Origin of the sequence: Streptomyces sp. NPDC029041, assembly GCF_040637515.1 — a bacterium.
Classification (GTDB): Bacteria; Actinomycetota; Actinomycetes; order Streptomycetales; family Streptomycetaceae; genus Streptomyces.
On record NZ_JBEZWO010000012.1, the window covers coordinates 57,672 to 168,753 of the forward strand.

General features: G+C 71.7%; 102 protein-coding genes, 8 tRNA genes, 1 other RNA gene and 2 pseudogenes (1 of these 113 running past the window's edge). 58 read left to right on the forward strand and 55 right to left on the reverse strand.

Annotated features, from left to right (window positions below):
• Positions 1-20 precede the first annotated feature (20 nt).
• From AB0F04_RS28700 to AB0F04_RS28735, 8 genes are all read left to right on the forward strand, one after another.
• A complete protein-coding gene (locus tag AB0F04_RS28700; protein ID WP_362046760.1) occupies positions 21-338 on the forward strand; it encodes an Lsr2 family protein in 318 nt (105 codons plus the stop codon).
• A 134-nt stretch (positions 339-472) separates the two neighbouring features.
• Positions 473-544, forward strand: a tRNA-Gly gene (locus AB0F04_RS28705).
• Between the two features lie 120 nt (positions 545-664).
• Positions 665-737, forward strand: a tRNA-Gly gene (locus AB0F04_RS28710).
• A gap of 130 nt (positions 738-867) precedes the next feature.
• A complete protein-coding gene (locus AB0F04_RS28715) occupies positions 868-1,839 on the forward strand; it encodes an ABC transporter ATP-binding protein (protein ID WP_362046390.1) in 972 nt (323 codons plus the stop codon).
• The gene (locus AB0F04_RS28720; RefSeq protein WP_362046393.1) at positions 1,836-2,636 is read left to right on the forward strand and encodes an ABC transporter permease; all 801 of its coding nucleotides are present in this window, start codon (positions 1,836-1,838) and stop codon (positions 2,634-2,636) included. Before AB0F04_RS28715 ends, AB0F04_RS28720 begins: the two co-directional genes overlap by 4 nt.
• A gap of 40 nt (positions 2,637-2,676) precedes the next feature.
• The gene (locus AB0F04_RS28725) at positions 2,677-3,960 is read left to right on the forward strand and encodes a sensor histidine kinase (protein ID WP_362046396.1); all 1,284 of its coding nucleotides are present in this window, start codon (positions 2,677-2,679) and stop codon (positions 3,958-3,960) included.
• Positions 3,957-4,577 carry a response regulator transcription factor gene (locus AB0F04_RS28730; protein ID WP_362046399.1) on the forward strand — a complete coding sequence of 207 codons (621 nt, stop codon included), beginning with the start codon at positions 3,957-3,959 and terminating at the stop codon, positions 4,575-4,577. The genes AB0F04_RS28725 and AB0F04_RS28730 overlap by 4 nt, the downstream gene beginning before the upstream one ends.
• A 22-nt stretch (positions 4,578-4,599) precedes the next feature.
• Positions 4,600-4,675: transfer RNA gene (locus AB0F04_RS28735), tRNA-Gly, on the forward strand.
• An 80-nt stretch (positions 4,676-4,755) separates the two neighbouring features.
• Here the strand turns inward: AB0F04_RS28735 and AB0F04_RS28740 are convergent.
• The 6 genes from AB0F04_RS28740 to ffs all read right to left on the reverse strand — a co-directional run bounded on the left by AB0F04_RS28740 (position 4,756) and on the right by ffs (position 14,178).
• Complete coding sequence (locus AB0F04_RS28740; protein WP_362046402.1) at positions 4,756-5,655, reverse strand: phosphoribosylaminoimidazolesuccinocarboxamide synthase; 900 nt, start codon at positions 5,653-5,655, stop codon at positions 4,756-4,758.
• Positions 5,656-5,724: 69 nt separating this feature from the next.
• Positions 5,725-7,200 (reverse strand): N,N-dimethylformamidase beta subunit family domain-containing protein, encoded by a 1,476-nt coding sequence (locus AB0F04_RS28745; protein ID WP_362046405.1) that lies wholly within the window; start codon positions 7,198-7,200, stop codon positions 5,725-5,727.
• 292 nt (positions 7,201-7,492) lie between these two features.
• Positions 7,493-9,457, reverse strand: coding sequence for a hypothetical protein (locus AB0F04_RS28750; protein WP_362046763.1), 1,965 nt, complete (start codon positions 9,455-9,457; stop codon positions 7,493-7,495).
• Positions 9,458-9,913: 456 nt separating this feature from the next.
• On the reverse strand, positions 9,914-11,164 hold the full coding sequence (gene purD, locus AB0F04_RS28755) for a phosphoribosylamine--glycine ligase (protein WP_351641802.1): 1,251 nt from the start codon (positions 11,162-11,164) through the stop codon (positions 9,914-9,916).
• A gap of 252 nt (positions 11,165-11,416) precedes the next feature.
• Positions 11,417-13,954 carry a DNA polymerase III subunit gamma and tau gene (locus AB0F04_RS28760; RefSeq protein WP_362046408.1) on the reverse strand — a complete coding sequence of 846 codons (2,538 nt, stop codon included), beginning with the start codon at positions 13,952-13,954 and terminating at the stop codon, positions 11,417-11,419.
• Between the two features lie 127 nt (positions 13,955-14,081).
• An RNA gene (gene ffs, locus AB0F04_RS28765) (signal recognition particle sRNA small type) lies at positions 14,082-14,178 on the reverse strand.
• A 72-nt stretch (positions 14,179-14,250) separates the two neighbouring features.
• Here ffs and AB0F04_RS28770 point away from each other — a divergent pair.
• A tRNA-Ser gene (locus tag AB0F04_RS28770) sits at positions 14,251-14,338 on the forward strand.
• Positions 14,339-14,417: 79 nt separating this feature from the next.
• On the opposite strand, the pseudogene AB0F04_RS28775 reads toward AB0F04_RS28770, so the two are convergent.
• Positions 14,418-14,863, reverse strand: a pseudogene (locus tag AB0F04_RS28775) (tyrosine-type recombinase/integrase); the annotation flags it as partial.
• Between the two features lie 249 nt (positions 14,864-15,112).
• Between AB0F04_RS28775 and AB0F04_RS28780 the strand changes: the two are divergent.
• Both AB0F04_RS28780 and AB0F04_RS28785 read left to right on the forward strand, forming a co-directional pair.
• Entirely contained in the window at positions 15,113-16,294 is a 1,182-nt protein-coding gene (locus tag AB0F04_RS28780; RefSeq protein ID WP_362046411.1) for a hypothetical protein, read from the forward strand.
• 1,459 nt (positions 16,295-17,753) lie between these two features.
• Positions 17,754-18,287 carry a CbrC family protein gene (locus AB0F04_RS28785; RefSeq protein ID WP_362046414.1) on the forward strand — a complete coding sequence of 178 codons (534 nt, stop codon included), beginning with the start codon at positions 17,754-17,756 and terminating at the stop codon, positions 18,285-18,287.
• On the opposite strand, the pseudogene AB0F04_RS28790 reads toward AB0F04_RS28785, so the two are convergent.
• Positions 18,284-19,094 (reverse strand): annotated as a pseudogene (locus AB0F04_RS28790) (IS5 family transposase). The gene AB0F04_RS28785 and the pseudogene AB0F04_RS28790 overlap by 4 nt on opposite strands.
• A gap of 1,155 nt (positions 19,095-20,249) precedes the next feature.
• Here AB0F04_RS28790 and AB0F04_RS28795 point away from each other — a divergent pair.
• From AB0F04_RS28795 to AB0F04_RS28810, 4 genes are all read left to right on the forward strand, one after another.
• Positions 20,250-22,418, forward strand: a complete 2,169-nt coding sequence (locus tag AB0F04_RS28795) for a helicase-associated domain-containing protein (RefSeq protein ID WP_362046417.1) — start codon at positions 20,250-20,252, stop codon at positions 22,416-22,418.
• A gap of 73 nt (positions 22,419-22,491) precedes the next feature.
• Positions 22,492-23,388 carry a phosphorothioated DNA-binding restriction endonuclease gene (locus AB0F04_RS28800; RefSeq protein WP_362046419.1) on the forward strand — a complete coding sequence of 299 codons (897 nt, stop codon included), beginning with the start codon at positions 22,492-22,494 and terminating at the stop codon, positions 23,386-23,388.
• A gap of 68 nt (positions 23,389-23,456) precedes the next feature.
• Positions 23,457-23,735 (forward strand): CopG family transcriptional regulator, encoded by a 279-nt coding sequence (locus AB0F04_RS28805; RefSeq protein WP_362046422.1) that lies wholly within the window; start codon positions 23,457-23,459, stop codon positions 23,733-23,735.
• On the forward strand, positions 23,732-24,157 hold the full coding sequence (locus AB0F04_RS28810) for a PIN domain-containing protein (protein WP_362046425.1): 426 nt from the start codon (positions 23,732-23,734) through the stop codon (positions 24,155-24,157). The genes AB0F04_RS28805 and AB0F04_RS28810 overlap by 4 nt, the downstream gene beginning before the upstream one ends.
• A 143-nt stretch (positions 24,158-24,300) precedes the next feature.
• Here AB0F04_RS28810 and AB0F04_RS28815 read toward each other — a convergent pair whose 3' ends face one another.
• Genes AB0F04_RS28815 through AB0F04_RS28825 form a run of 3 tightly spaced genes read right to left on the reverse strand, consistent with a single transcriptional unit; the run spans position 24,301 to position 27,998 of the window.
• A complete protein-coding gene (locus AB0F04_RS28815) occupies positions 24,301-25,245 on the reverse strand; it encodes an EamA family transporter (RefSeq protein WP_362046428.1) in 945 nt (314 codons plus the stop codon).
• A gap of 3 nt (positions 25,246-25,248) precedes the next feature.
• Positions 25,249-26,493 carry an ATP-grasp domain-containing protein gene (locus AB0F04_RS28820; RefSeq protein WP_362046431.1) on the reverse strand — a complete coding sequence of 415 codons (1,245 nt, stop codon included), beginning with the start codon at positions 26,491-26,493 and terminating at the stop codon, positions 25,249-25,251.
• The gene (locus AB0F04_RS28825; protein WP_362046434.1) at positions 26,490-27,998 is read right to left on the reverse strand and encodes an FAD/NAD(P)-binding protein; all 1,509 of its coding nucleotides are present in this window, start codon (positions 27,996-27,998) and stop codon (positions 26,490-26,492) included. The genes AB0F04_RS28820 and AB0F04_RS28825 overlap by 4 nt, the downstream gene beginning before the upstream one ends.
• A 314-nt stretch (positions 27,999-28,312) precedes the next feature.
• Between AB0F04_RS28825 and AB0F04_RS28830 the strand changes: the two genes are divergently transcribed.
• Genes AB0F04_RS28830 through AB0F04_RS28845 form a run of 4 tightly spaced genes read left to right on the forward strand, consistent with a single transcriptional unit; the run spans position 28,313 to position 31,148 of the window.
• Positions 28,313-28,954, forward strand: coding sequence for a 2OG-Fe dioxygenase family protein (locus AB0F04_RS28830; RefSeq protein ID WP_362046437.1), 642 nt, complete (start codon positions 28,313-28,315; stop codon positions 28,952-28,954).
• Positions 28,951-30,042 (forward strand): pyridoxal phosphate-dependent aminotransferase, encoded by a 1,092-nt coding sequence (locus AB0F04_RS28835; protein ID WP_362046440.1) that lies wholly within the window; start codon positions 28,951-28,953, stop codon positions 30,040-30,042. The genes AB0F04_RS28830 and AB0F04_RS28835 overlap by 4 nt, the downstream gene beginning before the upstream one ends.
• Positions 30,043-30,058: 16 nt before the next feature.
• Positions 30,059-30,832, forward strand: coding sequence for an AzlC family ABC transporter permease (locus tag AB0F04_RS28840; protein ID WP_362046443.1), 774 nt, complete (start codon positions 30,059-30,061; stop codon positions 30,830-30,832).
• Entirely contained in the window at positions 30,825-31,148 is a 324-nt protein-coding gene (locus AB0F04_RS28845) for an AzlD domain-containing protein (RefSeq protein WP_362046445.1), read from the forward strand. The genes AB0F04_RS28840 and AB0F04_RS28845 overlap by 8 nt, the downstream gene beginning before the upstream one ends.
• 152 nt (positions 31,149-31,300) lie before the next feature.
• Here AB0F04_RS28845 and gap read toward each other — a convergent pair whose 3' ends face one another.
• The 5 genes from gap to AB0F04_RS28870 all read right to left on the reverse strand — a co-directional run bounded on the left by gap (position 31,301) and on the right by AB0F04_RS28870 (position 34,494).
• Entirely contained in the window at positions 31,301-32,299 is a 999-nt protein-coding gene (gap, locus tag AB0F04_RS28850; RefSeq protein ID WP_362046447.1) for a type I glyceraldehyde-3-phosphate dehydrogenase, read from the reverse strand.
• A gap of 188 nt (positions 32,300-32,487) precedes the next feature.
• On the reverse strand, positions 32,488-33,444 hold the full coding sequence (locus AB0F04_RS28855) for a helix-turn-helix domain-containing protein (RefSeq protein ID WP_362046449.1): 957 nt from the start codon (positions 33,442-33,444) through the stop codon (positions 32,488-32,490).
• A 64-nt stretch (positions 33,445-33,508) separates the two neighbouring features.
• The gene (locus AB0F04_RS28860; protein ID WP_362046452.1) at positions 33,509-33,925 is read right to left on the reverse strand and encodes an amphi-Trp domain-containing protein; all 417 of its coding nucleotides are present in this window, start codon (positions 33,923-33,925) and stop codon (positions 33,509-33,511) included.
• A 66-nt stretch (positions 33,926-33,991) separates the two neighbouring features.
• The gene (locus AB0F04_RS28865; protein ID WP_199825613.1) at positions 33,992-34,216 is read right to left on the reverse strand and encodes a hypothetical protein; all 225 of its coding nucleotides are present in this window, start codon (positions 34,214-34,216) and stop codon (positions 33,992-33,994) included.
• A 44-nt stretch (positions 34,217-34,260) separates the two neighbouring features.
• Entirely contained in the window at positions 34,261-34,494 is a 234-nt protein-coding gene (locus tag AB0F04_RS28870; RefSeq protein ID WP_362046455.1) for a hypothetical protein, read from the reverse strand.
• A 122-nt stretch (positions 34,495-34,616) separates the two neighbouring features.
• On the opposite strand from AB0F04_RS28870, the gene AB0F04_RS28875 reads away from it, so the two are divergent.
• Complete coding sequence (locus AB0F04_RS28875) at positions 34,617-34,838, forward strand: hypothetical protein (protein ID WP_352097490.1); 222 nt, start codon at positions 34,617-34,619, stop codon at positions 34,836-34,838.
• A 267-nt stretch (positions 34,839-35,105) separates the two neighbouring features.
• Here the strand turns inward: AB0F04_RS28875 and AB0F04_RS28880 are convergent, their stop codons facing one another.
• From AB0F04_RS28880 to AB0F04_RS28890, 3 genes are read right to left on the reverse strand one after another with little or no spacing between them, the layout of a single operon-like run.
• Positions 35,106-35,591 carry an MSMEG_6728 family protein gene (locus AB0F04_RS28880; RefSeq protein ID WP_362046458.1) on the reverse strand — a complete coding sequence of 162 codons (486 nt, stop codon included), beginning with the start codon at positions 35,589-35,591 and terminating at the stop codon, positions 35,106-35,108.
• A 17-nt stretch (positions 35,592-35,608) separates the two neighbouring features.
• The gene (locus tag AB0F04_RS28885) at positions 35,609-36,061 is read right to left on the reverse strand and encodes a DUF4383 domain-containing protein (RefSeq protein WP_362046461.1); all 453 of its coding nucleotides are present in this window, start codon (positions 36,059-36,061) and stop codon (positions 35,609-35,611) included.
• A 13-nt stretch (positions 36,062-36,074) separates the two neighbouring features.
• Positions 36,075-38,576: a SpoIIE family protein phosphatase gene (locus AB0F04_RS28890; protein ID WP_362046464.1), complete on the reverse strand. Its 2,502-nt coding sequence runs from the start codon at positions 38,574-38,576 to the stop codon at positions 36,075-36,077.
• A gap of 148 nt (positions 38,577-38,724) precedes the next feature.
• Here AB0F04_RS28890 and AB0F04_RS28895 point away from each other — a divergent pair, with 148 nt between their 5' ends.
• Positions 38,725-39,690, forward strand: a complete 966-nt coding sequence (locus AB0F04_RS28895) for a DUF72 domain-containing protein (protein WP_362046466.1) — start codon at positions 38,725-38,727, stop codon at positions 39,688-39,690.
• Here AB0F04_RS28895 and AB0F04_RS28900 read toward each other — a convergent pair.
• The 4 genes from AB0F04_RS28900 to AB0F04_RS28915 all read right to left on the reverse strand — a co-directional run bounded on the left by AB0F04_RS28900 (position 39,590) and on the right by AB0F04_RS28915 (position 44,944).
• Complete coding sequence (locus AB0F04_RS28900) at positions 39,590-41,398, reverse strand: copper resistance protein CopC (RefSeq protein ID WP_362046766.1); 1,809 nt, start codon at positions 41,396-41,398, stop codon at positions 39,590-39,592. The two genes, AB0F04_RS28895 and AB0F04_RS28900, sit on opposite strands and share 101 nt — an antisense overlap.
• 393 nt (positions 41,399-41,791) lie before the next feature.
• A complete protein-coding gene (locus AB0F04_RS28905) occupies positions 41,792-42,268 on the reverse strand; it encodes a cupin domain-containing protein (RefSeq protein ID WP_362046469.1) in 477 nt (158 codons plus the stop codon).
• Entirely contained in the window at positions 42,265-42,873 is a 609-nt protein-coding gene (locus AB0F04_RS28910; protein ID WP_362046472.1) for a GNAT family N-acetyltransferase, read from the reverse strand. Before AB0F04_RS28910 ends, AB0F04_RS28905 begins: the two co-directional genes overlap by 4 nt.
• Complete coding sequence (locus AB0F04_RS28915; RefSeq protein ID WP_362046475.1) at positions 42,866-44,944, reverse strand: penicillin acylase family protein; 2,079 nt, start codon at positions 44,942-44,944, stop codon at positions 42,866-42,868. The genes AB0F04_RS28910 and AB0F04_RS28915 overlap by 8 nt, the downstream gene beginning before the upstream one ends.
• A gap of 80 nt (positions 44,945-45,024) precedes the next feature.
• Between AB0F04_RS28915 and AB0F04_RS28920 the strand changes: the two genes are divergently transcribed.
• The 4 genes from AB0F04_RS28920 to AB0F04_RS28935 all read left to right on the forward strand — a co-directional run bounded on the left by AB0F04_RS28920 (position 45,025) and on the right by AB0F04_RS28935 (position 47,134).
• Positions 45,025-45,747 (forward strand): siderophore-interacting protein, encoded by a 723-nt coding sequence (locus AB0F04_RS28920; RefSeq protein WP_362046478.1) that lies wholly within the window; start codon positions 45,025-45,027, stop codon positions 45,745-45,747.
• A gap of 36 nt (positions 45,748-45,783) precedes the next feature.
• Positions 45,784-46,377 carry an HhH-GPD-type base excision DNA repair protein gene (locus AB0F04_RS28925; protein WP_362046481.1) on the forward strand — a complete coding sequence of 198 codons (594 nt, stop codon included), beginning with the start codon at positions 45,784-45,786 and terminating at the stop codon, positions 46,375-46,377.
• Between the two features lie 200 nt (positions 46,378-46,577).
• On the forward strand, positions 46,578-46,919 hold the full coding sequence (locus tag AB0F04_RS28930) for a hypothetical protein (RefSeq protein ID WP_362046483.1): 342 nt from the start codon (positions 46,578-46,580) through the stop codon (positions 46,917-46,919).
• A gap of 77 nt (positions 46,920-46,996) precedes the next feature.
• A complete protein-coding gene (locus AB0F04_RS28935) occupies positions 46,997-47,134 on the forward strand; it encodes a hypothetical protein (RefSeq protein ID WP_362046486.1) in 138 nt (45 codons plus the stop codon).
• A 55-nt stretch (positions 47,135-47,189) separates the two neighbouring features.
• On the opposite strand, the gene AB0F04_RS28940 is transcribed toward AB0F04_RS28935, so the two are convergent.
• Entirely contained in the window at positions 47,190-48,791 is a 1,602-nt protein-coding gene (locus AB0F04_RS28940) for a helicase HerA-like domain-containing protein (RefSeq protein WP_362046769.1), read from the reverse strand.
• Between the two features lie 106 nt (positions 48,792-48,897).
• On the opposite strand from AB0F04_RS28940, the gene AB0F04_RS28945 reads away from it, so the two are divergent.
• Together AB0F04_RS28945 and AB0F04_RS28950 are read left to right on the forward strand one after the other, a co-directional pair.
• Positions 48,898-49,194 carry a type II toxin-antitoxin system VapB family antitoxin gene (locus AB0F04_RS28945; protein WP_003999914.1) on the forward strand — a complete coding sequence of 99 codons (297 nt, stop codon included), beginning with the start codon at positions 48,898-48,900 and terminating at the stop codon, positions 49,192-49,194.
• A 132-nt stretch (positions 49,195-49,326) separates the two neighbouring features.
• A complete protein-coding gene (locus AB0F04_RS28950; protein ID WP_362046772.1) occupies positions 49,327-49,944 on the forward strand; it encodes a LytR C-terminal domain-containing protein in 618 nt (205 codons plus the stop codon).
• A gap of 52 nt (positions 49,945-49,996) precedes the next feature.
• Here AB0F04_RS28950 and upp read toward each other — a convergent pair whose 3' ends face one another.
• On the reverse strand, positions 49,997-50,632 hold the full coding sequence (gene upp, locus AB0F04_RS28955; protein ID WP_104778992.1) for a uracil phosphoribosyltransferase: 636 nt from the start codon (positions 50,630-50,632) through the stop codon (positions 49,997-49,999).
• 131 nt (positions 50,633-50,763) lie between these two features.
• Between upp and AB0F04_RS28960 the strand changes: the two genes are divergently transcribed.
• From AB0F04_RS28960 to AB0F04_RS28995, 8 genes are all read left to right on the forward strand, one after another.
• Complete coding sequence (locus AB0F04_RS28960) at positions 50,764-50,997, forward strand: hypothetical protein (protein ID WP_362046489.1); 234 nt, start codon at positions 50,764-50,766, stop codon at positions 50,995-50,997.
• A gap of 276 nt (positions 50,998-51,273) precedes the next feature.
• Positions 51,274-51,816, forward strand: coding sequence for a hypothetical protein (locus AB0F04_RS28965; protein ID WP_362046775.1), 543 nt, complete (start codon positions 51,274-51,276; stop codon positions 51,814-51,816).
• A 56-nt stretch (positions 51,817-51,872) separates the two neighbouring features.
• Positions 51,873-52,304 carry a tRNA adenosine(34) deaminase TadA gene (gene tadA / locus AB0F04_RS28970; protein WP_362046492.1) on the forward strand — a complete coding sequence of 144 codons (432 nt, stop codon included), beginning with the start codon at positions 51,873-51,875 and terminating at the stop codon, positions 52,302-52,304.
• A gap of 45 nt (positions 52,305-52,349) precedes the next feature.
• A tRNA-Ser gene (locus AB0F04_RS28975) sits at positions 52,350-52,434 on the forward strand.
• A gap of 133 nt (positions 52,435-52,567) precedes the next feature.
• On the forward strand, positions 52,568-52,744 hold the full coding sequence (locus tag AB0F04_RS28980; RefSeq protein ID WP_362046495.1) for a hypothetical protein: 177 nt from the start codon (positions 52,568-52,570) through the stop codon (positions 52,742-52,744).
• The gene (locus tag AB0F04_RS28985) at positions 52,744-53,037 is read left to right on the forward strand and encodes a Dabb family protein (RefSeq protein ID WP_362046498.1); all 294 of its coding nucleotides are present in this window, start codon (positions 52,744-52,746) and stop codon (positions 53,035-53,037) included. Before AB0F04_RS28980 ends, AB0F04_RS28985 begins: the two co-directional genes overlap by 1 nt.
• A gap of 187 nt (positions 53,038-53,224) precedes the next feature.
• Positions 53,225-54,124 carry an RNA polymerase sigma factor SigF gene (locus AB0F04_RS28990; RefSeq protein ID WP_362046501.1) on the forward strand — a complete coding sequence of 300 codons (900 nt, stop codon included), beginning with the start codon at positions 53,225-53,227 and terminating at the stop codon, positions 54,122-54,124.
• A 268-nt stretch (positions 54,125-54,392) separates the two neighbouring features.
• The gene (locus AB0F04_RS28995; RefSeq protein WP_362046504.1) at positions 54,393-55,295 is read left to right on the forward strand and encodes an RNA polymerase sigma factor SigF; all 903 of its coding nucleotides are present in this window, start codon (positions 54,393-54,395) and stop codon (positions 55,293-55,295) included.
• A 403-nt stretch (positions 55,296-55,698) separates the two neighbouring features.
• Here the strand turns inward: AB0F04_RS28995 and AB0F04_RS29000 are convergent, their stop codons facing one another.
• Positions 55,699-55,896, reverse strand: coding sequence for a hypothetical protein (locus tag AB0F04_RS29000; protein ID WP_362046506.1), 198 nt, complete (start codon positions 55,894-55,896; stop codon positions 55,699-55,701).
• A gap of 215 nt (positions 55,897-56,111) precedes the next feature.
• Between AB0F04_RS29000 and AB0F04_RS29005 the strand changes: the two genes are divergently transcribed.
• The 3 genes from AB0F04_RS29005 (at position 56,112) to AB0F04_RS29015 (ending at position 60,040) form a co-directional block, all read left to right on the forward strand.
• Positions 56,112-56,600 carry a MarR family transcriptional regulator gene (locus AB0F04_RS29005; RefSeq protein WP_362046508.1) on the forward strand — a complete coding sequence of 163 codons (489 nt, stop codon included), beginning with the start codon at positions 56,112-56,114 and terminating at the stop codon, positions 56,598-56,600.
• A 13-nt stretch (positions 56,601-56,613) separates the two neighbouring features.
• Positions 56,614-59,127, forward strand: a complete 2,514-nt coding sequence (locus AB0F04_RS29010; RefSeq protein ID WP_362046510.1) for an MFS transporter — start codon at positions 56,614-56,616, stop codon at positions 59,125-59,127.
• Between the two features lie 91 nt (positions 59,128-59,218).
• A complete protein-coding gene (locus AB0F04_RS29015; RefSeq protein WP_362046512.1) occupies positions 59,219-60,040 on the forward strand; it encodes a YceI family protein in 822 nt (273 codons plus the stop codon).
• On the opposite strand, the gene AB0F04_RS29020 is transcribed toward AB0F04_RS29015, so the two are convergent.
• Both AB0F04_RS29020 and AB0F04_RS29025 read right to left on the reverse strand, forming a co-directional pair.
• The gene (locus AB0F04_RS29020) at positions 60,023-60,724 is read right to left on the reverse strand and encodes a GAF and ANTAR domain-containing protein (RefSeq protein ID WP_362046515.1); all 702 of its coding nucleotides are present in this window, start codon (positions 60,722-60,724) and stop codon (positions 60,023-60,025) included. The genes AB0F04_RS29015 and AB0F04_RS29020 overlap by 18 nt on opposite strands.
• A 57-nt stretch (positions 60,725-60,781) precedes the next feature.
• On the reverse strand, positions 60,782-61,501 hold the full coding sequence (locus AB0F04_RS29025; RefSeq protein WP_362046518.1) for a GAF and ANTAR domain-containing protein: 720 nt from the start codon (positions 61,499-61,501) through the stop codon (positions 60,782-60,784).
• 213 nt (positions 61,502-61,714) lie between these two features.
• On the opposite strand from AB0F04_RS29025, the gene AB0F04_RS29030 reads away from it, so the two are divergent.
• Together AB0F04_RS29030 and AB0F04_RS29035 are read left to right on the forward strand one after the other, a co-directional pair.
• On the forward strand, positions 61,715-62,068 hold the full coding sequence (locus AB0F04_RS29030; protein WP_362046521.1) for an STAS domain-containing protein: 354 nt from the start codon (positions 61,715-61,717) through the stop codon (positions 62,066-62,068).
• Positions 62,069-62,078: 10 nt separating this feature from the next.
• A complete protein-coding gene (locus tag AB0F04_RS29035) occupies positions 62,079-62,549 on the forward strand; it encodes a PPOX class F420-dependent oxidoreductase (protein WP_362046524.1) in 471 nt (156 codons plus the stop codon).
• Between the two features lie 55 nt (positions 62,550-62,604).
• On the opposite strand, the gene AB0F04_RS29040 is transcribed toward AB0F04_RS29035, so the two are convergent.
• The 8 genes from AB0F04_RS29040 to AB0F04_RS29075 all read right to left on the reverse strand — a co-directional run bounded on the left by AB0F04_RS29040 (position 62,605) and on the right by AB0F04_RS29075 (position 72,490).
• A complete protein-coding gene (locus AB0F04_RS29040; protein ID WP_362046527.1) occupies positions 62,605-63,360 on the reverse strand; it encodes a TetR/AcrR family transcriptional regulator in 756 nt (251 codons plus the stop codon).
• Between the two features lie 118 nt (positions 63,361-63,478).
• Positions 63,479-64,975: an MFS transporter gene (locus AB0F04_RS29045; RefSeq protein WP_362046530.1), complete on the reverse strand. Its 1,497-nt coding sequence runs from the start codon at positions 64,973-64,975 to the stop codon at positions 63,479-63,481.
• A 107-nt stretch (positions 64,976-65,082) separates the two neighbouring features.
• Entirely contained in the window at positions 65,083-67,245 is a 2,163-nt protein-coding gene (locus AB0F04_RS29050) for a glycosyltransferase family 39 protein (RefSeq protein WP_362046533.1), read from the reverse strand.
• Positions 67,242-68,624 carry a bifunctional glycosyltransferase family 2/GtrA family protein gene (locus tag AB0F04_RS29055; protein WP_362046536.1) on the reverse strand — a complete coding sequence of 461 codons (1,383 nt, stop codon included), beginning with the start codon at positions 68,622-68,624 and terminating at the stop codon, positions 67,242-67,244. Before AB0F04_RS29055 ends, AB0F04_RS29050 begins: the two co-directional genes overlap by 4 nt.
• Positions 68,625-68,638: 14 nt before the next feature.
• Entirely contained in the window at positions 68,639-70,255 is a 1,617-nt protein-coding gene (locus AB0F04_RS29060) for a HAMP domain-containing sensor histidine kinase (RefSeq protein WP_362046540.1), read from the reverse strand.
• Positions 70,252-70,992 carry a response regulator transcription factor gene (locus AB0F04_RS29065; protein WP_362046543.1) on the reverse strand — a complete coding sequence of 247 codons (741 nt, stop codon included), beginning with the start codon at positions 70,990-70,992 and terminating at the stop codon, positions 70,252-70,254. Before AB0F04_RS29065 ends, AB0F04_RS29060 begins: the two co-directional genes overlap by 4 nt.
• Before the next feature lie 153 nt (positions 70,993-71,145).
• Positions 71,146-72,018, reverse strand: a complete 873-nt coding sequence (locus tag AB0F04_RS29070) for a DUF2797 domain-containing protein (RefSeq protein WP_362046546.1) — start codon at positions 72,016-72,018, stop codon at positions 71,146-71,148.
• Positions 72,019-72,097: 79 nt separating this feature from the next.
• The gene (locus AB0F04_RS29075) at positions 72,098-72,490 is read right to left on the reverse strand and encodes an HGxxPAAW family protein (protein WP_362046549.1); all 393 of its coding nucleotides are present in this window, start codon (positions 72,488-72,490) and stop codon (positions 72,098-72,100) included.
• Between the two features lie 93 nt (positions 72,491-72,583).
• Here AB0F04_RS29075 and AB0F04_RS29080 point away from each other — a divergent pair, with 93 nt between their 5' ends.
• On the forward strand, positions 72,584-73,060 hold the full coding sequence (locus tag AB0F04_RS29080; protein WP_362046552.1) for a MarR family transcriptional regulator: 477 nt from the start codon (positions 72,584-72,586) through the stop codon (positions 73,058-73,060).
• 5 nt (positions 73,061-73,065) lie between these two features.
• Here the strand turns inward: AB0F04_RS29080 and AB0F04_RS29085 are convergent, their stop codons facing one another.
• Both AB0F04_RS29085 and AB0F04_RS29090 read right to left on the reverse strand, forming a co-directional pair.
• Complete coding sequence (locus AB0F04_RS29085; protein WP_362046555.1) at positions 73,066-73,332, reverse strand: hypothetical protein; 267 nt, start codon at positions 73,330-73,332, stop codon at positions 73,066-73,068.
• A 99-nt stretch (positions 73,333-73,431) separates the two neighbouring features.
• Positions 73,432-74,661: a hypothetical protein gene (locus AB0F04_RS29090; RefSeq protein WP_362046558.1), complete on the reverse strand. Its 1,230-nt coding sequence runs from the start codon at positions 74,659-74,661 to the stop codon at positions 73,432-73,434.
• Between the two features lie 166 nt (positions 74,662-74,827).
• Here AB0F04_RS29090 and AB0F04_RS29095 point away from each other — a divergent pair, with 166 nt between their 5' ends.
• Genes AB0F04_RS29095 through AB0F04_RS29105 form a run of 3 tightly spaced genes read left to right on the forward strand, consistent with a single transcriptional unit; the run spans position 74,828 to position 77,272 of the window.
• Positions 74,828-75,238, forward strand: a complete 411-nt coding sequence (locus AB0F04_RS29095) for a GntR family transcriptional regulator (protein ID WP_362046561.1) — start codon at positions 74,828-74,830, stop codon at positions 75,236-75,238.
• 4 nt (positions 75,239-75,242) lie between these two features.
• A complete protein-coding gene (locus tag AB0F04_RS29100; RefSeq protein ID WP_362046778.1) occupies positions 75,243-76,175 on the forward strand; it encodes an ABC transporter ATP-binding protein in 933 nt (310 codons plus the stop codon).
• The gene (locus AB0F04_RS29105; protein ID WP_362046564.1) at positions 76,172-77,272 is read left to right on the forward strand and encodes an ABC transporter permease subunit; all 1,101 of its coding nucleotides are present in this window, start codon (positions 76,172-76,174) and stop codon (positions 77,270-77,272) included. The genes AB0F04_RS29100 and AB0F04_RS29105 overlap by 4 nt, the downstream gene beginning before the upstream one ends.
• A gap of 174 nt (positions 77,273-77,446) precedes the next feature.
• Here AB0F04_RS29105 and AB0F04_RS29110 read toward each other — a convergent pair whose 3' ends face one another.
• From AB0F04_RS29110 to AB0F04_RS29120, 3 genes are all read right to left on the reverse strand, one after another.
• On the reverse strand, positions 77,447-78,082 hold the full coding sequence (locus AB0F04_RS29110; RefSeq protein WP_362046567.1) for a signal protein: 636 nt from the start codon (positions 78,080-78,082) through the stop codon (positions 77,447-77,449).
• A 169-nt stretch (positions 78,083-78,251) separates the two neighbouring features.
• Positions 78,252-78,324 (reverse strand) — tRNA-Arg (locus tag AB0F04_RS29115).
• 196 nt (positions 78,325-78,520) lie between these two features.
• A tRNA-Ser gene (locus AB0F04_RS29120) sits at positions 78,521-78,611 on the reverse strand.
• 226 nt (positions 78,612-78,837) lie between these two features.
• Here AB0F04_RS29120 and AB0F04_RS29125 point away from each other — a divergent pair.
• Positions 78,838-79,323 carry an SSI family serine proteinase inhibitor gene (locus AB0F04_RS29125; protein ID WP_362046781.1) on the forward strand — a complete coding sequence of 162 codons (486 nt, stop codon included), beginning with the start codon at positions 78,838-78,840 and terminating at the stop codon, positions 79,321-79,323.
• Positions 79,324-79,669: 346 nt separating this feature from the next.
• Complete coding sequence (locus AB0F04_RS29130; RefSeq protein ID WP_362046570.1) at positions 79,670-84,583, forward strand: PAS domain-containing protein; 4,914 nt, start codon at positions 79,670-79,672, stop codon at positions 84,581-84,583.
• A 16-nt stretch (positions 84,584-84,599) separates the two neighbouring features.
• On the opposite strand, the gene AB0F04_RS29135 is transcribed toward AB0F04_RS29130, so the two are convergent.
• Positions 84,600-85,178: a TetR family transcriptional regulator gene (locus AB0F04_RS29135; protein ID WP_362046573.1), complete on the reverse strand. Its 579-nt coding sequence runs from the start codon at positions 85,176-85,178 to the stop codon at positions 84,600-84,602.
• A 129-nt stretch (positions 85,179-85,307) separates the two neighbouring features.
• On the opposite strand from AB0F04_RS29135, the gene AB0F04_RS29140 reads away from it, so the two are divergent.
• Positions 85,308-86,507, forward strand: coding sequence for an MFS transporter (locus tag AB0F04_RS29140; RefSeq protein WP_362046576.1), 1,200 nt, complete (start codon positions 85,308-85,310; stop codon positions 86,505-86,507).
• Between the two features lie 30 nt (positions 86,508-86,537).
• On the opposite strand, the gene AB0F04_RS29145 is transcribed toward AB0F04_RS29140, so the two are convergent.
• From AB0F04_RS29145 to AB0F04_RS29170, 6 genes are all read right to left on the reverse strand, one after another.
• On the reverse strand, positions 86,538-88,214 hold the full coding sequence (locus AB0F04_RS29145) for a long-chain fatty acid--CoA ligase (RefSeq protein ID WP_362046579.1): 1,677 nt from the start codon (positions 88,212-88,214) through the stop codon (positions 86,538-86,540).
• 126 nt (positions 88,215-88,340) lie between these two features.
• Positions 88,341-88,901, reverse strand: a complete 561-nt coding sequence (locus AB0F04_RS29150) for a SigE family RNA polymerase sigma factor (RefSeq protein ID WP_362046582.1) — start codon at positions 88,899-88,901, stop codon at positions 88,341-88,343.
• 132 nt (positions 88,902-89,033) lie between these two features.
• Positions 89,034-90,242 carry a lipid-transfer protein gene (locus AB0F04_RS29155; protein ID WP_362046585.1) on the reverse strand — a complete coding sequence of 403 codons (1,209 nt, stop codon included), beginning with the start codon at positions 90,240-90,242 and terminating at the stop codon, positions 89,034-89,036.
• A complete protein-coding gene (locus AB0F04_RS29160) occupies positions 90,239-90,646 on the reverse strand; it encodes a MaoC family dehydratase (RefSeq protein WP_362046588.1) in 408 nt (135 codons plus the stop codon). The genes AB0F04_RS29155 and AB0F04_RS29160 overlap by 4 nt, the downstream gene beginning before the upstream one ends.
• Positions 90,643-91,557, reverse strand: a complete 915-nt coding sequence (locus tag AB0F04_RS29165; RefSeq protein WP_362046591.1) for an OB-fold domain-containing protein — start codon at positions 91,555-91,557, stop codon at positions 90,643-90,645. Before AB0F04_RS29165 ends, AB0F04_RS29160 begins: the two co-directional genes overlap by 4 nt.
• 183 nt (positions 91,558-91,740) lie before the next feature.
• Positions 91,741-92,064: a hypothetical protein gene (locus tag AB0F04_RS29170; protein ID WP_362046594.1), complete on the reverse strand. Its 324-nt coding sequence runs from the start codon at positions 92,062-92,064 to the stop codon at positions 91,741-91,743.
• 370 nt (positions 92,065-92,434) lie between these two features.
• Here AB0F04_RS29170 and AB0F04_RS29175 point away from each other — a divergent pair, with 370 nt between their 5' ends.
• Genes AB0F04_RS29175 through AB0F04_RS29190 form a run of 4 tightly spaced genes read left to right on the forward strand, consistent with a single transcriptional unit; the run spans position 92,435 to position 94,993 of the window.
• On the forward strand, positions 92,435-93,304 hold the full coding sequence (locus AB0F04_RS29175) for a bifunctional DNA primase/polymerase (RefSeq protein ID WP_362046597.1): 870 nt from the start codon (positions 92,435-92,437) through the stop codon (positions 93,302-93,304).
• Between the two features lie 37 nt (positions 93,305-93,341).
• Complete coding sequence (locus AB0F04_RS29180; protein WP_362046600.1) at positions 93,342-93,806, forward strand: hypothetical protein; 465 nt, start codon at positions 93,342-93,344, stop codon at positions 93,804-93,806.
• A gap of 9 nt (positions 93,807-93,815) precedes the next feature.
• Positions 93,816-94,424 carry a DinB family protein gene (locus AB0F04_RS29185; protein ID WP_362046603.1) on the forward strand — a complete coding sequence of 203 codons (609 nt, stop codon included), beginning with the start codon at positions 93,816-93,818 and terminating at the stop codon, positions 94,422-94,424.
• The gene (locus AB0F04_RS29190) at positions 94,421-94,993 is read left to right on the forward strand and encodes a GNAT family N-acetyltransferase (protein WP_362046606.1); all 573 of its coding nucleotides are present in this window, start codon (positions 94,421-94,423) and stop codon (positions 94,991-94,993) included. Before AB0F04_RS29185 ends, AB0F04_RS29190 begins: the two co-directional genes overlap by 4 nt.
• A 166-nt stretch (positions 94,994-95,159) precedes the next feature.
• Here the strand turns inward: AB0F04_RS29190 and AB0F04_RS29195 are convergent, their stop codons facing one another.
• The gene (locus AB0F04_RS29195) at positions 95,160-99,575 is read right to left on the reverse strand and encodes a WD40 repeat domain-containing protein (protein WP_362046609.1); all 4,416 of its coding nucleotides are present in this window, start codon (positions 99,573-99,575) and stop codon (positions 95,160-95,162) included.
• A gap of 530 nt (positions 99,576-100,105) precedes the next feature.
• Here AB0F04_RS29195 and AB0F04_RS29200 point away from each other — a divergent pair.
• From AB0F04_RS29200 to AB0F04_RS29210, 3 genes are all read left to right on the forward strand, one after another.
• On the forward strand, positions 100,106-100,573 hold the full coding sequence (locus AB0F04_RS29200; RefSeq protein ID WP_362046612.1) for a hypothetical protein: 468 nt from the start codon (positions 100,106-100,108) through the stop codon (positions 100,571-100,573).
• Between the two features lie 89 nt (positions 100,574-100,662).
• A complete protein-coding gene (locus AB0F04_RS29205) occupies positions 100,663-100,878 on the forward strand; it encodes a ferredoxin (RefSeq protein ID WP_362046615.1) in 216 nt (71 codons plus the stop codon).
• Positions 100,879-100,887: 9 nt separating this feature from the next.
• The gene (locus AB0F04_RS29210; RefSeq protein WP_362046618.1) at positions 100,888-101,649 is read left to right on the forward strand and encodes a PIG-L deacetylase family protein; all 762 of its coding nucleotides are present in this window, start codon (positions 100,888-100,890) and stop codon (positions 101,647-101,649) included.
• On the opposite strand, the gene AB0F04_RS29215 is transcribed toward AB0F04_RS29210, so the two are convergent.
• From AB0F04_RS29215 to AB0F04_RS29230, 4 genes are all read right to left on the reverse strand, one after another.
• Complete coding sequence (locus AB0F04_RS29215) at positions 101,644-102,405, reverse strand: glycosyltransferase family 2 protein (protein WP_362046621.1); 762 nt, start codon at positions 102,403-102,405, stop codon at positions 101,644-101,646. The two genes, AB0F04_RS29210 and AB0F04_RS29215, sit on opposite strands and share 6 nt — an antisense overlap.
• Before the next feature lie 51 nt (positions 102,406-102,456).
• On the reverse strand, positions 102,457-102,840 hold the full coding sequence (locus AB0F04_RS29220; RefSeq protein ID WP_362046624.1) for a hypothetical protein: 384 nt from the start codon (positions 102,838-102,840) through the stop codon (positions 102,457-102,459).
• A 471-nt stretch (positions 102,841-103,311) separates the two neighbouring features.
• A tRNA-Ser gene (locus AB0F04_RS29225) sits at positions 103,312-103,398 on the reverse strand.
• Between the two features lie 63 nt (positions 103,399-103,461).
• Entirely contained in the window at positions 103,462-104,886 is a 1,425-nt protein-coding gene (locus tag AB0F04_RS29230) for a trypsin-like peptidase domain-containing protein (RefSeq protein ID WP_362046627.1), read from the reverse strand.
• Between the two features lie 287 nt (positions 104,887-105,173).
• On the opposite strand from AB0F04_RS29230, the gene AB0F04_RS29235 reads away from it, so the two are divergent.
• From AB0F04_RS29235 to AB0F04_RS29245, 3 genes are all read left to right on the forward strand, one after another.
• Positions 105,174-106,001: a glycerophosphodiester phosphodiesterase gene (locus AB0F04_RS29235; RefSeq protein WP_362046630.1), complete on the forward strand. Its 828-nt coding sequence runs from the start codon at positions 105,174-105,176 to the stop codon at positions 105,999-106,001.
• Between the two features lie 167 nt (positions 106,002-106,168).
• Positions 106,169-106,807 carry an ATP-binding protein gene (locus AB0F04_RS29240; protein WP_362046633.1) on the forward strand — a complete coding sequence of 213 codons (639 nt, stop codon included), beginning with the start codon at positions 106,169-106,171 and terminating at the stop codon, positions 106,805-106,807.
• Positions 106,808-107,073: 266 nt separating this feature from the next.
• On the forward strand, positions 107,074-108,063 hold the full coding sequence (locus AB0F04_RS29245; RefSeq protein ID WP_362046636.1) for a DUF5926 family protein: 990 nt from the start codon (positions 107,074-107,076) through the stop codon (positions 108,061-108,063).
• Between the two features lie 251 nt (positions 108,064-108,314).
• Here AB0F04_RS29245 and AB0F04_RS29250 read toward each other — a convergent pair whose 3' ends face one another.
• Together AB0F04_RS29250 and AB0F04_RS29255 are read right to left on the reverse strand one after the other, a co-directional pair.
• Positions 108,315-109,031, reverse strand: coding sequence for a hypothetical protein (locus tag AB0F04_RS29250; RefSeq protein WP_362046639.1), 717 nt, complete (start codon positions 109,029-109,031; stop codon positions 108,315-108,317).
• Between the two features lie 55 nt (positions 109,032-109,086).
• A complete protein-coding gene (locus AB0F04_RS29255) occupies positions 109,087-109,752 on the reverse strand; it encodes a bifunctional DNA primase/polymerase (protein WP_362046642.1) in 666 nt (221 codons plus the stop codon).
• A 504-nt stretch (positions 109,753-110,256) separates the two neighbouring features.
• Here AB0F04_RS29255 and AB0F04_RS29260 point away from each other — a divergent pair.
• A protein-coding gene (locus AB0F04_RS29260; RefSeq protein ID WP_362046645.1) for a PP2C family protein-serine/threonine phosphatase crosses the window boundary here: on the forward strand, positions 110,257-111,082 show its 5' portion. 689 nt of this gene lie beyond the right edge of the window; the window shows 826 of its 1,515 coding nt (coding positions 1-826); it begins with the start codon at positions 110,257-110,259; its stop codon lies off the right edge, out of view.

Consider the following 111,082-nt stretch of genomic DNA (forward strand, 5'->3'; position numbering starts at 1 on the left):
GCATGAAGGGACCGATATTCGTGGCGCAGAAGGTCGTGGTCACTCTCTCTGACGACATCGACGGCTCGGAAGCGGCGGAAACGATCGCCTTCGGACTGGACGGCAAGTCGTACGAGATCGACCTGAGCGAAGGCAACGCCGGAGAGCTGCGGAAGGCGCTCGCGCCCTATGTGGAGGCCGGCCGCAAGCGGTCCCGCTCGGGCAAGGCGTACCGGCAGACGGAGGTCGCTCCCGACCCGTCGGCCGTGCGCGCCTGGGCGCAGGCCAACAAGATGGAGGTCCCCGCGCGCGGGCGCATCCCCAAGAGGGTCTACGAGGCGTTCACCGCCGCGCAGTGACGGTCCGTCGAGCCCGGACCGATGCCCGGTCACCCGCCCCTCGCGGCAGCCGACTTGCGCAGCACCCCGGCTGATCAGCTAGAGTCTGGAGCACGCCGAGGGGCGAGGCCGAAAGGCCCGGTTCACGGATACATGCGGGTGTAGTTCAGTAGTAGAACATCCCCCTTCCAGGGGGAAGGCGCAGTGTGCGATTCCTGTCACCCGCTCTGCATCGCCGTACCGTCCACCGATGGGGGTACCCCCCTGCTCGAGCTTGTCGAGAGCTTGGGGGAGGATCAGGTAGGCTGGTGCCCGCACCGATCGGTGAAAGCCGGTCGGGAGCACATGCGGACGTAGCTCAGTTGGTAGAGCGCAACCTTGCCAAGGTTGAGGTCGCGAGTTCGAGCCTCGTCGTCCGCTCGGGAATGAGACCCCGGTCCTGATGGACCGGGGTCTTTTCGTGCTGCCCCGGTGCCCGCCTGACATTTGTCATGCCGAGTGATGACAGCGCGCACTGCTTCCGGGCGCGCACGGCCGGGACGCTTGAATCATGGAGACCAACGGACACGAACACGTGATTGAGGTCACTGACCTGCGGCGTGTGTACGGGGGCGGGTTCGAGGCGGTACGCGGAATCAGCTTTTCCGTCCGACGCGGCGAGATCTTCGCGTTGCTCGGCACCAACGGCGCGGGCAAGACGTCGACCGTCGAACTGCTGGAGGGGCTCGCACGGCCGGCGGGCGGGCGGGTACGCGTCCTCGGGCACGACCCGTACACCGACCGGGCCGCCGTACGGCCCCGCACCGGCGTGATGCTGCAGGAAGGCGGCTTCCCCTCCGAGCTGACCGTCGCCGAGACCGCCCGGATGTGGGCGGGCTGCGTGAGCGGGGCCCGGCCGCCGGCGGAGGCACTGGCGCTGGTGGGCCTGGAGTCCAGGACCGGCACCCGGGTCAAGCAGCTGTCCGGCGGCCAGCGGCGCCGCCTCGACCTGGCGCTCGCCCTGCTCGGCGATCCCGAGGTGCTCTTCCTCGACGAGCCCTCCACCGGGCTGGACGCGGAAGGCCGCCGGGCCACCTGGGAGTTGGTGAGCGCGCTGCGCGACGGCGGCACGACGGTGCTGCTGACCACGCACTACCTGGAGGAGGCCGAGCACCTCGCCGACCGGCTCGCGATCATGCACGAGGGCCGGATCGCGGCCACCGGCACCCCGGCCGAGGTGACCGCCGAGCAGCCGTCGCGGATCTCCTTCGAGCTGCCCGACGGCTACTTCGTCGGCGATCTGCCGCCGCTCGGCGAACTCGGCGTGACCGGCCACGAGACCGACGGCCGGACCGTCCGGCTCCGCACCCGTGACCTGCAGCGCACGGCCACCGCACTGCTGGTGTGGGCCGAGCGGGCCCGGGTCGGGCTGCACCGCCTGGACGTGCGCTCGGCCTCCCTGGAGGAGGCGTTCCTCCACATCGCCGGGAACGCTTCCGCCGAGCAGGCCGACGGCACGACGACGAAGGAGTACGCGGCATGAGCGCCATCCGCACGACACCCCGCCCGGCCGCGGCGGCGACCCCGCTGAGCCGGATGACCGCGCTCGCCCGCGCCGAACTGACCCTGCTCGGGCGGACCCGGGGCGCGCTCGTCGCCGCGCTGTTCGTGCCGCTGGTGATGCCGGTCAGTGTGCGGTCGGCGGCGGAGGAGATGGACCTCGCCGGGGCGGGACTGAACACCGGCACGCTGGTGCTGCCCGCCGCGGTCGGCTTCTCCCTGCTGTTCGCCGTGTACGCGGTGCTCGTCGGCGTGTTCGTCGTCCGGCGCGAGGAACTCGTCCTCAAGCGGCTGCGCACCGGTGAACTGCGGGACGTCGAGATCCTGGCCGGTTCCGCGCTGCCGGCCGCCCTCACCGGGCTGGCGCAGTGCCTGCTGCTGACGGCGGGCTGCGTCGCGCTGCTGGACCTGTCCGCGCCGTCGGCACCCCATCTGGCCGTCCTCGGCCTGCTGTTGGGGCTCGTGATGTGCGCCGCCCTCGCCGCGGCCACCGCGAGTTTCACCCGGACCGGCGAGAGCGCCCAGGCCACACCCATGCCGCTGCTGCTGGTCTCGATGATCGGCTCCGGCATGTTCTTGCCGCTGGAGCTGATGCCGGACCGGGTGGCCTCCGTGTGCGAGCTGCTGCCCCTGACGCCCGTCGTCACCCTGGTGCGCGGCGGCTGGACCGGAAACCTCTCCGCCTACGAGGCACTGGGCGCCTTCGCGACCGCCGTGGCCTGGATCCTCGTCGCGGTGTTTGCTGTACGGCGGTGGTTCCGCTGGGAACCGCGGCGCTGACCGACGACCGCGGTGCCGAACGAGGGGGAGTGACGGGCCCATGCGCATGCCGGGCAGGTGGTGGCGGCACAAGAGCACACCGCAGAAAGTCGAGACGTACACGCGGTGGTCGTTCCACCTCTTCGCGGTGATGGAGTTCTTCTCCGTCGGGCTCACGTCCGTGGCCCCGCTCGGGGTGCGGCTGGGCAGCGCCGCCATGCTGGTGGTGGCCGTGCACGCCGGCCTCTGCTTCGCGACCGTGTCCCGGGCGATCGACTGGACGCGCGGCCGCAGGCCCCAGCCCACCGGGCTGATGGGGACGCTGGGCGCCCTCACCGCCGTGGTCGCCGTCGCCGCGCTCGCCCTCGCCGAGTACGGACCCGACGGCGAGGAGGTCGACGCCGCCGCCGGTGGGCTCTGCGGAGTGATCCTGATCTTCGGTCCCGGCATCATCGCGCTCGGCATCCGCTCCCGGCGGCGCGCGTTCGGCCTCGCGGGCGGTTTCGCGGCAGGCACCTGGGTCGTGACGACCGCGCTCGGCGCCCCCGTGCTCACGGCGCTCTTCACCGCGCTGATCGTGCTCGTCGGCGGCGTGTTCATCACCTTCACGGCCGTCTTCTCGGTGTGGCTGCTGAACGCCGTCTACGAGCTCGACGAGGCCCGCGAGACCCGGGCCCGGCTCGCCGTCGCCGAGGAGCGGCTGCGGTTCGGGCGGGATCTGCACGACGTCATGGGGCGCAACCTCGCCGTGATCGCCCTCAAGAGCGAGCTGGCCGTGCAGCTCGCCCAGCGGGGGCGGCCCGAGGCCGTGCCGCAGATGGTCGAGGTGCAGCGGCTGGCGCAGGAGTCGCAGCGGGAGGTGCGGGATGTCGTGCGCGGCTACCGGGAGGCCGACCTCGGCTCGGAACTCGCCGGTGCGCAAGGAGTGCTGGCGGCGGCCGGCATCGCATGCACGGTCGGCGGCGTGCCGGCGTCCGGCCTGCCGCCCGCCGTGCAGTCCGCCCTGGGGTGGGTGGTGCGGGAGGCCGCGACCAACGTGCTGCGGCACGGGGACGCGCAACGGTGTGACGTGCGACTAGAGGTGGTGGAGGGGCGAGTGGTGTTGTCCGTGGAGAACGACGGGGTGAGCGAAGCAGGCACGGAGTCCGGGTCAGCGCCGTCCGGCTCGGGGCTCGCCGGGCTGCGGGAGCGGCTGGCGAAGACCGACGGGACGCTCGAGGCCGGGCCCGTGGGGCGGGGGCTGTTCCGGCTGACGGCGGAGATTCCGCTGCCGTCGCCGTCCACCGCTTCCGGCGCTTCCCCGGCCGCCGTCGCGGTGCGTTCTGTGAGCGAGGTCACCTCATGACGGCCGTGGAGCCCGTCCGGCTGCTGCTCGCCGACGACGAGCACCTCATCCGGGGAGCACTCGCCGCGCTGCTGTCCCTGGAGGACGACCTCGTCGTGGTCGCCGAGGCGGCCACCGGGCCCGAGGCGATGGCGATGGCCCGGGCGCACCGCCCCGATGTCGCCGTGCTGGATCTCCAGATGCCCGGGGCCGACGGTGTGAAGGTCGCCACATCCCTGCGGTCCGAACTGCCCGGCTGCAAGGTGCTCATCGTCACGAGCCACGGGCGGCCCGGGCACCTGAAGCGGGCGCTGCAGGCCGGGGTGCGCGGCTTCGTGCCGAAGACCGTGAGCGCGCAGCGGCTCGCCGAGCTCATCCGGACCGTGCACGCAGGGAACCGTTACGTCGACCCGGAGTTGGCCGCCGACGCGATCGCCGCCGGTGACTCGCCGCTGACCGCGCGGGAGGCGGAGGTCCTGGAACTCGCCGCCGACGGGGCACCCGTCGCGGAGATCGCCGAGCGGGCCGCGCTGTCGCAGGGCACCGTGCGGAACTATCTGTCGTCGGCCGCCTCGAAGCTCGGGGCGGAGAACCGGCATGCGGCGGTACGGCTCGCACGGGAGCGAGGTTGGGTATAGTGGTTCTCGCGCCACGGCGCATGCGAACGTAGCTCAGTTGGTAGAGCGCAACCTTGCCAAGGTTGAGGTCGCGAGTTCGAACCTCGTCGTTCGCTCCAGTGAGAAGCCCCCCGGTTCCGGCCGGGGGGCTTCTTCGTGTCCTGAGGACAGCCGCGACGACTGTCCTCAGGACCGCGTCCTACGACCAGCTCGTGCCGGTCAGGCGCTCGTACGCCTCCACGTACTTGGCGCGGGTGGCGTCGACGACCTGCTGGGGCAGGGCGGGCGGGGGCTGCTCGCTCTTGCGGTCCCAGCCGGACTCCGCCGAGGTCAGCCAGTCGCGGACGAACTGCTTGTCGTACGACGGCTGCGCGCGGCCCGGCTGCCACTGGTCGGCCGGCCAGAAGCGGGAGGAGTCCGCGGTGAGGACCTCGTCCGCGAGGACCAGGTCGTCCCCGTCGAAGCCGAACTCGAACTTCGTGTCCGCGAGGATGATGCCCCGCTCCCGGGCGATGTCCCGGCCCCGCGAGTAGACCGCGAGGGTCGCCTGGCGCAGCCGGGCCGCGGTGTCCGCGCCGACCTGGCGGGCGACCTCCTCGTAGGAGACGTTCTCGTCGTGCTCGCCGACCTCGGCCTTGGTGGCCGGGGTGAAGATCGGCGCGGGCAGTTCGCTGCCGTCGGTCAGGCCCTCGGGGAGAGCGAGGCCGCAGACCGTGCGGGTCTCGTTGTACTCGGCGAGGCCCGAGCCGGTGAGGTAGCCGCGGGCCACGCACTCCACGGGGACCATCCGCAGCGACTTGCAGATCAGCGTGCGGCCCGCCCAGTCCGCGGGGGCGCCGTCGGGCAGTTCCGTGCTCAGGACGTGGTTCGGAATCAGGTCGGCGAGCCGCTCGAACCACCACAGGGACAGCTGAGTGAGGATCCGGCCCTTGTCGGGGATCTCGGTCGGCAGCACCCAGTCATAGGCGGACATGCGGTCGCTGGCGACCATCACGAGGTCGCCCGCCTCGTTGCGGTACAGCTCGCGCACCTTGCCGGTGTGCAGATGCACCAGGCCCGGAACCTGGATCGGCTCGGGCTTTTCTACGAATCCGGACACGGTTCCTCCCCGTGGTTCTGTCCCAGTGGCTCGATTCTCCCGTATGCGAGCTTGATCACGGACAGTGGGTCAGTCGCGTTTGCAGATGCGGTCCAGAAGGTTGGCGGTGGCGCGCTGGACACGGTCGTCGACGTGTCCGGGACGGTCCAGGGCCGGGGACCAGGCGAACGTTCCTGCTGCGAAGACCCAGGCGCCCGAGGGAGCGCGGTACAGGGACGTCTCCTGGTGGCGGGGAGCCCCGTCCTTGTCGGTGTAGGGGGAGTGGGCGAGCAGCACGCGTTCCTCGTGCTCGGGCAGCGCGGTGCGCGGGAAGTACCGGTCGGCCTCGCCGGCCACCAGGTTCTCGATCCCGTCGCCCTCGTGCGCCCCGGTGGCCTCCCACAGCCAGTGCCCGGCGTTGCGCACGATCAGCGGGTGCGGCTCGGGGACGGGCCCGGCGTACTGGATGCCCAGGAGCTGCTGTTCCGCCCGGTCGATCTCCCGCCACAGCACCGGCTTGCCCGGGCCCCGGCGCTTGCGGCAGGTGAGCAGCCGGTCGGGCACGCCGGACGGGGAGGGGCCCAGTTCCACCTGCCAGTACAGGGAGTTGGCGGAGAGGAAGACCAGCGAGGTGCCGGCGTCGCGGGCGAGCTCCACGGTGGTGCGCATGGCGGCCGACCAGTACTCGTCGTGGCCCGGGAAGATCAGACCGCGGTACCGGGTGGGGTCGACGCGGCCCGCGTGCAGGTCACTGGCGTGGGCGTAGGCGACGTCGTAGCCGTAGCGCTCGGCCCAGCGGATGAAGTCGTAGGCGTGGCCGACGTGGAGGGGGAGGCCCGCGCCCGCGTACGGGCGGTCGAAGGAGACCGTCGTGGCCGCCTCGGACTCGCCGAGCAGCCGGCCGTTCTCGTCCCAGGCGTGGTAGAGGCTGGCACCCGTGCGCCCGTCCTCCGGGTAGAGGTTGTACGCCTGCCAGGTGACGTCGGGCAGCACGAGCAGCAGGTCGGCGCTCTGGTCGTGGCGGACGGTGAAGGGGACGTGGGAGCGGTAGCCGTCGACGGTGGTGAGGACGGCGACGTACGCGCCGATGTTCCAGTACGAGGGGATCTGCAGCCGCCAGGACAGCCACCAGTGGTGGCAGGAGACCGTACGGTCCGCGGTGAGCGGGGAGGGCTGGACGATGCCGGACAGCCGCGGGCTCGTGGTGATCTTCGCGGCGCCGTCACCGCCGTAGTGGCCGATGCGGTAGATGTCGACGGCGAACTGCTGCGGCGGGTCGACGGTGATGTGGAAGTCGATGGCCTCGCCGGGCGCCACCGCGCCGGTGGAGGTGAAGCCCTTGATCTGACGGTGGACGTCGTCGGCCGCGCGGGGGCCGCCCGAGCGGCTGCCCTTCTTCGACGGGTGGGGGGCGTCCTGGTCCACGTACCAGGGGATCACCTGGCCCGAGTCGTCGAAGTACGTCACGTTGCCGCGCAGCCAGGGAACGGGGCCCTGCCCGAAGGGATCGGTCACGGCGTGCGCCAGCGCTCCCGACTCCCAGCGGCGGATCTGCTCCGGAACCATGATTGTTTCCCCTCCCCTTTGCCCCCGTGGTGATGCGTGCCGGTGTGGTGCGAGCCGGCGCGGTGTGTGCCGGTGCGCTGTGTGCCGGTGCGGTGTGTGCCAATGCGGTGTCCTGTGGCGCCGGCGGTTCCCGGTGATGTCTGTGGCGCGTGCGACGACTTGTGCTTATGTGCTTGTCGTATGTCGCACGCTCTTGCCCTGCACGCGAACGGTCCCAGCACATCACATAAAGCACGCACTTCGTCACTGTTCGTTTCGAATTGGCCAGAACCGGAAGCAGGGGCTCCGGGGGTCAGCCCAGACGGACCGGCTTCTCCGGGCGTATGCCGAGCTGGGACAGCCAGAGCCGCAGGGGGGTGGCGTCGCCATCCTCGATGAGTGTGAGGACCTTGGGCGCCAGATCGGCCGTGCGCTCGCCGTCGACGAGGAGGGTCGGGCCGTCCAGCCAGTCCAGGCCCGGGGTCGCACCGGCGGTGTCCATCGCGGCGCAGCAGACCATCGCGGTGAGGTGATCGGCGAGCAGCTCTCGGGCGGTGCGCGGCGGCTGGAGGGGGAAGAGGGGCAGGGCCCGGTCGTCCCAGAGGGCGGCGAGGTCGGTGGTGGGGGTGGGGGACGGCGCGGCCGGCGTCGGCGGGGAGGGAGCGGCTTCTTCCCTGGCCAGTTCGGCGCTGAGCCGGGCGGCGAGGGTGGCGCTGGGGGCCGTCGTACCGGAGAGGTCCTCGTCGTCGAGGTGGTCCGCTGTGGCGCCTGGGCCCGGGATGGTGCTCGTGGTGCCGGTGGTGCCGGTGGTGCCGGTGGTGCCGGTGGTGCCGGTGGTGCCCTGGGTGCATTCGGTGCCGGGCTCGGGTGTGCCGGGGGCTTCGGGCGGTGCGGTGTCCGGTCTGGAACCGGCCGGGTGTGCTCCCGGGTGCCCCGTCGGGTCCGCTGTCGGATCCGCCGCGACGCTGCCGGCTCCGGTGGTCCCGGCCGTTCCCGCCGGGCCCGTCTCCGTGAGGTGGTCGAGGACACGGGACAGGGTCGGGGCGTCGGGGGCGGAGGCCGTGGGGCCGGTGGCGGGGCGGACGCCCATCGCGTCCAGGACGCGGTGGAGCCGGGCCGCGTCCAGGCGCCACTTGCGGTCCACGACTTCGTCCGGATATTCGCTCCAGTCCACCGGTGACCAGTCGGGCCCGGGCCCCGCGGGGCCGCCGTGGAAGAGACGGGCGGCGAGGAGGGAGGCGGCTTCGTCGACCGTGCCCGGCTCCTCCAGCAGGTCGCAGGCGGGCCGCTCGCCCAGCCGTGACGCGAAGCCCTCGGCCAGGCGGTCGCGCCGGGACAGCTCCGTGAGCGCGGCGACCACACCGGCGTCCAGCCGGGACGGCCAGCGGCCCATCCGCCAGGCAGGCAGCGCGACCCGGGTGAGCAGCCGGTCCCAGCCCGCGTAGGCCAGCCCCACCTGCTCCTGGGCCACGATCCGCAGCCCGTAATCCACAGCCTGTGCACGCTCCGCGGCCGCGGCCGCCACCCCCCGCTCCATCTCCGCGGCGTGGATGCGGCAGCCGCGCAGCAGAAGCCGGGAGACCCAGCCGACCCCGGCGAGCACCCCCCGCGACAGCGGGTCGCGGCGGGGCGCCGACGCCACGGCCACCGCGGCGTCCAGGCCCCGGACGAAGCGCCGGGCGGCGGCTATGTCGGGGTGGGCCGAGGGCCCCGTACCGGCGATGACCGGAGCGAGGACCGCCCGCAGCTCGCCGACCCGCATCCACCACAGGAACGGGGAGCCGATGACGAGGACCGGCGGGACGGGCTGCCGGCGGTGCGCCTGCTTGCCCGCTCCCGCTATGTCCTGGTGCTCCTCGACCGGCGGCGGGGCCTGGGACGGGTGGGTGCGGTCCTCCAGCCAGCTGTCGCAGTCCGGGGTGAGCGCTATCGCGGAGGGCGCGGGGACGTCGAGGCGGTCGGCGAGGTCGCGCACCATCCGGTACAGGTCGGGGGCCGCCTCCTCGGCGACCGGGACGGTCGGGCTCATGGCGGGCCGGGCCCGGGCGACGACCAGGGCGATCCCGGCCGCGGCGAGCAGCACGAGGGCCGCGGCCGGTGTCAGAACAGCCCGGGCCGCGTCCCAGCCGGGGCCCTCCAGACGGTCACCGGCGGCGCCCGCGAGCAGGATCACGGCGACGGCGGCCGGCAGCAGGGCGACGGCCAGGGCACGACTGCGGATGCGCAGTACGGCCAGTGCGCGTGCCCGCGCGACCTGCGCGCCCGCTTCCACACCCATTCCGGTCACGACCGACCTCACCCCCTCCCCGTTGACCCGATGCTTGCCTTGCTCACTCCCCCACTGTGGCACCCGCCACGGACATCGCAATGCCGATGGGCCAAGTGCCGGAACGCTTGCGCCGCACCCTAGTTGGGGCTCCGCTCCCCGTCAGCCGGATACGGCATCGGTCACTCGATGGAATGGCTTTGGGGAGAGGTGGATGACGGAGAGCGACCATCAGGCCCTCGTCTTCCGCACAGTTCAGGCCACCTTTGCCCAGACGTCCGGCCTCCGCCTTCCCCATACGTCAGGCCACCGCCTTCCCCATACGTCCGGCCTCCGCCTTCCCCATACGTCAGGCCTCCGCCTTCCCCATACGTCAGGCCCCGGATCCTGAGACGGATCCGGGGCCTGTGGGGTTCATCGGCGGCGGGGTTTGCCTGCCGTCGTTCTGCCTGCCGGGCGCGGCGCCGGTTACGCGCCTGCCGCCTTGGCGGCGATGTCGGTGCGGTGCTGGGAGCCGTCGAGGCGGATGCGGCCGACGGCCGTGTAGGCACGGTCGCGGGCCTCGGTGAGGTCCTTGCCGGTGGCCGTCACGGACAGGACGCGGCCGCCCGCGCTGACGACGGCATCGCCCTCCTGCCGGGTGCCGGCGTGCAGCACGTACGCGTGCGGGGCGTCCTGGGCGGCGACCTCGTCCAGACCGGTGATCGGGTCGCCGGTGCGCGGAGTGCCCGGGTAGTTGTGCGAGGCGACGACCACGGTCACGGCCGCGTCGTCGCTCCAGCGCAGAGGCTCCAGGTGGGCGAGGTTGCCGGTGGCGGCCGCCATCAGCAGACCGGCCAGCGGCGTCTTCAGCCGGGCCAGCACGACCTGGGTCTCGGGGTCGCCGAACCGGGCGTTGAACTCGATCACGCGGACGCCCCGGGAGGTGATCGCGAGACCGGCGTAGAGCAGTCCGGAGAACGGGGTGCCGCGCCGCTGCATCTCGTCCACGGTCGGCTGCAGCACGGTCTGCAGCACCTCGTCGACGAGCTTCGGGTCGGCCCACGGCAGCGGGGAGTACGCGCCCATGCCGCCGGTGTTGGGGCCCTCGTCGCCGTCCAGGGCGCGCTTGAAGTCCTGGGCGGGCTGGAGCGGTACGACCGTCTCGCCGTCGGTCACGGCGAACAGGGAGACCTCGGGGCCGTCGAGGTACTCCTCGATGACCACGCGCTCGCAGGCCGCCGCGTGGGCCCGGGCCGCTTCGAGGTCGTCGGTGACGACGACGCCCTTGCCGGCGGCGAGCCCGTCGTCCTTCACGACGTACGGAGCGCCGAAGGCGTCGAGGGCCGTGTCGACCTCTTCCGCCGTCGTGCAGACGTACGACCGGGCCGTGGGCACCTCGGCCGCCGCCATGACGTCCTTCGCGAAGGCCTTGGAGCCTTCGAGCTGCGCGGCCGGGCCGGACGGGCCGAAGACCGGGATGCCCGCATCGCGGACGGCGTCGGCGACACCGGCGACCAGCGGGGCCTCCGGGCCGACGACCACGAGCTCGGCGCCGAGGCGGGTGGCCAGCGCGGTGACGGCGGCGCCGTCCAGGGCGTCGACCTGGTGCAGCTCGGCGACCTCGGCGATGCCGGCGTTGCCGGGCGCGCAGTGCAGCGCGGTGACGTCGGGGTCGTGGGACAGGGAGTGGCACAGGGCGTGTTCGCGGGCGCCGCTGCCGATGACGAGGACCTTCACGGGGGTCAGCCTAACGGGAGACGCCGGCTGCTCCTTGTGCGGGCTTCCGAAGGAGAGGGAGATCTTGAGCTGGAGGTTCCTCCAAGTCTTGGCCCGGCTTCAGGCCCGGCTTCCGTGGCGAGAGGGCTTAGTGGAGCCGGGCTGCTCGTTCGCAGAACCCGAGGCCGGGCGGCCGTTCGGAGAACCTCACCCCGGGCGTTCGTGGACCCCTGGGCTGTTCGTTCGTGCCGGGCGGTTCGTCCTGAGCCCGGGCTATTCGTTCGTGAACTCCTCGACGACCGTCGCCCCCAGTTCGCGGACGATCAGCTCCTGGCCCGAGAGGGCCGACTCGTCGAGGTCGGGGTCGTCGTCCTCGGGGATGTCCTCCTCGACGGAGACGTGACGCGGCCGCGGAGCGGACGGCGGGGCGAAGGAGGCGGCCGGAGCGGAGGCCGGGGCGGAGGGCGCGGCGGGAGTGGGGCCACTCGGCTGCTGGGCCGGAGCGGCCGCGGGGGCCGACGGGGCTGGGCGCTGGGCCGTGGCCGTCCCGCCGCCCGCGTTGTAGCCGCCGCCGGAGCCGTAGCCCCCACCGCCGGAGGCGGGGCCGCCGGCTGAGGTGTGGCTGCCGCCGCCCGTGCCGGGACCGCCGGCGGTGTGGCCGCCACCGCCGCCGAATCCGGAAGGGCCGCCCGGAGCCGGGGGCGCGGAGCCGCCCGACGGGTCGACGATCGCCTCGATCTTCCACTGGACGTTGAACTGCTCGCCCAGCGCCTGCCGCAGCACGTCCTCGCTGCCGCTGCTCAGGAAGTTGTCCCGCGCGCCCGCATTGACGAAGCCGAGCTGCAGGGTCGTGCCGTCGAAGCCTGCCACCTGGGCGTTCTGACTGAGCAGGATCCAGGTGAAGCGCCGGCGGTTCTTGACCGCCTCCAGGATGTTCGGCCAGAGCATGCGGGGGTCGAGGCCGCCGCCGCCCGTGGGAGCGGGACCGGAGGCGGGGGCCGGTGCCGGAACCGGGGGCTGCGCCGCCGGTGGGCTGCTGGAAGCGGGGGCGCTCGTCGGCGGGGTGTTCGCCGGTGGGGCGCTTGGCGGTGGGGTGCTCGAGGCGGGGGCGCCCGGGGCTGCCGTGGGCCAGCCGCCGGGGCGACGGGCGCCGCTTCCGGCGGAGGCGGCGGTGGGCCAGGCACCGGGGGCGGACGGGGCCGGGGCCGGGGCCGACTGGGCGGGTCCCGCGGGAGCGGAGGCGGCCGGGGATTCTGCGGGGGTCCGGGCGGTGTCCGGCACGCCGGGGGCGGAGGGCCCGCCCTGGGGGCCGGGAGCGGACGCCTCGGCCGGGGGCGTGCCCGGTGCCGACGGCGGCGTCCCCTGGCCGGCCGCCGAAGAGCCGGGGCCGGCCGCGGGGCCGGGGCCGGTCACAGCCGCCGCAGGGTCGCTCCCACCGAAACCACCACCACCGCCGTTGCCCGGTGCTCCGGACGCACGGACCGCCGCACGAGCCGCGGCCGGGCCACCGCCCGGGGGCACCGGAGCGCCCCCGCCCATCTGGGCCGGAGCCGCGCCGCCCCCGTGAGCCGCAGCGGTCGCCGCTCCCCCGTGGCCCTCCGGCTCGGGTGCGTATCCCATGGCGGGCATGCCGGCGGGGCCCGCGGAGTAGTTCACACCGCGCTCGATCCGGTCGAGGCGGGCCATGACGGAGCGCTCGTCGCCGTAGGCGGCGGGGAGCAGGACGCGGGCACAGATCAGTTCGAGCTGGAGGCGGGGCGAGTTGGCGCCGCGCATCTCGGTCAGGCCCTCGTTGACGAGGTCGGCCGCACGGCTCAGCTCCGCGGGGCCGAAGGTGCCGGCCTGGGCCTGCATGCGCTCGATCACATCGGCGGGGGCGTCGATCAGCCCCTTCTCCGCCGCGTCCGGGACGGCGGCGAGGATCACCAGGTCGCGCAGCCGCTCCAGGAGGTCGGCGACGAAGCGGCGGGGATCGTTCCCGCCCTCGATCACGCGGTCGACGACCTCGAAGGCCGCGGCTCCGTCTCCGGTGGCGAACGCCTCGACGACGGAGTCGAGGAGGGAGCCGTCGGTGTATCCCAGCAGGGCGGTGGCCATGGCGTACGTCACACCGTCCGCCGCGGCGCCGGCGAGGAGCTGGTCCATGACCGACATGGAGTCACGCACGGACCCGCCGCCCGCCCGCACGACGAGCGGCAGCACACCGTCCTCGACGGGGATGGTCTCCTTCTGGCAGACCTGGCCGAGGTACTCCCGCAGGGTGCCCGGGGGGACGAGCCGGAAGGGGTAGTGGTGGGTCCGGGACCGGATCGTCCCGATGACCTTCTCGGGCTCGGTGGTCGCGAAGATGAACTTCAGATGCTCCGGCGGCTCCTCGACGACCTTCAGCAGGGCGTTGAAGCCGGCCGACGTGACCATGTGGGCCTCGTCGATGATGTAGATCTTGTACCGGCTGCGGGCCGGACCGAAGAAGGCCTTCTCACGCAGGTCACGGGCGTCGTCCACGCCTCCGTGGGAAGCGGCGTCGATCTCGATGACGTCGATGGAGCCGGGGCCGTTGCGGGCGAGGTCCTGACAGGACTGGCACTCACCGCACGGCGTGGGCGTGGGCCCCTGCTCGCAGTTCAGACACCGGGCCAGGATCCGCGCGCTGGTCGTCTTGCCACAGCCGCGCGGCCCGCTGAACAGGTACGCGTGGTTGACCCGGTTGTTCCGCAGCGCCTGCTGCAGCGGGTCGGTGACATGCTCCTGCCCGATGACCTCGGCGAAGGTCTCGGGGCGGTAGCGGCGGTACAGAGCGAGAGACGACACGCATACGAGGTTATAGGCGCCCGCTGACATCGGGCCCGGCCCGGGACCCGGGCGGGAGATCCAGCCGGGCAAGTCCGTCCAGGAGGTCCCGTCGGGCGGTCCCGTTCCGGGAGGTCCCGTCCCGGAACGCAGACGCCCCCCACGCACCCGCCAGAGCCGACCTACCCTTGCTGCCTTCCGGCCCTGGGGGAGTTCAGTCAGATAGCGCCGCGTGAGGGGCTGCGCCAAGGCTACCTGATGTCTGGGGCAGGGAACGAGTTCGCGAGCACTCCTCTCGGTCATGTAATGTTCCCAGCGGAGGATTCGCCTAGAGGCCTAGGGCGCACGCTTGGAAAGCGTGTTGGGGGCAACCCCTCACGAGTTCGAATCTCGTATCCTCCGCCAGTGCCTCACCGGGCACGATGTCGAAGGGCCCCACCGTTCGCGGTGGGGCCCTTCGACGTTGTCCGTCTAAGTTTCCGTCTCAGTTGGTTTCCGGGAGCTCCCACAGCGCGTCGCCGACTTGCTGCGCGACCTTGCGGAGCATGGTCCCCGTCACATGCATGTACCGAGCGCGCATCCGAGCCGCTCCCCCGGGCTCCCAACCCATGATCGAGTCGATCACGACGTCCGGGACGCCGAGGATCAGGAGCACGGTCGCTGCGGTGTGGCGAGCGTCATGGAGACGGCCGTCCCGCACGCCCGCGTCCCGCAGGAGCCGCTTCCAGATGTTGAAGTCGGTGTTGGGGCTCAGCGGCCGCCGGTCGGCGAGGCGAACACGTAGCCCTTGCCCTCCCACTCGGCACCGGCCGCGATCCGTTCCCGGTCCTGCGTCTCCCGGTGCTGTCGGAGAATCTTGATCAGCGGATCGGGCAGGCCGATGGTGCGCCGCCCGGCGCGGGACTTGGTGGACTTGTGCTCGCGGCGGGTTTACGGAGCCACTTTGGCGCGAGCCTCGCAGATCATGGCCCCAACGTCGTGCTTTACCGGGCAGGTCCACTACCTGCCCGACGCGCCGGAAGCTTACGGGGCCATGATCACTCGCGCCAAAGCAGCGCCACCCCAAAGCCACTCCACCGCCCTCGCAGGGGGTCTTTCCCGCGCCTTCAGTGACCTTGGAGTTGCGGTGGGCAGAAATCAGTAGTAAGCAGGAAGTGAGACTCAGTGAGGTGTGGAAAAATGTCTCAAGAACTCGCCAAGGACTTCCTTGAATGTCTCCAGAAGGACATGTATGCGGCGGCAGGAATAGCACCTCAGAAAGTGGATGACATACTAACATCCGACCTGAAAGAGAGAGTATTTAGACCTATCCTTCAGGGTAAAGGAATGACGGATGATCGAAGAGTGGACGAGCTATTCCTGCAATATAAAGAAGAATTGAGCTCAGCCTCGCTCACGAGCTACGAGGATCCACTACGTCACGCCATCGTTCAAGGACTAGAACAACGTATCCAAAAAGCCGCATCAGGGCTTCTATCACACCCCCCTGAGTTTCCAATCGTGGGGACAGTTCCCACGGGGGACGTAAACGCGATTACAGTTGCCGTCCCAGGTAGCAATCAGTGCGTAATCCTGATCCAGGATCAACTATTCAACTATGCACTCTTGTTCAGCAAAATCCTGGCCATGTCTTTCCCGCACATCGACGATCCCGACAAAAATGGATTCCTGTCCTTCTCTGCAGACCTTTCGGAGGTAATCGCCAATATCGAAAATAACCCTTACATTACTCAGCGTTTTAGGGAGTTGATCTTCGCGTATCTAACAGAGGGGCGTCCAGATCGAGCTCCAGCCTACATACTGGAACAGCCCTACATGTCGATGGCCCAAATTCTTTACAACTCGATGGAACTTTTCGTGATGGGCCATGAATATGGTCACATAATCGCCGGGCATCTAGGCGGCATTGATCGCTACGCAGCCGCTCTAGGCTCGAAAGAGTTTCAAATCGTTACCCGCAATTGGAAGCAGGAACACGAGGCTGATGCACTAGGGATGCGGCTGGCAATAACGGCCAATCAGGAGGAAGGTTTGGATATCCCCATGAGCTTTTGGGGTGCCGACTTCTTCTTCAATTGTGCGGAAGTTGTCGAGAAAGGACTATCAGTTATCGAGACGGGCCAAGAAGGAAACGTTAAAATGGGCTCGCATCCACCCCCTAATCGGCGCCGCAAGGTGATACGTGCAATCTTGAGGCAAGAATCTAATTCGGCTACTGCCGCAATCCAGCTTGCCGACATTATGGACTCCATTACAAGATATCTCTGGGAGTCTACGAAGCCACTTCTCGTGAAGTTGCACAAGCGCCACCTCGGCGTTTCCCAGATTTGGCTGGAGGCTCCACCGCACCGACAGCGCTGACGCTAAATCACTTCGGGCATCGCTCGACCACTGCCATCAGGGCGATTTTCTGAGTATCAATTATGACTGTCTTGCTACCTTTAGTTAGCCTTACCTGTTTCCCATTGATGTCGGCGATCTTTCCGCAATGCATGCCACCTTCACGCAATTCGACTCTCGCGAGAGAGGATGTTTTCGAAGGGCTCGTGTACCACGTTATCGCGGTTGCAGCCACCAGGAAAGCGAGTGTTGCAAAGGACAGTATTATCGCCCAACGCAATTGCTTAACAGAGTTGACAGTGCGCCGGTGCTGGTAGTTCACATGCTCCGCGAGATTTCCTTCTATAACGCGCTTCCGAGGCAAGCCATATGCCGAGAGCATCCCCATGAGTACCCCAGTAGCCGCAGTCACCAAGGCGGCCAATAACAGAAGGCCAACTACTACCTGCTGAGTTGCTGGGAGTTGTGAAACGCTACTTCTCCCCTTAACCACACTCACCGTCGTGACCAGTGCGATAAGACCAGCTAGCCCGTCCCGCCATTTCCCTGCTTGGCTACGAACGTTTTCGAGCTCCGTGTCACGCAGTTGTTGAGTTCGTTCAGCGAGCGCTCTACTAGCCGCCGATCCCGGAGGTCCAGGCGATACACGCACTACCACGACTATTCTCCCCACTCCACATGCAGGGTCCATGAGGCCCCGCAGCCGCGTTTCCCTTCGGGTGCATCGGAGTGCAAGTCACCGCATCCGCAAATCACCTCAACGTCGCGTTCACGGACCCTTGCCGCAGCCTGCCTCATGACTTCCGTGAGATTTCCAGATAGCCGAGAGTTCAACGACTGCTGCATTCCGAGATAACTAATTATTGGCTCCACATGTGCGGTGAGATGGCCACACCTTGGGCAGGATCCCGTGATCAGGATTGCGGCAGGCTCGGATTCGTTTGGCTGCAAAGTGACTTCAGAAGCGGCAGCCGCAACAGTGTTCCATGAGGGGCTACTGGATGACTGGTATTGGATAGGCTGCGTCATCTTTCTCTCCCACGATGAATTGAACGCAGCGAGACTGCCCACCATTTTCTTCCCAAATCCATGCTAACTCAATTAAGCCTCACGTGCATTTCGACGTTGCCGCTTTTTTCCTGGGGCTGTCTTCCTGCGGAGTCGCGATTTGCAGCCCCCGCCATGCTTCGGGCCATCCAACAACCGCGGCTCAATGCCGTGGGAGTAGGACCCGTTGACATCCCCATCTGACATCAACGACGACAGGCGCAAGCGGCCAGGGGCGTCCCCCGATGACGGCTGGCTGGCTGGCTGGCTGACTGCCCAGCTCAGCGCCTCGGCTCGAACTCCTAACAAGCTGTCTCAATTGGCTGGCCACGAGGAGTCCGACGCCGCGCTTGATCAGGGACCCGCTCGCGGACAGACTGCTCTCCATGGGATCAGTAGGCATGGCCGCCAGGAAACAGATCGGGAACCGGCGATGAGTGCCAGCCTGCCCTTCTTCCGCTATCACCCCGATCCCCTCGCCAGCGGGTCCATCCGCGCGGCCGCTGAGACGTGCGCCTGTTGCAAACGCAACAGGGGATGGATCTACACGGCCACCTTCTACACCGCACATGAGGTCAACGGACGCTTCTGCCCGTGGTGTATCGCAGACGGAAGCGCTTCCGAACGCTTCGCGGGTGAGTTCAATGACTCCTACGGGCTCGACGGCGTCAGCGAGGACGTCTTGCACGAGGTCACCCGCCGCACCCCTGGCTTCCACGCCTGGCAGGACCCGCACTGGCTCGTCCACTGTAAGGAAGCGGCCGCCTTCGTGGGCGAAGTCGGATACACCGAGCTGGCGGCGCATCCCGAAGCCCTCGACCAGCTACGGACCGACATGCGCCTCGACGGCTGGCACGACGCAAACCAGCTTGAGCACTTCCTGACCCACCTGGGCGGCGGAGCGACCGCCATGCTCTTCCGCTGCACCGTCTGCGGCACCCATCTCGCCTACGCCGACGCATCCTAGAAGCCGTCTGTTTGGGCGAGTCGTCGGTAGCAGATGAGGGTGCAGGCGATGCTGGTGAAGGCCAGGAAGTGGCTCGTCTTGCGTTCGTAGCGCCGGTGCAGACGTCGGCATCCGGCAAGCCAGGCCATAGTGCGTTCGATGGTCCAACGGTGCCGACCCAGCCGCTGACTGGAGTCTGTGCCCTTGCGTGCGATCCGGGGCGTGATCCCGCGACTGCGTAACCATCGTCGCAAGTGGTCGTAGTCGTAGCCCTTGTCGCCGTGGAGCTTGCCGGGCCTGCGTCGCCGTCGACCACGCCGGGACCGGATCGGCGGTATTCCCTGCACCAGCGGGATGAGGGCCTGGCTGTCGTGCGTGTTCGCGCCGAAATGCCGACGGACAGGGGCAGACCGGTCCGTTCGGTAACCAAGTGGATCTTCGAGCCGTACTTGCCCCGGTCTACAGGATTCGGGCCTGTCAGGCCCCCCTTTTCAGGGCTCGCATGTTCACGGAGTCGATCGCGCAGCGGGACCAGTCCAACTCACCGCGGGCACCGAGCTCGTCGAGGACCAGACGATGGAGCTTCGCCCACACCCTGGCCTTCGACCACTCCGTGAAGCGCCGGTGAGCTGTCGCTCCCGACGGCCCGAACGAGGCGGACGGCAACTGTTGCCAGGTGCAGCCCGAGGTGGCCACGAATACGATCGCAGCCAGCACCTCGCGGTCACCATGCCGACGCCGGCCTCCGCCCTGCGGACGAGTCGGCGTCTCCGGCACCACCCGCTGGAACAACTCCCACAGCTCATCGGGCACCAGCCGCTCAATGATCCCCACCGCAGCAACCTATCGAACACGCCAAATGAGATGGCCTGTAAAGGCGGTGCTCTGAGAAGAAGCCGCGCCGCACTCGGCGCGTGCGGTGGCTGTCATCATCTTTGGATGGCAGGCAGGGAGCTACCGGCAGGTTGGACGTTGGAGGAGATCCGCAAGGTCTCCGGCGACCGGGAACCCACACCTCTCGACACTGATCACGTCGTGTTGGGCTGGCCAGCACATGGCGAGTAGCTCCACTCCGAGGTCGTCTTGGGATTCCGCGGACTCTGTCTGGTGAAAGCCGTCAACGACGACGACTAGTACATGGGCAGCCTGAACGACGACGGCAGCGTCACCTGCTGGAGCGCCTACGGCGACCTCTACGAGGCACTTGGCGGCCTGCAGCCCGACGACACCTGGACCAGCTGGACGGCAACGCCCGTCTCAGATTCCGTCTCGTTCAGCGCCGTTCGCGGCCGTTCAGACGAGACCCGAAGCCGTCCCAGCGCCGACGCCCAGCCGCCTATGAACCCAGGTGAACGCCCCCGCACACAGCCCGTCACCCCACCAACACAGTTGGAAAGCGTGTTGGGGGCAACCCCTCACGAGTTCGAATCTCGTATCCTCCGCAGCCGCCTGAACAGGCGAAACGAGAACCCCGGACCGCTCAGCGGCCGGGGTTCTCGGCATGCTCTGGTCTCAGTTCTGCTTTCATTGACTTCCGACATGCGGAACTTTTCACCGCCTCGCTTCGCCGCTGACGGGTCGACCGACAGGGCAGCGCCTTCACTCACAAGCGGCTTCCTGCCGCCGCAGGACGCGGGTGTCCCCCGCCGTGCGCCATTCTGGAGCGTGTGCAGGACCGGTTCCGGTTCGAAGAGCAACGGCGTCGTCTTGGTGAGGTGCCCCATCGGCAAGCCCAGCGGATCAACTCTGGCCTCGTGGCTGAGTGGTCTGGAAGTCGGTCGACTTGAGCGAGTCCTGGCGGCTCGCCCGGATGCGGTGTCCGCGCCGGAGCCACGATCGTTCGGCGAACTCGCGGACCGCTTTCAGCGCCCGGCGTCGGTGGCACCGGTGCTTGCGGAGCTCGCGCTGCCACAGCTGCAGGTGGCTGAGGCGCTGGCGGCCTTGGGACCCGTTCCACGTGCCGCTTTGGCCGACCTGTTGGACGTGACCGAAACGGAGACCGATCGCAGGCTGGACACGGCCCTGGAGACACTGGCCGATCACGCACTCGTCTGGCCGGACGGCCAAGGGCTGCTCCACATGGCGGCGCCGTTGCGGCAGGCGTGGGATTCGCCGTTGGGGCTGGACGCGCCGCTCGCCCGGCTACTGGCGGACACGACCTCCGAGGAACTGCGGCGCATGCTGGTGGCCCTGGGCATCCCAGCTCCCGGCACCACCAGGAAAGATCGGCTGGCCACGCTGCTGGAACACCACAGTGATCCGGAGCGGGTGGCCGCGGTGGTCGCTTCAGCGCCTGCGGCCACTCGGGAACTGCTTGAGCGGCGAGCCCGTCACCAGCGTGAACCGAAGCAGGAACAGACAGAGTTCTTCATGCTCGGGGCCCCACGGGCCGACTCCGAACCGGGTGCACGGTGGGCGCTGGAGCGAGGACTGCTGGTCCAGGACCGGCACTCCGGGTACGGGCCCGCACGCATGCCGGCCGAGGTGACGCTCGCGCTGCGAGGGGCCGACTGGCACGCCCCGTTCGAGCCGTTCCCGCCCATCGTGCAGACGGTGTCCGTCACCGAGGCGGAGGTGGATCGGGAGGCGGCGGCAGCAGCGTCGGCGTTCGCCGCCCACGCCGCCGCGGTTCTGGCGGCGTGCGCCGCGTCTCCGCCGGCCCGTCTGAAGTCCGGCGGGGTCGGGGCGCGTGAGCTGTCCCGGATCGGCAAGGCCGCACAGTGCGACGACATCGTCGTACGCCTCGTCCTGGAGACGGCGTACGACGCCGGGCTGCTGGCCCGGGACGGTGACCGGGTCGCGGCGACGGAAGGCTACGACGCCTGGGCGGAGCGGGAACCGGCGGAGCAGCTCACCACCCTTCTCCAGGCGTGGCGGACGCTGCCGCTGACCCCTACCCAGGCCCGCGACGAGGACGGCAAGGCGCTGCCGGCACTCGCCGGAACACCACGCTGTGGCGGCTGTGTGCAGGCACGGGACGGGCTTCTCGCCGCGGCGGTGGCGCTCCCGGCGGACCAGGGGGTGCGGAGCCCCGTGGAACTGGGGCCGCTCGTCGCCTGGCACCGTCCGTTCGCCCATCAACTCCTGCAGGACGCCACGCCCTTCGCCTCCGTGGTCCGCGAAGCAGAACTGCTCGGTGTGATTGCCCGCGGCTCACTCTCCCGCATCGGTGACGCCTTGCAGGCCGATGACGGCGAAGCACTGGCCGCGGCCAGTCGGCGGCTGCTGCCGACGGCCACCAGCACGGCCCGCTTCGGCGCGGACCTCACCGCCGTCGTCACGGGCACACCGTCAGCCCGCCTGGCCGCCCGGCTGGACGCCGTTGCAGACCGGGAGGCCGTCGGCACGGCATCCGTGTGGCGGTTCAGCCCGGGCACCATCCGCCGCGCCCTGGACATCGGCCGTACGCCCGACGCCATCACCGCCGACCTGGCCGACGTCGCCGTCGGCGCCCTCCCCCAGCCACTGTCGTATCTGATCCATGACACCGCGCGCGTTCACGGCCGTGTGCGCATCGCCCCCGCGGCCTGCGTGATCCACGGCGAGGAACCCGCCCTTCTCGCCGAACTCGCCGCCCACCGCAAGCTCGCCGAGCTCGGGCTGCGGCAGCTGGCACCGACCGTGCTGGTCTGCCGGACTCCGCTCGACAAGACTCTCGCCGCGCTCCGGGCCGCCGGCTACGCCCCCGTCGCCGAGAAAGCCGACGGAACCGTACGCGTGGAGAAGACCCGGCGCCGACGTGCCTCCGCCCCGACTCCGACCCCACTCCCAGGCCAGCGACGGCGGTCTGTGCCGACCCAGACCCCGGTGTACGTCGGCCTGAGCGCCCTGGCCGCCAGGCTGCGGGACGCCCCGCCGACGCTTCCGGATCCCGATCCGTTCGGCACCGGGGTCCCCTACGGCACGGACACCGAGGAGATCATCGCCGGGTACGCGAAGAACCTGACGTACAGCGATGTCCGCCAGCTCGCCCACGCCGTCGACGCCGGCACGGCCATCACGGTCGAGTACGTCGCCGCCTCGGGCAACCGGACCGTGCGTACCCTCAGCGAGCTCGAGCTCGACCCGCCCCATCTGTATGCCTGGTGCCATCTGCGCGCAGACGATCGGGTCTTCACCCTCTCCCGCATCCTCGGCGTCATGCCCGCGTAGCCCTCGACACGGCCCATTGGCCCACCCCGTGCACGGATCATTGTTCGACCAGCCGCCACTACGATCGCCGGTCATGGACTGGGTCGAGCGCACCGCGCAGCTGAGGCAGTGGACGAGGAGTGGGGTGCGGGCTCCGCACAAGCCGTTGCTGTTCCTGTACGCGCTCAGCCGGTTCCAGCAGGACGCCGACGGCGAGCTGCGGTACAGCGCGGTGGAGCAGGACCTGCGGCGGCTGCTCGCCGAGTACGGGCCCGGTAACCGGACGACGCCCGCTTATCCGTTCCATCACCTGGTGAGTGACGGAGTGTGGGAGGTGCGCACCGAGCGCGGGACGGGTAGCCCCGGAACCGGGGTCAGGGAGCTGCGGGCGACCGGGGCCGCCGGGCGGCTGACGCCGGAGCTGCGGTCGGCGCTGCGGCGGGAGCCTTCCCTGCTCGGCCGGATGACTCGGGTGCTGCTCGATCTGAACTTCCCGCCCTCCCTCCACGGTGAGTTGTGCGAAGCCGTCGGCCTGGAGCTGGAGGAGGCCGAGACCGGACGGCTCTCAGCCGCGTGCAGGCAGCGGGACCGGCGGATGCGGGAGATGGTCCTGACGGCCTACGAGTACCAGTGCGCCTTCTGCGGGTACGACGGCAGGATCGGCGCGGTGCCAGTCGGGCTGGAGGCCGCCCATGTGCGCTGGTGGGCGTTCGACGGACCGGATGACATCGACAACGGGCTGTGCCTTTGCTCGCTGCACCACAAGCTCCTCGACAAGGGCGTTCTCGGCATCGGCGACGGTCACCGCATCCTGGTCTCGCAGAGCTTCGTCGGCCGCAGTACCGCCGCCCGCGAGCACGTCATCACGCTCGCCGGCCGTCCGGTCACAGGTCCCCAGCCGGGCGTCCGCCCCATCGCCGCCGCCCACCGCTCCTGGCACACCAGCCAGGTCTTCCACGGCAGCCCACGCCACGCCGCCACGACCGTCTGATCGCCGGTCCCGGCGGTCACAGGAAACGCACTGGTAAGGAGCGCGATACCAAGAGTATGGTCTCTTGTATGGCGACGAAGAAGGTGACGGTGACGATTCCCGAGGATCTCCTGGACGAGATCCGCGCGGAGGCGGCGGAGCGGGGGCTGTCGGCGTACGTCGCCGAGGCACTGCGCTTCAAGCGCGACCGGGACCGGCTGCGGGAACTGGCCGACTGGCTGCAGGAGGAGCACGGCTCCCTCACCGAGGAGGAGCGCACGGCAGCGTTCGAGGAGCTGGAGGATCTCGACGCCGAGCACGAACGCCGTCGCACCGCCGGAACGCACGGCGCGGGAGAGGCCGCGTGAAGAAGCCGGCCGGTGAGCCGGGGCAGCGACCACTGCGTGTCTTCGTACTCGACTGCGAAGCCTTGTCCCTGGCCGTGCGCGGCGACCGCAAGATGATCGCATGGCTCGACCTCGCGGCCGGAGGTGAAGCCGAGGTGGTGACATCTCCGATGACGCTGATCGAGGCGTTCGACGGCAGAACCACCGAGCAACGCTGGGACTGGGTGCTCTCGCGGCTCAAAGTCGCCGACATCGGAAAGGACGAGGCCCGCCAGGCCCGCCGTTTGCTGGCAGATGCCAAGCTGCATGGCCACAGGTACGCGATCGACGCGGTGCTCGCCGTCATCGCGCGCCAGCAGAAGGGGCAGGTCACCGTCTTCACCTCGGACGTGGACGACCTGGAGAAGCTCGTTCCGGAGTCGATCGTCGTCAAGAAGGTGTGACCCGGCACTCCGGTCTCACTTCTGGTCTCATTCACCCCCGTCCGGAGCCGTTCATCAACCGTCCGACTCTCTCTGTGATCGTGCCGGGCAGCTCGGTCGTCTCCATGCGGCCGGGCCCCTCCCGGCTGGCAGGGAGCCCGCCGCTACGCCCGTACCGAGCTGTCGGTGGTTTCCTCGTCGAGGCGGCCGCTGCCCGGGCCGGGGTCGTGCGGCTTCCCGGTGGGCCGTGCGGTCCCGAGCGCGGTCCACGTGGCCGCGACGACGAGGCAACCGACGCATGCGAAGGTCAGACCGTCGAAGCCGCCGTGGAAGGCGGTCTCCGCAAGGTAGGTGAGACCCGGCACGGTGGTCAGCAGGACCATGGCGAGCATGGGATCCGTGCGCTGGATGCCGAACTGCAGGAGGAAGAGCGGCACCGTGACGGCGGTCAGCCCGGTGATGAGGACTACGGGAAGCTCCGCGAGCCAGCGGGGTCCCGGTCCTCCCTCGACAGCCAGCAGTGCTCCGCCTGCCAGGTAGGTCAGGTGGAAGCGGTGTGCCGTGGTGCGTATCGGGTCGACGCCACGACGGCCGAGCTCGGCGGAGATGACGGCGAGGGCGGAGGCGCCGAAGCCGGCGACGACTACCAGGATCACGCCGAGGAGCAGACCGTCCCCCGATGTCGCACCGTCGCCGAGCGAGACCGCTACGGCTGCCCCCGGCACGATCAGGGCAGCGGAGGCCAGCCACCCCTTGGCGGTGGCCCGGCGGCCGTACCCGGCGAGCCCGAGCAGCGCCACCGCGAGCGGCCCGACCGCCGCCTCCACGCCACTGGCCAGCGCGGACGGGATCCACGCCAGGGAGACGTAGAAGCCGAGGAACGTGACGGCGGTGACCACGTTCATGGCGAGGAGCGGTCCGGCGGCCGGCTGCTGCTCTCCGCGGTCGATACGACGGCGGACCAGATGGACGACGTTGAAGATCAGGGCCGCCAGGGCGAACCCGGAGCAGGTCAGGTAGAGGCTGCCGGAGGTGTCGTACCGGCCGGAGAGCCACCCGTAGGCGGCTGCCTGAAGCAGGACGGCACCGATGATGCACAGGATGGGCACGGTTCAGCTCTCGGTGTCGGGGTCCGCCAGCCGGAACATGCCGCCGGAGTCCTCGATGTCGTGGAGGGTGGCAAGACTGTGCTGGAGCAGTTCGGCGTCCTCGTGCACGAAGAAGGCGATACCGCAGGCGCCCGTGGTCAGATAGCGGTCCCGTACGGGTTCGCCGATGATCGGGAGCCTGGCGATGCTGTGGAAGCCGGGCAGTCGGCGCATGGTGCGCAGTCCGTCCATGGCGAGCAGCAGTCCGTCCCGGTGAGGTCGCAGGAACACCTTGGCGACGGTACGGGCCGGGCCGTGCGGCAACTCGAAACGCTTGGTGAATTCCTCGGGGCGCAGGAGGCTTTCGGCGGTGAGGTGCTGGTGGCTGTAGCCGTAGCCGGCCTGGTAGGCGTCGGGGGCCAGGCACGGCCCCATGACCCGGGAGTTCACCTCGACCAGGCGGGGGCCCTCGTCGGTGAGCATGACCTCGGTGTGGGCCGCCCCCTCCCTGATGCCCAGCGCGTCGAGGCAGCGCAGAACGTAGTCGACGAGTTCCTGTTCAGCTGCGGTGAAGCCGGAGCGGGAGATGATGTGGCGAAGCATCGGAGCACCGTCCACGTAATCGATGCGCTCCGCGTAGACCTCGGCGAGCAGATGCCTGCCGCCGGCGCTGACCGTGTTGACGATGTACTGAGTGCCTCGCAGGAACTCCTGCACCAGGTAACCGTCGTTGACCTCGCCCATGAGGTTGACCTGACCGGTGTGCGCACGGAACAGCTCCATGGCGCGCTCCCGGTTCTCCACGATCAGGCAGCCCTCGCTGCCGGCGCTGTTGACCGGTTTCACGACCAGCGGGAAGGAGGCCCGGCTGTCCAGGGCCGCGGACAGTTCCCGTTCGCTGTGGACCAGGACGGTCCGGGCGTGGGGGAGACCTGCCGCCGCGAGAGCCCGGGCCATCTCGTGCTTGTCCCGCCGGGCCGCGCGCAGCCGGTGGTCGTGGTGGGGCAGGCCGAGTTCCTGGGACAGTTCGTCGGCCAGGGTGACTCCGTACTCGCTGGCGGCTGTCACGGTGCGCACCCCGAGCGCCGCCAGGTGGCGGACGGTCTCGGGCAGGGAGGTGTGCCGGTAGGACGTGCCGTGCCGGGCCGCGAGGCTCTCCGCCACGGGCGACAGCCCGTCGGTGTAGATGTGCAGGCATTCCGCGCCCTCCTCCCACAAGGCGTCGGCCAGCGCCGAGCCGCTGGAGACGGGGTTGACGAGTGCGATCACGAGGACGTCCTTCCGGAGCCGGCGGTAAGGGGAGGGGAGAGTTGTGCGGCGACGGTCGCGGCGTGCTGGGCCGAGGCGCGGAGGTAGTTGACGATGGGGTAGCGGGAGCCGGCACAGGCGCCGAGCGCCCAGATCCGCTCGGCCGGGCCGCTGGCGACAAGACGCAGCCGGAGATCGTTGCCGATGTCCGGGGCGGGTCCGTCCCCGGAGCCGATCCGCAGTCCGCCGTCGGTCACCGAGAGACGGGGCGCCCGGAATCCCGTGGCGGCGACGACATGGCTGAACCGCTCCACCCGGCCTTCGGGCAACCGCACCTGCCAGCCGTCGGCGGCGGGACGTATCTCCTCGGGGGTCCAGGGGGCCACGGTCAGTTGTCCCCTGTCCAGGAAGGACAGGAGCCGCTGGGCGTTGGACAGCGGGATGGCCGAGATGTAGCGGCTGATGAGCCGCTTGCAACGAAGGAGAAGCGCATCGCGCTGCTCTGGATCCCAGTCGCGCACGTGGGTGTTGAGGCCGTCGATGAGTTCGGCGATCACGTCCTGCCAGGGGATGGTCCGGTCCCGGGCGAGCCGGGTCTCGAGGCGGAGCAGTTCCTCGGCGAGTCCTGTCACCCGGGCGCGCGGTGCGGCGCCCGGAGCGGCACCGCCGTGGACCGCCTTCAGCAGCAGCCGGGCGATCCGGGTGTCCAGTGCGGGGTCCTGCGGGTCCAGGGAGTTCCAGTCGGCCTCGCTCAACCGGGTCACGGGCATCCGGCGCAGGCGGGTGCGGACGGCGGGGAGCACGGCCGAGGGCGAGGCCAGGGTGATCCGCCGGCCCCTCTCCCGGCACAGGATCAGCGCGGTGTCGATCGCGGAGAGTTTGCTGCCGAGGACGAGCACCCGGGCGTCCCCGGGGAGCCGGCGCAGCCGTTCGGTGGGGTAGGGGGAATCGACCAGCCTGGGGTGGCCGTCGAACGGCCGGAGGGCGGCCGGCAGGACGAGTTCGTCGGCGCCGAGGCAGAGGGCGACGTCCGTGCCGGTCACGGTGTCCCCGGCGCGGAGAGCCACTCGGTAGCCGTGCCCGTCCGGCGCCGGCGTCACTCCGGTGGCGTGCCCGGCGATACGCCTGACCTCCACACCACGGGCCCGCAGCTGCCGCAGGGCCCGCGACAGGCGCTCCCGGCAGTACTGCCCGACCAGGGAACGCGGTACGAAGTCGTCCGGGCCGACGGAGTGCCCTCGCGCCGCCAGGTAGTCCAGGAAGTCCGACGTGCCCTGCGCCTTGAGCGAGGTGACGTCCACCGAGGTGTTGCAGAGCAGGGCGGGGTCGGTGACGCCGAAGGCCGTTCCCAGTCCGGCCGTTCCCGGCGCGACGAGATCGACACAGTCGAGACCCGGCGCACGCGCAATATGCATCAAAAGGCTCGAGGAGGTCGCTCCCGCGCCGATGACAACCATTTTTCTGCGCACAGAGATTCTTTTCCCGTACAGCCGCGAAGGCGATTCCAGTCCCGGATCGGCGCCCATGCGGATCGCCGCGGGCAACCATTGGAACAACGCTCGCAATGACGCGTCAAATTGCAAATCGCACTTTCGTGAGGCCGCTCACACCTCCACCGCGGGCATACCCGGCCAGGGCGCGCAGGAGATGCCGGAACGTCCAGAATGTAACCCTGTTTTCTCGCCAAAAGCAGGCGTGAATCGATCGTCCACAGATTGAGACCGCATGAGCACACAGCGGATAGGTGTTGTTAGCATCCAGTTCCGGGCCGCAAAGGCTTGACCATGCCGCAGCGAGACCCCGCCGATTCAAGAACCGCACGTCAAAGGAGTGCGCCACCTTGCGTTACCGTGTTTCTTCCGCCGTCTCTCATATATCCGAAGAATTACTGGACAGTTACACCGCGCTCCCCGCAGACGAGCATCTCCGCGCCGATCACGGATTCCGCTTCCGCGCCTTCGGTGAGGCGGATGTGAAGGGGGATCTCTTGCGCTGGGAAGAGGATTCCACTTTCTTCCAGGGCGACGACATCAACGATTACGCCGGTGGCGTCCGCCGGAAGTTCGCTCCGCTCGGTGCAGCAGCCCGCGCGTTCGCCGAGCGCTTCGTGGTCTCCCGCGTCACGCGCGAGATCGTCGACGCCGAGGAGTTCCGCATCGGATGTCACCAGATCCGCATCACCGCCGCCGGCGAGCGGCCCGGGCTGCCCGCCCCGGAGGGGTTCCACCAGGACGGCTTCGACTACGTGGCCGTCACCTGCGTCGCCACGGAGAACGTGAGCGGTGGCATCTCCCTGGTCCGGGAGAACACCCCGGACGGTGAGCACCTGGTCGAGCGGACCATGCCCGCCGGAGAAACGCTCTTCCTCGCCGACCGTGAAGTGCAGCACTACGTCAGCCCCATCACCCCGAAGGTCCCGGGCCTCGCCGCCCACCGGGACGTATTCGTCATCACCTTCTCGCTCGGGGAGACCACACGATGAGCATCGCGACCTACACCATCCAGGACTGGCTGTTCGACCGCGCCCAGGGCCGCTTCGAGATCGACCTGGCCGAGAGCGGAGTCCAGTACCAGCTGCTGTCCGACCTGCCGCTGGAGCCCGGCTGGGACCTGGACTACAGCCTGGATCGCGGCACCCCCGAGCTGCGTGGCCGTATCGCCGCCCTGTACGCCGAGACCGACGTCCCGCCGGACGCCGACCACTCGGCTGTGATCGTCACCCATGGCGCGCAGGAGGCCCTCTACCTGCTCTACCGCTCCACGCTGGCCGCGGGCGACCATGTGATCACCACGGCTCCGGGCTGGCAGCAAGCCTGGGAAGTGCCGGCCCACATCGGATGCGAGGTGAGTGTCCTCGACTGGCGCCCCGGCTCCCCCTTCGACGCCGGTGCCCTGGCCTCGGCCGTGCGCCCGAACACCCGGATGCTCATTCTCAACAGCCCGGGCAACCCGTCCGGCCAAACGCTCACCGGCACCGAGTGGGACGCCGTCCTGCGGATCGCGGGCTCCCACGACCTGCTGGTGGTGAACGACGAGGAGTACCTCCTCGACTTCGGCGCTTCGGTGGTCCGTCGACACCCGCGCGCGGTCTCGGTGTCCGGATTGTCGAAGGTCTACGGCATGCCCGCACTGCGGGTGGGCTGGGCCCGCGGACCTGAGGACGTCATCGAGCGGATGGTGAACTACAAGCGGTACACCACCGTCTCCAACTCCGTGGTGTGGGAGCGAGCGGCGGCCCGGGTCATCGCCGACCGGGACCGGCACATCGCCCGCTACCGCTCGCTGGTCGCGCCCGGCCTGCAGCAGCTGGAGACGTTCGCCCGGGAGCACGCGTCGCACCTGGAGCTGGTCGGTCCGCAGGGAACCCCCTTCGCCTGGGTGCGGTTCACCTCGGTTCCCGTCTCCTCGCAGCAGTTCGCCGAGCAGCTCCTCGACCAGCAGCGCACCCTCGTCATGCCGGCCGAGGTCTTCGGCGCGGAGAACGGAATCCGGATCAGTTACGCCCGTCCCGCCGACGTACTCGCGGAAGGGCTGCGCCGCGTCTCGGCGCAGCTCGCCGCGGTGGTGTGAGCCCCGAGGAGGCAACGTGTCCACGGACACCACAGGCCGGGGCTCCGGCGCCGGTGCACCCACCGGCACCCCGGACACTCCAAGAGCGGGGACCGGCGGCGGCTTCCGGGAGGACGCCGCCGTGGCCGCACGGCTCACCGTCCCCGTGGCGATGGGCTACCTGCCGCTGGGAGCGGCGTTCGGCATCCTCCTCGTCAGCCAGGGACTTCCCTGGTTCTGGGCGCCGACCACCGCCCTGGTGGTGTTCGCCGGATCACTGGAGTTCCTCGCGGTATCGATGATGACCTCCGGCCTGGGACTGGCCGCCATCGCGATGACCACGTTCCTGGTCAACTTCCGGCACGTCTTCTACGGGCTCTCCTTCCCCCTGCAGCTCCTGCGGGGCCCGGTGCAGCGCGGTTACGGCATCTTCGCCCTCACCGACGAGACCTACTCGCTCCTCGCCGCCAACCCCGACGAAGAGCTCAACGGCCGCCGTATCACCCTGATCCAGCTCTTCAGCCACGGCTACTGGGTCGTGGGCAGCCTCACCGGCGCCCTCGCCTCCACAGCGCTGCCGGACGACATCAAGGGTGTGGAGTTCGCGCTGACCGCGCTGTTTACCGTGCTCGCCTGGGACCACGCCCGCAAGCGCAGCAACCTGCGCCCGGTCCTCCACGGCCTCGCCTCCGCGGTCGTGGCGGCAGTGGTCGGCGGCGAGCAGTTCCTGACCACCGCCGTGGCAGCCTTCCTCCTGCTGCTGGTCGGCGACTACCTGATCACTGTGAGGGCGAAGTCCGCACATGCCTGACACCAGCTATCTCCTCATGGCCATCCTGGTGATGGCAGCGGTCACCTTCGCCCTGCGCGCCGCACCGTTCGTGCTGCTCCGCACGTACACCGGCTCCCCGCTCCTGGACTACCTCCGGGTCTCCCTGCCCCCGGGAATCATGGTGATCCTGGTCGCCTACAGCCTCCACGGCGTCGACTTCACCGAGGCCCCCTACGGCCTCCCGGCCCTGATCGGAACCGCGGTCTGCGCAGGCGTCTACCACTGGCGCCGCAGTCCTCTCCCGGCCATCGTCCTCGGCACCGGCACGAACATGGCGCTGCTGCACCTGTTGTGACCCGCCCGTCTCCGGCGTGCTCGGTGCCGGGAATCGCCCTGCCCTCGGCCGTTCACCGGTACCGGTCATCGCGTCCACCGGTGCCGTACGGCCACACGGCCGACCGGAACAGCACCAGCACGGCCGGCGACCGTGGCCGGACGACGACTGCCTCAGCTGCCCGCGAGGAGTTCCAGCGTGTCGATCACGCGGTTCGAGAAGCCCCACTCGTTGTCGTACCAGGCGACCACCTTGACGTGGCGGCCGTCGACGCGGGTGAGGGCCGAGTCGAAGATCGACGAGGCCGGGTTGCCGGTGATGTCGGACGACACGAGCGGGTCCTCCGAGTACTCCAGGACGCCGGCGAGCGGGCCCTCGGCCGCGGTGCGGTAGGCCGCCAGCACGTCCTCGCGCGTCACGTCGCGGGCCACGGTCGTGTTGAGTTCGACGATCGAGCCCACCGGGACCGGCACGCGGATCGAGTCGCCCGACAGCTTGCCGTCGAGGTTCGGCAGCACCAGGCCGATCGCCTTGGCGGCGCCGGTCGTGGTCGGCACGATGTTGACGCCGGCGGCGCGGGCGCGGCGGGCGTCGCGGTGCGGGCCGTCCTGCAGGTTCTGCTCCTGCGTGTAGGCGTGCACCGTCGTCATGAAGCCGTGCTCGATGCCCGCCAGATCGTCGAGCACCTTGGCCAGCGGCGCGAGCGCGTTGGTGGTGCAGGAGGCGTTCGAGACGATCGTGTGCAGGGCGGGGTCGTAGGCGTCGGTGTTGACCCCGAACGCGAGGGTGACGTCGGCGCCGTCCGACGGGGCGCTGACGAGCACCTTCTTCGCGCCGGCGTCGAGGTGGGCGCGGGCGGCCTTGGCCGAGGTGAAGCGGCCGGTGGCCTCCAGGACGAGCTCGACGCCGAGCTCGGCCCACGGAAGCCGCGCGGGATCGCGCTCGGCCGTCACCCTGATCCGGCGGCCGTCGACGACGAGGGTGTCCCCGTCGACGGTCACCGGGCGACCGAGCCGCCCCGCCGTCGAGTCGTAGGCGAGCAGCCGGGCGAGGGTGGCGGGCTCCGTGAGGTCGTTGACCGCGACGACCTCGAGGTCGCTGTCGCGTTCGAGCAGGGCGCGCAGCACATTGCGTCCGATGCGGCCGAATCCGTTGATCGCGATGCGCGTCATGAGTGGTGTGTCCCTTCGGTCTCTCCGGTTCGCCACCAGCGTCGCGTCCGGTGCCGGCGCGGGACAGCGGCGGGATCGACAGGGTTCGAAAGGATCCCGCCAGCGGACGCCCCTCCGTGCCCCGGGCGCCCCTGCCTGCCCCGGACGCCCCTGCCTGCCCGGACGGCCTCGGTGCCGCGCGACGGGGGCTACTCGCCGCGGGCGAAGGTGTGCCGGTACTCGGTCGGCGTGGTGCCGAGGATGCGCTGGAAATGCAGCCGCAGATTCGCGCCGGTGCCCAGACCGACGTCGGCGGCGATCTGCTCGACGCTGCGTTCCGAACGTTCCAGCAGCTCACGGGCCACGTCGATGCGGGCGCGCATGACCCACTGCATCGGCGTGTACCCCGTGTCCTCGACGAAGCGCCGCGACAACGTGCGCGCCGAAACCCCCGCGTGCCGCGCGAGCCCGTCGAGGGTGAGGGGCTCGCCGAGCCGGTGCAGCGCCCACTCGCGGGTGGCGGCGAACCGCTCGCCCAGCGGTTCGGGCACGCTGCGCGGCACGTACTGCGCTTGGCCGCCGCTGCGATAGGGGGCGGCGACCAGGCGCCTGGCCGCGTGGTTCGACGCGGCGACGCCGAGGTCGCCGCGCAGGATGTGCAGGCACAGGTCGATGCCCGAGGCGGCGCCCGCCGAGGTCAGCACGCTGCCCTCGTCGACGAACAGCACGTTCTCGTCGACCCGGACGAGCGGATGCTTCGCCGCGAGGGCCCGTGTGTAGTGCCAGTGCGTCGTGGCGCGTCTGCCGTCGAGCAGGCCGGTCGCGGCGAGCGCGAAGGCGCCCGTGGAGATGGCGGCGAGCCGCGTGCCCCGGGCGTGGGCCGCGATCAGCGCCTCGACGACGGCCCGCGGCGGGTCGTCACGGTCGGGGAACCGGTAGCCGGGCAGGAAGACGATGTCGGCCCAGTCAAGCGCGTCCAGGCCGTGGGCGACGTCGTACGACAGGCCGTCGCCGCCGGTCACCGGGCCGGGCGCCGCCCCGCACACCCGCACCTCGTACGGCATGCTCGCGCGGGTCGTGAACACCTGCGCGGGGATGCCGACGTCGAGCGGCTTGGCGCCCGGGAGCACGAGGACGGCGACGCGGTGCAGGCGGGAGGACGGCACCGGGACAGGGTACGAGGTGCGAGGAGCGGCGCCCGGGTACGAGCCGGCGGCCGAGCCCGCCCGCTCAGGCGGACTTCGCGGCGGACCGCTTGGTACTCCTGGCCTTGCCGGTGCCCGTGCTCCTCGTCTTGCCGCTGCCCGCGCCGGATCGGCCCGAGCCCGCGGACGCCGTCTTCCGCTTGGGCTTCTGCGCGGATGCGTCCGTGCGGGACGTGTCTGTGCGGGATGCGTCCCCGGGTGACGCTTCCGCGCCCGATCGTGTCGCCCACTTCAGCTCGATCTCCAGCTCGATCTCCCCCTCACCGATCTCCACCTCCATCTCGCTGTGGAGGTCGTCGGGGATCCGCAGGCCCAGCGTGCCGGGGCCGAGTTCCAGCTCGGCGTCCCCGCCTTCCCGCAGTGCGTCCGCGAGTGCCGTGAGCTGGTCGGCGGCCTCCTGGCGTGACAGGGAGCGCTTCTGCTCGAACTTGAGGTCCTTCATGGGGCCCTCCGATATGGCAGAAAAGGGTGGATACAACCATCTTGGCGTGTTGCGCGGACTCGCGCGTCAGCCGCCCGTCTCCGGGCCCCAGCGTTCCGGCCCCACCCCGCGCCAGTCGATCCACGGCACCTCCGCCACGTCCGCGGGGTCGATCTCCAGGCCTGCGCGGCGCAGGAACTCCGCGACGTCGGTCACGTTGTGGGCGAGGCCGAGGATCTCGCCGTCCACGCGCACGCGACGGCCGCCCGAGGGCGACGGTGGGTGCACGATCACGCGAATCGGTCCGGCCATGCCTTCAGGATCGTCCGGGACGTACGGTCCCGCAGGCCGGCGCGTCACCGGGGGAACCGCCCACACACGTCCCCCGCCGTCCTCCCCAGCTCCCGCAGCTCGCACCACGCCGCCGGGCTCGGCCGTCGCCGCTGCCAGTAGGGGTGGAAGTACGTCTGGACCGACAGCCGGTACAGACGCCGACGCAGCTCGGTGCGGCCGGGACGACTGGCGAGCTGCCGATAGGTGGCACTCCACTCGCGCTGCGCCCGGACGAGGTCGTCGGGAAACGTTCGCATGACCGAATTCAAGCATGTGTTCGATTTTTCAGGCCAGTGAGTGCCTCGTTTACGTCTCGGTTCGGGCACCGGACGTGGACAGCCGCAGCGCGAGCGGCACGACTAGGCGCATACTGAGGCCGATGACAAAGCCTGCTGCTTCCAAGCGTCATTTGCCTACCAGCCCCTTCAAGGCTCCGGTCGCCCCCGCTCCCAAGTACTTCGCCGTGGGTGACCAGGTCACGCACGACATGTACGGGCTCGGCCGGGTCATCGGCATCGAGGACGGGATCGCCGCGCTCGTGGACTTCGGTTCGGCGCAGATGCGGATCCCGAGCCCGTACGCCAAGATGACCAAGTTGTAGGACCTCCGTGCCCGGTCGGGGCACGCCTGGCCCCGACCGGGGCCAGTACCGGAAAAGAGACCTCTCATCGAACCGACTTCGCTGTTCTCCGCCGTGGAGGGGCAGCCCAGCCTTTCCGGCGCGGCGTCGCCGCCCCCGGCGACCAACCCCTTCCAGGCCCCGGACTTCGGGGAGGACGAGGCTTTCCCGTTCGAGGACGCGCCGGCTCAGCCCGACGCGACCGGGCGTCCGGCCCGCCGCAGGGCCGCCTAGTACCAGCGGCGCCCGTCAGCTCCGCAGCGCCTGCTCGCCCCCGCGGTCCGACGTCGGCCAGACGTACGGCAGGTCGTCGGGGACGCCGGGGAAGAGGGCCGTGTAGGTCGTGGGGTCCTTGCGGACCAGGGCCGAGCGGTGGCTCTCGTGGAAGGGGTCGTCGCCGAGCCAGGGCGGGAGTTCGCCCTCGGCGGCCAGCCGGTGCTGGTCGCGGATCGGTGCGTGGGGCCGCCTCGCCGCGAGGTCGGCCACGAGCGTCGCCGCGCAGGTGTCCTGGTGGCCCTGCTCGCGCCAGACGCGGCAGATCTCCAGGCCGTAGCGCACCAGCGCCTCCTCGTAGCCGAGCCACATCTTCACGGCCGGGTGGCGACGCCACCCGTAGCCGGGCACGACCAGGCCGCGCAGGACCTGCAGCGCCTCGACCCGCTGTTTGCCGAGCCTGCGGCGGTCCAGGGCCAGGGCCGTGGCGCGGAAGTCGGGGTAGGGCAGGAAGGTCTGCATGACGTCCTCGGTGGTCCTTACCGTGCGTCGGTGCGCGCGGCGCGCCTGCCGAGGGCCAGGGCCAGGCCGATCATGACGATGCCCAGGGCGAAATGGAGCCAGTCGTCCGCGGAGTTCAGCGGGACGAAGTTGGCGTCGCTGTCGTGCCCGACGGACAGGCCGTACACCCACAGCACCAGGTAGACGGCGCCACCCACCAGCAGATACGAGGACGCCCCGGCGGCCGTCGCGGCGAGCATCAGCCCGGCGAGGCCGTAGGCCAGGTGGACGAGGTTGTGCAGGATCGAGACCTGGAACAGGCCGAACAGTTCGGCCCCCGACTCGTGGGAGGCGAACTCCAGCGAGCCGTAGTCGGTGGTGATGCCCGGGATGAAACCCAGCACACCGATCACCAGGAAGACCAGCCCGGCCAGCAGGGCGGCCTGCTGCACGGGTGCGCGGGCTGCGGGGCGGGACGCGGGTGGGGTCATGGCGGGTCGCTCCTCACGCGGGGGTCAGGCTCTGTTCCGCCCAGATGGTCTTGCCCGTGGAACTCTGGCGGGTGCCCCAGCGCTCGGTCAGCTGGGCGACGAGGAGCAGGCCGCGGCCGCCCTCGTCGTAGGTGCGGGCGCGTCGCAGGTGGGGCGCGGTGCTGCCGCCGTCGGACACCTCGCAGATCAGGTTCGTGTCGTGGATCAGGCGCAGCTGGACCGGTGGCTCGGCGTGCCGGATGGCGTTGGTGACGAGTTCGCTGACGACCAGCTCCGTGACGAACACGGCGTCGGACAGCCCCCACCGTTCCATCTGCGCCACCACGTCCTTGCGGGTCTGCGCGACCGCGGACGGGTCGGCCGGCACCGCCCAGGTGGCGACCTGCCTCGCGTCGAGGGCGCGGGTACGGGCGATGAGCAGGGCCACGTCGTCGGCCGGTCGCGGTGGCAGCAGGTCGGCGAGGACCGTGTCGCAGAGGGCGTCCAGCGAGGCGGCCGGGCGGCCCAGGGCCTCCCGCAGCCGGCCGACGCCGGTGTCGAGGTCGTGGTCGGGGGTTTCCACGAGGCCGTTGGTGTAGAGGGCGAGCAGGCTGCCCTCGGGGACGACGACCTCGGTGGACTCGTACGGCAGGCCGCCCACGCCGAGCGGGGGCGCGGTCGGCAGCCCGACGAGTTCGACGCCGCCCCCGGGACTCACCACGGCGGGCACGGGATGCCCGGCCCCGGCGAAACAGCAGTGCCGGGTGACGGGGTCGTAGACGGCGTACAGGCAGGTGGCCCCCACGTCGCCGGTGGGGCCGGCCGGGCCCGTCGCACTCCCCCCGGCGCCGCGCTCCCGGGTGTCCTCCTCCGGGTCCTCCTCCGTGTTCAGGCGGGCGACCAGGTCGTCGAGGTGGGTCATCAGCTCGTCGCAGGGCAGGTCGATGTCGGCCAGCGTGCGGACCGCCGTACGCAGCCGCCCCATGGTCGCCGACGCGACCAGCCCGTGGCCGACCACGTCCCCGACGACCAGCGCGACCCGCGCCCCCGAGAGCGGGATGACGTCGAACCAGTCCCCGCCGACACCGGCGTGCCCGTCCGCCGGGAGGTAGCGGGAGGCGACCTCGACGGCGGCCTGCCGGGGCAGCCGCCGCGGCAGCAGGCTGCGCTGGAGCGTGACGGCCGTGGCCCGCTCCCGGGTGTAGCGGCGGGCGTTGTCGATGCTGACCGCGGCCCGGGCCACCAGTTCGCCGGCGAGGACCAGGTCGTCGTGCCGGAAGGGTTCCTGGTTGCGGTGCCGGACGAAGAAGGCGACGCCCAGGGTGGTGCCCCGGGCGGCCAGGGGCACGGTCATCGCGGAGTGGATGCCGAACGCGCGGACCCGGGCCGCACGGGCCGGATCCCGGGCGAGCCAGGCGGCGAACGCCGGGTCGGTCGTCTCGTGCAGGGCGGGCCGTCCGGTGCGCAGGCTCTCGAAGGGCATCGAGCCCGCCGGGTAGGCGTCCACGGTGCCGGCCGGTACGGCCGACTCCGGGGCGCCCGGGGTCACCGACCGCAGGGCGGCCCGGCGCAGCAGCAGCGGCCCGTCCACCGGAACGGCCCGTTCGGGCGGCTCGGCCGTGTCGTCCAGCGCGGCCAGCAGATCGACGCTCACGAAGTCGGCCAGGGCCGGGACGGTCACGTCCGCCAGCTCCTGGGCCGTGCGCGTCACGTCGAGCGTGCTGCCGATGCGGCGGCCGGCCTCGGCGATCAGCTGGAGGCGCTTGCGGGCCCAGAACTGCTCCGTCATGTCGTGCGCCGACAGACACACCCCCCGGATGGTGCCCTCGTGGTCGCGCAGGGCGGACAGGAAGACCGACCAGGCGTGCTCATGGCTTTCGCCGGGGGCGCGCAGATAGTTCTCCTCGTACTCCGGCTCGCCGGTCCGCAGCACCCGGGCCATGTCGTGTTCCGCCCGCCGGCCGGCTTCGCCGCCGGAGATCTCGGACACGCGCAGGCCCCGCATCTCCTTCTCGGTGAGCGCGGTGGCGCGTTCCATGTCCGCGTTGGCCCGGCGCAGCCGCAGGCGGGTGTCGTAGATCGCCAGGGCGCAGCACGGGGACTGGGCGAAGCTCCAGCTCACGAGGGACTCGTCGAGACCGGCCGGTGGCTGCCGGTCGGTCAGGGCGGAGACGACGAGCCAGGCGGGGCCGTCGGCGCCGGGCGGCCTGTGGTGGGCGATGATCCCGACGGTCAGCTTCCGGCCGTCCCGGTGCCGGAGCGCGACATCGCCGTTCCAGCGGGGCAGATCGGCGAGCGTGGGCAGGCCGCCGCGCACCGGGATCGGCTCGGCCAGCAGATCAGCGGCCCGGCGGCCGGTCACCTGCTGGGCGGGGTAGCCGAGGAGCCGCTCGGCGCCCGCGTTCCAGCCGGTCACGACGCCGTGTTCGTCGAGGGTGACACGGGCCGTGAGGGAGGCGCCGACGAGGGCTTCGAGGGCTTCCGGTTCTGCTCCGTACGACCGGGTGGCCCGGCCGGCGGTGACGGGCTGCTCCATGATCGGTCATCTCACTCTCGGGGGAATCAGCCGTAACCCCGGATTTGCACAGATATGAACCTGCTTACCCCGATTACGCCGGGTCTTACCGTGCCGTCTCGCCGAGAAGCCGAGCCTGCCGCCGCCCGGCCCGGGTAACCGCTCCCCCATGGGTCAGATCCGCGTGGGCACGTGTTCCTGGACCGACCGGGCGCTGGTCGGCAGCGGCTGGTATCCCCCCGGGCGGCGGGACGCCGAGGGCCGGTTACGGCACTACGCCGAGCGGTTCGCGGTCGTCGAGGTCGACGCCTCGTACTACGCGCTGCCCAGCGAGCGGAACAGCCGGTTGTGGGCCGAGCGGACACCGGACGGTTTCGTCTTCGACGTGAAGGCGTTCTCGCTGCTCACCGGGCATCCCACCCGGCAGGCGGTGATGCCCGGGGGGTTGCCGGCCGAGCACCGGGACCCGGCGGTGCTCGACGCGGTGTGGGACCGGTTCGCGGCCGGGGTCGAGCCGTTGCGGGAGGCCGGGCGGCTGGGGAGCGTGCTGTTCCAGTTCCCGCCCTGGTTCCGGCCGGGGCAGCGGGCGCAGACGTTCCTCCGGGAGTGCGCCCAGCGGACCGCGGGCTGGCCCCTCGCCGTCGAGTTCCGGCATCCCTCCTGGTGGGAGCCGGGGCAGGCCGAGGCGACGGTCGCGCTGCTCGCCGGACTCGGCATGACCGCGGTCGCCGTCGACATGACGCAGACGCTCGCCTCCTCCGTTCCGCCCGTCACGCCCGTGACCACGCCCCGGCTCTCCGTCGTCCGCTTCCACGGCCGCAGCACCGCCTGGGGGACCGGCAGCAAGGAGGACCGGTTCCGGTACGCCTACGACGAGGACGAACTCGCCGAGTGGCTGCCCCGCGTGCGGCGGCTGGCCGAGCGGACCGAGCAGGTCCACGTCCTGTTCAACAACTGCTGCGGCGACGCCGCCGTCCGCGACGCCGAGACGATGGCACGGCTCCTCGAACGGGATCCGGCGGCGGTGCGGCTGCCTAGGGCGCGATCCGCACCCGACGCTCCACGGACACCTGGTCCACCTCCGACACCCGCACGGTCGTCTTCATCGTCCAGTTCCCGGCGAGCGGCAGGTTGACGGCGTTGGTGCTCCAGTAGCCGCCCCGGTCGGTGAGTTCGGCGTCGATCGGGCCGACCTTCCGGGAGGGCAGGGTGAAGGTGATGCGGATCTCGGGGACGACGATCAGCCCCTTGTCGGATCCGGCGGCCACGGCCTGGATGCCGTTCTCACCGACGCGGGCCGGGTCCAGGGTGACCTGCACCGTGCCGCGTCCGCTCACGGACTCGGTGCCCGTGTCGTAGGGCACCGTGATCAGGGTGGTGGGCGGCAGCGCGCCCGCCGGGGCCTGCCGGGCCGCCTCGGCCTGGGCCCGGGCCGGCAGGGTGCCCGTGAGCACGGTCGTGATCATCAGCACCACCGCGGCGACGGCGACTTCCACGAGGACGGAGCGGCGCAGGCGGCGCCGGAGGTCGAAGTCGCCCCCGGACGCCGCGGGCTCCTGCGGCGCCCTGTCCGGCGTTCCGGGCTCCTCGGGGCCGTCGTGCTCCGCCGGTGCTCCGGCCGGCTGCGGCACCCGCTCCTGGACGGGGACCCTGGTGACGGCCGTCGGCGCCGCGATCCGCGCGGTCCAGCGCCGCGCGTACCGGGCCGCCAGCAGCAGCACGGCCACCCCGGCCAGTTTGGCGAGCAGCAGACGGCCGTACGACGTGCCGGTCAGCGCGGAGAGGGAGCCGAGGCCGCGCCAGGACTGGTAGACGCCCGTGACGGCCAGGACGGTCACCGAGGCGAAGGCGATCCGCGAGAAGCGGGGTACGACGTCCGCCATGTCGTCCACCGCGTCGTCGCCCGAGGAGCGGCGGCGAAGGGTCAGCAGCAGTGCCACGAGGCCGCCCAGCCAGACGCCGGTCGCCAGCAGGTGCAGCACCGACGACGTCATCGCCAGGGGCACCTGGATCCCGGCCGAGGCGTGCTCGGCCGCCGCCCAGGTGAGGGCCAGGGCCGCGGCCAGGGCGGTGCCGGCCGCCAGGGCGGCGGGCCTCTTCTCGGGGTCACGGCGCCTGGACAGCCACAGCAGGAAGGCCGCGATCAGCAGGAGCAGGACCAGCCGGGCGACCAGGGCCAGCCCCGGGCGGCCGGTCAGGGTGCGGCCGAGGGCGGAGGCGTCGAAGACGGTGGCAGGGCCGGTGCCCGCTTCATAGGGGGCGCGCAGCAGGAGCAGCACGAGCGTCGAGCCCAGCAGCGTCCACCAGGACACCACCAGCGGCCGGCGCAGGGCGGAGGTGTTTGCCGGCCGGCAGAGCAGGGCGAACGCCGCGAGGCCGACGAGCAGCGCGGCCGCGAGGTAGGCGAGGTAGCGGGCGGCGTCGTTGAGGCCGCCGGTGAGCGGGTCCTCGGTCGAGCCCGTGTCGATCTGGACCGTCGTCGCCGAACGCTTCCCCACGGAGAACGAGAAGGCGCCGGAGACGGGGTGGCTGTCGGCGGAGACGACCCGCCAGGCCACCGTGTACGTGCCCTGGGCGAGCTTGCCGGGCAGGCCGACGCGGGCCGTGTCGGAGCGGCCGTCCGCGTGCGTGGCCTCGCCGGTGTGGACCCGGCGCTGGTCGGGGCCGAAGACCCGGAAGGAGTCGTCGAGCAGGCCCACGGACTCGGTGAAGGTCAGGGTGACGTGACGGGGCGCCTGACGGACGAGGGATCCGTCGTCGGGGTCGGTGCCGCGGAGAGCGGCGTGGGCGGAGGCGGGGGCTGCTCCGGCGAGGAGCAGTACCAGCACGGTGCCGAGCAGCACCAGGGCTCGGAATCGCCGGGCATGTCCGGCATTGCGATCCTCGTTCCGCCGTTGGTCCACGTGGGTCTCCGGGGTCGGGCTGTACGGCTACGAGGGGAGTACGGACGGGATCGGTGTACTGCTCACCGGATGGAGGGGTCCGTCGTCCGGCGGGGGCGGCTGTGGTCCGTGTCCGGGGGCTGATCGCGCGCACGCGGCGGAGCCGCGCATCGGTACGGCCGAGCGCCCCTACTGCCGCGGCAGGCAACGTTCGCCCGGTAGGGAGCGGCGTCCGGTGCCTGCTCTCGGCGTGCCGGCCGGGAGCCCTCGTACTGGATGTACTGGGGCTTTCGGCCGGTGCGGCGAGAGTGCGTGCCGGGCGTCGCGACGGGGCGAACGTCGCCTGCCACGGCACTAGGCCGGCCGGGACAGTCCGGCGATCTCGTCGGCCGCCGCCGGGTAGCGGGCCGTCAGTTCCGCGGCGTCCCCGTGCTCGTAGCCGTCGAACGTGAAGCCGGGTGCCATCGTGCAGCCGAACAGGGCCCACTGCCCGGCTCCGCGCACCCTCCCGCCCATCCATGTGCCCGCCGGGACCGTGAACTGGACGTGCTGGCCGTGCAGGACGTCCGGTCCGAGCACCACCGTCCTCGTGGTGCCGTCCGGGGCGAGCAGCAGGAGCTGGAGGGGATCGCCCCGGTAGAAGTGCCAGATCTCGTCCGCCGGCAGGCGGTGAAGGGCGGAGAAGTCGTCCGCCGTCAGCAGCGCGACGATCGCCGTGCCCTCCGGCCTGCCGTCGGGTCGTCCGGGACCGGCCCAGGTCTGGCGGAAGAGACCGCCCTCGCGCGGGATCGGCTCCAGGCCGTAGTGGGCGATGAGGTCCTCAGGGGTCACCCGGGGAACACTATCTCCCGGTCCAGGAAGGCGAGCTGGGCCTTCTTCTCCGGCAGGTACACGTCCGGGAGGTCGATCTCCGGCAGGACCACCACCGGGCCGGGAGCGAAGCCGAGCTTGAGGAAACGGTCGATCGCCTTCTCGTTGCGCACGTCCGGGTCGACCACGATCCGCCGGCGGTCCAGGCCGGGCAGGACGTAGGCCGTGATGGCTGCCACCAGCCGGGCCGTCCAGCCGCGCTGTCCGCCGCCCGGGCCCGCGGGGGCGAGGAGCAGATGGACGCCGATGTCACCGGGGCGGACCTCGTAGCACTCGCTCACGCGGTCGGCCTCCGGCTCGTAGGTCTGCAGGAGGGCGACCGGCTCGCCGTCCCGGACGACGAGGTGGGCGTGGTGGGTGTCGAGCGTGGCCATGTGGGCGTAGACGTCGGCGACCTGTCGTTCGGTCAGCTCGGTCATGCCCCAGAAGGCGGCCCGCTCCTCGCTCACCCAGCGGTGGATCACGGCGGCGTCGGCACCGGGGTCCAGCGGCAGGACGCGGACGGTGCCGAAGCCGTCGGTCACCTCCTCGTGGACGCAGGTGCGGGAGGCGTACGGGTCAGACATCGGTTTCCTTCTTCAGCAGGGACCAGTCGGTGACGACCGGGACGAGATCTCCCGTGAGCCACAGGGGGAGCTGGTCGCGGTGGTGGGGTGAGCCGGGGACGCCCGAGGCGCCGAGCGGGACCACCCAGCGGCTGTCCTCGCGCCGGGCCAGGTCCCAGACGTACCGGGCGGCCGGGCCACGGGCGGCGCGGTCGGTGAGACCCGGCACGCCCGAGGTGCACAGCACGCAGTCGTGGTCGCCGGACAGCCCCGGTTCGTCGTAGGGCCGCTCCGGCTCCAGGGCCCGCCAGGGGGCGAGGCGGTGGGTGTCGCCCCAGACCCCGGCCGGCGGGCGCAGCGCCACGTCCTCGATCGCCGCGCGCACGGCCGCCGGACGGTCGATTCCGTACAGCTCCCCGGCCCGCAGCAGGTGTTCGAGGGCGAACCCGACCCGGGGGACGAGCGCCAGCCAGGGCTGGAACACCTCCGGGTAGGCCGGTGGCGTGGTGAGCCCGGTGAACGCCGGGTGCGCCGCGAGCCGCCGGACGACCGCTCCGCGCACGGCCGCGTAGAGGGCCGCGTCGGCGCTGCCGGCGTCCATACGGCGGTCCCAGCCGAGGAGGCGGTCCCGCAGGGCGGCGGCCTCGGGGGTGAGGCCGTCGAGGGCGGCGAGGTGGTCCAGGAGGGGGGCCGCGGAGCCCAGGTGGGTGTCGGTGTGCAGGGCGGGCATGTCGGCGGCGGACCAGTGCTCCCTGCCCGCGAGCAGGGCGGCGATGCGGTCGGCGCGGTGCGGCGGGGCGAACTCGACGCCGAGGGGTCCGGCCGGGCCGCGCTGGTTGGCCATGACGGCGACGCCCTCGGTGAGCCCGGCGCGCGGTGACACGTGCCAGCCCCGCCACTCGTGGCCGGGCTCCCACGCGGGCACCAGCCGCAGCCGGTTGGCCTCGGCGCGCAGCGGCACCCGCCCGGCCACGCGGTGCAGGACACCGCCCTCGGTGTCGGCGGCCTGGACGACGTTGACCGGCTCCGCCCAGCGGTCGAGGGCCCGGTCCACGTCGGCGACCCGGCGGGCTCGCAGCAGCGGCAGCAGGGCACCGAACCCGAGGTCGCCGGTGACACGGGGCGGGTAGCGCAGGCTGATCGCCACGGGCACGCCGCCGGAGTCGCCGTCGATCCCCTCGGGGCCGCCGATGATCACCGGGCCACGGTCGGTCTCGATCACCTCGACCTCGACCGGCTCCGCGCCGGCCACCCCGACCGTCTCGGTGTGCCGGGCCGCCCGCCGCCAGACCCCGTCCGGACCGAGGGCCTCCACCCCGGCGCCGGTGCGCCGCAGCCGCTCCCGGTAGAGGTCCTGGTAGTCGGCCATGGCGTTGGTGATGGCCCAGGCGACCGTGCCGGTGTGCCCGAAGTGGGCGATGCCGGGGACACCGGGGACGGCCAGTCCCACGACGTCGAACTCCGGGCAGGACAGGTGGATCTGCTGGTAGACGCCCGGGTCCTCGATCCAGCGGTGGGGGTCGCCCGCGATGAGGGCCTGTCCGGTGACGGTCCGCTCACCGCTGACCAGCCAGCCGTTGCTGCCGGAGGTGCCGGGGCCGTCGGTGGCGAAGAGGCCCACGGCGTCCGTGCCCAGGTGGGCGGCGACCTGCTCGCGCCAGAGCTTGGAGGGGAACCCGGCGAAGAGGATGTGGACGGCGAGCCAGACACCGAGGGGGGTCCAGGGCTCCCAGCGGCCGGGGACGAGACCGGTGCGGGCGAACTCGGGGGCGATGGTGTCGGCCAGCCCCTCGTTGACCCCGTCGACGTACGCCCGTACCCACCGCGCCGTCCCGGCGTCCCGCCTCTCCAGATCCGCGAAACAGCGTCTGGCGGTGTCGTCGAGTCCGACCCGTCTCGCGAACAGGTCCCAGGCCAGGGCTTCCGCACCGAGGAAGGACGCCGAGGTGCCCTGCGCCCGGTGGCGGTCGACCTCCAGCTGCCAGGCCCGGTCGCGGGCGGTGACGAGTCCCTGCGCCCGGGCGAGCTCGACCGCGCCGCCCGCGCGCAGGTGCGGAATGCCCCAGGCGTCACGGTAGATCTCGACGGTCACGCTGTACCCCCTGTACCCTTTAGGTTAGCCTTGCCTAAGTCATGCTGTGGCCGGAATCGTACGCGAGGGGCTGAAACGCGATGGGGCAGGGGCGGGGTTGGGAGGGCGCGGTCCTCAAACTGCTGCGCGCGAAGGACTTCGAGTTCACGGTGACGGACGTCGAGGACGTCACCCCGGACTACCGGCGGCTGCGCTTCACCGACGGCGGTCTGCTGGCCGCGACCGGAGTGCATCCCACCATGTGGGTACGGCTGTGGTTCGACAACGCGGGCAAGCCGCACCAGCGGGCCTACACCCTGGTCGACCCGGATGCCGAGGCCGGTACGTTCGGCCTGGAGTTCGCCCTGCACGAGGGGTGCGCGAGCGACTGGGCCAGGGCGGCGAAACCGGGCGACACCATCGAGGCGACCGTCCAGGGCACCGGCTTCGAGCACCCCAGCCCGGCGCCCTCGCACGTCTTCGCCGTCGGCGACCCGGCCTCCCTCCCGGCCATCAACTCCCTCCTGGACGCCCTGGGTTCCGCCCCGGCCACCGTCTGGTTCGAGGGCGGCGACGACGACCTGCCGTTCCGTGCCGACCCGGACCGGCACGAGCTCCGGAAGGTGCCCCGCCGGGACTCCGGCGCCCACCTGGTCGACCGGGTGAGGTCGGACCTGCCCGGCCTGCTCCGGGACACGGCCGACCCCTACGTCTGGATCGCCTGCGACACGGCGACGACCCGGGCCCTGGCGGCGTACGTCCGCAAGGAACTGGGGCTGCCCAAGCAGCGGGTGCACGCGCTGGGCTACTGGCGGGCGACCTGAGCAGCGGCCGGGCCCGGCCCGGGGGATGATCGGGGCATGGACGTCACTCTTCACCTCGCGCAGGATCCCGAGGCCGACGCGCTGCTCGGCCGCAGCCCGCTCGCCGCGCTGGTCGGCATGCTGCTGGACCAGCAGGTCCCCATGGAGTGGGCGTTCAAGGGCCCGGCGACGATCGCCCGGCGGCTCGGCGCGGACGACCTGGACGCGCACGAGATCGCCGCGCACGAGCCGGAGGCCTTCGCCGCGCTGCTCTCCGAGAAACCGGCGGTGCACCGCTACCCGGGTTCCATGGCCAAGCGGATCCAGCAGCTGTGCCAGTACCTCGTCGAGCACTACGACGGTGACGCCGAGGCCGTCTGGAAGGACGTCGGCACCGGCAAGGACCTGCTGAAGCGCCTCGCGGAACTGCCCGGCTTCGGCAAGCAGAAGGCCCAGATCTTCCTCGCCCTGCTGGGCAAGCAGCTCGGGGTGCGCCCCACGGGCTGGCGCGAGGCGGCGGGCTCCTACGGCGAGCCGGACTCGTTCCGTTCGGTCGCCGACATCACGGGGCCCGAGTCGCTGGTCAAGGTGCGGGCGCACAAGCAGGAGATGAAAGCCGCGGCGAAGGCGGCGAAGGCCTCCGGCACGTAGGCCCCGGTCACCCGCCCCCTGGGTGACAGCCGGAAGCCGGCACGTCAGCCACCCGGGCCGCTCCAAGTGGCGGCCGTTCGCGGGCCGGTCGCAGCATGGACCATGACCGAGCCACCGAGCGGCTCCCCCGCGTGGGCCGAGCGAGCGGATCTCTCCGTCGGCGGGATGAACGGCGTGGCCCCCGCGGGGAATGACCTCCCGTGACCCCCGCACCGCAGCCGGTCCCCCGCGGCCCGCGCCGGCACGCCTGGCTGCGGGTGCTCGTCCTGCTGCTCGCCCTCCTCGTGCCGGGCGCCCACGCCGAGGCCCACTCGGGATGGACGGCCCCCGTCTCCGGGGAGAACACCACCGTCGAGTGCGACGTCCCCGACACAGCCCTGCGCCCACCGGCCCGTGGCGCCCGCCGCGTCGCCGTCCCACCGGGCCCGGCCCCGGTCCCGGACCCCGGACCCGCGCACGCCGCACAGCGGCCCCTGCCCGTACCGCCAGGTCTTCCGCCGCACGACCCACGCCCTCCGCGTTCCGCGGTTCTGCGCTGCTGACAGGACCGGCCGCGCCCCGGCCCGTCCGTCCCGCACGGGATCCAGGAAGAACGACGACGAACGGCGAGGAACCAGCCATGCTCCAAGACCCGTACGCGGTCCTGCGCGCCCTCCTGCGCGCGGAGGCCGCCCGCAGCACCCCCAAGCCCCACTCCCAGCCGGACACCCGCAAGCCGCCGCACCCCCCGAAGGGGAGCAGAGAAGACCGCGGCTGACCCACCGGGACGGCGCAGGCGTCGTGCGCCTCCGCCGTCCCGACGCCTGCGCCTTCTACCGCCTCCGCCGTCCCGAGCGACGCGCCGTGCCGAACAGTGACCGGGTGATCTCCCGCCCGATCTGCGTCCCCACCGACCGGGCCAGCGACCTGAAGACGCCGCTCCCGACCACCTGCTCCGCCATGGACGGCCGCTCCTGCGCCCGCCCGCGGCGTTCGGGTGCCGCGTCCCGCATCTCGTCGGGCCCCTTCGCGCCCCGGCCGCGCTCCAGCCGCTCGTAGGCCGACTCCCGGTCCACGGCCCGCGCGTACCGCTCGTACAACGGCGACCCGGCGACGGCCCGTTCCAGGGCCTCCTGCCCCAGCGGCCCCATCAGTGACTCGGGGGCCCGCAACCGGGTCGCGGCGACCGGGGTCGGGGCGCCCCTCTCGCTCAGCACCGTCACCACCGCCTCCCCCGTGCCCAGGTTCGTCAGCACCTCTTCGAGGTCGTAGGGCGACTTCGGGAAGGTCCGCACCGTGGCGCTGAGGGCCTTCTGGTCGTCGGGGGTGAAGGCCCGCAGCGCGTGCTGGACCCGGTTGCCGAGCTGGGCGAGGACCTCCGCCGGTACGTCCTTCGGGGACTGCGTCACGAAGAAGACCCCGACCCCCTTCGAGCGAATCAGGCGCACCGTCTGCGTGATCGACTCCAGGAACGCCTCGGAGGCGTCGTCGAAGAGCAGGTGCGCCTCGTCCAGGAAGAACACCAGCCGCGGCTTGTCGACGTCGCCGAGCTCGGGCAGGTCGTGGAAGAGGTCGGCGAGCAGCCACATCAGGAACGTCGAGAACAGCTGGGGCCGGTCCTGTACGGCGCTCAGCTCCAGGACCGAGACGATGCCGCGCCCGTCCTCACCCGTACGCAGCAGTTCGGCCGTGTCGAACTCCGGCTCCCCGAAGAAGCCGGACGCGCCCTGCGCCTCGAAGGCGGTCAGGGACCGCAGGATCACCCCGGCCGTGGCCGCCGAGAGCCCGCCGACCGACCTCAGCTCCGGCCGGCCCTCGTCGGAGGTCAGGAAGGTCACGACCGCCCGGAGGTCCTTCAGGTCGATCAGCTCCAGGCCCTTGCTGTCGGCGTAGTGGAAGATCAGCGCGAGCGACTGCTCCTGGGTCCGGTTCAGCCGCAGCACCTTGGCCAGCAGCACCGGCCCGAAGCCCGTGACCGTGGCCCGGACCGGGACACCGCGCCCGATGCCGCCGAGGGCGAAGTACTCGGCCGGGAAGCCGGTCGCCGCCCAGCGCTGGTGGACATCGGCGGCCCGGCCCTCGACCCGGGCGTGCGGCCGGCCCGGCGCGGCGATCCCGGACAGGTCGCCCTTGATGTCGGCCAGGAAGACCGGCACGCCCTGGGCGGACAGCTGCTCGGCGAGCAGCTGGAGCGTCTTGGTCTTGCCGGTGCCGGTGGCCCCGGCGACCAGCCCGTGCCGGTTGAGCACGGCCAGCGGCACCCGCACCTGCGCGTCCGGCAGGCACTGTCCGTCCCACAGCAGGGCACCCAGCTGCAGGGCCGGCCCCGGGAAGGCGTAGCCGGAACCGATCCGCAGGGCGTCCTGAGGGAGGGCGGCGGCGCGCCCGGACACCTCCGGGGCGGGGACCGACGGCATGGTCTCGCGGTCCGGCATATTCACGCCCCAGTTCCCGGTTCGTACCGCCTTGCGGGGTTTTTTTCAGCGTCGCACCTCGGCGCCATGGCTGCGCCCGGAAGGTCTTGACCGGTAGGCTTTCCGTGTGATCTTCAAGCGCATCGGAAACGGCCGGCCGTACCCCGACCACGGCCGGGAAAGCACCCGGCAGTGGGCGGACGTCGCGCCGCGCCCGGTCCGCCTCGATCAGCTCGTGACGACCAAGGGTCAGCTCGATCTGGAAACGCTGCTCGCCGAGGACTCGACGTTCTACGGCGACCTCTTCGCGCACGTCGTGAAGTGGCAGGGCGACCTGTACCTGGAGGACGGGCTGCACCGCGCGGTGCGGGCCGCGCTCCAGCAGCGCCAGGTGCTGCACGCGCGCGTGCTCGAGCTCGACTGACCGTTCGACTGATCCAGGCGGTCGCGGGTTGGCCCTTTCGGGTTCCGCCGGGCGGCGTCGAATGATCATCTAGTAGGCATCGCCGCCCGGGCGCACTACGCTGCGCTCATGAGCATGCTGACTCCCCCCGGCATGGGCGGCAAGTACCGCATCACGGGCAACAGGTACCCCAAGATGCGCCGGCCCCGGCGGCGCGGCAGGCTCGCCGTCCTGACCGTCGCGTCCGTCGTCGCCCTCGGTGTGGGCGGGTGGGGCACCCTGCAGCTCATCGACGTCTTCACCGGCGGCGGCGGAGAGGCTTCGGCGGCCGGCGACGGGACGGACTGCGGCGTCAGGACCAAGGCGAGCCCCTCGCCCAGCGCCAGGCCCCTGCCCGAGCCGCGCACGATCACCGTCAACGTGCTCAACGCCACCACCCGCGGCGGCCTGGCGAAGAAGACCGCCGACGAGCTCAAGAAGCGCGGCTTCAAGATCGGTGACGTGGGCAACGCGCCCCAGCAGTACGACAAGAAGGTCAAGGGCACCGGGCTCCTGCTCGGCCCCGCCGCCGCGCTCGACACCGCCCTGCCCGTGCTCGGCACCCAGCTCCCGGGCGCCGAACGGCGTACTGAGGCGGCCCGCAAGGGCGCCGCCGTCGACCTCCTCATCGGGGACGGCTTCAAGGAACTCGCGAAGAAGCCGGACGCCGACCGGGCACTGGCCGAGCTGGCCACGCCCGAGCCGGCGCCGACGACGAAGAAGGGGTGCTGAGAGACCCGTCCGGTCTACTCGGCGGTCCCGGGTCCTGAGAGAGCCGTCCGGTCTACTCGGCCGCCCCGTACATCCGGTCCCCCGCGTCCCCGAGGCCCGGCACGATGTAGCCGTGCTCGTTCAGCCGCTCGTCGACCGAGGCGGTCACGACCGTCACCGGCGTGCCCGCCAGCTCACGCTCCATGATCTCGACGCCCTCCGGCGCGGCCAGCAGCACCACGGCGGTCACGTCGTCCGCGCCACGCCGGATCAGCTCCCGGATCGCCGCGACCAGCGTGCCGCCGGTGGCGAGCATCGGGTCGAGCACGTAGACCTGACGTCCCGACAGGTCCTCCGGCATCCGCGTCGCGTACGTGGAGGCCTCCAGCGTCTCCTCGTTGCGGATCATGCCGAGGAAGCCCACCTCGGCGGTCGGCAGCAGCCGGACCATGCCGTCCAGCATGCCGAGCCCGGCACGCAGGATCGGCACCACCAGCGGCCGCGGGTGCGACAGCTTGACGCCCGTGGTCCGCGCGACCGGCGTCTGGATGTCGACCTGTTCGGTGCGCACGTCACGCGTGGCCTCGTAGGCGAGCAGGGTGACCAGCTCGTCGGCGAGACGGCGGAAGGTCGCGGAGTCGGTGCGCTGGTCGCGCAGCGTGGTGAGCTTGTGGGCGACCAGAGGGTGGTCGACGACGTGGAGACGCATGTCCACAACATTAACCGGGCGGGGTGCCCAGGACCGCACGGCAAGCCCGCCGTCCGGCCGTCACCCGGTCGCCGGAGTCAAACCGCCCGTCCGGGGGAAAGCGGAAAGGACGGATAGGGGTGGTGAACCTGATGCCCGACCGGAAATTCCGAGACGATCCACTGCCGCGCACCTGGCCGGGGACGGGCCCGACGCCCGACCGGACGGACGGGACCGACGAGTCCGAGGCCGAGCGGCGCCGGCGTCGCGCCCGGTTCCTGCGCGATCTGGCCGAGGCCCGGGCGCTGCGCGACCGCGTCCAGCCGCGCCGCGCCAAGACGGCCCGGCTGCGGCACGCCATGCGCATGCGCACCTTCCGCTGGTAGGAAACGGGTGAGGAAACCCCCGGCAAAGATCGCGAACCGCGCGGAGATTGTCGCGGGTGACCGTGCGTGGAGCGGGGCAAAGCCGCGTACGATCCGCAGGTGGCGGCAACGGGCGTGCGAGCGGAACTGCCGGACACAGGGAGCCGAAGACGTCCCCTGAACGCCTTGTTTCTGCCACGATTCCGAGTGGGTGGGGCTCGGACGAGCACTCCCCGCCCGTAACCTCCGCCGGGGGGACCCCCAACCGGCACGCCTATGACCAGTGGGAGAGTCACGGTGTACTTCGCCGCACTGCTCGCGCGCACCGAAGACGGGTGGGAAGCGAGCGACACAGAGCTCGACGATGTGGAAACCCTGTCGGATCTCGCCGACCTGGCCCGTGAAGCCTCCCCCGACGAGGACACGGTGCTCGTGCTCATCGAGCAGGAGGACGCCTGGTTCGGCGTCGTCCGCGTGGACGGCGAGGAGGACCCTCGCATCTACGTCTCGGACGCCGCCGCCGCTGCCCGCAGCAGCTACGGCGAGATTCTGCTGACCGACGAGCTGCTCGGCCGCGATCCGGACGACGGGGACGACCTCGACGCCCTCGACCTCGACGGCACCGAGGACGGTGAGTCCGACGGGGACGACGAGGACGCCGAGGGCGGCTCCGGGCCCGCCGGCTCCGCCGAGTCCGTACCGCACGGCCCGGTCGGCGACGCGCTGATCCTGGACGACCTGGGCGTGAGCGAGAAGCAACTGCGCCTGATGTCGACGGACGCCGTCACCGAGATCGCCGAGTCCCTGGGCGCCTCGGAGACCCTGGAGGCCGTCCGCTGACCGGTCGTGGCAGCGCCAGAGCGCCGGATCCGGTCCGCGACCCCTGGCGGCCCGCGATGCGACTCGCCCTGGACGAGGCCGCCGTGGCCGTCCGGGGCGGGGACGTCCCCGTCGGTGCCGTCGTCCTGGCCCCGGACGGCACGACCGTGCTGGCGGCCGGGCACAACGAACGCGAGGCCGGCGGCGACCCCACGGCCCACGCGGAGCTGCTCGCCCTGCGGCGGGCCGCGGCCGCCCTCGGCGCGTGGCGGCTCGCCGGCTGCACCCTCGTGGTCACGCTGGAGCCCTGCACGATGTGCGCGGGCGCGATCCAGCAGTCCCGCCTCGACCGGCTCGTCTACGGCGCCCGCGACGAGAAGGCCGGCGCGGCCGGCTCCCTGTGGGACCTCGTCCGGGACCGGCGGCTCAACCACCGGCCCGAGGTGATCGAGGGCGTGCTCGCCGAGGAGTGCGCCGGGCTGCTCACCGACTTCTTCCGCGGTCGCTGAATACCGATTTCAAAGCACGCTGCTCCGTGCTGTAAGGTCTCCCTCGGTAGCGTGTCCGAGCGGCCGAAGGAGCTCGCCTCGAAAGCGAGTGTGGCGCAAGTCACCGAGGGTTCAAATCCCTCCGCTACCGCTTGTGAAGGGCCCCGTCGTCAGACGGGGCCCTTCGTGCGCTCAGGCTCTTCGTGCGATCTGCCCCTTCGGGTGATCGGCCCTTCGTGCGATCATGTGCGCTGCATGGGGCAACAGTGACTGGGGAGGCCGCGGTGGCGGTGAACGCGAAGAAGGTCGCCGTCTACGTCGTCGTGGTCTTCGTGATGTACGTGATCGTCACGGACCCGCAGACGGCGGCCGACTACGTCCTCATAGGGTTCCAGGGCATCTCGGACGCCGCCGGGGCCCTCGGGGACTTCGCGACGTGGGTCGCCAAGGGAGGAAAGTGATGATCCGCCATCTGGTGCTCTTCAAGCTGAACGAGGGCGTCGAGCGCGACGACCCCCGGGTCGTGAAGGGCGTCGAGGCCTTCCGTGCGCTCGGCGGCAAGATCCCGGAACTGCGTTTCTGGGAACTCGGCTGGAACGTCAGCGACCGCCCCATCGCCTACGACTTCGCCATCAACTCGGCCTGCGACGACGCGGACGCCCTGCGGCGGTACGTGGAGCACCCGGACCACCAGGCCGGGGTCGCGCTGTGGCGTGAGTTCGCCACGTGGGTGATCGCGGACTACGAGTTCTGAGACCTGCTGCACCACCGGCCGCTTCCGCCCCCTGCCCCCCGGCAGGGGGCTCTTCTGTTGCGTGGGGAGCGGCGCGGCTTTCATCACTCAACACGTACTTATGAGGTGCTTGCACACGTAGTGCATGTCTTGTGATGCTATGACCGCTTTTGATGGAAGCGTTGACGGATGAGTTGACGATGACGAGGTGGAGTTGACCGTGCTGGCCAGTACCGCACCTCAGGCACCGTCCCCTCAGGCACCGCCCCCTCAATCTCCGCCCGCGTCCTCCCAGGCGTCGTCCCCTCCGGCAGGGCCTCCTCACGCCGCACCCCAGCGGAGCAGTCGTGGCGCCGACACCCGGGCCCTTACCCAGGTCCTCTTCGCGCAGCTCAAGGAGCTCCAGCCGGGCACCCCGGAGCACGACCGCGTACGCGGGGCGCTCATCGAGGCGAACCTCCCGCTCGTGCGCTATGCGGCCGCCCGCTTCCGCTCCCGCAACGAGCCCATGGAGGACGTCGTCCAGGTCGGCACGATCGGGCTCATCAACGCCATCGACCGCTTCGACCCGGACCGGGGCGTGCAGTTCCCGACGTTCGCGATGCCGACCGTCGTCGGCGAGATCAAGCGGTACTTCCGCGACAACGTCCGCACGGTCCACGTGCCGCGCCGGCTGCACGAGCTGTGGGTACAGGTCAACAGCGCGACCGAGGACCTGACGACCTCCTTCGGACGCACCCCGACGACCGCGGAGATCGCCGAGCGGCTGCGCATCACCGAGGACGAGGTGCTGTCCTGCATCGAGGCCGGGCGGTCGTACCACGCGACCTCCCTGGAGGCCGCGCAGGAGGGCGACGGGCTGCCGGGACTGCTGGACCGGCTCGGCTACGAGGATCCCGCGCTGGACGGCGTGGAGCACCGGGATCTCGTCCGGCACCTGCTCGTCCAGCTGCCCGAGCGGGAGCAGCGGATCCTGCTGCTGCGCTACTACAGCAATCTCACGCAGTCTCAGATCTCCGCGGAACTCGGCGTCTCGCAGATGCACGTGTCACGGCTACTCGCGCGTAGCTTCCAGCGGTTGCGTTCTGCGAACCGGATCGAGGCATAACCGCAAACGCGAGCGAGAGGTCACCGCGGGGAGGGAATCGCTCATCAGGGCGGTTGCCGACAGTTGAAAGCCGAAAAGCCGTCAGACCCCTTGTTTGCAGGGCGTATTCGCGTCTCAGATGTCGACATGTCACTACAGCGTGTTGCCGACATGTGACATTCTGCGGGAAGCGCGTTTGCCGGAGCTTCGGCTCCGGTATTCAGGTGAAGGCTGCGTTCCTCAGGCGGGGGCGTTCGCCGCGACCGTCCCGCGACCCAAAGGGGGTGGCATGTCCGTAGAACAGGGCAGCTCGAAGGTGCTCACGCTCGCGGAGAGCGAGACAGCTCCCCATGCTCTCGACTCACTCGGCTCCATCGATGACGTACCGGCCCTCCCGGCCGAGCCCGTTCCGGTCCTTCCGGCTGCGGGCGCCATCGACACCCGCACCCTGTCCCGCTCCCTGTTCCTGCGGCTGGCCGCGCTCGACGAGGACAGCCCCGAGCGTGGTTACGTCCGTGACACGCTCATCGAGCTCAACCTCCCGCTCGTGCGGTACGCCGCCGCGCGGTTCCGGTCCCGGAACGAGCCGATGGAGGACATCGTCCAGGTCGGCACGATCGGGCTGATCAAGGCGATCGACCGGTTCGACTGCGAACGGGGCGTGGAGTTCCCTACGTTCGCGATGCCGACGGTGGTCGGGGAGATCAAGCGGTTCTTCCGGGACACGTCGTGGTCGGTGCGGGTGCCGCGGCGGCTGCAGGAGCTGCGGCTCGCGCTGACCAAGGCCAGTGACGAGCTCTCGCAGAAGCTGGACCGGTCGCCTACGGTGACCGAACTGGCCGCTGTGCTCGGGGTGTCCGAGGAGGACGTCGTCGACGGGCTGGCGGTGGGGAACGCGTACACCGCGTCCTCGCTGGACTCGCCGGCGCCGGAGGACGACGGTGGCGAGGGGTCGCTGGCGGACCGGCTGGGGTACGAGGACACCGCGCTGGAGGGTGTGGAGTACCGGGAGTCCCTGAAGCCGTTGCTGGCGAAGCTGCCGCCCCGTGAGCGGCGGATCATCATGCTGCGGTTCTTCGCGAACATGACGCAGTCGCAGATCGGCGAGGAGGTCGGCATCTCGCAGATGCACGTCTCCCGACTGCTGACCCGGACGCTGGCGCAGCTCCGGGAAGGCCTGATCTCGGACTGAGCCGGCCCGCCGGAGGGCTGGTCCTGACGGAGGACTGGGGCGCGGTCTTTGGGCCGCGCCCTATGTCTGTGCCGGTTCGGTGGGGGTTCGCGTCTGCGCGTGGCGCCGGGTGTGGGTCGGGGCCGCGCCGGGGGGCGTCCGTCCTCGGAACGTCGCGATGGGGTTGCGTGCCGACTGACTGTGCGTCGACGCGACAACCGCTGCGGGCGGACACCCCCCGACACGGCCCCTTCTCGCCGTACGCGGGTGCGGGTCCGCTCAGCCTGCGGGCATGCGTGCCGCCTGGGGCGGCACGGGTGGGCGCAGGCGGCACCCCGCTCCGCCGGGCTGCGGACCCACCCGGCCTCAGCCACGACCCCGAGCACCTGGAAACTTGGCCCGGCTCGGAAACCCGCCGTAAGTGCTACGCCAGCGCCAGCCAGGCCGCCGCCGCGATGACCGCCACAGCGGCCACGACGCCGAGGATGAGGCCGATGCGCGGGCCGCTGCTGGACGGTGCTGCCGCCTGACGGCCCTGCGGGGCCTCGTCGACGAACGCGCGGAACATCTGGGTGCTGCCGGCGGGGTCGTGATTGCCCTGCGGGGCCTGGTTGTTAGCCATGGCCCGAGACCCTAGCGAAAACGCCGGGGCTCCCCAAGTGGGGGTAGGGGTTCCGTTTGGGGGTGAGTGACCCCTCCCGCCGGGCTCGCCACCAGCATGTTTACTGCCGCAATACTTGCCTTTGCCAAGTTTTGGCTCCGCACCCCCCCCATTTATTTGCCTGCAGCAACCAACAGCTCCTATGGTTGCTTAAAGCAACGAAAGCGGGAGGTGTCATGGCCGAAAAGGCGCAGTACGAAGAGCTGGTCCGTCAGTTCAGCGCCTTCGGCGCCGTGAAGCGGGAGCTCGGGCGGATCATGCCCGCCGAGTGCCCCGGCGGGTCGGCGGCCGTTCTGACCCTGCTGGGCCGTCACGGCGACATGCGCATGAGCAAGCTCGCCGAGCTGATGGCGGTGGACATGTCGGTCACCAGCCGCCACGTCGCCCACGTCGTGGCCCGGGGCTGGGTCGAGCGCTCCCCCGACCCGGCGGACAAACGCTCACGCATCCTGCGCCTCACGCCCGCGGGCCTCACACAGCTCGACGAGCTGTCCCGGCGGACCACCGAGGTCCTCGCCGAGCGACTGAGCGACTGGACCGACGAGGAGGTCGGCCGGCTCACGGACCTCATGGCGCGGCTGCGGGAGAGCTTCGACTGCCGTCCCGGGACCCGGGCCGCACCGCCCGCTTTCGAAGAGACCACCCGTACACCCGCAAGCACGTAAGAAAAGGAAGCCCATGGCAACGACCACACCAGCCGGTGTGCGGGCTCATGCCAAGCACGGGGGAGGCTCCCACGGCTCCTCCGGCGACGGCGCTCCCATGACGCACCGGCAGATCATGGAGGCCCTCACCGGCCTCCTGCTCGGCATGTTCGTCGCGATCCTGTCGTCGACGATCGTCTCCAACGCCCTGCCCCGCATCATCGGCGACCTCGGTGGCGGCCAGAGCGCCTACACCTGGGTCGTCACCGCGTCCCTGCTGACGATGACGGCCTCCACCCCGCTGTGGGGCAAGCTCGCCGACCTGTTCTCCAAGAAGCTGCTGATCCAGCTCGCGCTGGTCGTCTTCGTGCTGGGTTCGGCGGCGGCCGGCATGTCGCAGAACCCGGGCATGCTCATCACCTTCCGCGCGGTCCAGGGCATCGGCATGGGCGGTCTGTCCGCCCTGGCCCAGATCATCATGGCGGCGATGATCTCGCCGCGTGAGCGCGGCCGTTACAACGGCTACCTCGGCGCGACCTTCGCCACCGCCATGGTCGGCGGCCCGCTGGTCGGCGGTGTCATCACCGACACCGACTGGCTCGGATGGCGCTGGTGCTTCTACGTCGGCGTGCCCTTCGCGGTGATCGCCCTGATCGTGCTGCAGAAGACCCTGCACCTGCCCGTCGTGAAGCGGAAGGTCAAGGTCGACTGGGCCGGCGCCTTCTTCATCACCGCGGCCGTCTGCCTGCTGCTGATCTGGGTGACCTTCGCCGGTGACAAGTACGACTGGCTCTCCTGGCAGACGTACGCGATGGTCGGCGGCTCCGTGGTGCTGCTGGCGCTGTTCGTCCTCGTCGAGGCGAAGGCGAGCGAGCCGATCATCCCGCTGCGGCTGTTCCGCAACCGCACCATCACGCTGGCCTCCGTGGCCTCCCTGTTCGTCGGCGTCGCGATGTTCTCCGGCACCGTCTTCTTCAGCCAGTACTTCCAGCTGGCGCGGGACAAGTCGCCGACGATGTCCGGTGTCATGACGATCCCGATGATCGCGGGTCTCTTCGTCTCCTCCACCGTCTCCGGGCAGGTCATCACCCGGACCGGGCGCTGGAAGGGCTGGCTGCTGGCCGGCGGTGTGCTGGTGACGGCGGGCCTCGGTCTGCTGGGCACGATCCGGTACGACACCGAGTACTGGCACATAGCGATCTTCATGGCGCTGATGGGCCTCGGTATCGGCATGATGATGCAGAACCTGGTGCTCTGCACGCAGAACCAGGTGGAGCCGGGCGACCTGGGCGCCGCCAGCTCCACGGTGACCTTCTTCCGGTCCCTGGGCGGTGCCGTGGGCGTCTCGGCGCTCGGCGCGGTCCTGGGCAACAAGATCACCGACTACGTGAAGGACGGCCTCGCCGACCTCGGCCCGAAGGGCGCGTCCCTCGGTCACGCCGGCACCGGCGGTGGCGGCATCCCCGACCTCGACGCGATGCCCGCGCCGATCCGCACCATCGTGGAGAGCGCCTACGGCCACGGCGTCGCGGACGTCTTCCTCTACTCGGCCCCGATGGCGCTGCTGGCCCTGCTGGTGTCGCTGTTCATCAAGGAGGTCCCGTTGAAGACGAAGGGCGGGCTGGCGCAGGCCGCCGAGTCCGAGACTCCTGCCGTGGCTCCCGCCACGGAGAAGAGCGAGAAGAACGCGCCGAGCTGGGCCGTGGCCGAGGCCGAGGCAGAGGCCGGGCCTGAAGGTACCCAGCGGCTCGCCGTCGTCGCCGCGGCTGACCGTCCGGTGGAGACCTCCGGTGTCCCCGTCCGCGGGTTCGTCCGCGGGAACGAGTCCGCGCCCGTGCCGCAGGCCGCCGTCACGTTGATCTCGCTGGGCGGGCGTCAGCTGGGCCGGTCGGTGGCGCAGGCCGACGGCTCGTACGCCGTCGACGCCCCGGGCGCCGGATCGTACGTCCTGATCGCTTCCGCCGACGGCTTCCAGCCGCAGGCCTCCACGGTCGTGGTGAACGGCGAGCCGGTCTCCTACGACATCCTGCTCAGCGGCACCAGCGGGCTCACCGGCCTGGTGCGGGCCGCCGAGAGCGGGCAGCCGGTCAAGGACGCCATGGTCATCGTGACGGACGTGCGCGGCGACCTGCTGGCCAACGGGACCACGGGTGAGCAGGGCGAGTTCTCCTTCGCCGAGCTGGTGCCGGGGGCGGTGACCGTCGCGGTGAACGCCGCCGGGTACCGGCCGCGTGCCCTGCCCGTCGAGGTGGGCGGCACCGGAGTCACCCGGGTCGAGATCGACCTGGACTCCGGCGCCCGCGTCCAGGGTGTCGTCCGCGCCCCGCACGGCCCGCTGGCCGACGCCCGGGTGACGCTGGTCGACCAGGCGGGCAACGTCGTCGGCTCGGCCACGACCGGGGCGGACGGGGCGTACGCCTTCACCGACCTGGACGGCGGCGAGTACACCGTCATCGCCACGGGTTACCCGCCGGTGGCCACCGCCCTGACGGTCGCGGGCGCCGGCACCGACGCCCACGACATCGAACTCGCCCACCCCGGCGAGTAGTCCGGCCCCGGCCCGTGGCAGCGGGGCGCGCTCTGAGCGGAGGTGCGCCCCCTGTCACGGGCCGGTTCGTTTTTCAGAGGAGTTGGGTGAGATGGGACTGACCGCGAGGATCCGTACCCGCGATGGATGGGCCGTGTCGCACGCGGTCGTCACGGTGGCGGACACGACCGGCGCGCAGGTGCTGCGGGCCGAGGCCGACGCGGAGGGCGCCGTGCGGGACGCGACGCCCATGGAGGCGGGGGCGTACACCGTCATCGTCACGGCTGTGGGCTATGCGCCCGCGGCCTCGAGCGTGATCGTCACCGCGAGCGGGCGGGCCGAGGTCGGCACGGTGACGCTGGCCCGGCAGGGCGGCACCGAGCTGCCGCCGCCCGGGCCGTGGACCGTCGACCCGGTGCACTCCAGCGTGGCCGCCGTGGCCCAGCACCTGGGCATCTCCAGCGTGCACGGCCGGTTCACGGAGTTCTCCGGCGCGATCGAGATCGCCCCGGACGACGTCACCAAGTCCCGGGTGGAGGCGGTGATCCGGGCCGCGTCGGTCGACACCGGCAACGGCATGCGCGACGGGCACCTGAAGTCTGCGGACTTCCTGGACGTCGAGCGGTTCCCGGAGATCACCTTCCGGTCGACGGGGCTGACGGCGGCCGGCTCCGACCGGTGGACCGTCCACGGCGAGCTGGGCATGCACGGGGTCCTGCGGCCCGTGGACCTGGACCTGGCCTACCTCGGGACGGGCCCCGACCCGTGGGGCGGCACCCGGGCGGCGTTCCGTGCGACGACCGAACTGCACCGCGAGGACTTCGCGATGCACTACAACCAGGTCCTGCAGGCAGGCATCGCCGCCGTCGGCACCACGCTGCAGGTGGAGCTGGACATCCAGGCCGTGCAGGGTGAGTCACTTCCGGCCGCGTGAGTCCGGGGCGGACACCCGCGCCACCAACTGGCCGCACAGATCCCGGAGCTTGATGTTCCGGTCCTGCGAGGCCCGGCGCAGCCGCTCCAGCGCTACCTGCGCGTCGATCCGCTCCCCGGCCATCAGGATGCCGATCGCCTGGTCGATGACGCTGCGCGAGAGCAGCGCGGTGCGCACGTCGGCCGCCGACTGGTGCCGGCGCTCGATGCGCAGTGCCACGTCGATCGCGTCCCCGGCCCGGGTCGCGAAAGCCCGGGCCGCGTCCCGGCCCGGGTCCAGGGCATGAGCCCGCAGTCCGTAGAAGTTGAGCGCCGCGCCCTTCTCGCTCTCGACGACGACCGGCACCGCCAGCACACAACGGACGCCCACGGACAGCGCGTATGGCGCGTAGTCGGGCCAGCGGGACTCCTCGGCGAGATCCGGGGCGTACTGCTCCTCGCCGGTCTCGGCCGCGTCGACGCAGGGCCCCGCGCCGTTCTCGTACTGGCGCAGGTCCAGGCCGCTGGGCATGCCGTCACTGCCGGCCAGGGTGAGCAGCCGCCCGGCGCGGCGCACGGTGATGCTGCACGCGTCGGCGCCGGGCACGTCCTGCACCGCGCGGTCGGTCATATCGCGCAGCAGGGTGTCGAGACCGCTGCTGCGCACCATCGCCTGGTCCAGCGTGTCGGACGTCTCTGAGCTCATGACCGTACGGGTATCCCGACACCACCCGAACACGCCCCCGACGTGACTGCCCCCGGCTCAGACGGAGTTGCCGCCCACGATCCGGCGGGCGAGGTCGCGCAGTTTCACGTTCTCCCGCTGGGAGGCCCGCACCAGGCTCTCGAAGGCCGCGGTCGCGTCGATGGCCTGGCGTTCCATCAGGATGCCGGTGGCCTGGCCGATCAGGTCCCGGGTGTGCATGGCCTCGGTGAGCTGCTCGCGCACGGTCGCGGAGTCCAGGGCGATGCTGACGTGCGCGCTGAACAGCCGGCCGATGCGCGTGGCCTCCTCGTCGAAGGCGCCCGGTTTGCGCGCGTAGGCCGTGAGCACGGTCAGTCGGCGGCGGTCGGCACGCAGCCGCAGCGACAGCGCCGAGCGCAGCCCCAGGGTCGCCAGCACGTCCCAGCCGTCGTCGGCCTCGCTGTCCGTTATCCGCGCGATCGGGCTGTTCCACAACTGGTCCCACAGCCCGTGCTGTTCGCGGCCGGTGTGCCGGGCCTCGGCGGAGCGCACGGCCTCGTCGGTCCAGGCCAGCGTGCGGAGCTTGTTGCCGCGCTCGATGACCGAGATCCCGGCGTGCTCGGCCCCGGGCATGAGATGCACGGCCAGCCGGACCGCCGTGCGCAGGGTGCTGTGGGGTGTGAGGGTCTCGTGCAGTTGCTGAGAAGCCACCGTGAGAGCTTCGGCCAGCTCGACGCCAGCCGGAAAACGGGGCAAATCAGGAAACTCGGACGCAGCCACCACGAACCTCTTCGGCATGCACGGCCATGGCCGTGCGCAGGAGAGCTCCGCAGCACATTCCCGACTGCGAGCACAGGACGGACAGCACTCTAACTGTTCGGTTGCCTCCAGGTGACGCCCGGCCGATGCCGCCACGGGGAGCTTTCGCCGCCCGCCCCCCGCATGGTGGAATGGCCTTCGGGTCAGGAAGCGGCCTTACCGGAATCCGGACGAACGTCTGCCAGGTGAGCCGTGACCCTCTTCACGAATCCCACAGAACCGCGCGACCTCCCCGGCCGCGTCCATCTCACCCTGCCCGCCGAGATCGACTTCTGCAACGCGGGGGAGCTGCTGCCGCTCGTCCTGTCCGCGGCCCGGGCCCACGGCGACCGTCTGGACGTCCTCGTCCTCGACCTGACCACGACCTCCTTCATGGACTCCCAGGGCATCCGCCTCGTCAACGACGTACGGGGGCGGCTCGGCCCCGGGGTGGCCGTGCGTCTGGTGGCCCGGCCCGAGGGCGTCACGAGCCGGGTCCTGGAGCTGACCGGGATGCGCCGGGACGTGCCCGTGTACGACAACCTCGCCGAAGCCCTGGCGTCGTAGGCTGCCGCACATGGCACCGAACATCGCGACGAACACCCGCGTCTCACTGGACGAGTTGCTCGACTTCGTACGCCCCCGGCACCACGCGATCCTGCTGACCCGGCGGGCCGACGGCAGCCCTCAGGGCTCCCCGCTGACCTGCGGTGTCGACGACTCCGGCCGGATCGTCGTCTCCACCTACCCGGAGCGCGCCAAGACCCGCAACGCCAAGCGGGATCCGCGCGTGAACCTGCTCGTGCTCAGCGACGACTGGGACGGCCCCTGGGTCCAGATCGACGGCACGGCCGAGGTCGTCGACTCCCCCGACTCCGTCGAACCGCTCGTGGAGTACTACCGGAACATCGCCGGTGAGCACCCCGACTGGGACGAGTACCGCGCGGCCATGATCAAGCAGGGCAAGTCGATCATCCGGATCACGCCGGAGCGGTGGGGTCCGGTGGCGACCGGAGGGTTCCCGGCGCGGCTGGTGGAGGGCGAGTAGGCCGGGGCTGACGAAGGGGGAGGGCCCCGGGGGGCTCCTGAGCCGGGGGCCTGGCTCAGGAGCGGGCGACCATCGTCTCGATGCCGGCGATCAGCAGTTCCAGCGCGAACTCGAAGTCCCGCTCCAGCATCTCCGCCACGGTCTCCCCGCCGCGCGCCTCCATGAGCTTCTGCGACTCCCGCATGACGTCCGCGGCCTGGGGGGCCTCGGTCGCCATGCTCACGGCGTCCTGGAAATACTCGTCCATGGTCATGCCGACGGCCGCGGACCGGGTGGAGAGATGGCCCTCGAGCGTGCCGTAGCCGTAGACGAACTGGAAGACGGCCGAGATCCCGCTCGTCAGCCGTTGCGCGGGCAGCCCCGTCCTGCGCATGACGCGTTGCACGACCCTGGAGAAGGCCAGGTTGTTCGGGCCGATGTTGAGGAAGGTGCCGACCAGCTGGGACACCCAGGGGTGCCCCACCAGCAGCGTCCGGTACTCCCGGGCGAGCCCCCGCACCTGGTTTCTCCAGTCCTCGCCGGCGTCCGGATCGGGCAGCCGCATCTCGCCCATGACCTCGTCCAGGGCGAGTTCGAGCAGGTCGTCCTTGGTGTCGACGTACCAGTAGACGGACATCGCGGTGACGTCCAGCTCGCCGGCCAGCCGCCGCATGGAGAACTTGGCCAGCCCCTCGGCGTCCAGCAGCCGCACGGTGACCTCGATGATCCGGTCCCGGTCGAGCCCCGAGGGCTGCCCGCCACCGCGCCGCCGGTGCGCCTTGCCCTCCAGCCAGACACTGGACCGCGCGGCCTTCTCGGCTGCCTTAGCCATGGCGCACCTTCCTCGACCTCTTGCTGCCGATCATGCTAGGCGCCCCGAGGGGCGCGGGGAACCGCGCGACCAGCCACAACCGGTCCGCAGCCGCCCCCACTGCCCGGCCACCGTGCTCCTAGGCGGATTCTGCCCGCTCGGCCCGCCGGAGCAACGCCGCCGCGACCAGGCCGCCCGCCAGCACCGCGACCGCCCCCACCAGCTGACTGGTCTCGAGACCGGAGGCGAACGCGTCGGAGATCCGGGCCTTCTCCGCGGCCGAGTCGGCGGAGGCCAGCGCCGCCGGCAACGACGCCGCGGAGACGGCCACCAGCGAGGCGAACCGGGAGTTGAGAACCGCACCGAGCACCGCGACACCCAGCCCGTTGCCGAACTCGGCGAGGGTTCCGTTGATCCCCGCTCCGACCCCCGCCTTCTCCGGCGGAATCGCGCCCATGATCGCGTTGGCCATCGCCGGCATGGACAGCGCCACACCCGCACCCATCACGACCAGGCCGAGCATCATCCCGCCGTACCCGTGCCCGCCGAGCAGGGCGATCGCGGCCAGCCCCGCCGACACCAGGGTCATGCCGAGCGCGATGGCCGCCGGCGTCCCGGCCTTCAGCACCAGCTTCGCCCCGACCCCCGTGAAGTTGAGCGCCACGACGGTCAACGCCAGCGGTGCCGTCCGCAGCCCGGCGTCCAGCGGTTCGTACCCGAGGACGAACTGCAGGTGCTGCGTGAGCAGGAACAGCGACCCGGTCATGCCGAACGCCACGAGGATCGCACCCGCGACCGCCCCCACGAACTTCTGGTTGCGGAAGAAGTGCATGTCGAGCATCGGGTGCTCGGTCCGCAGCTCCCACAGCACGAACAGGCCGAGCACGACCAGGCCGATCAGCGCCGAGACCAGCACCTGCGCGGAGGTCCAGCCGTGCTCGGGCCCGGTGATGATCGCGTAGACGACGGCCGTCATGCCGATCGTCGACAGGACGGCGCCGAGCAGGTCGGGCCGGTCACCGGCCTTGTGCTTCGACTCCGGCACCAGCGCGGCGACCGCTACCAGGCCCAGTACCGCGACCGGGATGTTGATGAGGAAGATCGCGCCCCACCAGAAGTGGTTCAGCATCACACCGCCGATCAGCGGCCCGGCCGCGAACCCGAGCGAACTGACCGTCGACCACAGCGCGATCGCCTTCACCCGCTCCTTGTCGTCGAAGATCTGCACGACGACGGCGAGAGTCGTGGTCATCAGCAGCGCGCCGCCGACACCCATGCCCGCACGGGCCGCGATCAGTTGGCCCGGGCTCTCGGACAGCCCGGCCGCGAGCGATCCCACGCCGAAGATCGCGAGGCCCGACATCAGCATCAGCTTGCGGCCGTAGCGGTCGGCGGAGTTGCCCGCGGTGAGGAGCAGGCCGGACTGCACCAGGGAGTAGGCGTTCATCATCCACTGGACGTCGGCGGTCGAGGCGTCCATCTCGCGGGTGAGCGAGGGGATGGCCACATTCAGAATCGTGTTGTCGAGCAGCACGGTGAGCTGCGCCAGGCAGATGACACCGAGAATCAGCCAGCGCTGGGGGTGGCCGCCCTGCACGGACTCGGGCACGGCCTTTTCCTGGGGGGACGTCGTCATGCTGTACACCGTAGAACACTCTCCTATACGGCGTACAACAGGGTTTCGGAGGGGACGGTGAAGGGCGGTGCCTTTCGGTCACCGCCCTTCGTCCGGTCAGGGCCGTGTCAGCTGCTCGTCTTCCGGGTGAGGTCGTAGAACGTGGCCGAACCGGCGGTGACCTTCTCGAAGTTGGCCTCGACCCAGGAGGTGATCCCGGAAGCGGTGCCGTCGCCGTTTCCACCCATGCCGCCGCCCATGCCGCCCGAGGCGATGAAGTAGTGGATCTTTCCCTCCGCCACGTACTGCTTGAACCGGGCCAGGGTCGGGGACGGGTCGGAGCCGTTGAAGCCGCCGATGGCCATCACCGGGTCGCCGGTGGAGAGCTGGTAACTCGCGGCGTTCTGGGCCCCGATGGCCGCCGCGGCCCAGGTGTACCGGTCGGCGTCGGCCTCCAGCAGTTTCCTGGCCTCGGAGCTGACACTGGCGCCGTTGAGCAGACCGCCGGCACCGCCACCGCCGCCCATGCCTTCCATACGGCCGCCGTCGCCGTTCTGCCGGTTCTGGCCTTGCTGGTTCTGGCCGCCGCCCGGGAATCCGCCGCCGGGGAAGCCGTTGCCCTGCTGTCCCTGCCCCTGCGTGTTGCCGTTGCCGTTCTGCTGGTTCTGGCCGCCGCCCGGAAACCCGCCGCCCGGGAACCCGCCGCCGGGGAAGCCGCCACCGCCCGGGCCGCCGCGGCCGCCCGCGACCGCCGGACCCGCCGTGACGATCGAGCCGGTGTGCCCCTCGTTCACGGTGGTGAGGGTGTACGCCGCCGGACCGGCCAGCGCGGCGACGAGGCCCAGCCCGGCCGCCCCCAGGGCCAGTCGGCGGCCGAGCCGGCCGGCGAAGATCAGGCCGAGGGCCGCCGTCAGACCGCCGATCAGGACGAGCCACTTGAGCCACGGCAGGTAGTCGGAGGAACGGTTGAGCAGGACGTACCCCCAGGCCGCGGTCGCCGTCGTCGCGGCGGCCAGGGTCAGCGAGGCCCACGCCTTGCCGCGCCGGTCCCAGAGCAGCGTCGCGCCCATGCCGACCAGCGGGGCGACGTAGGGGGCGAGGGCCACCGTGTAGTACTCGTGGAAGATGCCCTGCATGTAGCTGAAGACCAGCAGGGTGGTGAGCAGCGCGCCGCCCCAGACGAGGAACGAACCGCGGGTCACCGACGTGCGCTTCGCCTTGCGGGTGGCCACCAGCCCCGCCGCGAGCAGGATCAGCGCGGCCGGGATCAGCCAGGAGATCTGGCCGCCGATCGAGGAGCCGAACAGCCGGTCCCAGCCGGTCTCGCCCCAGTTGCCGCCGCCGTTCCCGCCGCCACCGCCGCCTCCGACGCTGCCGGTCTCATCGCCGTTGAGGCGGCCCAGGCCGTTGTAGCCGAAGGTCAGTTCCAGGAAGCTGTTGTTCTGCGAACCGCCGACGTACGGGCGGGAGGAAGCGGGCCACAGTTCGACGATCGCGACCCACCAGCCGCCGGAGACGACGATCGCGGCGAGACCGGCGGCCAGTTGGCCGATCCGCTTCTTCACCGTCACCGGCGCGCAGGCCCCGTACACGAGGGCGAGCGGCGGCAGGATCAGGAAGGCCTGGAGCGTCTTGGCGAGGAAGGCGAAGCCGATCGCGGCACCGGCCCACAGCAGCCACTTCGTCCGGCCGTCCTCCAGGGCGCGGAGGACGAGGTAGCAGGCCACCGCCATCAGCAGCGCCAGCATCGCGTCGGGGTTGTTGAAGCGGAACATCAGGGCCGCGACGGGGGTGAGCGCGAGCACGGCGCCCGCGATCAGCCCGGCAGCCGGGCTGAACCGGCGGCGCACGGCCGCGTACACGACGGCCACCGTGCCGACACCCATGAGGACCTCGGGCACGAGGATCGCCCAGGAACCGAGTCCGAAGAGCCGCACGGACAGGGCCATCGGCCACAGGGCCGCCGGGGGCTTGTCGACGGTGATGGCGTTCGCCGCGTCGAGCGAGCCGAAGAAGAACGCCTTCCAGGACTGGCTGCCGGCCTGCACGGCCGCCGAGTAGAAGGAGTTGGCGTAGCCGGAGGCGCTGAGGTTGTACAGGTAGAGCACGGCCGTCGCCAGCAGCAGGGCGAGGAAGGCCGGGCGGGCCCAGCGGGGGTCCTCGGGGCGGCCGCGCCACAGCCGTTGCGGGAAGGGCCGGGCCGGTGCACCGGCGTGCGGATCGGCTGCCGGGACCCGGGTGCCGGAGCTCGTGGCTCGGCCGGTGATCTGCGGGTCGAGGTGGACGGTCATCGCGAGTCCCTCGCATCGGTGTCGTGCGGGCGCGCCGGCAGCAACGGCACGGTGGCGTCCTGCCAGGAGTCCGCGACGTCACCGGCGCGGAAGGGGGTGTTGTCGTACGAGGACGAGGCGGCATGCGCCGGGTCGTCCTCGCGCCGGTCGGGGAACACCCACGCCCGGAAGAGCAAAAAGCGCAGCACGGTCGCCGCGAGGTTGGCCGCGACGAGGACGGCCAGTTCGGTGCTGTGCGCGGGCTCGGAGGTCGCCGCGTTCAGCGCCGCGAGCGAGCCGCTGGTCAGGGCGAGTCCGATGCCGAAGACGACCAGGCCCTGCGCCTGGTGCCGTACGGCCCCGCCACGCCCGCGCACCCCGAAGGTGAGCCGCCGGTTGGCCGCCGTGTTGGCGACCGCCGAGACCAGCAGGGCGAGGGCGTTGGCGGTCTGGGAGCCGGTGACGGCCCGGAAGCCGCTGTAGAGGAGCAGGTAGAAGAAGGTGGACAGGGCGCCGACCACGCAGAAGCCGACGAGCTGGCGGGCCAGTCCCTTCGGCACGTCCTCGATGTCCCGGTCGCGGGGGTCGTCGCCGAACGGCCGGGCGAGCCGGTCCAGCGGCAGCGAGCCGGTGGCCAGGGCCCTGCCGATGCGCCACACGCCCTTGAGGTCGTCGGTCGCGGTCTTGACGATGTGCACGGTCGAGTCGGGGTCGTCGACCCAGTCGACCGGCACCTCGTGGATCCGCAGCCCCGCGCGCTCGGCGAGCACCAGCATCTCGGTGTCGAAGAACCAGCCGGTGTCCTCGACGAGGGGGAGCAGCACCTGCGCCACGTCCCGGCGGATCGCCTTGAAGCCGCACTGGGCGTCCGAGAACCGCGCCTGGAGCGAACCGCGCAGGATCAGGTTGTAGACCCGGCTGACGAACTCCCGTTTGGGCCCGCGCACCACCCGTGAACTGCGGGTCAGCCGGGAGCCGATCGCGAGGTCCGAATGGCCCGAGATCAGCGGCGCCACCAGCGGCAGCAGGGCGTTGAGGTCGGTGGACAGGTCCACGTCCATGTAGGCGAGGACCGGGGCGTCCGAGGCCGACCAGACGGCCCGCAGGGCCCGGCCGCGCCCCTTCTGCTCCAAGCGGAAGGTGGTGACCTCGGGAATCTCCGCCGCCAGCCGGCCGGCCACCTGCGGGGTGGTGTCCGTGGAGGCGTTGTCCGCGATCGTGATGCGGAACGCGTACGGGAACGTCCTCCCGAGGTGCTCGTGCAGTCTGCGGACGCACGGCTGGAGGTCCTTCTCCTCGTTGTAGACGGGGATCACTACGTCCAGGACAGGCGTACCGGCTGGTGCGGCCGGGAGGTGTTCCCGCGCCGGCAGGGTGCCGGGAGAAGAGTCGGTTCGCATGGAACCGACCTTCGTCAGGCGCCCTGTCGTACCCGTGTGGTGACGCTGTGGCGTGCCTGTGAGTGCTGTTGGCGGCTCATGTCCGGCTGCGGCTGGGCGGGGAGCGCGGGCAGGTGCACGGTGAAAACGGTGCGCCCGGGCACGCTGTCGACACTCACGGCACCGCCGTGCGCGCCCGCCACGGCCTGCACGATGGCCAGCCCGAGGCCGGTCGAGCCGTTGGCGCGGGAACGCGCCGAGTCGCCGCGCGCGAACCGTTCGAAGACATGCGGCAGCAACTCGGCCGGGATGCCCGGCCCGTCGTCCTCGACGTCCACGCACAGCCAGGGTCCGCGCCGCTGGACGCGGGCGGTGACGGTCGTCCCGGGTGGTGTGTGGCTGCGCGCGTTGCCGAGCAGGTTGACGAGGACCTGGTGCAGCCGGGCCGCGTCCGCCGCCACGAGCGCGGGCTCGTCGGGCAGGTCGAGGCGCCAGGTGTGGTCCTGGCCGGCGGCACGGGCGTCGCTGACGGTGTCCACGACGAGCGGGACGAGGTCGGTCTGCTCGAACTGCAGGGGCCGGCCGGCGTCGAGCCGGGCGAGCAGCAGCAGATCCTCGACGAGCAGCGTCATGCGCCCGGCCTCGGACTCGATCCGCGCGAGGGCGTGCCGGGTGTCCGGCCCGACCTCCTCGCGCCCGCGCCTGGTCAGTTCGGCGTATCCGCGGATGGAGGCGAGGGGGGTGCGCAGCTCATGACTGGCGTCGGCGACGAACTGCCGGACCCGCGTCTCGCTCCGCTGCCGTGCGTGCAGGGCGCCGTGGACGTGGTCGAGCATCCGGTTGAGCGCGGCGCCGACCCGGCCGACCTCGGTGTGCGGGTCGGTCTCGGCGTCGGACACGCGCTCGCTGAGGTTCACCTCGCCTGTGTGCAGGGGGAGTTCGGAGACCCGGGTGGCTGTGGCGGCCACTCGGCGCAGGGGGCGGGTGGCCACACCGATGAGGACGGAGCCGGCCAGCCCCGCCGCGGCCAGACCGGCTGCCGTGACGCTGATCTCCACCAGGATCAGGGTGTTGACGGTGTTGGTGACGTCCCGGGTGGGGATGGCGACGTAGTAGCTGCCCTTGTCGCCGCTCTTGTAGATGACCCGGTACTCGCCGAGGCCGGGGAGGTCGACGGTGCGCAGCCTCCCGGCGGCCTGCGGCACGGAGGTGAGGGCGGCGGTCTGTGCGGAGTCGAGCGACTTCGCCCTCATCGGCTGGTTGTCCTCGGACACGCCGTACGCGGACTCGGTGACCCGGCCGCTCACGATCTTGGCGGCGACCGTGCCGCCCGGCTGCGGTCCCCGGGTGACGAAGTCGGTCAGGCTCTCCCTCTTCTGCACGGGCTCGCCGGAGCCGCCGTCCAGGCCCTGGCCGGGGGCGCTCCCGGGCGGGCTCTGGGCGGCTCTGACCGCGGCCACGCCGAGTTGTCCGTCCAACTGCTTGTACAGATACGACCGCAGCGCCACCGTCGTCACCGTGCCGATCACCGCGCACACCACGGCGATCAGCACCACGGACGCGACGACGAGCCGTGTCCGCAGCGTGCGGGGCTTGCCTGCCCAACGCCTGCCCGCCCGCTGCCGCGTACCCGGCCGCCGCCGTCCGCTCACGACGCCGCGGGTTTGATCAGGTAACCGGCACCGCGCCGCGTGTGGATCATCGGCTCGCGCCCGGCGTCGATCTTCCGCCGCAGATAGGAGATGTACAGCTCGACGACGTTGGCCTGGCCGCCGAAGTCGTACGACCACACGCGGTCGAGGATCTGCGCCTTGCTGAGCACCCGGCGCGGATTGCGCATCAGGAACCGCAGCAGCTCGAACTCGGTGGCGGTCAGATGGATGTCGTCCCCGGCCCGGGTCACCTCGTGGCTGTCCTCGTCGAGGGTGAGGTCGCCGACCACCAGCGTGGAGTCCGAGCGCCGGTCGGCGGCACCGGACCGGCGTATCAGACCCCGCAGCCGTGCGACGACCTCCTCCAGGCTGAACGGCTTGGTGACGTAGTCGTCCCCGCCGGCCGTCAGCCCGGCGATCCGGTCCTCGACGGCGTCCTTGGCGGTCAGGAACAGCACGGGCACGTCCGGCAGTTCCCGGCGCAGCCGCCCGAGGACGGCCAGCCCGTCCATGTCGGGCAGCATCATGTCGAGGACGACGGCGTCGGGCCGGAAGTCGCGGGCGCTCTGGATCGCGCCCGTGCCGTCACCGGCACTCCGGATCTGCCACCCCTCGTAGCGCAGGGCCATGGACAGCAGCTCCGTGATCGACAGTTCGTCGTCCACCACGAGCACGCGGACGGGGCTCCCGTCCGGCCTGAGCAGTTCGGTGCGCCCCTGGGGCGAGGTCGTGGTCATGTGAACACGATGTCGAGGGCCTCTGAGAACACGCTTTCGCCAACCTGTGATTTCTCTGAGAAACACACAGGTGTTTCTCAGGGGCGGCTGGGAGGCGGGCTCGGCGCAGGACGAGCCGGGGTGCCCAGGGAGCGCCCGGGATGCCCGGCCGGCTCAGAACAAGCCGTCCTGCACGCTCGCGACCGCCTTGAACTGCCTGGTCGGGACGGTCACTTCATTCCCGGTGGCGGGCACCAGCCCCCATCCGGTCATCAACCGCGTGTCGAGCACCACGACCCCGGCACCGGTGGCCAGATGCAGATCGGGACCGGCGGCCGCGACCAGCTCCCCGCCGACCGCGCCCCCGGCGACGAGCTCGCTCACGTCCCCGACGGCGGCGGGCACCCCGGCGAGCCCGAACACCCCCACGTGGTCGACGACCCGCAGCGGCTCCCGTACGAGCGACTCCGGCCACGCGGGGAGCCCGACCGCCCGCTCGTACAGCTCGGTGACCTCACGGGCCCGGTCGGCGGCGGCCTCCGGCAGCGCGGCCCGCACGGCCCGCTTCTCGGCGTACGGAATCCGGTCGGGCACCCGCAGGGCGGCCCTGAGCAGTTCTTCCGTGCGCCGGGCGGCCATGAGCGGACCGACGCCGAGCCAGCTGAAACAGACGGCTCCCTGCTCGAGCAGCCGCGCGCTGCCCCGCTGTCGGGCCGTGATCCCGACCTTGACCATGCCGGGCCCGAACCACGCCAGGTACACGCGGTACGGCCGTGGGTCGTCGGCGAGGGTGTCCGCCGCCACCGAGTGCGCCCGGTCCAGCCGGGCGCACTCCTCGCAGCGCGCCCCCGTACTCCGCCCCTGCACGGCCGCACCCAGCGGGCACGCGTGCCCCCGAGCCCCCACGCAGCTGCGCGCACCCCCGTCCGCGACCCCGAAGGCCACGCGTTTCCCCCAGGTCAGCGCACTGCGCCGGCCACCGGCCCACATCAGCACGGGACCGTCCGCCGACCACCTCAGCCCCGAGCACTTCCATGCCTGTGCCATCCCTGCCGAGGGTAGGGGGCACCACTGACATCCGCGGGCGGGCCGATGAGGGGCGCGCGACCGCCGCGGAGGACCCGCCTCACCTCACGGAGTCGGTCCCCGCCGCGGCGACGGTCTCCGGCTCGCCGGCGCGCTGCACCGGCATGACCGGCCGCACCGCACCCGCCGTACGCCGCCCGCGCCCGGCCAGCCGGCACCCCAGGCACTCCTCGTGCCCGCCCGGCGCCGCCGAGTCCCGCACGCGCCAGCCCCACTCCGCCCGGGGCCGCACGCCCGGCCCCTTCCCCCACCCGGAGAGATGCAGGGCCCAGGTGACGAGCAGAGCCACGACCCCGATCGCCAGTCCGCCGCCGATCAGCGCGCCGGAGACGGTGCAGACCCCCAGCCCCGCCACACCGGCCCCGACCGAGGCGATGGCGAAACCGACCCAGCCCGCGACCGTGTGCCCGTGGTCATACTGATGTGCACTCACGTGCCACTCCCTCGCACCGAGGGTCCGACCCCGAACCCCTCATTTGCTAAGACTTTTACGATCCAAATATCTCACGAACTAAGGGATCTGGGAATGCACGCGAAGCCTCGTCCGGCCGCGACACCGGAGCAGGCACTGTCCGCGATGGACCAGCTCATCGCGACGCACCTGGTCGGACAGCACGAGATCGCCCAGCAGGTGGGCTTGAGTGTGACCGACCTCACCTGCTTCGCCTACGTCATCGAAGCCGGCGAGAACCTGCCCACGGCAGGGGACCTGGCGGCTCGCGTCCATGTCACGACCGGCGCGGTCACCGGCATCCTCAACCGCCTGGAGCGTGCCGGCTACATCACCCGCCGCCCCGACCCCACGGATCGCCGCCGCATCCGCGTCGCGGCCCAGCCCGACGCGGTCGCCCGGGTCCGGGAGGTCTACGAGCCGTACTACGCCCGCCTCACGCAGCTCTTCGCCCAGTACTCACCGGACGAGATCGCGGTCCTGCACGACTGGTTCACCCGCGCGAGCACCCTGGCGGCGACCTACCTGGAAGAACAGCGCCGCCCGGACTGACGGACCTACTTCATCTGCCGTGCATGCCGGCTCGACCGTCGGCGCACCGTGAACACGCAGGCGAGCATGCCGAGGGCCCAGGCGATCAGGAGGGCTCCCCACAGTGGCATGGTCACGATCGGCACGAGCAGACGGATCTCGACGTCCGAGCGGTTCTCGAAGATGAAGATCAGGGCGACCGCGCTGATCAGAACGAACGGCAGGAAGCGTCGGACGCCGGGGCGGGAGAAGAACGGCGTGCGCGCCTTGTGGTCCGGGCCGGTCTGGGTCATGGAGCACCCCTCCATCACGTTGCCCCCACTCCAGCGTCCGCCTCCCCGAGGGGGCCCGCCACCGAGGTGGAAGGAGCAGACCGAGAGACAGAGGGGCCCTCACCGCCACTCCAGGACGTCCCCCACGCTCAGCGCCCTGTCCGCGCCCCCTGCGGTGATCTTCTTCGGGGTTGCGCCGGGAGCGATGGCGGAGACGAAGAACTCGAGCCGGGTGCCCTGGAGCGAGGCGAAGATCATCTGCTTGCCGTTGTGCGAAATGGCCCGGACCGTGTTCTTCCGATCCGTCGCCGGGATGATCGGACCACCCAGGGCACCCTTCGGGAGATCCGCCGTGCCGTCGAGCCGAGAGGCGTCCAGCGTCCAGAAGGAGTTCTTCCGCTTCGGGTCCTCGACCTTCTCGAGTCGGGGGCCGCACAGCACGGTCCTGTCGTCGACCCAGCCGTAGGGGGAGCAGTCGGCGCCGGACGGGATGCCGGTTGCCTTCACGCCCTCGGCCTTGAGCAGCGCACTGCGCTGTGGCACGTCGACCACGTTGTAGCCCTGCCAGGTGATGAAGGCCGTCGCCCTGCGCCCGTCGGGACTGGTCCGGACCTCCTTGCCGAAGAGCCCGCGCGCCGGGTCACCCGCGAGCGCAAGGCCGGCCCCGTCCATATAAGCGCCATCGCCGGCCGCCCGTTCGGTCACTGCGTGATCTCCCGCGACCGCACGGCTGGCGATGCGCACACGATCCGAGGAGTCGGTCTCGGTGAACCAGACGGCGCTGCCGTCCTGCGCGAAGACGGCGTTCTCCTCCTTGGGCGTGTCACCGAAGTCCTCGCCCTGTTCACCCGACAGCCTGGTCAGCTTGCCGCTCGTGTCGACGTAACCCACCCCTGTCGCCTCGGTCTCCCGGTCGATGAGGACGACGGCCATCCGGGAGAAGTCCCTGTCGAAGAGTTGCCGCAGCCGGGTGGGGGCCACGGCGCGCGGCCCGTCCTCGGACGAGCCGACACCGGGGAAGTTGTCGGCACACAGTTCCACGAGCGGGGAGGCGACATCGTCGGCCTCGGCGACCACGGCCTCGGCCGGGACGGTGAAGTCCCGCGAGAGGGTCCGTTCCCACGTTTCCGGATCCCAGCCCGTGACCGTCACGACCGCCGGCTTGCTCGCGGGCACGGAACACGAGGCGGTGACGATCACACCGCTGTCCGGGAAGGCCCCGCTCCCCTTGTCCGCGTTCTTGCGCCCACCCTGCTGTCCGGCAGTCGCCTTGGCGCCGGTGCCGGCGTCATCCTGGCTCCCGCCACACCCCGCGACGAGCGGAAGCAGCACCGTGGCGACAGCCAGCACAGCCCTACCCCCACCCCGGCGGCGGCTGCCTCCATGACCCTCGGTTCTCCTCACGCCCGTGTCCCCCTCGCGATGTCATGCACAGCAACGGCCACGTGATCGTAATGCGAACCGGCTCCTTGCCTCGTCCTCCCCTGGTCTGTCTCCGGCACCTTCCCGGACCCCGTTGACAACTGCCGTCACTCCCTTCCAGCAGATCGTGCAGCAGACCAAGCAGGCCCTGCGGCTGGGCGTACTGGTGCCGGGCGACCGGCTGCCCACCGCCAAGGACGTCTCCGAGACGAGCGCGGTCAACCCGAACACCACCCTCAAGGCGTACCGCGAGCTGGAGCGCGAGGGCCTGGTCGAACCGCGACCGGGCCAGGGCACCTTCGTACGCCGCACGCTGGGCCGCCCCGAGACGGGCACCGACTCGCCGCTGTACGGGGAGTTGTCGGCGTGGATGGCGAAGGCGGCAGGGGCCGGTCTGGAGCAGGAGGACGTGGCCGCGATGGTCGCGTCGGCGCTGGAGAAGCAGTACGCCACCGGGACCACGACGGTCACGGGGGCCTCGACCACGAGGAGCACGGGTGAGTGACGTCATGTACGCGGGGGAGCCGGCGCTGGAGGCGCACGGACTGGGGATGCGCTACCGGCGGGGCTGGGCGCTGCGGGACTGCACCTTCCGGCTTCCGGCGGGCAGCATCTGCGGGCTGGTCGGCCCCAACGGGGCGGGCAAGACCACGCTGCTGAACATCGCGGCCCATATCCTGAAGCCGACGCAGGGCTCGCTCAGTCTGTTCGGCGAGGCGCCGGGATCGGTGGACTCCGGTCGGCGTACGGCCTTCCTCGCGCAGGAGAAGCCGCTGTTCCGTCGCTTCACCGTGGCGGAGACCCTGCGGCTGGGGCGGGAGCTGAACCCCGGCTGGGACCAGCGCGCCGCCGAGGACATCGTCCGCGCGGGCAACGTGCCCTTCGACGCGAAGATCGGCACCCTCTCCGGCGGCCAGCGAACCCGCGTCGCCGTCGCCCTCGCCTTCGGCAAGCGCCCCGACCCGCTGCTGCTCGACGAGCCGATGGCGGACCTCGATCCGGTCGTGCGCCACGAACTCATGGGCACCCTCCTCGCCGAGGCCGGCGAGCGCGGCACCACCGTGGTGATGTCCACTCACGTCCTCGCCGAACTGGAGAACGTGTGCGACTTCCTCGTCGTCGTCTCAGGCGGCGGTGTGCGCCTCGCCGGTGACGTGGACGACCTGATGACCGTGCACACCGTGGTCACCGGGGTCAGGGAGGGCGAGGGCCTGCCCGCCGCCCTCGGGTACCACACCCTCGTCGAGGCCCGGACCAGCGGACGGCAGTTCACCGCGCTCATCCGCCCGGAGGGGCCGGTCAGCGGCCCTTGGGAGACGACCGCCCCGAGCATGGAGGAACTCCTGCTCGCCTATCTCCGCTCCCCCGACGCACCCCCGCTGATCACCCCCACCGCCCAGGTCCACGCCCGGGCGTTCGGCACCGGGACGGTGGCGGCATGAGCACCTTCACCAGCCCCTCGACCGACGGCAGCAACGGGACGACGAACCGGACGATGAACGCGACGATGAACGGAACCAAGAACGGGCCCGGGCACGGGGCCGGGAACCCGACCACCACGGAGGCCACCCGGCGCCCCCGCCTCAGCGGTATGACCTGGCTGGTCTGGCGCCAGCACCGGGCCGCGTTCTGGACCATCATCGCCGCCACCGTGCTCTGCTCGGCCTGGATCGTCCACCAGCGCGGCCAGATGACGGACTTCCTCGACGCCTACGGCTTCCCCGCCAAGAGCCTCGACGACGCGGACACGGAGTTCCAGCCGTACGTCGACGCGTTCCATTCCGTCACCACCGGTCTCACGGCGATCCCCGTCATACTCGGTGTCCTCCTCGGCGCCCCGCTGCTCGCGGGCGACCTGGAGAACGGCACGGCCAAGCTGATCGCCGCCCAGTCCGTGAGCCGCAACCGCTGGCTCGCCACGAAGCTGGGGCTGGCCGGGCTGGTGGTCGTGGTGAGCACGGTCACGCTGTCGGCTGTGTTCGCCTGGTGGTGGAGCCCCGTCAAGTCCCATGCCCCGGGCATCGGCTGGACCTCCAGTGACTTCTTCAACACCACCGGCCCGGTGCCCGTCGCCCTCGCCCTCCTCTCCGTGTTCGGCGGAGTGCTGATCGGTGTGGTGCTGCGCCGCACGCTGGTGGCGATGGTCGTGACCCTCGGTGTCACCGTCGCCCTCCAGATGGTCTGGGGCCACTTCAGGCTGGCGCTCGGCGACGTCGTCACGGCCACCAGCAAGCCTGTCAGCCCCGGCGACGTGTTTCTCTTCCCGTCGGTGCCCGACACCGCGCACCAGTTCGACGCCACGTACGTCACCGGCAGCGGAAAGCTGCTCGGCTTGGACACCTGTACGGAAGCCGAGACGGATCAGGATCAGGCGATTCGGCTGTGCATGAAGAAGGCGGACGTCGTCGGCGCGTCCATCGATTACATCCCCATGTCGCAGATGAGCGGTATGCAGTGGCTGGGTGCGTCGATTCTCTTCGCTCTGACGGCCGGCGTCGTGGCGTTCCTCTTCTTCTGGGGTCGCAAGCGGCTCGTCTGAAGGAGAGAGCAGATCGCCATGACGATGGAGGTCTACGCCGAAGCGAGCGAGGAGGAGGTGCGGGCAGCACTGGGCAAGCTGTCCGAAGCCATGGGCGGCGCCGGCTGAGGACTCCGTCACCGTGACCTGCTCTCCAGGGGACCCCGAACTCGGGGTCCCCTGCACGCCGTTCGCCTACGCGGCATCCACGGTCAGGGAGTAGTCCACACCAACGGCGAAGTCCTGGGCCTGACCACGAATGGTCAGTGTGTGCTTCCCGGGCTCCAGCGGGGGCAACTGGACCCAGAGGCCGCACCCTGTGGTCGTGAGGCGCTCGTCGGTGCCTGTGACGGGGTTGAGGGCAACGCCCTTCACAGAGATCGGCTCTCCGCGGCTCGTCTCCGATTCGACCTTCTTGCCGTCCAGGACTGCGGACCCCTTGGCCTCGGTCATGAAGATTGCGCAGTCCACTGGCTCACCCATCAGGTTCACCAGGGGAAACGCGACAGGGACCCCTTCGGGGACGTTGCACGTGCGCTCGGCCTGAGTGCCGAAGGTACCCGCCAGGAACCACACGTCCTGCGGCTGGTTGCGCTCACAATCGCTCCCATCCTCGTCAACGACCGGATTGGTGCCTTCGGGTTCCGACAACGCCCACGTCCACCATCGGCTCTGCAAATCCTCAGGAGAGAGACCGCCTGGCGCCGACGACGGCGCACCTGAAGCCCGGGCCGGCGAGTCCCCTGTCCCCTCGGTTGCGCTGCGCCCGCACCCCACCAGCGCCGCCAGGACCATGGTCATGAGCACCACTCTGCTGGTCTTGATCTTCATCACTTCCCCTCCCCTGCTGCGCACGTGCGCGATCCCCGGTCGCATACGGATTGCGCGGACCCTGTCCGCGAGCCGGCCGACCCCCTTGGGCCACCCGTTGCCGTACTCCGCTGCTGTACGCCTCCGAAACGCGAGAGGCCCCGGATCTCTCCGGGGCCTCTCACCTGTGTGCACTCGGCAGGATTCGAACCTGCAACCTTCTGATCCGTAGTCAGATGCTCTATCCGTTAAGCTACGAGTGCTTGTTCTGCTTTTTCGCCGCTCTCGGGCCTTCCGGCTCGCTCGCGGCGACAGGAAGAACATTACATGACTGCCGCCGCCATGTGAAATCCGTTAGCCGTACCCCTTGTGAGCTGCGAAAACGGCGCTTCGGGCCACACTTCTGAGGGCAACGACAGCGAAGCCCCGGTCGGGTGACCGGGGCTTCGTGATCGAGTGCGGAGGCGGAGGGATTTGAACCCTCGATGGGCTTTAAGACCCAAACCGCATTAGCAGTGCGGCGCCATAGACCGGACTAGGCGACGCCTCCAGCATCACTCCCGCGCGAGCGCGAGCGGTGCGTGCCGATGATGACACAGTCGAGCGTGCTGTCACCAATCGACCCCCACGGTACTAGGCGGGAAGGGCGCAGGGCAAAGACCTTGTCAGGCCCGTGCCTGCTCCGCCCGGGCGTCCGCGCGCAACGTCCGGGCCCACATCGCGTTAGGCAGGGCATGTTGCGTGCCACCCCCCGGGCCACCGCCCGCCCCGTCCTGATGCGCCTCCTCGTCGGCGCCGCCGCCTCCGTCGCCGTCGCCGGATCGCTGACCGCGGCACCCCCGGCCGCGTACGCCCAGGCCGACGGGAGCGGACTGCTGTCCCCGGCCAGGCCCGGCGAGGGCCGGGACCGGGATCATCTGACCGTCACGGTGCGGAACGCGGGCGGCGGGTCCGACGGAACGTTCGAGCTGTACTGCAACCCCGACGGCGGCAGCCACCCCGATCCGGGCGGCGCCTGCGCCGCCCTGGAGCGGGACACGAGGTGGGGGCAGGACGTCTTCGCGTCCGCGCCGGAGGGCGGCTTCTGCACCATGCAGTACGGCGGCCCGGCCACCGCGCACGTCACCGGCACCTGGGCCGGCCGGCCCGTCGACGCCACGTACGACCGCCGCGACGGCTGCCAGATCTCCCGGTGGGACCGGCTCGTGCCGCTGCTGCCCGACATGGGAGGCGCGCGAGGAGCCCGAGGCGCCAAGGCCTGAGGCCGTCGAGGGGGCGGGCCCCCGCCCCTGAGCGGCATCCGGCGCTCCTCACCGCGCACCCCATTTGCGCCACTGTCCGCCCCCATCACGCCAGCCCGGCCAAAAGCTACAGAAAAGCCGTCGTCGTAAAGGTCCCGCGAAGGTCCCGCGACGTCGTCGCAGGAGGGCGGCGGTTTCACGGTTACCCGGTCGTCAGTTCGGGGTCACTTCCTCGTGCGACGTCCCTCTCATCCGGCGTCGCGAGCGCAACCGCAACCCTTAGACTCCCTCGGGTGACACGCTGCGGGACGGTTGGCAAGATGGCCCGAGCGGTCGGCAAGGTGCGGTAACAGGGAGGAAGCGTCTCGTGAGCAGCAGGCCATCCCGAGGCGCTGCTCGCCTCGCAGCCATACTGGACGCGCTTCCCGACGCGCTGGTCCTGGTCAACGCCAACGGCACGGTCGTCAACGCCAACACCATCGCCCTGGAGGCCTTCGAGACCCCGGGGACCGCTCTGGTGGGGCGCGGGCTGCTCGATCTGCTGCCGCAGTTCGACTCCAAGCTCATCCCCGGCTCCATGCGCCGGCCGGAACACCTCGATCCGCACGCCCGGACCAAGCCGACCCGGATGATCGCGCGCAGGACCGACGGGACCGAGTTCCCCGTCGAGGTCACCAGTGCGAATCTCGAGAACGGCCAGCAGGCCTACGACGGTTACGGCTACACCGGCGACGAGCTGCTCATGCTCGTCGTACGCGACCTCTCCGGGACCGTGGACACCGAGGCCGAGCTCGCCCGGTCCCAGCGGCAGACCGAGATGATCCTGCGGGCCGCGGCCGAGGGCGTCGTCGGCACCGACACCGACGGGCGGATCGTGCTCGTCAACCCGGCCGCCGCCCAGATACTGAAATTCCGGGCCAGCGATCTCGGCGGACGCGAACTGCACGACCTCGTCCTGCACTCGCGCGCCGACGGCTCGCCCTTCCCCTACGAGGACTCGCCGCTCGCCGACACCCTGCGCTCCGGGCGCAAGCACCGGGTGCGCGGGCAGGTGCTGTACGCCAAGGACGGCGGCAAGGTGCCGGTCGACCTGACGACCGCGCCCGTGCGCGACGGCGACCAGCTCGTCGGCGCCGTGATGACCTTCACCGACCGGCGGCCCTACGACGCCGTCGTCGAGGAGAAGGAGGCGGCGGAGAAGCGCCACGCCGAGGAACTGGAGCGGATCGCCGAGGAGCACGCCTCCGAGCTCACCGCGCTGCGCCAGCAGCACGTCACCGAGGTGGAGGAGCTGACCGAGCGGCACGCCGAGGAACTCGCCGCCAAGGAGGACCGGTACGCGGCGCTCGGGGAGCGTGAGAAGGACCGGTTCGAGGCGCTCGCCGCCCGGCACGAGCAGCTGCTGACCCTGCTCGGCCGTTCGCTGCGCGGGCCCCTGGAGGAGCTGCGCCGGGAGCTGGCCGCGCTCGCCGCCGACGACGCCGGGCAGCTGTGGCCCGAGGCCAACCAGGTGCTGCACCACCTGTCGGCCGGCTATGCGCGCATCACGACCCTGATCGACAACGTCCTCGGGTACCAGCGGCTCGACGCGGGCAGCGAGGACATCGCCCGTACGAAGGTGATGCTGGACGCCGTCGTCGCCGCCGGGGTCGACGGGGCCGTCGAGCTCATCGGGCCCGGGCGGGTGCAGTTCGCCGTGCACGCGCCGCCCATCGAGGCGGAGGTCGATCCCCGGCTGCTCGCCACCGCCCTGGCGCACCTCGTGGCCGACGTGGCGGGGGTCGACGCGACCGGCAACACGCCCGTGTCGGCCGGTGGTTACCTGGACAACACCGTCGTCGTGGCGGCGGCGCAGCGCGGCGAGGTCGTACGCATCGAGGTGCGGGGGCCGTACGCCGGTGGCGACACCGTGCACGAGCCCATCGTGCGCGGGATCGTCCGGGCCCACGGCGGTGTGCTGCAGACGCATGACGTGCCGGGGATGAGCGGGAGCGCGTACGTCCTGGAGGTGCCGATCGGGGGCGGGGCCGGAGCCGTTGCCGCCCAGCCGGTGGACGAGTCCGCCGCGCTCGCCCTCGTCGACCCCGCTGTCGATGCCGCTGCCGTGGACCCCGCTGCCCCCGACGCCGCCGGGCAGAGCTCCGGTGGGGGGCGGCGCCGGGCGCGGCGGGGCACCACCGATGCCTTTCTGGACGGCGACGTTCCCGGCGGCGACGGCGAGGGGGCCGGTGCTCCCGGAGCCGACGGAGCCGTGCCCACCGGGCGGCGCAGGCGGCGGGCCGCCGGGGAGCCAGCCGCTCTTCCGGCACCGGCTTCCGATGAGGACGCCGCGGCGGGCGGCGCGTCCGGCGGCTCCGGGCGTCGGCGGCGCGCGGCCGAGGAAGCCGGCGCGGCTGCCATAGGCAGTGCGGTCCAGGGCATCGCCGAAGGGGCCGTGGTGACGGCCGCCGAGCACGCGGCGGGGACCGCCGCCTCGAACACGGGCCTCGGCGGGACCGTGCCGCCGCAGGGTGTGCCCGCCCCGTCCGGGCGACGGGCCCGGCGGGAGCCCGGCGAGCAGGCGGCGCTGCCGCCCGCCCTGCCCGCGCCGCCGTCCGGTGGTGACGGCTCTTCCGCCGATGAGGTTCAGGACCAGGGCGGGCAGCCGACCGGGCGCCGACGGCGAGCGCTGGCCGCGGCGGGCGAGCGGGCGGCCGCCGCACAGGAGGCGGCCGGGCCGCGTCCGGTGTTCGCGCTGCCGCCGGCCGGGTCCGGCCAGACTCCGCCCCCCGCCCAGCAGGGGGCCCCGGCCGAGGCCGGCCAGGGGCAGCAGGTCACCGGCGGCCCCATCGGAACGCCGGGTGCCGCATCGGAAGCCGCGCCGGGTGCCGTGCCGGGAGCCGCACCGGATGTGGTCGCGGGCGCTGTGCCCGCACAGGGACGGATGCCGGTGCAGGGGCGGGTACCGGCTCAGGGGCAGGTGCCGGTCCAGGGACAGCCGCAGCAGGCCGTGGCGGGTCCTGGGGCGGCCGGTGCCGGTGACGGGGTGGCCGATGAGGGGCGGCACGACGCCGTTCCGCACGACCAGTCCGCCGATCACACGCCGCCGCAGCCGCATCCGACCAGTGCGCCGACCGGGCGCCGGCGACGGGCCGTCGCCGCGCCGCAGCCGGCCGAGGAAGCCGGAGCACCGGCGCCAGGAGCTGCCGGAGCGGTGGGTGCCGCACCGGCGGGTGCCGCGCCCGCGGGCCCTGTGCCTGCGGGTGCCATGCCCGCGGCCCCCGCCGCGGCAGGGCCCGTGCCTGTGGGTTCCATGCCTGCCGTTTCCGTGCCGGCAGGGGCCGTGCCCGCTCCAGCCGCGCAGGGCGTTCCCGCGCGGCAGGACGCCACCGGCCAGGTTCCGGTGGGGCAGGTCGCGCCCGGCCAGGGCGCACCCGTGCAGGGCGGTGTCGCCGCCGCCCCCGTTGCTCCGGGTACGGCCGTGCCGCCGCAGGGCGTGCCGGTTCCCGCCCAGGGCGACACCGTTCCTCCGCAGGGGAACGCCGTACCCGCGCAGGCCCACCTCCTGCCTCCGCAGGGCGTGTCCGTACCCGCTCAGGGTGGGCTCGGGCAGAGTGTGCAGGCCGCCCTCCCGGGGCAGGTCCTGCAGCCGCCCGCCGCCGGCCGGCCGCTTCCCGCTGAGGCCGCTCCCGGGCAGGGCGCCCCGTCCCAGGGCGCGCCCGCTCAGCCGATTCCGCCCCAGGCGGCTCCGGCCCAGGGGATTCCGCCCCAGGGAGTTCCGGCCCACGGAGCCACCGCGCCTGCGCCCGGCACGAACGCCCACGGCACGAACGCCCACGGCACGGACGGCCACGGGGCCCCGGCCGCACACCCCTGGCTCGCCGCCGACGAGACGTCGGGGGCCGGGGTGGCGCACCCGGCGCCCGCGAACGGCACACCGCCCCGGGCCGCGCAGCAGCACACGCCCGCGCCGGGCACGCCGCTGCCGCCGGAGGGTGCGCCGCGGGCGGCTCAGCCGTTGCCCGCGGAGTCCGCGGCACCCGTCGATCCGAACTCCACGCAGGGGCGCGCGATCAGCGTGCGGACGCTCGGCCAGGGTGTGCCGTTCACCCGGCAGGCGGCCCAGGTCCAGCAGCCGTCGGCCGTGGCCGTCCCGCAGTCGGCGACGCCTCCCCCGCACCAGCCGGGCGGATCGGGCAGGCGCCGCAAGCTCGGCACGCCGCCCGACCCGGCGGCGCGTACGGACCAGGCGGCCCGCCCGGAGCAGGGGCAGCCGCGTCCGGCGGGCCCGGGTCCCCGGCCGGAGCAGGCCGCGCGGCCGCATCCGGCGGCCGAGCACACGCCGCCGCCGGCCGCCGCTCAGGTCCCCGCCCCGGCCACCGCACCCGTCCCGGCGCAGCAGTCGCTCGCCGGTCAGTCACGCCTCGCGCAGATGACGGAGGGCGGCGGACGGTCCTACGCCATAGGCGCACCGGACGAGAACGCCGCCGAGGGGCCCGAGCCGCTGGACGGGCCCGGCGGGGCGGTCGAGGTGGCCGACCCGCCACGGCCGCAGCCGATGGACGACGAGCTGCCGCCCGAGCCGCTGGACAACCCGCGGCGGCTGCTGGTGTGGCCCGCGCCGGACGTCAGCACCCAGCAGGCGCTGAGCGACCGCGGTTACCGGCCGGTGATCGTGAACTCGCGTGAGGAGGTCGACGCGCAGATCGCGGCGTTCCCGGCCGCCCTGTTCGTCGACCCGCTGACCGGGCCGATCACACGCACGGCCCTGCAGTCGCTGCGGCAGGCCGCCGTGGCCGCCGAGGTGCCGGTGCTGGTCACGGCCGGGCTCGGACAGGCCTCGCGGGACGCGGCGTACGGCGCCGATCCGGCCGTGCTGCTGAAGGCACTGGCGCCGCGCGACACCGAGCAGCACCCGCCCCGGGTCCTGCTGATCGAGGAGCACGCGGAGATCGCGCTGGCGCTGACGGCGACGCTGGAGCGGCGCGGGATGCAGGTGGCGCGGGCCGCGAGCGACGCGGACGCGGTGACGCTGGCGGGGCAGTTCCGGCCGAACCTGGTCGTGATGGACCTGCTGCAGGTGCAGCGGCGGCAGGAGGGCTCCGCCGGGATCGTCGACTGGCTCCGGGCGAACGGGCAGCTCAACCGCACCCCGCTCGTCGTCTACACGGCCGCCGTCGACCAGGCCGACCTGCCGCGGCTGGCGTCCGGGGAGACGGTGCTGTTCCTCGCGGAGCGGTCCACCAGCAACGAGGTGCAGTCCCGGATCGTCGACCTGCTCAGCCGGATCGGCACCAACTGAGCACCCCGACCCCGTCCTACCGAGCCGTGAGCCGACGCGCCGCCTCCTTCACCGACGCGCGCAGGCGGTCCCGGTCCGGTTCGCCCTCGCCGACCAGGATGCGCCGCATCTGCGGGACGACGGCGGTCCAGTTGGCGAGGGCGGTCAGCAGGAACAGCAGGTCGGCCGCCGGGATGGCGTCCGTGACGACGCCCCGGGCCTGGCCGTCCCGGAGGGCGGCGACCTTGCGGGCGTAGTGCTCCTGGCGGTCGGACTCGTGGGGCAGCTCGGTGCTGCCGTACTCCAGGCCCTCCCAGAAGAGCAGGCGCAGCAGCTCCGGGTGGGAGGCGTGGTAGTCCATCAGGCGGTCGATCCAGCTCTCGATGTCGTCCGGGTCGACCGGGACGGCCTCGGCGAGGTGGAGCATCTTCTTCTCGAGGACGATCGCGAACAGCTCCGCCTTGTTGCCGAAGTAGGCGTAGATGAGCTGTTTGTTGGCCTTCGCCTCGGCGGCGATGCGGTCGATGCGGGCGCCGGCGATGCCGTGCCGGGCGAACTCGGCGACCGCCGCCTCGAAGATCCGGGCCTTGGTGGCCTCGGGGTCCCTTGCTGCCATGGGGAAGAGGGTAGCGCGCCAGGTAACCAACTGTTTGGTTGACAGGGAAGGGCGGGGCGGCCCAGACTGTTCCCCCATTAGCCAACCAACCAGTTAGTTGCTAGAGCCGACTCCAAGGAGTCCCCTCCCATGCCGTCAGCGACCACCACCGCCCCGCAGGCCACGAGCTCCGTGCGACAGGCTCGTACGCCCGCCCCGGGCCTCTTCCTCACCCTTCTCGCCGTGTGCAGCGCGGTCACCGCCGCCAACATCTACCTCGCCGCGCCGCTGCTCCCGCTCATGGCCCGCGACTTCGGCTCGGCGCCCTCCGCCATCGCCTGGATCGCCTCGGTCGCCCAGCTCGGCTACGCGGTCGGCCTGCTGTTCTTCGCCCCGCTCGGCGACCGTGCGAACCGGCGCCGGCTGGTCGCCGGACTCACGCTCGTCACCGCGCTCGCGCTGGGAGCCAGTGCGGCCGCTCCGGGCGCCGGGGCCCTCGCGGTCACGATGTTCGTCGCCTCGGCGGCCACCGTCATCCCCCAGCTGCTCGTGCCGCTGGTCGCCGAGCGGGCGCCCGCCGAGCGGCGTGCCCTGCATGTCGCGATCGTCATCGCGGGCCTGTTCGTCGGCATCGTCGGGGCCCGGGTGCTGGGCGGGCTGGCCGGGCAGGCCTTCGGCTGGCGGTGGGTGTTCGCCGGTGCGGCGGTGCTCACCCTCGCCCTGGGGCTCGCGACGGCGCTGGTCCTGCCGTCGCGGCAGCGCGCCGAGGGCCCGCTGTTCGCCGGGCTGGTCGCGCTGCCGTCGGTGCTGCGGGGCTCGCCGGAGCTGTGGCGGGCGTGTGTGCGGCAGGCCGGGATGTTCGGTGCGTGGAGCGCGCTGTGGACCTCGCTGGCGCTGCTGCTGACCGGGCCGGCGTACGGACTGTCCACCGCGACCGCCGGGATGTTCGGGCTGTTCGGCCTGACCGCGAGTGCGGTGGCGCCGCTGGCCGGCGGGCTCGTGGACCGGTTCGGGGCGGCGCGGGTCGTGCGGTCGGCGTATCTGGTCGCCGCACTGTCCGTGCCGCTGTTCTGGCTGGGCGGGCAGGTACTGGGGGCGTTGTTCGCCGCGGCGGTCGCCGTGCACGCGGCATTGGTCGCCTCCCACGTCGCCAACCAGACCCTCGCCCTGACCGCGACCACCACCCCCGCCACGGCCAACACCGCCTACGTGGTCGCCGGCTTCGCGGGCGGCGCGACCGCTTCGGCCCTCGCGGGGGCCGCGTTCAGCCACTTCGGATGGGCCGGGGTGTGTGGCGTGGCGGGGGTGTGGCTGGTGCTCGGGTGGGGCGTGACCGCCGTACGCCGGTGAGGTGCTGCCGTACGGCGGTCCGCGGGCGGGTCAGAGGCTGGTGACGTCCAGCTCCCCCTGCGCGTACTGCCTGCGCAGCACCTTCTTGTCGAACTTTCCGACGCTCGTCTTCGGGACCGCCTCGATGACCGTCCAGCGTTCCGGGAGCTGCCACTTGGCGATGTGGCCCTCGTCGGCGAGGAAGGCGCGCAGGGTCTCGAAGGTGGCGGTGGAGCCCTCCTTGAGGACGACCGTGGCCAGGGGGCGCTCGCCCCACTTCTCGTCGGGGACGGCCACCACCGCCGCCTCGGCGACGTCGGGGTGGGACATCAGCGCGTTCTCCAGCTCCACCGACGAGATCCACTCGCCGCCGGACTTGATGACGTCCTTGGCCCGGTCGGTGAGGGTGAGGAAGCCGTCGGGCGAGATGGTGCCGACGTCGCCCGTCTTGAGCCAGCCGTCCTCGCTGAACTTGTCGGCGGGGCGCAGCGGTTCGCCGTCGGGGCCGTTGTAGTAGGCGCCCGCGATCCAGGGGCCGCGTACCTCCAGCTCACCGGCGGACTCCCCGTCCCAGGGGAGGCGTTCGCCGCCGGGGCCGGACAGGCGGGCCTCGACGCCGGCCGGGAAGCGGCCCTGGGTGAGGCGGTAGGCGAACTCCTCCTCCGCGCCCGCCACACTGGCCGGCGGACGGGCGATCGTGCCGAGCGGGGACGTCTCCGTCATGCCCCAGGCGTGGCAGACCCGCATGCCCAGCTTGTCGAAGGCCTCCATGAGCGAGGGCGGACAGGCCGAGCCGCCGATGGTGACCTGGCCGAGGGAGGAGACGTCACGGGGGTTCGCCGTCAGCTCGGCGAGCAGGCCCTGCCAGATGGTGGGGACGGCGGCGGCGTGGGTCGGCCGCTCGCCCTCGATCATGGCGGCGAGGGGGGCCGGCTGGAGGAAGCGGTCTGGCATCAGCATGTTCACGCCGGTCATGAACGTGGCGTGCGGCAGGCCCCAGGCGTTCACGTGGAACTGGGGGACCACGACCAGCGAGGTGTCCTGGTCGGTCAGGCCCATCGACTGGGCCATGTTGACCTGCATCGAGTGCAGGTAGATGGAGCGGTGGCTGTAGACCACGCCCTTGGGGTCGCCCGTCGTGCCGGAGGTGTAGCACATGGCGGCGGCCTGGCGTTCGTCCAGCTCGGGCCAGTCGTACGAGGTCGGCTTGCCGGCGATCAGGTCCTCGTACTCGTGGACGCGGACGTTCGTGCCGGCCAGGAGGGAGCGGTCCCCGGGGCCGGTGACGACCACGTGCTCGACCGGCTTCAGGTGCGGCAGGAGCGGGGCGAGCAGGGGGAGCAGCGAACCGTTGGCGATGATCACGCGGTCGGCGGCGTGGTTGACGATCCAGGCCAGCTGCTCGGGCGGGAGGCGGAGGTTCAGGGTGTGGAGGACCGCACCCATGGACGGGATCGCGAAGTACGCCTCGACGTGTTCCGCGTTGTTCCAGGCCAGGGTCGCCACGCGCTCGTCGCCGGTGACGCCGAGGTCCTCCCGCAGCGCGTGGGCCAGCTGGGCCGCGCGGGCGCCGATCTCGGCGAAGGAGCGGCGGTGCGGCTCGTCCTCACCGGTCCAGGTGGTCACCTGCGATGTCCCGTGGATCGTCGACCCGTGGGTCAGGATCCTTGAGATCAGCAGCGGTACGTCCTGCATGGTGCTCAGCACGGCGTCCTCCCGGGGCGACATTGCCTGCGCGGTGGTAAAGGTTGCGCTGATTCTGCGCACATACCGCGCGGTATGTCACTAGGACCGGGTGATCGATCAGATCACGCCACGCCGGAGGGGCACCTCACAAGCGGCCGGCGAACCGCCTCACTGGCGGACAAGTCCCAGCTCAGCGTCCTCGCGGAGCTTGCCGATCGCCCGGGACACGGCCGACTTGACCGTGCCCACCGAAACGCCGAGCACCTCGGCCGTCTGGACCTCGCTGAGGTCCTCGTAGTACCTGAGGACCACCATCGCCCGCTGCCGGGCGGGCAGCCGCATGATCGCCCGCCACATCGCGTCGCGCAGCGCCTGCTGCTCGGCCGGGTCGTCACCGCCGGGCACCGGGTCCGGCTCGGGCAGCTCGTCGCAGACGAACTCGTCGACCTTGCGCTTGCGCCACTGCGAGGTCCGGGTGTTCAGCAGCGCCCGGCGCACATAGCCGTCGAGGGCCCGGTGGTCCTCGATGCGCTCCCAGGCGACGTACGTCTTGGTGAGCGCGGTCTGCAGCAGGTCCTCCGCGTCGCTCGGGTTGCCGGTGAGCGAGCGGGCGGTACGCAGCAGCACCGGCTGGCGGGCCCTGACGTACGACGAGAACGACGGGTACGGAAGGGTCTGCGCCGCTGGTCCGGCCGCCTTCGAAGCGCTCGTGCAGACGAGTGTGGTCATGGCTCAACGCTATGAGCGGGGCACCCCCGGCGGATCGGCCGCAGGTGCCGAAGCGGAGTCCCCCTCAGGTTGTACGGGTAGGGCCTGCCGCACCTCCTGTAGGTGGAGCGAAGGGCCCGCGGTACTGCGGGTTCACCCCTGGGGGTCCGCGGTGAGCACGAGTCCCGACGTCGGCACACCCGTCCCGGCCGTCACCAGGACCCGCTCCGCTCCCGGTACGGGGTTCGCGGCCGTGCCCCTGATCTGCCTCACGGCCTCCGCGATGCCGTTCATGCCGTGCAGGTACGCCTCCCCGAGCTGTCCGCCGTGCGTGTTGAGGGGCAGGCGCTCCTCTGCCACGAAGTCCGCCGCCTCGCCGGGGCCGCAGAAGCCGAACTCCTCCAGCTGCGTCAGCACGAACGGCGTGAAGTGGTCGTAGAGGATCCCCACGTCGATGTCGGCCGGGGCGAGCCCCGAGGTGCGCCACAGCCGGCGGGCGACGACGCCCGCCTCGGGCAGACCCGTCAGGTCGTCGCGGTAGTAGCTGGTCATCTGCTCCTGGGCGCGTCCGGCGCCCTGGGCGGCCGCGGCGATCACGGCGGGCGGGTGGGGCAGGTCGCGGGCGCGTTCGGCGGAGGTGACGACGAGGGCCTGCCCGCCGTCGGTCTCCTGGCAGCAGTCGAGCAGACGCAGCGGTTCGACGATCCAGCGGGAGGCGGCGTGGTCGGCCAGGGTGATGGGCCGGCCGTGGAAGTGGGCCGCCGGGTTGGTCGCCGCGTACTTGCGGCCGGTGACCGCCACGTGTCCGAAGGCCTCCGGGGTCAGCCCGTAGGTGTGGAGGTAGCGCTGGGCCGCCATCGCCACCCACGAGGCCGGGGTGAGCAGGCCGAACGGCAGCGACCAGCCGAGGGCCACGCCCTCCGCCGACGGTTCCCTGTGCCGCACCCCGGAGCCGAAGCGGCGGCCCGAGCGCTCGTTGAACGCCCGGTAGCAGACGACCACGTCGGCCACGCCCGCGGCGATCGCCAGCGCGGCCTGCTGGACGGTGGCGCAGGCCGCGCCGCCGCCGTAGTGGACCCGGGAGAAGAAGGAGAGCTCCCCGATGCCCGCCGCCTGGGCGACTGTGATCTCGGGGCTGGTGTCCATGGTGAAGGTGACCATCCCGTCGACGTCGGCCGGGGCCAGCCCGGCGTCCGCGAGGGCCGCGCGCACCGCCTCGACGGCGAGGCGCAGTTCGCTGCGGCCGGAGTCCTTGGAGAACTCGGTGGCCCCCACACCGACGACGGCCGCGCACCCACCGAGACCGCCCCGCCCTCGCCCGCTCGTATCGGACCCGCTCCGCCCACTCCCGCTCCCGCTCACGACGAGACGCCCTCTCCCGCCCCTGCCGGGACCCTGACCGTCACCGTGCCCGTGACGTGCCGGCCGAGGGAGTTCGCGCCGACGATCCGGACCGTCGCGGTGTCGCCGTCGACCTCCTCGACCGTGCCGGTCAGCACCATCGTGTCGCCGGGGTGGTTGGGCGCGCCGAGCCGGATGGCGACCCGGCGCAGCCGCGCACGCGGACCGAAGTGGTCCGTGATGTAGCGGCCGACCAGGCCGTTGGTCGTCAGGATGTTCATGAAGATGTCGGGCGAGCCCTTCTGCCGCGCGAGCTCCGGGTCGTGGTGGACGTCCTGGTAGTCGCGGGAGGCGATCGCTCCGGCGACGATCAGGGTGCGGGTGACCGGGATCTCCAGCGGCGGGAGCCGGTCACCGGCCTTCACGACGTCACCCCCTCGAAGACGGGCAGCACCAGCTCGTCGTCGTACCGCCGGAACTCCAGCCGCACCGGCATGCCGATCCGCACCTTGTCGTACGGCACCCCGACCACGTTGCTGACGATCCGCACGCCCTCGGCGAGTTCGATCAGGCCGACCGCGTAGGGCGGCTCGAAGGCCGGAAAGGGCGGGTGGTGCATCACCACGTAGGAGTAGACCGTGCCTTCGCCGCACGCCCCGACGGTGTCCCAGTCCGCGGAGCCGCACGTGTTGCAGCCCGGCAGCCAGGGGAACCGCAGGGTGTCGCAGGCCGTGCAACGCTGGATGAGGAGTTCGTTGCGGGCCACGCCTTGCCAGAAACCGGCGTTGTCGCGGTTGACGACGGGGCGGGGGCGGCGTTCCGCCGGTGCCGAAGGCCGCCGCGCCGGGGCGTACTTGAGGATGCGGAAGCGGTGGATCCCGGCCGGTTCACCGCCCGCGCGGACGTCCGTGCGGGTCGTGACGAAGTACCCCGCCCCCAGCTTCGTGGTCTTGCGGCCGGACACCGACTCGATCACCGAGTCGAAGGTGATCTCGTCCCCCGGGCGCAACGGGCGCAGGTACTCCTGCTCGCAGTCGGTGGCGACGACCGCGTCGTGGCCCGACGCGTCGAGCAGGGCGAGGAGTTCGTCGTAGGCCGCGGTGCGTTCCGGGCGGCGGGTGAGGCCGGCCATGGTCCAGGCCTGGAGCATGGTGGGCGGAGCGATGGCGTCCGGGCCCGTGTACGCGGGGCTGGTGTCGCCCATGGCCTCGCACCAGTGCCTGATCATCGGCTCGTTGACGGGGTCGCGGCCGACCCCGGTGGCGGCGGCCGGCAGGCCCTCGTAGGCCTTCAGGCGCGCCTCGAACTCCTTGTGGACCTCCGGCTCACCACTCACAGTTTCTGACTGTCCGTCAGATCTATGGCTCCGTCAAGCCCTGCAGACCTCCCGCCGAGTCCTGGGGACGCCGAGAAAACGCCTGCGCGGCGGTACCGGAGTACCGCCGCTCAGACGTCTGTGACCCATGAAGCACACCCCCCGCAGCGCCCGGGCCGGCGTCGGCGCACCGGCCCGCTCAGCTCACCACAGCGGGGTGAAGATGACGGTGGTGTCCGCGTTCTCCTGGTTGACGGCCGTGAACTCCGAGCCGTTGACCTGCGCGGCGTTGCTCCGATTCGAGGCGCCGTCACCGAGGGCCTGCTGCTGGGTCGTGCCCGCGTTGCCGAAGTTGTCGCCGCCGACCCCGCTGCCGAGGATGTCCTGCTCGGTCTCCGTGGCCGACGCGATGGATCCGTTGTCCGCGAAGGCGCCGCTGTCCGCCGTCGCGACACCGGTGAAGAGGGCGGCCGCGAGCGGAAGGGCGGAGACGGCCGCGATGACGCGGGCGGTACGGATGCTTGCCATGTTTCTTGTCCCTCCAGGGGCTGATCGAACCGAGGACGCACCCGGCTCGTGACCGTTCGGTGCGTGAACCACTGCTTCACCAGGGAAGTTGGCCGACCGCCCCGGTGCGGTGCTCGACGTCGCGAGTCCAGGGTTGCCCACCGAATCCCCGGCGAACCACCCCGGAAGCCGCTTTTCGCACGCAAGCGTGAGGACAAGTCGATAAACCCCGATCCGTCACTTCCGTACCGGACAGGAGTGAAAGGGGGCACTCGAACCCGGGTGCCGCAAGGGGCGAAGCGTTCCAGCAGTTTTCCCGGCCCCACCCGGCCCCGGCGCGTCGCCCCCGCTCCCTCTTTCCTTTTTCGAACGTACGTACGAAACTAGAGGCATGGCCACCACCGACCGGCAGGCCACGACGCTGGCCCTCGCACACGCCCTGTCAGCCGCCGAACGCGGACTGGCCGTCATCCCTCTGTCCCGCTCCAAGCTCCCGGCACTGCGCTCCCCGCACCGCGACGACGACCCCGCCTCCTCCCCTTGCCACGGCGGGTGCGGCAGGCCCGGGCACGGGGTCTACGACGCCTCCAGCGACCCGGACCGCATCCGCGAGCTGTTCACCGCCGCGCCCTGGGCGACCGGCTACGGCATCGCCTGCGGGCTGCCCCCGCATCATCTGATCGGCCTCGACCTGGACGTGAAGACCGGCACGGACTCCACGGCCGCCCTGCGCGAGCTGGCGCTGCGGCACCTGTTCACGATCCCGCCGACCGTGGTCGTCGTGACCCCGTCCGGCGGGCGGCATCTGTGGCTGAGCGGTCCGCCCGAGGTGGTCGTCCCCAACTCGGCGGGCCGGCTCGCCCCCGGCATCGACATCCGGGGCGCGGGCGGCTACCTGGTCGGCCCCGGCTCCCGCACCGGCCAGGGGGTGTACGCCGCCGCGCCGGGCACCGCGCACCTGGCCCCCGCCCCCTGCCCGCGCTCCCTGCTGCGGCTGCTGATCCCGCCACCCCGCTCCCACCACACCGTCCCCGCGGCGACCGGCGGGCACGGCCAGGGCCTGGTCCAGTTCGTCCTGGCCGCGCACGAGGGCCAGCGCAACACCCGACTGTTCTGGGCGGCCTGCCGGGCCTACGAGGACGGCATCGGCCCGGCGCTGGTGGACCCCCTGGTCGACGCGGCCCTGAACACCGGCCTGTCCGAGCGGGAGGCCAGGGCGACGATCGCCTCGGCGGCCCGGATGACGGGGCACCGGCCGTGAGCACGGCCCCGCCCACGACCACCAGCGAAAGACCTCGATGCACCACCACGCAAAGGCGCCGGCCCTGGCGCTCGCCCGCCTCGTCCTGGCCTCCGGCCGCCCGGTGGACCTCGCCGAGCTGCGGTTCTCCTCGACGTACGGCGACCTGCTGGACGGCTACCCCTGCAAGGCGCTGAACGACCTGCGGATCCGGGGCCTCCTGCACGCCGCCGAGCGGTCCCGCCCGGGCACGCCGGTGCACCTCGTCCCGCCGCGGCGCGCGTACCCCGACCAGTACGCGGGCGGCCTCGGGCCGGTCGAGGTGCTGCCCGCGGTGGCCTGCCTCGGCACGTTCCACTCCACGGCCCTGGACCCGGCCCACGACCCGGTCGCCTACCGCTCGCGCCTGACCGTCGTCTGGTTCCAGGACACGCCCCGCCTGCCCGCGGACTCCGACGCCGAACCGGCGCTGCGGGACCTCGACTGGGCGGTACTGGCCCGGGACGCCCCGGCGCCCCCGTAGGGTCGGCCGATGAGCGCTTCCCGCATCGAACTTCCCCGCTGGCAGTTCGAGTTCACCTGGTCATTGTTCGAGTACCACCTGGAGCGGCTGGAGCCCGGGGACTTCCTCTGGGAGCCCGCGGAGCTCTGCTGGACGATGCGCCGGGGCCCCGCCGGCACCTGGGTCCCGGACTGGGCGGACACCGAACCCGACCCGGTCCCCGTCCCCACCCTCGCCTGGGTGAGCTGGCACCTCGGCTGGTGGTGGAGCGTGGCCCTCGACCACCTCCAGGGCCGCCCGCCCCGCGACCGCGAGGACATCGTCTGGCCCGGCGAGGGTGCCCCGACGGTCACGTGGCTGCGGGACCTGCGCGTCCAGTGGCTGAAGGTCCTGGACGGCCTCACCGACCAGGACCTCGACGCCACGGCCCCGTTCCCCTGGCCGCACGACCCCGGGCACACCGTCGAGCACATGGTGGCCTGGGTGAACGCGGAGCTGATGAAGAACGTCAGCGAGATCGGCCAACTGCGGCTGCTGCGGGCGGCGTCCGCCCGGAACGCGGGACCCGGGCATTCCACCAGGGCGGGCTCCCGGCCTGCGGAGCGCGCCCGCCCGGTGCGTGGCATCGTGGAGGAATGAGCATCGACGTGCGCCCGGCCACGGACTTCGAGGACGTCCGTGCCGTGCTCGGGCCGAAGTCGCCCGGGGCGAACGTCTGCTGGTGCCTGAGCTACCGGGTCCCCTCCGCGCTCAACAAGGAACTGCGCGGCCCGGCCCGCGGTGAGTACGTCGCCGGGCTGTGCCGCGCGGAGCCGCCCCCGGGGGTGCTCGCCTACGACGGTGCCGAACCGGTCGGCTGGGCCGCCGTCGCCCCGCGCGCGGACACCTCCTTCGCCCGCAACCGCAAGATCCCGCACCTCGACGACCTGCCCGTGTGGTCGCTGTGGTGCGTCCGGGTCCGCCCGGGACATCGCAAGCAGGGCGTCTCGCACGCCCTGATCGCCGGCGCGGTCGCGTTCGCCCGGGAGCGGGGCGCACCGGTGATCGAGGCGTACCCGCTGGACAACGGCGACGCCAGGGTCGATCCGACGATGGCGTACGCGGGTCTGCGCAAGAACTTCGAACGGGCCGGCTTCATCCACGCGGCGGACACGGACTCGGTCCTGGCCGGTCATCCCCGGGTTCTGATGCGCCTCGACCTGCAATGAGAAAAGGCCCGACCGCTGGCGACGGGGGATGCACCAGCGGTCGAGCCATGGCCAAGGGTAACAAGCGCTTGCCCACCGCGTGCCGACCGGCCACCCGTAAAGCCCGGTTGTGACTCGTCTCACTCAACTGTCCCGAGGATCGGGCCCGTTGTCCGCACCGGTCGTGTCAGTCGTCGCACGGCGGGTCGTAGGAGAGCCGGGGCAGGTACTCCCGCCAGACGTCCTGCGTCAGCACGCCCCGGGTCATCGCGCAGATACGGCGGACGGCCGTGCCGACGTCGAGGTTCCAGAGCCGGATGGTGTCCGCACCGCTCGACACCCCCAGCGTGTGGCTGTTCGGGCTGAACGAGAGGAAGGTGCCGGTCGTGGAGTTGGGGCTCATCGACTGGCCGATCGCGGTGGCGTGCGAGGGGTCGGCCACGTTCCACAGCCGGACGGTGCTGTCGTTGCCGCCGCTGGCCAGGGTGCGGCCGTCGCGGCTGAACGTCAGCGACACGACCGCCTCCGTGTGACCCGTGAGCAGCGCCTCCTGGGAGGCTTCGGCGGGGTCCGTGATGTCCCAGAGCCGGACGGAGTTGTCGTCGCCGGCGCTGGCCAGCGTGTGGCCGTCGCGGCTGTAGGCGAGCGCGTTGACCGCTCCGAGGTGGCCCCTCAGAGGTGCCCCGATCAGGGTCACCCGACCGGGGTCGGCCATGTTCCACAGCCGGATCGTGCCGTCCGCACTGCCGCTGGCGAGCGTCCGGCCGTCCGGGCTGAACACGAGGTGATTGACGTAGCCCTTGTGACCGGTGAGGGGGCTGCCGATCGGGCGCGGCCGGGCCGGGTCGCGGATGTTCCACAGCCGGATGGTGCGGTCGTCGTAGGCGGTGGCCAGGACCTTCCCGTCCGGGCTGAACGCCAGGGGGTCGGCGTACCGGATGCGCAGGCGGGCGGGAGAGCCGTGGCGGACGGGGTGTTCGGGGTCGCCGAGGTTCCACAGCTCCACCACCCTCTCGCCCGTCACGACCGCGAGGGTGCGGCCGTCCGGGGAGAACTCCAGGGAGCGCACGTCGCCCTTGCCCGGGCGGAACGGTTCACCGATCCGCGCCGGCCTGCCGGGCGTCCGCACGTCCCACAGCCGGATCCGCCCGTCCCGTGCCGCCGTCGCGAGCAGGCGCCCGTCCGGCCGGAACACCCCGGTCCGGCCGGTCATGTCCGATGTCGGCAGCGACCACAGACGGACCTTGTTGTCACCCGCCCCGGTCGCGAGGGTGCGGCCGTCGGGGCTGAAGCCGAGCGCGTACATCTCCCCGCTGCTGCCCGCGAGGGGCGCGCCGACCTGCGAGGGGTACTGCGGATCGCTGACCCTCCACAGGCTCGCGGTGCTGTCCGCGCTCGCCGCGGCGAGCATGTTCCCGTCGGGGCTGAAGGCCACGGACCAGACCGGCCCGGTGTGGCCGGTCAGCGGCGCGCCGACCGGGGCCGGACGGCCCGGACCGGCCATGTTCCACAGGCGTACGGTGCCGTCCGCGCTGCCGCTGGCGAGCGTCCGGCCGTCGGGGCTGAAGGCCACGGAGTGCACGGTGGTGGTGTGGCCGGTCAGCGGCGTCCCGGCCGGTTCCGGACGCGCGGGGTCGGACACGTCCCACAGCCGGATCGTGCCGTCGTCGCCCCCCGCGGCCAGCGTGCGGCCGTCCGGGCCGAACGCCACCGAGCGCACGGCCGCCCTGTGCCCGGTCAGGGGCTCGCCCAGGGCCCGCGCCCGGCGCGGGTCGCCCACGCTCCACAGCCGGACGGTGCGGTCGTCCCCGGCGGAGGCCAGCGTGCGCCCGTCCGGGCTGAAGGCGATCAGGTAGATCGTGCCGCCATGGCCGGTCAGGGGCCTGCCGAGCGAGGTCGGGTGCGCGGGATCGGACACGTCCCACAGCCGGATCGTGCCGTCGTCGGAGGCGCTGGCCAGCGTCCGGCCGTCCGGGCTGAACACCGCGCTGCTCACCCAGCTCGTGTGCCCGGTCAGGGGCTTGCCCAGGGGCTTGGGGCGCTTGGGATCGGCGACGTCCCACAGCCGTACCGTCCGGTCGTAGCTGGCCGTGGCCAGGACCCGTCCGTCCGGGCTGAAGGTCGTGAGGTAGACGGCACCCGTGTGGCCCGTGAGGGGCCTGGAGAGCGGGGCGTTCACGATGGAGATCAGGCGGCTGTTCGCGCCCTTGTCGTCCGGCCGCAGCCCGTGGGCGACCAGGTCGAGCTGCGCGGACAGCGACGGATCGGTGTCCTGGAGGCGGTCGGACTGGGCGAGTACCTGCTCGAAGACGGCCTCGTCCCGCTGCTTCCAGGCGACCACGGCCGACCCGGCGGCCAGCATCGCCAGGACGACCAGCGTCGCCACCGCGCCCCGGCTGATCCAGATGATCCGCCTGCGCAGCCGGACCGAGGCGGCCAGGAACTCCACGGCGCTGCGGGTCAGGAACGTGTCTCCGGCGGACCTCGCCCAGCCGTGGGCCTGCTCCAGGCGGGAGCCCCGGTAGAGCAGGGACGTGTCGCGGTTCGACTCCTCCCAGGCCCGGCCGTCCTCCTCCAGGCGCTGGCGCAGCAGGTTGCCCTGCCGGTCCTCGTCGATCCAGTCGCGCAGCCGCGGCCAGGCGTGCAGCAGCGCCTCGTGGGTGATCTCCACGGTCTCCGCGTCGAGCGTCACCAGCCGGGCGCGGACCAGCGTTTCGAGGGACTCCTCGGTCTTGCCGGGGTCGGCCGACTCCTCGGCGAGCTGCCGCCGGGTTCCGCGGCGGCGGGTGGCCTGGGTGTCCTCGCCCAGCCGTACCAGGCGGAGCAGCAGCAGCCGGGCGGCGGTGCGCGCGGCCGGGTCGAGGCCGGTCCAGGCCCGTTCGGCGGTGGCCGCGACCGCTCCCTGGATGCCGCCGGCCGCGCGGTAGCCGGCCAGGGTGAGCCGGCCCGCCTTCCGGCGCTGCCAGGTGGCGAGCAGGGCGTGCGAGAGGAGCGGCAGCACACCGGCGTCGTGCGCCCCGCCCGGGCCGTCGGCGCTGACCTCCCGGACGATCAGCTCCGCCAGCCCCGGTTCCAGCTCCAGGCCGACGGCCTTGGCCGGTCCGTTCACCGCCTCGCGCAGCTCCGCGGTGGTCAGCGGCCCGAGCACCATGTGCCGGTGCTGGAGCGCGTCGGCGAGCTCCGGGTACCTCAGGCAGCGGTCGTAGAAGTCGGCGCGTATGCCCAGCACCACGAGGGCCGGGGCCGGTCGGCCGGGACCGGCGGGTGAGCAGGCGGCGTGCAGGACCTCGATGAACGCCCGCCGGTCCGCCTCGTCGGGGCAGAGGGTGAACGTCTCCTCGAACTGGTCCACGATCACGACCGGACGGGCCCCGCCGGCTGCTTCCCGCCGGGCCCAACCACCGACGGCGGCACGAACGGCGTCGGCGAAGGGCACGGGGGCGGGGGTGGGGGTGGGTGCCGGGGCTGGTGGAACGGAGGGTGGAACGGGGGGTGGGTGCGGCGCGCGGTGCCCTGCCGGTGGGGGCGGGGGCCCGGGGTCTGCTGCGGGCGCGGGCCCGGGGTTTCCCGCGGGCGCGGGCCCGGGGTTTCCCGCGGGCATGGGCCCGGGTCCTCCGGGGGCGGGCCCGGGGTTTCCTGCGGGCGCGCGCCCGGGGTTTCCTGCGGACGCGGGCCCGGGGTTTCCCGCGGACGCGGGCCCGGGGTTTCCCGCGGGCATGGGCCCGGGTCCTCCGGGGGCGGGCCCGGGGTTTCCTGCGGGCGTGAGCTCGGGGCCTGGTTGGGGCGCGGGCCCGGGGGCTCCTTGGGGCATGGGTCCGGGGCTCGCTGCGGAGGCGGCGCCCGGTCGTGCTCGTGAGACCGGGACGACGGAGGCCAGCTCGGGGATGCACCGGACCAGCTCCGCCAGCGGATCACTTCCCGGTACGAGCTGTACGACCTCTCGAGGCCGGCCGTTCCCCTCGCTGCCGTCGCCGTCGTCACCGTCGTCACCGCCCAGCGCGCCGTCCCGCAGAGCGGGCACCAGGCCGGCGTTCAGCAGGGAGGACTTCCCCGCGCCCGACGCGCCCACGAGCATGACCAGGCCGCCCGTGCCCGCGACGGCCCCGAGCTGTGTGACGAGCGCGTCCGTGCTCCGCTCCCGGCCGAAGAACCACCGGGCGTCCTCCCGGCGGTAGGAGGCCAGCCCCCGGTACGGGCACACCCCGCCCGGCGTCGACGCGGACTCGTCCGCGGGCCGCTCCTCGGTCGCGGAGGGCGCCGGGCGCTCACCGACCGGGTTCGCCACCGCGCGTTCCCACAGCCGCTGCCACTGGCCGAGGTCGTACAGACCGGGGGAGACCGGCGTGGGCCGCGAGCGCCGCGCGTCGGGGATCAGTACGTGCAGCACCGCCGCGAGGGCGGGGAACTGGGCCGGGACGTTCCGGGCCCGGCGCCAGTCGCTGATGCGCTGCGCGGACACCCGCACGGGCCGCCCGCGTTCGTCGACCCGCTGGAGCCGGACGACCGCCTCGGACACCCGCTTGAGAGGGGGGTTGCCGGCTTCCTTGTACAGCAGTGCGAGGCGTTCCGCGAAGGCGGTGCGTGCCCCCGAGTCGGAACTCAAGGTCTCAGCTCCTTACTTCCACGCCTGGACGTCCGGACCGGAAAACTCACTCTATATCGCTGACCTGCGGCGATGCCGTCCGATGGGCACCGGAACCTCCTCCTCCATGGCCGGAAATGGCAGGATCCGGACGTGGATCCGGACGCAGCGGCGCACCCGTGCGGCCGGCTTCCGTCCGAACCGGACGACGAGGCTCCACCGTTCGGTACCGGTCCCCACGAGGGGAGGGACCGGTGCCGGACGATGTGGTGATCCTCCCCGGCACCCCGGCACGCAATCCCGGAATTCGTGTGCCCCACCCTCGGACCGTCCTGGCACGCGGCGTACCCCACCCTTCGGACCACGCTGGAAAACTGACGAACCGTCAGCTATGGTCGCCCTGCCGTACCGCTCACAGAGCGATGGACGAGCGCTCCGGGAACGACGTTCCAGCACGGAACGAGCACGGAGCGAGCACGTAAACGAGCACCGACGAGCGAGGCGCGAGCAGAGGCCGGACGACGCATCAGCGACGTACAGGGGTGAGCGCAGTGGAGTCACGTCCCGAGAGCCCACGACCGCAGGGTGCTCCGCGCTGGGTCGCGCTGTTCTACCGGCCTGCCGAGGGATCCTGGCGGACGGCCGCCCAATCGCCCCACCGCGCGCCCGTGCTGTACGCCCTCGGCGAGATGACCCAGACCCTGCGCGCCCGGGGCGACGAGGTGGCCGTCGCCCTGTGGGGGCCGAAGGACGGCGCGTGGCACCGGTTCGACACCTCGCTGGAGCAGACCGCGGTTGCGCAGCCGGACCCCGGGCCCTCCCCCGCCGAACCGGCCGGACTGGCGGAACGGATGACCGGCCGCCGCCACCAGGTCCTCATGGCGGGCCTGAGCAAGGCGGGGCTCTACGACCTCTCCCCCGAGGACGACACGACCGTCCGGGCGTTGGTGGAACACCTCGACGAGGCCGCCGTACGCCGGGTCGCCCACTGGCTGGCGGCCGCCGGGAGCGCGCGCTAGCCGGGCCGGTTCAGCCGGTGCCCCGCTGGGCAGTCAACTCCGGACGGCCGCTAGGCGCCGATGCCGTCAGGAGGGGGACGAACAGACACATGAAGGTCTTCGTGGACCGCGACCTCTGCTACGGCTCCGGCGAGTGCGCCCACCGGGTCCCGGCCGTCTTCGAGTTCATCGACGACTTCGGGGTCGTCCGGCCGGGACGCGAGGAGACGGGCGAGGATCCCGAGGTCCTGGAGGCGGCGGAGAAGTGCCCGAGCCAGGCGATCCGCATCACCGGGGCGCCGCAGTCGGCGCCGGACCGGCCGTAACGAGAGGCGATGACGCCACCGAGCCTGCTCGCGGTCTTCGCCCACCCCGACGACGAGTCCCTGACAGCGGGCGGCACCCTCGCCCGCCACGCGTCCGCGGGCGCGCGCACCGCGGTCGTCACCGCGACCTGGTCGGCGGACAGCCGGCGCGCCGCGGAACTCGCCGAGGCGCTCCGCGTCCTGGGCGCGGGCCCGCCCCGCATGCTGGGTCACGCCGACTCCCGCGTCCCGCACTCGGCCCCGGGCAGGCCGCGCTGGTGTGACGTACCGCTGGACGTGGCGGTGGGAGAACTGGTCGCGCACCTGCGCGACGTCCGCCCGGAGATCGTCGTCACCCACGACGCCTACGGCAACCTGACCGGCCACGAGGACCATGTGCATACCCACCGCGTGACCGCCCTCGCGGTCCACGCCGCCGGCCTGGAACGCCTCTACCCGGACGCGGGAGCGCCCTGGCGGCCGAGCGCCCTGTACCTGGCCACGCACCCCCACTCGGCCGCCCGGGTCTGGGGCGGGCATCTGGCCGCCGTGGGCAAGGCGGTGCGCACGGTCCCCGACGAACACGTCACCGCCACCGTCGACGTCACCCCCTGGCTGGACCGGAAGATCCAGGCGATCCTGGCCCACCGCACGGAGGTGGCACGGGGAGCGGCGCCGGGCCTGATCGCCGCCCTCCCCGCGGCCGAACGGCAACGGCTGCTCGGCACGGAGTGGTACACCCGACACGACCTGGCGCCGACGTCCCGCGCGCAGACCGAGCTGCTCTCATAGCGCGGCCGGCGCACCCCACCGGAGCCGGGACAACGCCCTGGCCCTGGCCTCCACCACGGCCATCCGCACCTCGCGCTCGGCCCGGTCGGTGTGGGCCGCCTGTCCGGTGACCTGCCCGTCCCACTTCCGGTACAGCAGGCCCACCTCCCGCGAGAACCAACCCCGGCTCACCGCGTTCAGCGCCAGCAACAGCCCCGTGTCCTCCGACGCGGGCAGCGCCATCCATCCGCCCAGCGCGAGCAGCAACTCCCGCCGCACGCAGAGCGAGGCGGGATGCACCTGCGCGAGGAAGCCGTTGGCCTTCCAGTGCGCGAGCACGGCCCCGCGCTCGATCGGCCCCTGGTCGGGATCGCCGGGGAAGCCGACGGTCGACCCGTCCGGCATGAGGTCGAGCACCCGCGAGGTGACCCAGCCGAGCTCCGGGTCCCGCTCCAGCACGTCGAGGTCCCGCGCGAGCGCGCCCGGCGTCAACCGGTCGTCGGCGTCGAGAACCTTCACGTACGCCCCGTCCCCGTGTGCCAGCGCCATGGTCCTGGCGACCCCGGGCCCCCCGGCCCGCCCCTGCCGGAACGTCACCCGGGCGTCCGTGGTGGGTACATACGGTCTGACGCCGTCGCTCTCCCCGTCCTCCTGCACGACCCAGTGCCACTCCCAGCCCTCGGGAAGCCGCTGCGCGCACAACGACGCGTAGGCCTCCGGCAGGAAGCGGGCGTGGGGGCCGTGCACGGCGGTGACGACGACGACGCGCCGACTCACTGGGCGCTCACCCACCCTTCTCCGACCGGCACACCCCGGTGATCGTAATCCTCACCGCGTACCCGGCCGGTGGCCGTCCAGTTCGAGAACGAGGTGATAGCCACCGGCGAGATCGACACCGGTCCGCTCGCGCAGCAGCTTCACCGCGGCGATCTGCTGACCGTCGTCGAGCAGCGCGCTCAACTCCTCGACGAGGGCGGCATCGAGCCGGCGCAGGGCGTCCAGCGCCTGGCCGTGGCTCGTGGGCAGCGTCCGCCCGCCGGCCAGCATCTCCACGGCCTCCCGCGCCGGGCCCCGCTTGAGCCAGGAGCCCCGGCGCAGCCTCCGGACGGCCTTGCCCGTACGGCCGTCCGCGACCAGCGCCCTCGCCTCGTCCTGCGCTTCCTGCCCGACGGGGGTGATCAGCGCCGCGGTACGGGCCTTGGTGTTCGTCATGACACTCCTGCGTGGTGGGATCCCGAGAGCGAAGACTAGGGAAAGCGGGTTGCCGTTGCCCTTCTCCGGAAAGAGGCCTCTCTTGCTGGGAGGGTGCGGGCGGGAAATCGGTGTTCGACTCACTGGTGCGCTGGCTAGCCTGCGGTCATGGCGAAGAAGCCTAGAGCGGTGGGACTCAGGTCCGGTCAGACGCTGTGGCGACGTGAGTGCAGACCGCAGGTGCAGGATCTGCAGGGCGGGCCGACGGCAGGGTGAAAACGCTCAAGCCTGCCGTCGGAGTGCGATCGTCAGGAAGTCGAGGCCGTGGGATACGCCGGGACCTCGGAGAGAGTTGGAGATCTGGTCCACGCCTGGTCCACACGTAGTGATCCACAACGCGACAGAGCCGGATCAAGGTGAGACAGGACCCATGCAGAAGGGGTGCCTCTGACGAGAGACACCCCTTCTGAACTGCAATATCTATGACCTGCGCGGAGGCGGTGGGATTTGAACCCACGGTGACATCGCTGCCACGACGGTTTTCAAGACCGTTCCCTTCGGCCGCTCGGGCACACCTCCCCGCGCCGGCCGTGATCGGCGGCGCGGGGACAAGGGTAACGGGTCGGCGCGGGCGGGTGGGGGTCAGTTGTCGCCGACGCGGGAACCGAGCGTGACGTCGACCGTGTGCTGCTTGCCGCCGCGCTCGTAGGTGATCGTGACCTTGTCGCCGGGCTGGTGGGTCCAGATCTCGCCGATCAGGGTCGGGCCGGAGTCGATCACCCGGTCGTCGAGCTTGGTGATGACGTCGCCCGGCTTGAGGCCCGCCTTGGCCGCCGGGCCGCCAGGCTCGACCGGTGCCGCGCCGCCCGCGCCCTGGTCGGTGATCTGCGCACCGTCGGAGCCGTCATCCAGGGACACGGACGCGCCGATCTTCGCGTACACCGGCTTGCCGTTCTTGATCAGCTCCTGGGCGACGTACTTGGCCTGGTTGATCGGGATCGCGAAGCCCAGACCGATCGAGCCCGACTGCCCCGTGCCGAAGCCGCCGTTGCCGGTGGACTGGATCGCGGAGTTGATGCCGATGACATTGCCCTGCGCGTCCAGGAGCGGACCGCCGGAGTTGCCCGGGTTGATCGACGCGTCGGTCTGCAGGGCGCTCATGTACGACGCCTGGCTGCCGCTGCCGTCGCTGGAGGCCACCGGGCGGTTCTTGGCGCTGATGATGCCCGTCGTCACCGTGTCGGACAGGCCGAACGGGGCGCCGATCGCGATGGTCGAGTCGCCGACGGCCACCTTGTCCGAGTCGCCGAGGGTGAGCGGCTTCAGGTCGGAGGGGGCGTCCTTGAGCTTGATGACCGCCACGTCGTAGCCCTGCGCGTGACCGACCACCTCGGCGTCGTACTTCTTGCCGGTGGGGAAGGTCGCCGTGAGCTTGCCGCCGTCCACCGCGTCCGCCACGACGTGGTTGTTGGTGACGATGTGGCCCTGCTTGTCGAAGACGAAGCCCGTGCCGGTGCCGCCCTCGCCGCTGGTGCTCTCGGCCTCGATCGTGACTGTGCTCGGCAGCGCCTTGGCGGCGACACCCGCGGTCGTGCCCGGGTCGCGCTTGACGTCGCCGCCGTTCGAGGAGGCGGAGACCGTCGTCGAACCGGTGCTCTCGTCGTTGTCCTTCGCCAGCACGTACCCGAGTCCGCCGCCCACGCCGCCCGCGACCAGCGCGGCCGCCAGCACCGCGGCGACCAGACCGCCGCGCCTGCGACCGGACGCCGGCGCCGGCTGCTGGTACGACGCACCCCAGCCGCCCGCTCCGGACCCGGAACCGCCGTCGCCGTACGGGGCGGCCGGCGGCGGGGGCGGGGGCCAGGACGGGTCGGGGGCGGAAGAGGAGCCGGGGTGGCCGGGGCCGGGGCCACCCTGTCCCTGGGGGGCCTGCCCCTGGGCGTCCTGTCCGTAAGGCGGCCCCTGGGGGGCCTGTCCCTGGGGGGCCGAGGCAGCGGGAGCGTCCACCGGCACGGGGGGTGCTGACGGGGCGGGGGGTACCGCGGTGCCCTCGTTCTCGGTGCTCACAGCTTCTCTCCTAGATCCACGGCCGTTTCCGGGTCGCATGCGTTCACGCTCTTTCACGCCGGTCGACGGGTCCGGCGCGATACAGCTGAGCTTGTCCCTTTGTATGCCGTCAGCTTTTCCCACCGGCCGTCAGGGCACCATAAGCAGTGCCTGTGCGTCCGAGGCCATTCTTTACATAGGTCATTACCGGCGAAAAGGATGCAATCCCAATGCCTCCGTCCGGACCTGCGTCTCCGTCGAGTCCGTCCGACCGGACGCGTACCCGCACTCGGTGGCACCATGACGCGGTGACCCACGCACGACAGCACGTGATTCAAGTCGTCGCCCACCGCGGAGCCTCCGAGGACGCCCCGGAACACACCCTGGCCGCGTACACCAAGGCCATCGAGGACGGCGCGGACGCCCTCGAATGCGATGTGCGCCTGACCGCCGACGGCCACCTGGTGTGTGTCCACGACCGCCGGATCAACCGTACGTCCAACGGCCGCGGCGCGGTCTCCGCACTGGAGCTGGCCGACCTCGCCGCCCTGGACTTCGGCTCCTGGAAGACGGGCGAGGCCTGGAAGGGGCGCGACGAGGAGCCCGACTGGGAGCACCGCCCCGAGGACCGCGAGGCGACGTCCGTGCTCACCCTGGAGCGGCTGCTGGAACTCGTCTCCGACGCCGGGCGCCACGTGGAACTGGCCATCGAGACCAAGCACCCCACACGCTGGGCCGGGCAGGTCGAGGACCGGCTGCTGGACCTGCTGAAGCGGTTCGGCCTCGACGCCCCGGTCGCCGCCGCCGAGTCGCAGGTACGGGTCATGAGCTTCTCGGCCCGCTCACTGCACCGCGTGCGTGCCGCCTCACCGACGCTTCCGACGGTCCACCTGACGCAGTTCGTCTCACCCCGGCTGCGCGACGGACGGCTGCCGCCGGGCGTGCGGATCGCGGGCCCCTCCATCCGCATCGTGCGCAACCACCCCACGTACATCGAGCGGCTGAAGCAGGCCGGCCACCAGGTGCACGTGTGGACCGTGAACGAGCCCGGGGACGTCGAGCGCTGCGTGGAGCTGGGAGTCGACGCCATCATCACCAACCGGCCGCGCGCGGTGCTGGACCAGCTCGGCCGCTGACGTCCGGCCCCAGCGCGACGACCTCTCACGCCCCACCAGACCCAAGCACACCTCTTGACCCCGCACCGTTCCGGGCGGGATCCTCCCTTCTCCGCCACACCGATGATTTCCAGCCAATGGTGACAGGGAGTGCTCCGGCGCGTTCGATCCGTATTCGGTCGTGGTGAATGCGTCACCGGGCGTGGATTGGCCGGTTTCCGGTACAGGCCAATGGGGCATCCACACCGTGGCGTGGGGCGAAGGAGGTCTCGGGGGTGGCGTTGGTGGTGGCACAGGAGGTGCCCACGTCGTCGAGCATGGCCGTTCCCCATGGCCCTGCGGGCGTGGGGGAAGCGCGACACCGGATGCGTACGCAGTTGCGCGGCGGTGGAGTCGCGGAATCGGTCATCGACGACGCCGTACTGATCCTTTCCGAACTCTTGAGCAACGCGTGCAAGCACGGCAGACCCCTGGGCGACGCGCTGTCCGGCGACGGTGACGTCCGAGCCGCGTGGCGCGTGGAGCCGGCCGGCCGGCTCGTCGTGGAGGTCACGGACGGCGGCGGCCCGACCCGCCCCGCCCCCGCGACCCCGTCGGTCACGGCGCACGGCGGCCGCGGGCTGAACATCATCAGCGCCCTCGCCGACGACTGGGGCGTACGGGACGACATCCGCGGTGAGGTCACCGTGTGGGTCATCGTCCACGACGACGTGCACGATCCGGACGCCGGCCACCGCCGCGACGACTTCGCGACACGCGTCGCCGCCCCCGCCGTCTCCCAGATACCCGGGCTGGACTTCACGGACGCCTTCGAGGACATGGACTGACCCCGACCGGAACCCGGACCGGTCAGGCTGCGAGCGACCAGGACTGGGACCGGCCAGGACCGAGACGCGCGGGGGCCGAGGCCGACGGTGGAGGGAACCGGCGGGGACCGGGGCCGACGGGGGCAGGAACCGGCCGGGACGGTGACCGAGGGGGCCGAGCGCGTACGCCGCGCGGGGCGGGTGTTGTCCACAGGACCCCGTGGCCCGGGGCACGAACGGCTAGGCTCGCGACCGTACGAGACGAGCCGTAACCGGGAGACCCATCGATGGCCAAGAAGCGACCCCAGACGAAGGCCAAGCGCCCGCAGACCACGGGCGGGGCCCGCACCGCAGGTGCTGAGGGAGACGTTCCGGTCGTCGGCGCCCGTGAGCCCTGCCCCTGCGGCAGCGGCCGCCGCTACAAGGCCTGTCACGGCCGGGCCGCCTCGCACGCCGCCACCGAGCTGGTGCACCGCCCCTTCGAGGGTCTGCCCGGCGAGTGCGACTGGGTGGCGCTGCGCGAGCTGGTCCCGGCGGCCACGGTCGGACTGACCCTCAAGGGCGGCCTGCCCGAGGGCGTCCCGGCGGTCACCCTGGCCACGGTCCTTCCCATGGCATGGCCGGCACTGCGCCGCGACGACGGCTCGGTCCTGCTCGGCCTGCAGAACGACACCTCCTCCGGCGACATCAGCCGCGACCTCGCCGACACCCTCCAGCGCGCCCTGGAGGCCCAGCCCGGCACGCCCGTCCAGGGGCGCCGCGCCCCGGCCGACAGTCCGCGGCTGCAGGATCTCCTCGACCCCGAGGGCGCCTTCGAGCCAGAAGTGCACAGCGGCTTCGAGTTCTGGGTGCCGGACCCGGAGAACGCCACGCCCGACGTGACCGCCTCCCTGGAGCGGGCCAACGCCGCGGCCATCCCGACCGTCAAGCTCCAGGGCGTGGACGCCGCGTACTGGTGCGAGACGCCGGAGAAGAACCACCTGCGGTGGGTCATGCCGCACGCCGAGGAGCTGCTGCTGGACGCCCTCGCCCGGCTGCACGCCGCGGGCCGTTCCAGCCTCGGCGAGGGCACCCGCCTGGTGGGGTCCTTCCGCGCTCACGGGCTCACGGTGCCGGTGTGGGACCTGCCGAGCGGGGTCACCGCCGAGGACGTGGAGAAGCCCGCCGCGGAGTTCGCCGAGCGTCTGGCCGCCGCCCTGGCGACGGACGCGCCGCTCACCGCGGACGAGCGCCGCGCCCGCGGCGGTCTCACCAACCGGCAGGTCACGCTCAGCTGACGCCCGCTCCGGGATCGCGCCGGCCGGCCCCCGGGCCGGCCGCCTCCGGCACCCCTTTGGGTCACAACTCCCGTTGGGGACAAGCCAGTCGGTGACTGGAAAGGCGAGTTCGAATTTGCGAACCGCCGATCTCTTGTTACCGTTCCAGTAGCCCGGTTGCTGGTGCATCCCCCGTCGCCAGCAACCGGGTCTTTGCGTCTCTGCTTCCGTTCACGGAACGCAGCAGCTCCTCAACTACCCGCTTCCACGCGCTAGTTGCTTCCCGAGCGCAGCAGCAACGGTCCCTGTCCGCCCCGCTCGGCGAACTCCGCGACGGCCGTGTACGCCGCCGGCTTTCCGCGTGCGGGCTCCCGGGGCGTCTCGCACGTTCCCGGCTCGTCCCCCGCCTCGAGGGCACACCTCATCCGCACGGTGCGATCGCCGGGACTCATCAGGGTCAGTGTGGCGTCCAGCGCCTCGCCCGTCGTATTGCGGTAGTAGGTCCGCGCCCACGTCTCAGCCCCCTGCGTCACCACACAGGTCTGCGCCTCGACGCCGTCAGGTGAGGCGAGTTCGGGACCGCACCGCACGGCGGTCGACAGGCCCTGGCCGAGCGCCGGAGGGCCGGGGGCGCCGGAGGCCGCCCCGGGCGCCTTGCCGTCGGCACGCGCTGAAGGCCGTACGGCAGCGGAATCCGACGAGCGGGACTCGGCACCGGAACGGGAACCCGACGGGCGGGAGTCGGCACCGGAATCGGACGAACGGGTGCCGGCACCGGCATCGGACGAGCGGGAGGCTGCACCGGAATCGGATGTGCGGGCGCCCGCGCCCACCGGAACCGCAGCGCGCCCGGCCCCCGTCGACTCCACCGGCCCCGCGGACGCCACCGCCAGCGGCAGTGCGATCGCGCACGCCACCACGACGCCCGCGAGGGCGAACAGTCTGATCTTTCGAGGGTCCCGGGAGCGGCCCCGGGCGTGACGCCGCATGGTTCCGGAACTTAACGCGCCCGGGCGGGCGCCGGGCTCGGCGCGCCCGACAGCCCTAGAACTCGGGCGCGCTCACACCCGTACGAGTGAGCGCTTCGACCACGGCGTCCACCACGGCCTCGACATCGGGCACCCATGGCGAGGCCGAGCCGGGCAGCGGTGCGCGCTCCCAGCGGGTTTCCCCCTGGCCGGTCTCGGAGGGCGGCAGTGCCAGGTAGCCGCCCTCGCCGTGGAAGCGGAGCGAGCCGGGCACGAAGTCCTTGGCGTAGAGCAGTTCCCCGAGCTGCTCCATGGAGTACGGCTTGACGAGGATCGCCCAGCGGGCGGGGGAGGCGACGACCGGGCCGAGCCGCATGCCCGTCTGGTCGAGCGCCTTGAGGGCGCGGGCGGCCGCCAGGGCCGGCAGCGAGACCGCGCAGGGCGCGTGACCGCCGGTGGCCAGCACGATGGGCGCGGCCGGCCGGTTGGCCCACCACCAGCGCACCATGCGTCCGTCGGTGGTCGCCGCGAGGAGGCCGGGGTCGAAGGGGTGCGCGCCGGGCACCGTGCAGTCGGGGTCGGGGCAGCTGCAGCGGGAGTGCCCCTGCGGGTCCGCCGCCACGCCCGGGAGTACGGGCCACTGCCACTGCGTCGCGTAGGTCAGGGCCGCGTCGATCAGCTCAGGCTTCCCGTCGCTGCGCTGAGGCAGGAGCCTGCGTCGCCTTCCGAGGATCTCGCGCATGAGCGCTCGTTCCTTTCCGTTGCACGCCTGGCAACACCGTGGTCCACATCACATCATGTGTCGATCACTTCACTGTGCGTACCTGTTGGCGCATCACACCCCTGCTCGAAGCAAGGGGAACCCCTATGGGCCGAGCTTTGGGCTGCCTCCGCGGCCGTCCCGCCCATACTGCGTCTGTCGAAAGCACGGACTGGCGTAGGGGGTGGCGAAGTATGGCGTTTGCCGTCGCGCGTATTTCTCTCCGCCTCCGCCACGGGAGGATGGGGCACGGTCGTCGGTGGATAGGACGCCCGGTTCCGTCACCAGGTTCCGGGTGATTCCCAACCACCCCTGGCCTTCACCGAGTACGTACCCATCACGACCGTTGTGACGCTCCGTCGAGCAGCCCCAGTCGACCGCAATAAGCCGTCCCCTGAGGCAGTTTTAAGCCAACTTTGCATTTCCGCAAGAGGAAGGGGAGTTGTTCCCTCGCATCTCACGGACACCAGGAATCCCAGCAGGACAATGCTGGACATCTCCTCACGAGTGCGTGTACATGTGGAGACACTGCTAGCGACGCAGAATGACATGGGGGTTTGCGATGCTTTTGAGCAGTACGTGCCGGTTGGAAGGCCGGACGCCATGAACGCTCCGCACCCTCCGAAAGTGGCCGGAATCGATTCAACGGTTCCAGCGCCCGCACACACTGTCGCGCCCGTGGCTGCGGGCTCGTCCCCGGCCGTACCCGCGAACCCCCCGGCCCCTGCCGGTGCCGTGCTCCAGGACCGGCTCGCCGGCTGGGTCTCCGACCTCACCACCCTGCACGAGCTGACCGAACGCCTGGCCCGCACGACCACGCTCGACGAGGCGCTCCAGGAGGTGCTGCGGGCCGGCGCCGCCCTGGTGGGTGCCCGGCGCGGCCTCGTCGTCCTGGAACCCGGCGACGGACTCGGCCCCGACACCACCACCGGCCTGGGCCTCGCCCGCGCCGATCTCGGCCACATCGAGACCGTGCCGCGCAGTGCCCTGTCCTACGGCCGGATCCTCGACGGGCTGCCCGGCGACGAGGACGGCATCGCCGAGCCCGACCTGTTCGCCCAGGAGGGGCTCGACCCCCGCCACCGCGAGGTCGCGGCCCGCCTCGGCTACGCCGCCAGCTACGCCCTCCCCCTGACCCCCGGCACCGCCGTCCGCCTCGGCGCCGCCGTCTGGCTCTACGACGAGCCCGCCGAACCGGGCGAGCGGCAGCGCCATCTCGCGGGGCTCTACGCGCGGTACGCCGCCGAGCACCTGGCCCGCCTCCTCGAACTGGATCGCACCCGCGCGTCCATGGCCACGATGTCGGAGGAAC

What these genes read in the sequence shown, in the direction of transcription:
- AB0F04_RS28885 (WP_362046461.1), bottom strand. Translation starts at nt 36,061, where the DNA reads ATGACCCCACCCGCGTCCCGCCCCGCAGCCCGCGCACCCGTGCAGCAG.
- AB0F04_RS29000 (WP_362046506.1), bottom strand. Translation starts at nt 55,896, where the DNA reads ATGGCTAACAACCAGGCCCCGCAGGGCAATCACGACCCCGCCGGCAGC.
- AB0F04_RS29055 (WP_362046536.1), bottom strand. Translation starts at nt 68,624, where the DNA reads ATGCGAACCGACTCTTCTCCCGGCACCCTGCCGGCGCGGGAACACCTC.
- AB0F04_RS28845 (WP_362046445.1), top strand. Translation starts at nt 30,825, where the DNA reads ATGCCTGACACCAGCTATCTCCTCATGGCCATCCTGGTGATGGCAGCG.
- AB0F04_RS29220 (WP_362046624.1), bottom strand. Translation starts at nt 102,840, where the DNA reads ATGACGAACACCAAGGCCCGTACCGCGGCGCTGATCACCCCCGTCGGG.
- AB0F04_RS29180 (WP_362046600.1), top strand. Translation starts at nt 93,342, where the DNA reads ATGCACCACCACGCAAAGGCGCCGGCCCTGGCGCTCGCCCGCCTCGTC.
- AB0F04_RS28880 (WP_362046458.1), bottom strand. Translation starts at nt 35,591, where the DNA reads ATGCAGACCTTCCTGCCCTACCCCGACTTCCGCGCCACGGCCCTGGCC.
- AB0F04_RS28800 (WP_362046419.1), top strand. Translation starts at nt 22,492, where the DNA reads ATGGACTGGGTCGAGCGCACCGCGCAGCTGAGGCAGTGGACGAGGAGT.
- AB0F04_RS29240 (WP_362046633.1), top strand. Translation starts at nt 106,169, where the DNA reads ATGCGTCACCGGGCGTGGATTGGCCGGTTTCCGGTACAGGCCAATGGG.
- AB0F04_RS28865 (WP_199825613.1), bottom strand. Translation starts at nt 34,216, where the DNA reads ATGGCCGGACCGATTCGCGTGATCGTGCACCCACCGTCGCCCTCGGGC.
- AB0F04_RS29040 (WP_362046527.1), bottom strand. Translation starts at nt 63,360, where the DNA reads ATGGCTAAGGCAGCCGAGAAGGCCGCGCGGTCCAGTGTCTGGCTGGAG.
- AB0F04_RS28985 (WP_362046498.1), top strand. Translation starts at nt 52,744, where the DNA reads ATGATCCGCCATCTGGTGCTCTTCAAGCTGAACGAGGGCGTCGAGCGC.
- AB0F04_RS28835 (WP_362046440.1), top strand. Translation starts at nt 28,951, where the DNA reads ATGAGCATCGCGACCTACACCATCCAGGACTGGCTGTTCGACCGCGCC.
- AB0F04_RS28895 (WP_362046466.1), top strand. Translation starts at nt 38,725, where the DNA reads ATGGGTCAGATCCGCGTGGGCACGTGTTCCTGGACCGACCGGGCGCTG.
- AB0F04_RS29140 (WP_362046576.1), top strand. Translation starts at nt 85,308, where the DNA reads ATGCCGTCAGCGACCACCACCGCCCCGCAGGCCACGAGCTCCGTGCGA.
- AB0F04_RS28715 (WP_362046390.1), top strand. Translation starts at nt 868, where the DNA reads ATGGAGACCAACGGACACGAACACGTGATTGAGGTCACTGACCTGCGG.
- AB0F04_RS29175 (WP_362046597.1), top strand. Translation starts at nt 92,435, where the DNA reads ATGGCCACCACCGACCGGCAGGCCACGACGCTGGCCCTCGCACACGCC.
- AB0F04_RS28875 (WP_352097490.1), top strand. Translation starts at nt 34,617, where the DNA reads ATGACAAAGCCTGCTGCTTCCAAGCGTCATTTGCCTACCAGCCCCTTC.
- AB0F04_RS28870 (WP_362046455.1), bottom strand. Translation starts at nt 34,494, where the DNA reads ATGCGAACGTTTCCCGACGACCTCGTCCGGGCGCAGCGCGAGTGGAGT.
- AB0F04_RS28725 (WP_362046396.1), top strand. Translation starts at nt 2,677, where the DNA reads ATGCGCATGCCGGGCAGGTGGTGGCGGCACAAGAGCACACCGCAGAAA.
- gap (WP_362046447.1), bottom strand. Translation starts at nt 32,299, where the DNA reads ATGACGCGCATCGCGATCAACGGATTCGGCCGCATCGGACGCAATGTG.
- AB0F04_RS29070 (WP_362046546.1), bottom strand. Translation starts at nt 72,018, where the DNA reads ATGGCACAGGCATGGAAGTGCTCGGGGCTGAGGTGGTCGGCGGACGGT.
- AB0F04_RS29100 (WP_362046778.1), top strand. Translation starts at nt 75,243, where the DNA reads ATGTACGCGGGGGAGCCGGCGCTGGAGGCGCACGGACTGGGGATGCGC.
- AB0F04_RS29135 (WP_362046573.1), bottom strand. Translation starts at nt 85,178, where the DNA reads ATGGCAGCAAGGGACCCCGAGGCCACCAAGGCCCGGATCTTCGAGGCG.
- AB0F04_RS28805 (WP_362046422.1), top strand. Translation starts at nt 23,457, where the DNA reads ATGGCGACGAAGAAGGTGACGGTGACGATTCCCGAGGATCTCCTGGAC.
- AB0F04_RS29150 (WP_362046582.1), bottom strand. Translation starts at nt 88,901, where the DNA reads ATGACCACACTCGTCTGCACGAGCGCTTCGAAGGCGGCCGGACCAGCG.
- AB0F04_RS28920 (WP_362046478.1), top strand. Translation starts at nt 45,025, where the DNA reads ATGGGGCAGGGGCGGGGTTGGGAGGGCGCGGTCCTCAAACTGCTGCGC.
- AB0F04_RS29170 (WP_362046594.1), bottom strand. Translation starts at nt 92,064, where the DNA reads ATGGCAAGCATCCGTACCGCCCGCGTCATCGCGGCCGTCTCCGCCCTT.
- AB0F04_RS29185 (WP_362046603.1), top strand. Translation starts at nt 93,816, where the DNA reads ATGAGCGCTTCCCGCATCGAACTTCCCCGCTGGCAGTTCGAGTTCACC.
- AB0F04_RS28825 (WP_362046434.1), bottom strand. Translation starts at nt 27,998, where the DNA reads ATGGGCGCCGATCCGGGACTGGAATCGCCTTCGCGGCTGTACGGGAAA.
- AB0F04_RS29110 (WP_362046567.1), bottom strand. Translation starts at nt 78,082, where the DNA reads ATGAAGATCAAGACCAGCAGAGTGGTGCTCATGACCATGGTCCTGGCG.
- AB0F04_RS28935 (WP_362046486.1), top strand. Translation starts at nt 46,997, where the DNA reads ATGCTCCAAGACCCGTACGCGGTCCTGCGCGCCCTCCTGCGCGCGGAG.
- AB0F04_RS29010 (WP_362046510.1), top strand. Translation starts at nt 56,614, where the DNA reads ATGGCAACGACCACACCAGCCGGTGTGCGGGCTCATGCCAAGCACGGG.
- AB0F04_RS29145 (WP_362046579.1), bottom strand. Translation starts at nt 88,214, where the DNA reads ATGTCGCCCCGGGAGGACGCCGTGCTGAGCACCATGCAGGACGTACCG.
- AB0F04_RS29015 (WP_362046512.1), top strand. Translation starts at nt 59,219, where the DNA reads ATGGGACTGACCGCGAGGATCCGTACCCGCGATGGATGGGCCGTGTCG.
- AB0F04_RS29190 (WP_362046606.1), top strand. Translation starts at nt 94,421, where the DNA reads ATGAGCATCGACGTGCGCCCGGCCACGGACTTCGAGGACGTCCGTGCC.
- AB0F04_RS29245 (WP_362046636.1), top strand. Translation starts at nt 107,074, where the DNA reads ATGGCCAAGAAGCGACCCCAGACGAAGGCCAAGCGCCCGCAGACCACG.
- AB0F04_RS29035 (WP_362046524.1), top strand. Translation starts at nt 62,079, where the DNA reads ATGGCACCGAACATCGCGACGAACACCCGCGTCTCACTGGACGAGTTG.
- AB0F04_RS29080 (WP_362046552.1), top strand. Translation starts at nt 72,584, where the DNA reads ATGCACGCGAAGCCTCGTCCGGCCGCGACACCGGAGCAGGCACTGTCC.
- AB0F04_RS29045 (WP_362046530.1), bottom strand. Translation starts at nt 64,975, where the DNA reads ATGACGACGTCCCCCCAGGAAAAGGCCGTGCCCGAGTCCGTGCAGGGC.
- AB0F04_RS28940 (WP_362046769.1), bottom strand. Translation starts at nt 48,791, where the DNA reads ATGCCGGACCGCGAGACCATGCCGTCGGTCCCCGCCCCGGAGGTGTCC.
- AB0F04_RS29250 (WP_362046639.1), bottom strand. Translation starts at nt 109,031, where the DNA reads ATGCGGCGTCACGCCCGGGGCCGCTCCCGGGACCCTCGAAAGATCAGA.
- AB0F04_RS28750 (WP_362046763.1), bottom strand. Translation starts at nt 9,457, where the DNA reads ATGGGTGTGGAAGCGGGCGCGCAGGTCGCGCGGGCACGCGCACTGGCC.
- AB0F04_RS29105 (WP_362046564.1), top strand. Translation starts at nt 76,172, where the DNA reads ATGAGCACCTTCACCAGCCCCTCGACCGACGGCAGCAACGGGACGACG.
- AB0F04_RS29125 (WP_362046781.1), top strand. Translation starts at nt 78,838, where the DNA reads ATGCGCCTCCTCGTCGGCGCCGCCGCCTCCGTCGCCGTCGCCGGATCG.
- AB0F04_RS28910 (WP_362046472.1), bottom strand. Translation starts at nt 42,873, where the DNA reads ATGTCTGACCCGTACGCCTCCCGCACCTGCGTCCACGAGGAGGTGACC.
- AB0F04_RS28860 (WP_362046452.1), bottom strand. Translation starts at nt 33,925, where the DNA reads ATGAAGGACCTCAAGTTCGAGCAGAAGCGCTCCCTGTCACGCCAGGAG.
- AB0F04_RS28780 (WP_362046411.1), top strand. Translation starts at nt 15,113, where the DNA reads ATGTCTCAAGAACTCGCCAAGGACTTCCTTGAATGTCTCCAGAAGGAC.
- AB0F04_RS28785 (WP_362046414.1), top strand. Translation starts at nt 17,754, where the DNA reads ATGAGTGCCAGCCTGCCCTTCTTCCGCTATCACCCCGATCCCCTCGCC.
- upp (WP_104778992.1), bottom strand. Translation starts at nt 50,632, where the DNA reads ATGCGTCTCCACGTCGTCGACCACCCTCTGGTCGCCCACAAGCTCACC.
- AB0F04_RS28720 (WP_362046393.1), top strand. Translation starts at nt 1,836, where the DNA reads ATGAGCGCCATCCGCACGACACCCCGCCCGGCCGCGGCGGCGACCCCG.
- AB0F04_RS28960 (WP_362046489.1), top strand. Translation starts at nt 50,764, where the DNA reads ATGCCCGACCGGAAATTCCGAGACGATCCACTGCCGCGCACCTGGCCG.
- AB0F04_RS29205 (WP_362046615.1), top strand. Translation starts at nt 100,663, where the DNA reads ATGAAGGTCTTCGTGGACCGCGACCTCTGCTACGGCTCCGGCGAGTGC.
- AB0F04_RS28950 (WP_362046772.1), top strand. Translation starts at nt 49,327, where the DNA reads ATGGGCGGCAAGTACCGCATCACGGGCAACAGGTACCCCAAGATGCGC.
- tadA (WP_362046492.1), top strand. Translation starts at nt 51,873, where the DNA reads ATGCGACTCGCCCTGGACGAGGCCGCCGTGGCCGTCCGGGGCGGGGAC.
- AB0F04_RS28995 (WP_362046504.1), top strand. Translation starts at nt 54,393, where the DNA reads ATGTCCGTAGAACAGGGCAGCTCGAAGGTGCTCACGCTCGCGGAGAGC.
- AB0F04_RS28925 (WP_362046481.1), top strand. Translation starts at nt 45,784, where the DNA reads ATGGACGTCACTCTTCACCTCGCGCAGGATCCCGAGGCCGACGCGCTG.
- AB0F04_RS28890 (WP_362046464.1), bottom strand. Translation starts at nt 38,576, where the DNA reads ATGGAGCAGCCCGTCACCGCCGGCCGGGCCACCCGGTCGTACGGAGCA.
- AB0F04_RS29210 (WP_362046618.1), top strand. Translation starts at nt 100,888, where the DNA reads ATGACGCCACCGAGCCTGCTCGCGGTCTTCGCCCACCCCGACGACGAG.
- AB0F04_RS28745 (WP_362046405.1), bottom strand. Translation starts at nt 7,200, where the DNA reads ATGGTTCCGGAGCAGATCCGCCGCTGGGAGTCGGGAGCGCTGGCGCAC.
- AB0F04_RS28730 (WP_362046399.1), top strand. Translation starts at nt 3,957, where the DNA reads ATGACGGCCGTGGAGCCCGTCCGGCTGCTGCTCGCCGACGACGAGCAC.
- AB0F04_RS29020 (WP_362046515.1), bottom strand. Translation starts at nt 60,724, where the DNA reads ATGAGCTCAGAGACGTCCGACACGCTGGACCAGGCGATGGTGCGCAGC.
- AB0F04_RS29085 (WP_362046555.1), bottom strand. Translation starts at nt 73,332, where the DNA reads ATGACCCAGACCGGCCCGGACCACAAGGCGCGCACGCCGTTCTTCTCC.
- AB0F04_RS29005 (WP_362046508.1), top strand. Translation starts at nt 56,112, where the DNA reads ATGGCCGAAAAGGCGCAGTACGAAGAGCTGGTCCGTCAGTTCAGCGCC.
- AB0F04_RS29050 (WP_362046533.1), bottom strand. Translation starts at nt 67,245, where the DNA reads ATGACCGTCCACCTCGACCCGCAGATCACCGGCCGAGCCACGAGCTCC.
- AB0F04_RS29065 (WP_362046543.1), bottom strand. Translation starts at nt 70,992, where the DNA reads ATGACCACGACCTCGCCCCAGGGGCGCACCGAACTGCTCAGGCCGGAC.
- AB0F04_RS29025 (WP_362046518.1), bottom strand. Translation starts at nt 61,501, where the DNA reads ATGCCGAAGAGGTTCGTGGTGGCTGCGTCCGAGTTTCCTGATTTGCCC.
- AB0F04_RS29255 (WP_362046642.1), bottom strand. Translation starts at nt 109,752, where the DNA reads ATGCGCGAGATCCTCGGAAGGCGACGCAGGCTCCTGCCTCAGCGCAGC.